A 115,343-nucleotide genomic window follows, 5' to 3' on the forward strand; every position below is an offset into this window, starting at 1 on the left:
GTTGGCCGAGAAGCGGCGCACGAAGTCCTGCAGATCGGCCACGCGCTCCTTGGCCTTCTGGTTGGCGGCCTGCTGGCGCTCGCGCGCCTGCGTCGACGCCAGCATGTAGTCGTCGTAGTTGCCGGGCCAGACCTTCAGCGTGCCGAAATCCATGTCCGCCATATGCGTGCAGACCTGATTCAGGAAGTGACGATCGTGCGAGATGATGATCATCGTCGAGTTGTACTGGTTGAGTACGTCTTCCAGCCAGCGGATCGAGTTGATATCGAGGTTGTTGGTCGGCTCGTCGAGCAGCAGCACGTCCGGCTTCGAGAACAGCGCCTGCGCGAGCAGCACGCGCAACTTCCAGCCCGGCGCGACGTTGCTCATCGGGCCGCTATGCAGGTCCAGCGCGATGCCGATGCCCAGCAGCAGTTCACCCGCGCGCGCCTCGGCCGTATAGCCGTCGTACTCGGAGAACTTCGCTTCGAGTTCGGCCGCGTGCATGTAGTCGTCGTCGGTTGCTTCGGGGTTCGCGTAGATCGCGTCGCGCTCGGTCATCGCGGCCCACATCTCGGTGTGGCCCATCATCACGACATCGAGCACGCGCACGTCTTCGTACGCGAACTGGTCCTGACGCAGCTTGCCCAGACGGATGTTCGGCTCGAGCATCACGTTGCCCGAGGTCGGCTCGAGGTCGCCGCCGAGGATTTTCATGAACGTCGACTTGCCGCAGCCGTTCGCCCCGATCAGTCCATAGCGGTTACCTTCCCCGAACTTGACCGAGATGTTTTCGAAGAGAGGCTTCGGCCCGAATTGCATCGTGATATTGGCAGTAGACAGCACGGCGCGTACCTTTGAGATAGTGATCCGACCTGGATCGCTGAAAAACCGAACATTTTAGCAGCATATCGTGTCGCTCGGGCCGCCCGGCGCTCGCCGCGCGGGTGCGAGCGCGGCTGCATTCGCGCTTGCGCCCATGGTCTTACGACGATACTTTCACGCCGTTTTCAGCGGCGCTTGCCCGGTTGCAACACGTCGACGAAAGCGGAGAAATCGGCATCTGCGAGACCCATGGCCGCGGCCAGACGCAGCACCTGCTGCACGGTGCCCGCGACCGGCATCGGCGTGCCGGTTTCGTAAGCCGCCGCGGCGATCGTATCGACATCCTTCTGGAACGTGCGCATGGCGCCGATCGGCGTGGCGCCGCTCGACGTCATGCGCGGCACGAAGGTTTGCAGCAGCACCGAGTCCGCCCAGCCGCCCGCCAGCGCTTCGGTCAGGCGCGCAGCGTCGATGCCGCTGCGCTGCGCGAGGCTCACCGCTTCGGCGATCGCGGCAACCGTCGCCGTGACGATCGACTGGTTGCACAGCTTCGCGGTCTGGCCCGCGCCCGCGTCGCCCATATGCGTGACGCGCGCCGCGTAGGCGCGAATGACGGGCGTCGCCGCTTCGACATCGGCCGCGGCGCCGCCCGCCATCACCGCGAGCGTGCCCGCCGTCGCGCCGGCCACGCCGCCCGACACCGGCGCATCGACCCAGCCGATGCGCGCCGCTGCCGCCCGTTGAGCGAAGCCGCGGGTCGCTGACGGCGCGATGCTCGAATGGTCGACGATGCGGCGCACGCGCGCATTGCCGGCTGCACCTTGCGCGGCTGTCGCGATGCCGTGCTGCGGGTCGAATACGACCTGCTCAACGGCTGCCGCGTCCGATACGCACAGGAAAATCAGCTCAGCGCTATCGGCCAGCGCGGCCGGTGTCGATGCGACCTTCGCGCCGTCCTTCGCGAGCGCTTCTGCCTTATCGCGCGTGCGGTTCCATACGTGAACCGTATGCCCTGCCCGCAGCAGATGGCGAATCATCGGTGCGCCCATCAAGCCCGGGCCGCAAAAACCCACTTCCATTATTTCGATTCCTCTTCGACGTGTTGATGGGGTGAACTTGCATGCATCGCGCTCGTGCCTGCCGTCGCGCCGTTTCCGCTTATGCCCGTTCGCTTATCCCGGCGCCCATCATAGCGCCGCGCACCGGCATCCGTGACGGCACGGCCACACATTGCGTCGCGGGCAGCGCATGCAGGTGCGCTCGGGCACGTCGACTGCGTGCAAACCCGGGGCATGCGCGCGAAGCGCGTTACCTATACTTTTTTCGACCCCAACCTGGAGGACCATCATGAGCGAGCACGTCTACAAGACCATCGAAATCACCGGCTCTTCGCAGAAATCGAGTGACGATGCGATTCGCAGCGCGATCGAAAAAGCGTCGAAGACCTTGCGCAATCTGTGCTGGTTCCAGGTGCTCGAAACGCGCGGGCATATCGACAACAGTCAGATCGCGCACTGGCAGGTGACGATCAAGGTCGGTCTGCGGCTCGAAGACTGACGCCTGAAGCCCAGACGTTTGAGACCTGCTGGTTGCTGAAGCGCCGCGCTGGGCGACCGGTGCGGCGACGGTTTGTTTTGTCCGACGAATTCTTGTGTTTTTGCCTTTCGTTTTTTGCGTTTCGTTTCTGCCTTCGCGTTGTGCCCTCCCTGCACCCACTCGTCCCTCGTTTCTTTCCGACACCGCTTCCGCGCGCGGCTCTTCTTCCGCCGTTTAAAACGCGACGCCGCCCGACCGTCATCGCTTTAAGCCGCCTCGCCTTTCGTCATGCGGGAAAGCCTCCCTTGACGACCCCTTTTGCGTATATTAAAAACGATATGCCCCCACAGCATATCGATCAGCCTGGACATATATTCCGGAGAAGTTATGAGTCAGCAACGCGAGGCGATCGACACCTACCTCCTGCGCGTATTGCATACGTTACTGATGGAACGCAGCGTCACGCGGGCGGCCGTCAAGCTCAATCAGTCGCAGCCGGCGATCAGCGCCGCCTTGCGCCGTTTGCGTGATATCACCGGCGATCCGCTACTGGTGCGCGGCAAGTCGGGCATGGTGCCGACCGAGTACGGGCTGCGCCTGCTCGAGCCGACGCAGAATGCGCTGCGCGAAATCGAGCGCATCAAGTTCCAGCAGCACAGCTTCGATCCCGCGACGTCGATCCGCTGTTACCGGATCGGCTGCCCGGACTACCTGAACGTGCTGTTCGTGCCGACAGTCGTCGAGCGCTTCCGGCAGGCGGCGCCGAACGCACAGCTCGAGTTTCATTCGCTCGGCCCCGCCTTCGACTACGAGCTCGCGCTCGAGGACGGCAAGCTCGACACGGTGGTCGGCAACTGGCCCGAGCCGCCCGAGCAACTGCATCTGTCGAATCTGTTCGTCGATCAGATCGTTTGCCTGATGGGCAATACGCATCCGTTCGCGAAGCGCGGCTCGATTACGCTCGACCAGTACCTGAACGCGCCGCACCTCGCGCCGACGCCGTATTCGGTCGGCCAGCGCGGCGCGATCGACGTGCATCTCGCGCGCGAACGGTTGAAGCGTCACGTGGTCGTCACGTTGCCTTATTTCAATCTCGCGCCGTATGTGCTGATCAAATCCGATCTGATCTTCACAACGACACGGCTCTTCGCCGACTACTACGCGAAGTTTTTGCCGTTGACGGTGATGCCCGCGCCGCTCGATTTCCCGCCGATGCAGTACTACCAGCTGTGGCATGAGCGCGTCCATTACTCCGATGAAGTGCGGTGGTTGCGCGGGCTGGTGGCTGAGGCGACGCGTACGCTGGTGGATAAATGACCGTGCGTGCGGCGTCGCATTCGCGCGGTGCGTGGGGTATGCGTGCACGCGGCGCACCGGTTCGCATTCGCGCGGTGCGCCGGTGAGCGTTCGTGTGCGTGCGCGATCGCGCCGCGTTCTGCAGCTGCCCCTGCTTCGCGTGTGACGCGAGTCAGGCGCTCCGGCTGAGCGCGTTCACACGATGCGCGAAACCAGATTCAGGTTATCGTGCAGCTTCGAATAACTGTTGCGCGAGCCGGTTATGCCGCTCGATCACCGGCCCCAGTTCGACGGTGGCGAGCACGCCGTCCTTCACGACCTGTCTGCCGCCGATCACGCTATGGGCCACCTGCGACGGCGCGCAGAACACGAGCGCCGCGACGGGATCGGCCAATGCACCCGCGAAAAGCGGCTGCCGCAGATCGAACGATACGAAATCCGCCGCCATACCCGGCGCGAGCGCGCCGATATCGTCACGGCCGAGCACGGCCGCGCCTCCGAGCGTCGCGATCTCGAGCGCCTCGCGCGCGGTCATTGCATCGGGACCGAAACCAACGCGCTGCAACAGCAGCGCCTGCCGAACTTCGGCCACCATCTGCGCACCGTCGTTCGACGCCGAGCCGTCGACACCGAGGCCCACGGGCACGCCCGCGAGCCGCATCCGTTTGACGGGCGCAATGCCCGACGCGAGCCGCATGTTCGAACACGGACAATGCGCGACGCCCGTGCCCGTACGCGCGAACAGCTCGATACCCGCGTCGTCGAGCTGAACGCAGTGCGCATGCCAGACGTCGCGGCCGACCCAGCCGAGATCCTGCGCATATTCGGCCGGCGTCATGCCGAACTTCTCGCGGCTATACGCGACGTCGTTGACGTTCTCGGCCAGATGCGTATGCAACGACACGCCGTACTGGCGCGCCAGCGTCGCGGATTCGCGCATCAGATCGCGGCTCACCGAAAATGGCGAGCACGGCGCGACAGCGACGCGCAGCATCGCGTAACGTCCGGCGTCGTGATATGTCTCGATCACGCGTTGCGTGTCCTTGAGGATATGCGCTTCGCTTTCGACCACCTCGTCGGGCGGCAAGCCGCCGTCGCGCTGCCCGACGCTCATGCTGCCGCGGCTTGCATGAAAACGCATACCGATGCGCCGCGCGGCTTCGATGCTGTCGTCGAGCCGGCAGCCGTTCGGAAAGACATACAAATGATCGCTCGACGTCGTGCAGCCCGACAGCAGCAGCTCCGCCATCGCGGTCAGCGTCGACACCTCGATCATCTCGGGCGTCAGATGCGCCCAGACCTTGTAGAGGCTCGTCAGCCAGCCGAACAGCTCGGCGTTCTGCGCCGCGGGCAACGCGCGCGTTAGGCTCTGGTACATGTGGTGATGCGTGTTGACGAGGCCCGGTATCACGAGGTGGCCATGCAGGTCGAGCACATCGTCAGCCGTTTGCGGCAGATCGGCCGTCGCGCCGACTGCGACGATCCGGCCGTCTTCGATATAGAGGCCCGCGTTGCGCAGCTCGCGCCGCGCATCGTCCATCGTGACCACGATTTCCGCGTGTTTGACCAGCATCGTCTTGCCGCGGGTGTTGCGCTGCGTCGCCGTCATACGTTTCCTCCTTGATGGCGTTACCTTCGGCGGTCAAAATCGGCTTGGCAATGCGCGCCGCAGCGATAGTGGGGTTTGTTGCGGCGATATAGTGAACGGATGCGGCAATAAAGTCATTGCGGCACATCGCGGCACATCGCGGCCCGAGGTGAGCAGCAGGCCGCGGCCAGCGGGCCGGGTGCGGCACGGCGCCAGCGCCAGGGGCCGCCCCTCATGCGCAAACCATTATGTTTCCTATCGCGGCCGCGCGGACGGCGCCAATGTTTCTACAATGCATGTCACGGCGCTCGCTTGAATCCGCCGACGGGTATGTAGCCACTGACGTGGAGCCTCGATCCGCCGCCTCCAACGGGATCAGGCCGCCGCCGAAACCTCGCATTGACATAAGGAAAATCGCGAATGGGCAAGCTCACTACCCACGTGCTCGACACCGCGAACGGCCGTCCCGGCGCCGGCATCAAGGTCGAACTCTTTGCGCTTGCGGGCGATACGCGCCGCGCGCTGAAAACCACCACCACGAACAACGACGGCCGCTGCGGCGAGCCGCTGCTCGAAGGCAGCGCGTTCGCGGCCGGCGAATACGAGCTCGTGTTTCACGCTGGCGACTATTTCGCGGCGACCGGCACTCAACTGCCGCAGCCGCGCTTCGTCGACCGCGTCGTGTTGCGCTTCGGCGTCGCGGATGCGGATGCGCACTATCACGTGCCGCTACTCGTCTCGCCGTGGTCGTATAGCACGTACCGCGGCAGTTGAGCGGCAACTGAGCCGCAATGCGCCTCGTTCGGCCGAAACGTCCGGACAGGACGCGGCCGGAACGATCCGGCCAAAACAACAAGACGCACGCCATCTCATGCATCGGATGCATCGGATTCGTCCGCTTCGTCCGATACAGCAGATAAACCACGGCGCGCATCACCCCCGCAGCAGGCGCGGTGCTTGACCGGCTTTTTACCCGCACCGACGCGCTTTCTTCGCCGCGCCTACGACGAACAGGAAGTGGAGGAGTTTCATGGAAGGCTTTATCACCGACTGGCTGAACCTCGCGATCCGCTGGTTTCACGTGATCGCCGCGATCGCATGGATCGGCGAATCGTTTTACTTCGTGGCGCTCGACAACAGCCTGAAGCCGCCGCAGGATCCGAACCAGCGCCGCCGCGGCGTGTTCGGCGAACTGTGGCATGTACACGGCGGCGGCTTCTACAACATGCAGAAATACACGGTCGCGCCGCCCGAAATGCCAGACGACCTGCACTGGTCGAAATGGCCGTCGTACACGACGTGGCTTTCCGGCTTTGGGCTCTTCACAGTGCTGTACCTGTGGGCGCCGAACACGTACCTGATCGACAGGAACGTGCTCGATATGGGACCCGTGGTGGCGATCTTTTCGGCGCTCGGCTTTCTCGCCGGCGGATGGATCATCTACGACTCGCTGTGCCGGCTGCTCGGCAAGAACGATCGCGTGCTCGGTATTTGCGTGGCGCTCGTCGTGCTGATCGGCGCGTGGCTTGCCTGCCATATCTTCGCGGGCCGCGCCGCGTATCTGATCATGGGCGCGACGCTCGCGACGATCATGTCGGCCAACGTGTTCTTCGTGATCATTCCGGGCCAGCGCAAGATGGTCGACGCGATGCTCAAGGGCGATACGCCGAACCCGATCTACGGCAAGCGCGGCAAGCAGCGCTCGGTGCACAACACGTATTTCACACTGCCCGTCGTGTTCGCCATGCTGTCGAACCACTACGCGATGACGTACACGCATCCGTACAACTGGGCGGTGCTCGCGGTCATCATGGCGGCCGGCGCGCTGATCCGGCAGTTCTTTGTCATGCGTCACCGCGGCCAGGTGCTCTGGTATCTGCCGCTCGGCGGCGTCGCGCTGATGGCAGTGGCGCTTGTCTGGACCATGCCGAAGCCTGTCGTACCGCAAGCCGAAGCGGCCAACGCGCCGAAGATCGTCGTCGCCGATATTGCGCCGATCCTGCAGCAGCGCTGCGCGGCATGCCACTCCGCGCATCCGACGCTGATGGGCAGCGCGCCCGCCGGCGTGATGTTCGATACGCCCGCCGAGATTTCGCAGAACGCGCAGCGCATTTATCAGCAGGCGGTCACGTTGAAAGCGATGCCGCTGGGTAATGTCACGCATATGACCGATGACGAGCGGCAGAAGCTCGCGGCGTGGTTTCAGGGAGGCGCGTTGCAGTAGGTCGTGATGTGGGAGCGCGGCCGCGGCTTGCGCTTGTACTTTTGCTTTTACCGCCGCTGGATCAGTTACGAAAAAACAGCGGTCTCGGGTGTAAATCCGAGACCGCTGTTTTTTTCATACGTGGGATGGGAAAAGCAGAACCGGCGGCCCGTATTCCAGCAGCCGCCCGGCAACGTCAATAACTGACCACACTCAGCGCATCGTCGGTCAGCCACAGCGATTCAGCGAGGTCCTGTTCGTTCAGATTGCACCCTTCACCGCCGCGGTCGACTACGATGAAATCGCTGACCTCGCCCAGAGCGATCAGCGGATGGTGCCACACGCCCTTCGCGTAGTTCACGCCCTGCCAGCCGCACGTAACAAACGCGCGGATCGCCTGAGGATCGAGGTCGCCGGCCGGTGCAACGACCACCAGATACGGCTTTTCGTCAAACGGAATAAACGCCTGGCTGCCAAGCGGATGCCGCTCGAGCATCTTCACTTCGAACGGCAGCGTGCGCGGCTGTCCGCGAAACAGATTGACGAGCGTGCGGCCGCCGGCGTCGTTTATATCGACGTTCGCGAGATCGTGATAGCGGATCGTCGTGCCGAGATTGATCGGAATCTCTCTCGCGCCTTCGAGCTCGATCACATCGCCGAACGGCGCGAAGGCCTCGCGCGTCAGCGGTTCGATTGCCAGTGTTTTCATCGCGTACCTATCCAGAATCGCATTCAGAACCGAAGCCATCGTCGCGCGCATCACGCGAGCGTGCCCCACAAGCGCAGACGCGACACGCCGCCGTCCGGAATGATGTTGAAGCGCACATGCGTGATGGGGCCAAGCGCTTCGAGCTCGCTTTCGAAGAAGTGCTGCTTGTCCATCTGCAGCTTCTGTTCGCCGAGCAGCACGGGCCAGAACATCGCCTGCGTGACGAGCGAACTGTCGGTGCCGCCCGTCACATACGCAGCCTGAATCGAGCAGCGATCAGGAAAATTGCCCTTGAAGTGCGCGGTGTCGACTTCGACCTTGCGGATCACGCCCGGCTGCGCCAGCGCGACAATCGCCCAGTCGTTACCGGGCTCGCGGCGGCGCCGCGTTTCCCAGCCGTCGCCCATATTGACGCCGCGGCCCGGCATCAGGATCGTCGAGGCGGCGCCGAAGTGCTGGTTATTCGCACCGACCAGATACGCGCCGTTTTCCATCGCGGCCAGGTCGAACAGCTCGGTGCGGCTCGCGCCCGCCCAGTCGACTTGCGGCTGCCCATAAATGCGCAGGCGCGCGATGCCGCCGTCAGGATAGATGTTCACGCGCACGTGCGTGTATGCGTTCGTGTCGGTGACGTCGAGATAGTGATGGCTGTTGCCTTGCAGCGTCGTCGATGGAACGATTTGCGTCCATTGCGTCGAGTGGTTCGGCGTACCGTCCACGACCCGCGCCGCTTCCACCGATGCCGCAGGTGGGAAATTGCCTGTGAAGTGGCTCGTATCGAGGTCGAGCCCCTTGATCGCGCCGGGCCGCGCGAGCTTGACGATGCACCAGTCGTAGCCGGTCGTGCGCTTGCGGCGCGTTTCCCAGCCGTCCATCCATTTGCCGTGTTCGTCGTATTTGCCGGGAATGAACACGGCGGGCTCCGGATTCAGCATCCGGTCTTTCGGCGCGAAGAATTCATCGCTTGCTTCGAGCGCCTGCGCGCCAAGCCGCGGGTCCGCGAGATTCACATAGCGGCGCGTAAAGTCCGGAGCATTGGGATCGAGAATCGGGAGTGCCATCGTCGTCTTCCTTTGATATCTAATGATGCGTACAGCGTGTACGCCTGCTTCGTGGATGCGCGTTTCTAGCCGCCGAGCAGCTCGTCGAGTCTGAAACGCGCAATCCGGTAGATCTGGTCGAGGCTCGCGCGCAACTCATCCGCGCGGCTGTTATTCACGCGCGCCTCGAAGTTCGCGATGATGCCGTGCCGGTCGTATCCTCGCACCGCAAGAATGAACGGGAATCCGAACTTTTCCCGGTAGGCCTTATTCAGTTGCAGCAAGCGGTCGAACTCTTCCTGTGTGCATTGATCGAGGCCCGCGCCGCTTTGCTCGCGCGTCGATTCTGCCGTCAGTTCGCCGCGCACGGCAGCCTTGCCCGCGAGTTCCGGGTGCGCGTTGATCAGGGCGAGTTGCTTCTCTTCCCCTGCCGTTTCGACGATGCGCGACATCTTGCGATGCAGTTCGTCGATGCTGGCGAACGGACGTCGTTCCACAGCGGCTTCAGCAACCCACGGCGAATGTTCGAAGATGCCGGACAGCGCGGCAATGAATGCATCCTTTGAAACACGGTTCAATTGATCGAGCGTGTAGTGCATCGCTTTCATGCGGTGGCCCCGCGCTCCGGTTGCTGGTACGGATGATGTTCGCGCCAGTGACGCGCGATATCGATACGACGCGTGACCCATACGCGCTCGTGCTGCTCGATATGGTCGAGAAAGCGCTGCAATGCGCGAAAACGGCCTGGGCGTCCGAGCAGCCGGCAATGCATGCCGATCGACAGCATCTTCGGCGCTTCGTCGCCTTCTTCGTAGAGCACGTCGAAGGCATCGCGCAGGTACGTGAAGAAATGATCCGCGGTGTTGTATCCCTGCGGCGTCGCGAACCGCATATCGTTCGTGTCGAGCGTATAGGGGACGATCAGTTGCGGCACGGTGGCGCCGCCTGTGACGTCGACGTCCATCCAGAACGGCAGGTCGTCGCCGTAGTTATCGGAGTCATACAGAAAGCCGCCGTATTCGGCGACGAGCCGATGCGTGTTCGGACTGTCGCGTCCGGTGTACCAGCCGAGCGGCCGCACGCCGGTCACGCGCTCGATCGCTTCCATGCCGAGACGCATGTGCTCCGCTTCGCGTTCAGGCGTGAAGTCCTGATAGTGAATCCAGCGATACCCGTGGCACGCGATTTCATGTCCGAGTTCGACGAAGGCGCGCGCCACTTCCGGATTACGCTCGATCGCCATGCCGACGCCGAATATCGTCAACGGCAGGCCGCGCTTTTCGAACTCGCGCAGAATGCGCCACACGCCCGCGCGCGAACCGTATTCGTAGATCGACTCCATGCTCATATGGCGCGCGGGATACGACGCGGCGCCGACGATTTCCGATAGAAACTGCTCGGATCCGGCATCGCCGTGCAGCACGCAGTTCTCGCCGCCCTCTTCGTAATTGAGCACGAATTGCACGGCGACGCGGGCGCGCCCGGGCCAGTTCGCTTGCACCGGATAACGACCGTAGCCGATCAGGTCGCGTGGATAGTTCGGATCGAGTGACATGATTTGACGGAGAGCGGTTGACGATAAGCACGCAGCGCGGCGCCATGCGGCATTGATGTCACTGACTCACATGCGCTCATATACGCTCACATGGGGCGCGGCAGCGTTGAGCCAGTGTAGCGAAAACGCCTCGGGCCGCGCATACACGCGGACCCATAGTGCGGGTCAGAGTGGATGTATATGAGGTTCGGCATCGTCGTGCGCGGCGGGGATCGCTTTGTCGCTTGCTGGTGTGTCGGGCGTCGTGTTCGTTGCAGCCGCACTCGCGTTTACCCGCATCGCGTCGCCATGCGAGTCAGCTTCTGTTGGGCTGAAACGCGCGAAAGCTCCGTCGTAGCGCTTCGCGAGCGGCCGCGCGTAGTCGCCGCGCTTCGCGGTCGAAAGCCGCAACGCAACCAGCGCTTCAACCCACTTGACCGCCGCCGTCACGCCCTCCACGACCGGTGCGCCGACTGCATCCTCGATTTCCGCGCACAGCTCGACCATGCCCGCGCAGCCGAGCACGATCGCGTCCGAGCCGTCTTCGTCGAGCGCGCGCCGGCATTCGTCGATGATGAGACGGCGTGCAGCCGAACCGGGTTGATCGAGCTCGAGCACCGCGACATCGGTTGCGCGCACATTGCGGCAGAAGCGCTTCATGCCGTAGCGCTCGGCCAGGTGCCACGCCATACCGCAGGTGCGCGATAGCGTCGTCACGACCGAGAAGCCCGGTGCGAGCACGCTTGCCGCGTGCATCGCCGCTTCGGCGATGCCGATCACCGGGCCGCGCGCGACTTCGCGCGCCGCATAGAGCCCCGGGTCGCCGAAGCAGGCGATCACGTAGCCGTCGAAGCCTTCGCGCTCGCCGGCTGCGACTTCGGCAAGCAGGCCTGGCGTGGCGAATGCCTCATCGTAGTAGCCTTCGATCGAAGGCGGCCCCATCGTCGGGCTGACCGCAACCACCTCCGTGCCCGGCGCGACAATGTTGCTTGCGCAACGACCCATCGCGTCGGTCATCCGCTGGGTCGTGTTCGGGTTGATCAGTTTGATACGCATATCGACTCCTGTTGCTGCGCGCGCACGCGCTTCGTTCGCGGCGATGCCGGTGATCCGTGCGCGCTTCTCTGGTCACGCTTATCTGCTCACACGTACTTGTGCGCGCTCATTTGTGAGCAATCATTCTGTAGAACACCGCGGCCAGTGCGGCGCCGACGAACCACGAGAAATTCGCAAGTCCGCTCAATGCCGGCACCATCACGCAGAGCACCGCGATCACCGCCGCCGGCAGCAACGCCGCGACTGCACGATAGTTGACGCCATTGCGATACCAGTACGTGCCCTTTTCCGACACCGTGTAGAGATCGTCGAGCACGATCTTCTGGCGCTTCACCAGGTAGTAATCGACGATCAGTACGCCATACAACGGTCCGATGAAGCTTCCGAGTACATCGAGCGTGTAGTGAATCACGGCCGGGTTGTTGAACAGGTTCCACGGCGTGATGAAGATCGATGCGACCGCGGCAAGCATGCCGCCCGCACGCCAGCTGATCAAACGCGGCGCGACATTCGAGAAATCGAACGCGGGCGACACGAAGTTCGCGACGATATTGATACCGATTGTGGCGATCGTGAACGTCAGCGCGCCGAGAATCACCGCGGTCGGATAGTCGATGCGGCCCACCGTTTCAACCGGATCGGTAATCAGCTCACCGAACACCGGCAACGTCGCGGCGGTCGTGATCACGGTCACGAGCGAGAACGCGAGGAAGTTGACCGGCAAGCCCCAGAAGTTGCCGCGCTTCACGCTGCGAAAGCTCTTGCCGTAGCGCGAGAAGTCGCCGAAGTTCAGCATCGGGCCCGAGAAATACGACACGACGAGCGAGATCGCGGTAATCATCACCGGCAGCACTTCCATGCCGTGATACTTCACGCCACCCAGGTTGATGCCGATGTTCTGCCAGCCCGCGCGCCACACCATGTAGCCGGCGAGGATAAACATCACGACGTAGACCGCGGGCCCTGCGAAGTCGATGAACTTCTTGATCGTCTCCATGCCGTTCCAGAACACGAACGCCTGCAGTACCCACAGCAGCATGAAGCCGGCCCAACCGATCGTCGACAGGCCCATGAAGCCGTGGTGATGCACATCCGCGTACGGAAGCAACTGCGGGAAAAACTTCAGCACGACAATCACGAGCGCGCTCGACGCGAGATAAGTCTGAATGCCATACCACGCGACAGCGATCAAACCGCGAATCACGGCCGGCACGTTGGCGCCGAGCACACCGAACGTCGCACGGCACGCGACCGGATACGGCACACCGTTCTGCTGGCTCGGCTTCGCAATCAGGTTGCACAGCACATTGACGAACGTGATGCCGACTAGCAGCGCAATCAGCACCTGCCAGCTTGTCAAACCGAGCGCGAAGAGACTGCCCGCGAACACGTAGCCGCCCACGCTATGCACGTCGGACATCCAGAACGCGAAGATGTTGTACGCACCCCAGGTTTGCTTCTTCAACGGCGCGAGATCTTCGTTGTACAGACGTTCGCTATATCCGGCGGGCAACAGTGAATCGGCCGCTTGCGCGCCGGCGCTGCTGCTGTCTTCGTAGGCGGGAATGCCCGGGTTGCCCGGTGCTGCGCTGAACTGAGCCATGAACTCCTCCAAGGATTGGGGACCGTCGATCGAAAGCCGGGGCGAAGCCCGGTCTAAAGCCGATTGGCCACTGCATCGTGCATGCCAGTCATGCGGCCGCCGGTTAAGGCATAACGGCCGATGTATTACGCATGCGCTTTGCCGCGGTGTCTCCGTACTTACGTACTTGTTTTATTGGCTTCGGCAGAAGCCGCGGACTTCTGCCGGAGGTTGCCGCGTGATGCATGCCGTCCTGCGTGGGCACGCACATCGCGATCTTTCAGTTCGAATTCAGTGCAGCGCGCACCGCCTCAGAGCGTGCATGCGCCGCTTGCGTCATCCTGACGCGCGCTGGCTTGCGCGCATGCCGAATACTTCGTGGAGATCGGCGGGACCTGTCGCCGGCCGGTCGAGCATTTTCAGTTCGACGCTTTGTAAATGGCGCGACATCAACGCCGCAGCGCTTTGCGCGTCGCCGGCGTCGATCGCGGCGAGTATTGCTTCATGGTCTTCGAACGAGCACGGGCTGCGGCCGAGCGATTCGTACAGCGCGGAAATTAAAGTTGAGCGCGCAACGAGTCCGCTTAAGCAGTCGCACAGCACCGTATTGCCGGTGAGCGTGGCGAGCTCGGTATGAAACTCGCCGGAGAGCCTGATCCATGCCGGAAAATCGCGCGTCTCGAATGCCTTGCGCTCGCGGCCGATCATCGCGCCGATCGACTTCAGTCGCTTCATTCCATGCGCGCCCGAGCAGACCTTTTCGATGACCGCGAGCTCGATGATGCGCCGCATCTCGAACACTTCATGCACTTCCTGCAGCGTCGGGCTCGCGACGAATGCGCCGCGATTCGGTTCGAGATCGACGAGCCGGTCATTTGCGAGCAGCGTCAATGCCTGGCGGATCGGTCCGCGCTTGACGTCGAATACATCGCACAACTGCGCTTCGGTCAGCTTCGAGCCGGGCGCGAGTCGATGCTCGAGGATCGCCGCACGGATGCGTTCGGCGATCGCTTCGGGCTTCAAACCATTCGACGGGGCGGTGGACGTGTCGGACATGATCGGGGCTGCGTTTATTGAGATGCATCTTAGGACGCCACTCAGAATTGTCAACAATTTTTACCTTTGATTTTCGACAATTCTCAGGAAGTCCTAGCTAGCAACGAGCGTGACGGGCTTACGCGACAGGGCTGATGCTCTGTGCGTAGTTAGGTGCAGGCTTACTTCAACGGGAGAATCGACGCGTTCGCTGGGCAGATTTTGTTGACAAAATCGCGGGACAACGTCGCGGAAACGAGGCGTGTTTGTGAAATGGGAGAGGATGGGTCAGGCAGCGCGCGCCAATTGCCCGGCGCATGCAATCCAGTTGATCGACGCGGCCCGGCCCCGAGTGGTTCCGTGCTGCTTCCGCCGACTATTCGAGCACCGGATGCCCGGACACCGTCAGCCTGAAGCCATGCGCATCGGCTTGCAGATGCGCCTTGGCGCCCACCGGCAACGTGACCATATCCGGAATATGTCCGAACTGGAGTCCCGTTATCACCGGGATGCCGATTACCGAACGCACCTGCTCGATCATCGCGTTCAGGTCGTAGCCGTTGTCGTACTCGAACTGCTTGCCGCCCGAGAAGTCGCCGAGCAGCAACGCCTGCTGCCGCTCGAGGATGCCGGCCAGTTGCAGTTGATAGATCGCTCGTTCGAGACGGAACGGCTGCTCGTTGACGTCTTCGAGAAACAAAATGCCGCCCTCGACCGGCGGCAGATAAGGCGTGCCGACCAGCGACGTCAGCACGGCGAGATTGCCGCCCCACAGCGTGCCCGTAACGTCCGCCGACTGCGCCTGCGCGACGCGGCTCGTAATCGTGAATGTCGGCTCGGAGAGCGCATGCCAGAAATGCCGCATCGTGAATGCGCTGACCTCGGGCGCGCCGAAATCGCCGACCAGCATCGGGCCGCCGAACGTCGTCACACCGCTTTGCGCGAGCAGCGCAAGCTGCACCGCGGTGAAATCGCTATGACCGACGAACGCGATCGGCTGGTCGCGCAGACGGCGCTGCAGACCGTCGTAGTCGAGTCCGTGCAGCAGGCGGACCGCGCCATAGCCGCCGCGCACTGCGAGCACGATATCGGGCAGCTCGCGCGAGGGGTCCGCGAGGCGGTTCAGTTCCGCCGCCCGCTGGCCGTCGGTGCCGGCAAAGCGCTGGTAGCGCCGCTGCGTTGCGTGAATGTTCTCGACGTGATGGCCTTGCGCACGCAACCGCTGCAGCGCGAGGTGCAGCGCGGTCGGATCATGCGGATAGCCCGAAGGGGCGATCAGTTCGATGGTGCGCTTTTCGATCATGGCCGCCTGCGATTTGTTAGATGATTGACGCGATTTAGTTCGTTTGGCAGATCAATGGACGGGGTTCAAAGCGGCTATCCAAAGCGCGCGCTCAAAGCGGCCAGCGTGTGCCCGGGTCGAGTTTCGCGCGCGCCTCGCGCGCGGCACGCCGCCGGTCCGCGAAAAACGACTTGAGCGCCGCCCCGCACTCTTCCTCGAGCACGCCGCCGACCACGACCGTATGATGATTGAGCTGACCGTTCGCAAATGCATCGACGACGCTGCCGCACGCGCCCGTCTTCGGGTCGCGCGCGCCGAACACGACACGGGCGATACGCGCGTGCATGATCGCACCGGCGCACATCAGACACGGCTCGAGCGTCACGAATAGCTCACAGCCCGGCAGACGGTAGTTTCGCAGCCTGTCGGCGGCCGCCCGCAGCGCGGCCATCTCGGCATGGGCAGAAGGATCGTGCGAGCTGATTGGATGGTTGAAGCCCTTGGCAATGACCTCGTCGCCGCAGACAAGCACGGCGCCGACCGGTACTTCGCCGGCCGCGCGCGCCTCTTCCGCGGCGGCTTGCGCGAGCCGCATGAAATGGCGGTCGCGCTCGGATGAGGGCCCAGAAGTGGGCCCAGAAGCGGGCCTAGACGCGGGCTCGGATGCGGGCTCGAGCAAGGGCTCAGGTGGGGAACCAGGCAGCACAGGAATATCGGGGGACAAATTATCGGCTTCTGACTGTATCGCCAATTCGTCTTCCGATATATCAGATTTTTTGCGGGCACCGGTCGCGCCGCCGGTATTCGCCGCTGCGCCCAGGTTTCGCGTGTTCGCGGACGAATCCGCGGCAGCGGACACTATGACGTCGCGTCGCCAGCATCGTCGCCGGCAGCCACACGCTCCGACAGACGCTCGGCGATACGGCGGCAATAGTCGCGCGGCACGAGCATCGGCCCACCGCGCAGCGATTCGAGCGCCATATCGAGCGCGAGCATTTTCGCCTGCAGCCGACAGCGCGTCGCGCGGTCGCTGACTGCGGCGAGCTCGTCGTGCAGGCTATGCAGCGCCCGCAGTTGCTCGACGGCTGGCGGCACGAAACCGGCATTCTTCAGAATACGGTTCGCGACGCGCACTTCCTCAGGGACCAACGGGTCGTCTTCGAAATTGAGCGGCGCACCCGCGCCCGGCAATTCGTCGAATTCACCGCGCGCGACTGCGGCGGCAATGCGTTGTTCGACTAGCGCATCAAGCAATTTCATTTGCAATCCACTACGTTGCGGCTCGGGCATTCTAACAGCACCTTGCGCATATGTTTCGCCCGTAACATAGAGAAGACACCTCAATTTAAGATTTTTCTAATTGGGTAGCGGTTCCAGCGTAGTTATGGTTGAAGGTTTTTGGTGCTCCAATATGCAAAACCAAAACATATTGATGTGCTTCAAATTGCATATTTCCGTAAATTCTGCCGAATTACCTCATGCGATGAGGCGACGGCGCGCGTCGAGGCGATCGCTGATGCGGGCGGCGATCGGCGCCGTCGTGTTGTCGGTGACGTTATCCGGCTGCGGCACGTTCTGCGGATTTGCGGGCGGTAGCGGCGGTGGTTTCGGCGCCGGATGTTCGACCGGCGTGCGCTTCTAGCCTGACGCCAACGGCCAGCGTGCAAGCGCTATATGCCGGGTGCGGCCGAGCAGGCTATGCACCAGCACGAAGTCCCGCACTGTCCAGCTAATCGTTTCGGTTTCATCGAGCCGCTCAATGAACCGTCGCTTCACATCGACGGGCTCGCGATAAGCAAGCGTGACATGCGGCGTAAAAGGCGCTCTCGCCCTACCCGCGAATCCCGCGCTCTCAAGCGCTTTACCCAACGCAAAGCGAAATTCCAGCAACGCGAGCGCGCCTTCGTGCGCACGTAGCACGAGCGGCCTTCCACGAAAATCTTCGACGCGATCGAAGGCGACAGCGAACGCATTCGTTCGGATTGCCGATGCTGCACGAATCGCTCTTGCCACCGTCGCGTGCGGCAAACCACCAACGTAGTTGCCCAGATGGTGCAACGTCACGTGATAACGATCGGGTCCAAGCGGTACGGGTGCGCTCGCGCCGGGTTGACTGCCAGGCCGACTGCCACGTTGCATGCCGCATACGCGATGCGCAATGCGTTCGATGCGCGTTGCGTTTCGGGCATCGGGAAAGAGCGCGAAGAACAGGCCGTCTGTAGGCAACGGCACGGCGTCGAATCCGGGCAATGAAAGTTGTACGTCAGCCATGCTCGCGTGCGGTTCAGTTTTGGGCGCGGTCACACGATACCGCGTCATGGATTTGTTAGTAGCGGTTCGGGCAAACCCGCCGTTGTTTTATAAAGACTGGCTGACTAGCATGTCGTCTACCAGCCGCCCTGCGCAAGACGCGAGCGGCATCATCGGAGCGAACGCGACGAGCCATGAGTCTTCTTGAACTCAGAGGCATTTCCAAACACTTCGGCGCCATTCAGGCGTTGACCGATGTCACGTTCGGTCTCGAGCCGGGCCAGGTCGTCGGCCTGATGGGCGACAACGGGGCCGGCAAATCCACGCTGGTCAAGGTCATTGCGGGCAACTTCCCGCCCTCGCATGGCGAGATCCGGATCGACGGCAAGCCGGTGCATTTCAACAAGCCCGTCGATGCCCGCGCGCAGGGCATCGAAGTCGTCTATCAGGACCTCGCGCTGTGCGACAACCTCACAGCAGCCGCCAATGTTTTTCTCGGCCGCGAGCCGCGCATCGGCTTCGGCCCGGTCCGCGTGCTCGATCACGCGACCATGTACCGGCGCGCCGGCGAACTGTTCAAGGAACTGAAATCGGAGACGCGCCCGCGCGATCTCGTGCGGCAGATGTCGGGCGGTCAGCGGCAAGCGGTCGCCATCGCGCGCACGCGTCTGTCCGAAGCGCGGCTCGTCATCATGGACGAACCGACCGCGGCAATCAGCGTGCGCCAGGTGGCCGAGGTGCTCGAGCTCATCAAACGCCTGGCCGGGCACGGTATCGCTGTGATTCTGATCAGTCACCGGATGCCCGACGTGTTCGCGGTGGCCGATCGCGTGGTCGTGATGCGGCGCGGGCGCAAGGTTGCGGACAAACAGACTGAAGCGTCGTCGCCGGAAGAAGTAACCGGCCTGATTACCGGAGCCATCGCTGCCGCCTGAAGCACTGCTTGAAGCACAGCCTGAAGCACCCGAACCACCCGCACGGGAGACCCGAAATTGAACGATGCGCCGGAAAGGCCCAGTCCAATGCAGACACTGCTTGACGATCCGCAAACCACGAGAACGCATACGCGCTGGTCGGGGCTGCTGGCAAGCCAGGTGTTCTGGGTTGTGCTGGCGACGATCGTCGCGTGCGTTGTGCTTTCCTTCACCACGTCGAGCTTCGCGACGTCGCAGAATCTTTTCAACGTCACGCGCAATTTCGCATTCGTCGCGATCGTCGCGCTCGGCGCGATGGCCGTGATCGTCACGGGCGGCATCGATATTTCGGTTGGCTCAACGATTGGCGTGAGCGGCATCGTGCTGTCGGTCGTGATGAATGCCGGCTATCCGATCTGGGCCGGCATCGGCCTCGCGCTCGCGACGGCCGGCACCGTCGGGCTCGTCAACGGCCTGCTGATCGCGTATCTGAACATGCAGCCTTTCGTCGTCACGCTCGGCATGCTGAGCGTGGGCCGCAGCCTCGCCCTCGTTATTTCGGGTAGCAGAACAATTTTCGATTTCGGCCCCGACGGCAGCAAGCTGCTAAAACTCGGCGGCGGCTCGACCCTGGGCGTCGCGAATCCGGTGTGGTTTCTCGTGGTGTTCGCCGTGCTCTTCTGGTTCGCGTTCGCCTTCACGCGCTGGGGGCGCTATGTATTCGCGGTCGGTGGCAATCGTCACGCGGCGAATCTGACCGGTGTGCCGGTGCGCCGGGTCATCTGCTCGGTCTACGTGCTCGGCGGCCTGATGGCGGGCGTCGCGGCGGTACTCGAAGTCGGCTGGCTCGGCGCCGTGACGACGGGCCTCGGCACCGGCGACGAATTGCGCGTGATCGCCGCGACCGTGATCGGCGGCACCAATCTGATGGGCGGCATCGGCAGCGCATTCGGCACCGTCGTCGGCGCGGCGCTGATCGAAGTCATCCGCAATAGCCTGATCCTGCTGGGCGTCGATTCGTTCTGGCAGGGAACGGTCGTGGGCTCCTTCATCATCGTCGCCGTGCTGTTCAACCGGCTTGGCGGCGAGCGGCAAAACGATTGACAAGTCTTCGTTGCACGCCAGCCGCGCTTGCGGCCGGCGCCACGCGAGGCGGTGCGGCCGGTCGAAACGCGGAACTGCCGGGCGCAGGTGTACGCAAAGGTGTACGAGTCGTTCGAGCTGTTCGCAACACAAAACCGCAAGGTTCCGCAAACACGGCTGCCCCTTGAGGGCCTGCCTTGGGAAACGTTGTGAAAATTGTGCGAAGACACGGGCACCGCGAAGCCGGCGCCGAACCGGAGGCAACAATGAAGAAAATCTTGATGTGTCTTGCTGCGATCGGGAGCCTTGCGATGCTGGCCTCGCCTGCGTTCGCGGCCGATAAAACGCTGGCCCTCGTCGTAAAGGGCCTCGACAACCCCTACTTCGACCTCATGCATCAGGGATGCGACCGGGCGAACAAGGAGCTCAACAAGCAAGGCTATAACTGCTACTACACGGGCCCCGCGACGGCCGCCGACGAAAGCGCGGAAGTGCAGATCATCGACGACCTGCTGACGAAGGGCGTCGCGGCCATCGCGATTTCGCCGTCGAACGCGCCGGCGATCGCCGAAGTGATCCGCCGCCGCAATACAAAAATTCCAATCATCACCGCGGATGCCGACCTGCTGCCGAAGGATGCGTCGCTGCGTAAGAGTTATGTCGGCACCGATAACTACGAGCTCGGCCTGAAGCTCGGCGAACAGCTGAAGCTGCTGATGCCGAAAGGCGGCAACATCTGCCTCGTGATGGGCAATCCCGCAGCTGAGAACATCAACCAGCGTGCGCAAGGCACGCGCGACGCGCTGTCGGGCAAGAAGGGTATCTCGAAGCTCGCCGGCGAGAACAACTGGCGCGAGATCAGCGCATGCCCGCTTTACGTGAACGACGACGCGGCCAAAGCCAACCAGATGATGCAGGACACGCTGACCGCCAATCCGACCGGTCTCGATGCGTTCGTGCTCGAGGGCGGCTGGCCGCTGTTTGCGCCGCAAGCGTACTCGCAGGTCGTCGCGCCGATCATGGACAAGATCGCGAGCGGCAAGTTCGTGATTGTGTCAGCCGATACGCTGGGGCCGGAAATCCAGGCGTTGAAGGACCATAAGGTCAATGTGCTGGTCGGTCAGCGGCCCGAAGAGATGGGCTACCAGGCGGCGATGGTGATGCGCGATCTCGCCGAAGGAAAGTCGGTGAAGCCCGTGATCCATACCGGGCTCGATACGTGTACGTGGAAGAACGCGGATACGTGTCTTAAGCATTGAGGGCTGTCGCGCGATTGCGATTCGTCGCGATGTGCAGACTGAGCGTGCGCGAGGCGGGGCCGCATTTGCCCCGGCTCGCGCACGTGCCGCTTTCGTGCCGTTTTTGTGCCACTTTCGTTCCTTTGCTAAGCGAAGCTCTTCGCGATCGTCGATAGATAATCTTCGATCGGCATCGACGCACGCATGGCCATCAGATCCCTGCCGGTCTTGCCGACGAGGGTCCTGAAGCGTCGGTTTCTCCCGGTCGCAAGCGCTTCGATCTCGTCGACGATCAGTTGCGGATCGTCGAGCCGACTTTCGTCGCCCGCCATCATCAGCGCATTCACCTTGTCGATCAGCGGATCGTAGTCCCGGATATCCGGATGCGTGTTGAACACCACTTTCTCGACAAAGCGGTTGCCCTTGAAACCACCGGGCTCGACAAGATGGAGGTCGATATTGAACGGCTTGAGCTCGTAGTAAAGCCCTTCGATCAGACCTTCGAGCGCGAACTTCGACATGTTGTACAGCGAGCCGGTCGGCACCGCGGTCGTCACACCCATGAACGAACTGATGTTGATGAACCGGCCGCCTTTGCGTTCGCGAAAGTGCGGCAAGAACGCGCGAATGACGTTGATTGGTCCGCGCACGTTCACGGCGAACTGCCCGTCGATCGTATGTTCTTCAGCGAATTCGAGCGGACCATACGAGCCCGCGCCCGCGTTGTTGACGACGACGTCGATCTGGCCGAATGCTTCGATTGCCGCTTCGGTCGCGGCGCGCGCCTGCGCTGAGTCGGTGACGTCGAGCTTGAGGAGGCGGATGCGCTCGTGCTTCGACAGTTCCGTTTCCTGCTCGGGTTTGCGCATCGTGGCGGCAACGTTCCAACCCTGCCGCGCGAAGTGCAAGGCGGTGTGACGGCCCAGACCGCTGCTGGTGCCGGTGATGAAAATCGACTTCGTCATGAGCGCTCCTGTCGGGTGTTTCAACCGCCTTCAGCCAGCTTAAAATAATTGACCAATTGATCCACAATAAGTCATAAAAAAGCGCGCACGATGCAATGCGCGCCAATCAACCGAGGCTACGCAAGGCCATCTGCGCGATGTCCCGCAGCACCTCCTTCGGTGCGCCGGCGCGCGCGGCGACCTTGATGCCCGACAGCGTTGCGCCGATAAAATGCGCGGCCGCGCGTTCATCGATGTCCGCCGCGACTTGCCCGTCGGCCTTCGCCTTTGCAATGCAACGCTCGAGCGCGGCACGCAACGTATGAGCGGCCGTATCGGCAAGCGCGGTGATCTCGGGATCGGATCGCCCGAATTCGCACACCGCATGGGTGCCAAGGCACGCCCGTGAAGGCCGGCTCACGAAATCGTTCAATAACTGTTCGATACCTCGACGCGCGGATGTCGATCGATTGAGTATCTGCAAATGCTCCGAGACGCTTCCCGCGATGTAGGTGCGCAAAGCCTCGAGGTACAGGCTGCGCTTGTCGCCGAAGGCGTTATACAGGCTCTGCCGGCTCAGATTCATCGCCGTCAGAAGCACTTCGGTCGAGGTACCCGAATAGCCATGCTCGGCGAAGGCGTCAATAGCCTGCTCCAATGCCTCGTCGCGATCGAACTCTCTGGGTCTCGCCATGGGTTAGAAGGATTACAAATGTGGATCAATCTGTCAATAATTGGCGTGAATATCCCGACAGCCCTCAGGGTGGATCCGACTTCTATCCGCCCTGAGGCATAGAGAAAAGTTCACTTCAGGCTGCCCATGGATCGATGATCTCGACATCGCAATCGACAAAATGTTTGACGTTGCGCGTCGCCAGCACCGCGCCTCTGGATTGCGCGATGGCAGCGATCATCGCGTCGAACTCGCTGATCGGCCGACCCGCTTCTTGCCTCGATACGTAAATATCAGCGTATCTTCGCGCGGCGTCGCGATCGAAACCCAGCACCTTGCCGGCAAGGTCAACTTTGAAAATCGCCTTGACGGCTGCGGACTTCTCTTGTGCTCGCTCGCCTCTCGGCATCTTGCGCAGGCCATAGAGGATCTCTGCTTCGCTGATCGAGGTCGTGAACAGCTTGTCGCGTGGCTGTGCCCGAAACCAGCGGAAGGCCCGATCGTTGGGTTCGGGCTTGACCGCTTCCGAGAGAACGTTGGTGTCGAGTACGATCATGCGTCGAGGTCCACGTGACGGTTGATCATCCTGCGCACCGGCAAATCCAGGTCGACGCCGCCGAGCGGGTCGATGCGGGCTCGAATCGCGTCTGCAAGGCCGCGCGGGTCCTGCACCGCGTCCTCGCTCGACTCCGCCGCGTTCAAGGGCTCGTGAGCTTCGTCTTCGATCGAACGATCATGACGGGATGCCCGGGTACGCAGGTCAGCCTCGAGTTCATCGTCGATGTCGTGAATCGTGATGCCCGGCATGGCGCCTCCATCCATTGCTGATGGAATTCCCGCGAAGAACGGCGCACTCGCCAGCTGTTTCAACGTGGCCCGTGCGAGCGCCCCGACGATCGGGGCTTCCGGTGCTGGTTTGATGTTCGAATGACGACGTGCAGAAATGAGAGATGACATAGGCTTCGCCTCCTTCGTAAATGCGACGCCGCTACTATCACACCATTTCTGCAGCCGTGGACCAACCGGGTGAGTTCGATTGAGCGCGAACGGTATTTGATACGGGCAACCAGGTAGCCCGCCGGGGCGATGCATCGACCATGCGATGCGCCGCCCTCAAAGGAGATGAGTCATTCCCGACTGCCTACAACAACGCGACGCTCACTCCCACTCGATCGTCGCCGGCGGCTTGCCGGAAATATCGTAGACCACGCGATTGATGCCGCGCACTTCGTTGATGATCCGGTTCGACACATGGCCGAGCAGATCGTGCGGCAGATGCGCCCAATGCGCCGTCATAAAGTCGAGCGTCTGCACCGCGCGCAGCGCAACGACATATTCGTACGTGCGCCCGTCGCCCATCACGCCGACGCTCTTCACCGGCAGAAACACCGCGAATGCCTGGCTCGTCAGGTCGTACCAGGACTTGCCCGTCTCCTTGTCGATAAATGTGCGCAGCGTTTCGATGAAAATCGCATCGGCGCGGCGCAGAAGATCGGCAAAATCGCGCCGCACTTCGCCGAGAATCCGCACGCCGAGGCCCGGCCCCGGGAACGGATGGCGGTACACCATCGCCGGCGGCAAGCCAAGCTTCACGCCCAGTTCGCGCACTTCATCCTTGAACAGCTCGCGCAGCGGCTCGAGCAGCTTCAGATTCAGCGTCTCCGGCAAACCACCGACGTTGTGGTGGCTCTTGATGGTCTGCGTCGCCTTTTTACCCTTGCCCGCCGACTCGATCACGTCCGGATAGATCGTGCCCTGCGCCAGCCACTTCGCGTCGGTCAGCTTCGCCGCTTCGGCCTGGAACACCTCGACGAACTCGGCGCCGATAATCTTGCGCTTCGCTTCCGGGTCGGTCACGCTGGCGAGCTTCGACAGGAACGCTTCGCTCGCGTCCACGTGAATCACCTTCACGCCGAGGTGATCTGCGAAGGTCGCCATCACCTGCTCGGCTTCATTCAGACGCAACAGGCCGTGATCGACGAACACGCAAGTCAGCTGATCGCCGATCGCACGGTGCAGCAACGCAGCCGCGACCGACGAATCGACGCCGCCCGACAGGCCGAGAATCACATGCTCCTTGCCGACCTGCGCGCGAATCTGCGCGACCGCCTCGTCGACATAGTTGCCCATCTCCCAGTCCGGCTTCGCGGCGCAGATTTGCAGCACGAAGCGCTCAAGCATCGCGCGGCCCTGCACGGTGTGCGTGACTTCCGGGTGCCATTGCAGGCCGTAGAAATGACGCGTTTCGTCGGCCATCGCCGCGATCGGACACGATTCCGTCGACGCCATCAGCTTGAAGCCCGCCGGCATATCGAGCACCTTGTCGCCGTGGCTCATCCACACCTTGAGCATGCCGTGACCTTCCGGCGTGCGGAAATCCTCGATGCCGTCGAGGAAGCTCGTATGGTTGCGCGCCCGCACTTCCGCATAACCGAATTCGCGCAGATGCCCGTTGTCGACCTTGCCGCCCAGCTGTTCGGCCATCGTCTGCATGCCGTAGCAAATGCCGAGCACCGGCACGCCAAGCTCGAACACCGCCTGCGGCGCGCGCGGCGTGTCGGTTTCGACCACTGAGCTCGGGCCGCCCGACAGGATGATGCCCTTCGGCTTGAACTCGCGGATAAACGCGTCGCTGACGTCGTGCGGATGAATTTCCGACAGCACGTGCGCCTCGCGGATGCGCCGGGCAATCAGTTGGGTGACTTGCGAACCGAAGTCGAGGATCAGGATCTTGTCATGCATGGCAGCGGCCGGAATCGAATGGATGAGGATAAGGAAAACCGCGCATCTCGCGCGGTATTGATCGGGTTTCTTTGTGGTTCAAGCCGTGGTTCAGGTCGCGGGGGCGGCCCGATGGACTGTGTTCGCGCCGCTCTCGCGCGGCCTGACTATCTGCGCGGCGACAGCGACGGTCAGATGGCGTGAAAGCAGACTTTCTGAAACGCGGGCGGACTGCGGGACCTGCTGGAAGCGGCGCGATGACAAGCGCATCAGCCATGAAACGGCGGCCTCGGCGAACCCGGCGACCCCGCCGCGTCGCGGCGCGCTTCTTCGCGTGCGGCTTCGGCTTGCGCCGCGGCGTCACGCTCACCGGCCGGCGCCGCGGTTACACCGGGCTCCAAGGTCGGTTCCACCACACGTCCGCTCACCGGATCGACCACACGCCCGGTCGCCGGATCGATCGTGCGACCTGTCGCGGGGTCGATAACGGTCGACTGACGCGGCGACAGCACCGGTTCGACAACTGGCTCCGTCGCCGCATAACCGCCGGCAGCGACCGGCGTCGCGCGCGCAGCCGATTGCGCCCTGGCCTCGAGTTTCGCTTCCTGCTTCGCGTCTTTCGCAGCCTGCCGCGCCGCCGCTTTATCCGCACGCTCCGCGGCGGCGGCCTCGGCGGCAAGCGCCCGCTCGCGGCGCCGGACGGCGCTGGCGAGACGCACACCGCCAAGCCCGACGACCAGCAGCACAATCGCCACCACCACCGCGACCAGTTGCCCGAAGCCCGTCAACGGCGGCGTATGCAAGCCGATTAGCCAGACCAGCAGCAGCACCGCGGTCAGCCAGTTCACATGCCCGACCACCTTTGCGACTGTCGCAGTCATCGCGCCATCGAGCGACGCATGCAGCGCAAGCCACGCCAGCCCGACGAGCGCGAGACCGAAGCCCTGGCCGACCAGCACCGGATCGGTCTGCACGAGATGCAGCGCGTCGTACAACGATTTCCACGGCGTGGCCAGAAACAGCAGTCCGAACGCCAGCAGCAACAACGCATCGATGATCAGTACGGCACGCAGCAGCGGCTTCATCGGCAATCAGTCCACGTGATAGTTGGGCGCTTCCTTCGTGATCTGCACGTCGTGCACATGCGATTCGCGCATGCCGGCCGCGGTGATCTGCACGAACTCGGCCTTCTCATGCAATTCGTCGATCGTGCTGCAGCCGCAGTAGCCCATGCTCGCGCGCACGCCGCCGATCATCTGGAACAGGATCGCGCTGACCGAGCCCTTGTACGCGACGCGGCCTTCGATGCCTTCCGGCACGAGCTTGTCGATATTCGCGGAGTTGTCCTGGAAGTAGCGGTCCGCCGCGCCGTCCTTCATCGCGCCGACCGAGCCCATGCCGCGGTACGACTTGTACTGGCGGCCCTGGTACAGGAACACGTCGCCCGGCGACTCTTCGGTGCCGGCGAACATGCTGCCCATCATGACCGTGTTCGCGCCCGCCGCGAGCGCCTTGCTGACGTCGCCCGAGAAGCGCACGCCGCCGTCCGCGATGAGCGGCACGCCCGAGCCCTTGAGCCCTTCCGCGACGTTCGAGATGGCCGTGATTTGCGGCACGCCGACACCGGCGACGATCCGCGTCGTGCAGATCGAGCCCGGGCCGATGCCGACCTTCACGGCGTCCGCGCCGTACTCGACGAGCGCCTTGGCCGCGCTTGCGGTGGCGATATTGCCACCGATCACGTCGACGTGCGGGAAGTTCTTCTTGACCCACTTGACGCGCTCGAGCACGCCCTTGCTGTGACCATGCGCGGTATCGACGACGATCACGTCGACGCCCGCCTGCACCAGCAGCGACACGCGCTCCTCGTTGTCCTCGCCGACGCCGACGGCCGCGCCGACGCGCAGCTTGCCGTGTTCGTCCTTGCACGCGTCCGGGTGCTCGGTCTGCTTCGTGATGTCCTTGACCGTCATCAGCCCGCGCAGCTCGAATGCATCGTTGACGACGAGCACGCGCTCGAGCCGGTGGCTATGCATGAGCGCCTTCGCTTCGGCGAGCGGCGTGCCTTCCTTGACCGTGACGAGACGCTCGCGCGGCGTCATGATCGTGCGCACCGGTTCGTCCAGACGCGTTTCGAAGCGCAGGTCGCGGTTCGTGACGATACCGATCAGCTGCGCGCCTTCGACCACCGGAAAACCGGAAATGCCATGCTGTTGCGACAGCGCGATCACATCGCGCACCTTCATTTGCGGCGGCACCGTGATCGGATCGCGCACCACGCCCGACTCGAAACGCTTGACCTTCGCGACTTCGCGCGCCTGTTCGGCTGCAGTCAGATTCTTGTGGACGATGCCGATGCCGCCCTGCTGCGCCATGACGATGGCCAGCCGCGCTTCGGTGACGGTGTCCATGGCGGCGGACACGAGGGGCATATTCAGGGAGATATTGCGGGTCAGCCGGGTTTTCAGGCTGGTGTCGCGCGGCAGAACGTCGGAGAAGGCCGGGACGAGGAGCACGTCATCGAACGTGAGTGCTTTCTGGATCAGACGCATGGCAAATCCTATAGGCGCAAAAGCGAATTATACGCGATACCTCCCCGGTTTTCATCGCTCGAACAGTAAGTTAGCGAATTTCGCCACGATTTTTCCACGCCTCCCAGCACGGCATTTCGCTTTTCCGTTCAGGTGCGGTTCGATCGGTTTTCGTTTCGGGTTTTCGGCTTCGGGTCTCCGCTTCTGGTCGCCGCTTCGGGCCTCGGTTTCGGGCCTCAGTTTGACGGAGCCGCCGCCTTGCAGAATCGAACAAGACGCGCGCAGGCAGCGCACGCTATGCTGCGCGCACTTTCAGTGTTTCGGATCGGGGCAGACAATGCGGCGCGGCGTGATCTACGGGATGATGGCCGGAGCGTTATGGGGCATGGTTTTCCTCGTGCCGCGGCTGCTCGCCGATTTTTCGCCGCTTCTGCTCAGTGCGGGCCGGTACATGATGTACGGCGCGGTATCGATCGTCGCCGCGCTGCCGTCCGCGCGCTCGCTGTTGTCGCGCCTGACCGCCGCTGACATCGCCGCGCTCGTCAAGCTGGCGCTGGCCGGCAACCTGCTCTACTACCTGCTGCTGACGGGCGCGGTGCATATGGTGGGCATCGCCCCCTCGTCGCTGATCGTCGGCGTGCTGCCGGTCACCGTCACGTTACTGGGCCGGCGCGATCATGGCGCGGTTCCGCTCGCACGGCTTGTCTGGCCGCTCGCGATGGTGCTCGCCGGCATCGCGTGCATCAATATCGACGTGTTTTCGACGAGTGCAGGCCCGGCTGCCGGCACGAGCGCCGATGCGATCGCCGGCAGCCCGATCCTGACCAAGCTCGCAGGCATCGCCTGCGCGGCCGGCGCGCTGGTTTCGTGGACATGGTTCGCGGTCGAAAACGCCCGCTACCTGCAGCGCAACGACCATTTCAGCGGCAGCGAATGGTCGGTGCTGTGGGGCATCGTGACGGGGCTGCTCGGCGCCGCGTTGTGGGTAGTGGTTGCCGCGCTTCCGTCCGGCTTCGTGAGTGCGCCGCACGGCCCGCTTGCCGACACGCGCTGGCACATGTTCTGGATGCTGAATCTCGGGCTCGCAATCGGCGCCTCGTGGCTCGGCAACGGGTTGTGGAACGCCGCGTCCAAGCGCCTGCCGCTCACGCTATCGGGGCAATTGATCGTGTTCGAAACGCTGTTCGCGCTGCTTTACGCGTTTATCTACGACCACCGTCTGCCGCGCCTCCTGGAGGCGGCCGCGATTGCGCTATTGCTGGCCGGCGTCAGCTGGTCGGTGCGCCAGCATGCGGACGACGACGCGAAGCGCACGTCGCTCGAGGAAAAGGCGCAGGCGGCCGTGCATTGAGGACGCGCAGGCCGGCGTAGCTGGCGAATCTCAGCCTTCGCGCAGGTCGACCCACGGCGCGCGAAGGCCACGCTCACCCTACCGGGAATCCTTCGGCAGCCACTTCCGCCCTTCGATAGATCCATCCCGGCGCGTCTTCTCGACGCGCCGCTGCCGCGCAAGCTTCGGGTCGACGATCAGCGGACGGTAGATCTCGACGCGATCGTGGTCGGCAAGCACGGTATCGAGCGGCTTCAGCTTGCCGAACACGCCGACCTTCTGCTTCGCCAGATCGATGTCCGGATGGCGTTCGAGGATACCGCTCGCGTCGATCGCCTGTTCGAGCGTCGTGCCCTGCGGCAACTGCAGCGAAATAAGTGTCTGCCGGTCAGGCAGCGCATAGCAGACATCGATCGACAGCATCGCACTCATGGCCGGCCGTCCAGTTTCATGGCTTGCCTCATTGCTTGCCTCATTGCTTGCCATAGCGCTGGTCTGCGCGCTTCACGAACGATTCGACGAAGGTGTTCGCGATATGGCTGAATACCGGCCCGATCAGCTTCTCGAGGATGATGTTCGAGAATTCGTAGTGCAGCGCGAACTCGATCTTGCAGGCGTCCGCGCGCAACGGCGTGAAGCGCCAGAACCCGGTGAACTTGCGAAACGGTCCGTCCGCGAAGTTCATATCGATGCGCGAGGGCCGCTGTTGCGTATTGTGCGTGGCGAAATGCTGCCGGATGCCCTTGAAGTTGATGTCGATGCGCGCTTCCATGCTGTTCTCGTCCTGCTGACGAATCTCGACGCCCCCGCACCAGGGCAGGAAATTGGGGTAGTCCGCGACGTCGGTGACGAGGTCGAACATCTGTTCCGCCGAGTGGCGTATCAATACGGTTTTCTGGACATCTGCCATAAATTCAACGGCACGCAGCGAGAGTAAGGCGGTAAGAAGAAAATACGCGACCTGGCGACCTGGTTGACTGCCCGCGCGACACGAGCGCCCTGCACTCGCGAGTGCAAACAGATATAAATCACGTAAAAAAGCATTCCGGACCCAGCGGGTTTCCGGCTTTGCTTTGCTAAAATCGTGATTTTAAACGAGTTGGGCAATTTCCATTCATGAGCATCATCGAAAACAGGAAGGCCTTCTTCGATTACTCGATCGAGGAGCGCTACGAAGCCGGACTCGTGCTCGAAGGATGGGAAGTCAAGGCGTTGCGCGCGGGCCGCGGGCAGATCAAGGAAGGCTACGTGGTGATCAAGAACGCGGAGCTGTTTCTGATCGGCACGCACATCAGCCCGTTGCCCGAAGCGTCGACGCACATCAATCCGGACCCGGTGCGCACGCGCAAGCTGCTGCTGCACTCAGAGGAAATCAGCAAGCTGATCGGCAAGGTCGAGCAGCGCGGCTATACGCTCGTGCCGCTGAATTTTCACTACAAGGGTGGCCGCGTCAAATGCGAGATCGGGCTCGCCAAGGGCAAGAAGCTGCACGACAAGCGCGAGACCGAGAAGAAACGTGATTGGGAGCGTGAGAAGGCGCGGCTGATGCGCACGCCGACGTGATTTGGTTCAGCGTCGGCTTCGGCTTCGGCGCCAGTGCGGGCGCTGATGCCTGAACGGCGTTCAGGCATGCCGGTGGCCGTCGCGGGGCCTGCTCAAGCGCCCCCGTCAATGAAAAAAGTCAGGCGTTTGCGCCCTTCTGCTGTTTAACGATTGTGAGCGCCGACGCAATCATCGAGCTCATTTCCGACAAATTACCCGGCACGATTAGCGTATTGCCCTGCTTGGCAAGATTCGCGAACGCATTCACATACTGCTCGGCCACCTTCAGATTCACGGCTTCCATGCCGCCCGTCGACTGGATTGCCGCGGCGATCTTCTGAATTGCCTGCGCATTCGCTTCCGCCACCGCGAGAATCGCCGCCGCCTGGCCTTGCGCCTGATTGATCGATGCCTGCCGCTCGCCTTCGGACTTCTGGATCGCTGCCTCGCGACCGCCCGACGCGATATTGATCTGCTCCTGCTTGCGGCCTTCGGACGCCGCGATCAGCGCGCGCTTTTCGCGCTCCGCGGTGATCTGCTGCTGCATCGCGTGCAGGATTTCCTTCGGCGGCGTCAGATCCTTGATTTCGTAACGCAGCACCTTCACGCCCCAGTTCGATGCGGCCTCGTCGAGCGCGGACACGATGCTGTGATTGATAAAGTCGCGTTCCTCGAAGGTCTTGTCCAGTTCGAGCTTGCCGATCACCGAACGCAGCGTGGTCTGCGACAACTGCGTAATCGCGAACACGAAGTTGCTCGAGCCGTACGACGCCTTCATCGGGTCCGTCACCTGAAAATACAGCACGCCGTCCACCTGCAATTGCGTATTGTCGCGCGTGATGCAGACCTGGCTCGGCACGTCGAGCGGGATCTCTTTCAACACGTGCTTGTACGCGATGCGATCGATAAACGGCAGTACGAGCGTGGCGCCCGGCGTCAACGTCGCATGGTAGCGGCCGAGCCGCTCGACAATCCATGCATGCTGCTGCGGCACGATCTTGATCGTCCGGCCCACCAGCACGATCACGATAATCAGAAACACGACCGCGAAGATCGTCGATTCCATTGCTGCACCCCTTTTCTGGTTTGCTTCGTTATGCTGCGTTTCGGCCTGGTTATCGGCGCGCTTATGGGCCGGCTTATCGGCCCGCTTGTCGGCCTGCTGATGTGCCTGGCTATCGGTCCGCCTTCGGCCCAGTCTATCGGCCTGTTCCCGGCCGGCTAGCGGTTCGCTACCGGTCGGGACTGGCGACCACCACCAGACAACTGCCGCGCAACGCAGTGACCCGATACACGCGCGCGTCTTCGGGTTCGCCGGGCGCGAGCTCGACGTCCCAGGCCGCGCCGCGATACTGCGTGCGCGCGCGGCGCTCGTGCCACTCGGGCACTGTCAGCGTCGCGCCGATATCGAGATTGACGTCGGGATTGTGTGCGGCTTCCGGGCGCTTGTTGCGGCCGAAACGCGAACGCCGCAACAGCGCCACCGCGACAAGTGCGACCAGCGCCGCCACCGCGATCTGCACGGGCAACTGCGCGCCCGCGAGACGCGCGAGCGCCGCGGCGATAAAGCCGAGCGCGATCATCAGCAGATAGAACGTGCCGCTCATCAGCTCGAGCACGATCAGCACGCCCGCGCCAATCCACCAGAACCAGCCTGTTAGCGCCACTTCGGCCTCCCCAAAGCAAAACACCCCGGAACCATCCGGGGTGTTTTATAGCACGAACTCAGCGCGAATCTGGAGCGATTTGCGGTGGAATTGACGCTTCTTTACGACTCGAGCAGCACATTTTTACGGTGCCGCTCGAAACCATGCGTGCTGCTTACTTCGTCTGCAACTTCGCCAGTGCCTGCCACGTCTCGATGATCGTGTCCGGATTCAGCGACATCGACGCGATGCCGATTTCGGTCAGCCACTGCGCGAAATCCGGATGATCGGACGGGCCCTGACCGCAGATGCCGACGTACTTGTTCAGGCGCAGGCACGTGTCGATCGCGCGCTTGAGCATGAACTTGACCGCCGGATCGCGTTCGTCGAAATCGGCCGCGAGCAGTTCCATGCCCGAATCGCGGTCGAGGCCGAGCGTCAGCTGCGTAAGGTCGTTCGAGCCGATCGAGAAGCCGTCGAAGTACTGCAGGAACTCTTCGGCAAGAATCGCGTTCGACGGCACCTCGCACATCATGATGAGCTTGAGGCCCTTCTCGCCGCGCTTCAACCCGAACTTCTCGAGCAGTCCGACCACGCGCTCCGCCTGCTTCAGCGTGCGCACGAACGGCACCATGATCTCGACGTTATCGAGTCCCATCTCTTCCCGCACCCGCTTCAATGCCGCGCATTCCATCTCGAATGCGAGCGCGAAGTCTTCGGCGATATAGCGCGAGGCGCCGCGGAAGCCGAGCATCGGGTTCTCTTCATCCGGCTCGTAACGCGAACCGCCGATCAGCTTCTTGTACTCGTTCGACTTGAAGTCCGACAGACGCACGATGACGGGCTTCGGATAGAACGCCGCGGCAATCGTCGCGATGCCTTCGGTCAGCTTGTCGACATAGAACGCGCGCGGCGATGCATGGCCGCGTGCGACGCTCTCGACCGCCTTCTTCAGATCCTGATCGACGTTCGGGTACTCGAGAATCGCCTTCGGGTGCACGCCGATGTTGTTGTTGATGATGAACTCGAGACGCGCGAGACCCACACCGGCGTTCGGCAACTGCGAGAAGTCGAACGCGAGTTGCGGATTGCCGACGTTCATCATGATCTTCGTCGGGATCGGCGGCAGTTCACCGCGCTGCACTTCGGTCACTTCGGTTTCGAGCAGGCCGTCGTAGATGCGCCCTTCATCGCCTTCGGCGCACGACACGGTGACGAGCGCGCCGTCCTTCAGCACGTCCGTTGCGTCGCCGCAGCCGACCACCGCCGGCACGCCGAGCTCACGCGCGATGATCGCCGCGTGACAGGTGCGTCCGCCGCGATTCGTGACGATCGCGGACGCGCGCTTCATGACCGGCTCCCAGTTCGGGTCGGTCATGTCGGCGACGAGCACGTCGCCCGGCTGCACACGCTCCATCTCCGACGGATCGTGGATCACGCGCACCGGACCCGCGCCGACCTTCTGGCCGATTGCGCGGCCCGTGGCGAGCACCTGCGACTGGCCCTTCAGCTTGAAGCGCTGCTCGGCCTTGCCGTGCCCCTGGCTCTTCACCGTCTCAGGACGCGCCTGCAGGATAAAGATCTTGCCGTCGCGGCCGTCCTTGCCCCACTCGATGTCCATCGGGCGCTGGTAGTGCTTTTCGATGATCACCGCGTATTTCGCGAGCTGGATCACGTCTTCGTCGGTGATCGAGTAGCGGTTGCGCTGCTCGGGCGTCACGTCGACGGTCTTCACGCGGCCTTGTTCGCCGGCCTTCGTGAACTCCATCTTGATGAGCTTCGAGCCGATCGAACGGCGGATGATCGGGTACTTGCCCTGCTCGAGCGTCGTCTTGAAAACGTAGAACTCGTCCGGATTGACCGCGCCCTGCACGACCGTTTCGCCCAGGCCGTAGCTCGACGTGATGAACACGGCGTCCTTGAAGCCCGATTCGGTATCGAGCGTGAACATCACGCCGGCCGCGCCGACGTCCGAGCGCACCATACGCTGCACACCGGCCGACAACGCGACTTCGGCATGCGTGAAGCCCTTGTGGACGCGATACGAGATGGCGCGGTCGTTGTACAGCGAGGCGAACACGTGCTTCATGCGATCGAGCACGTCTTCGATGCCGACCACGTTCAGGTAGCTCTCCTGCTGACCGGCAAACGATGCGTCGGGCAGGTCTTCGGCCGTGGCCGACGAACGCACGGCAAACGACAGCTCGGGCGAGCTCTTCGACAGCGTCTCAAACGCGCCGCGAATTTCCTCCTCGAGGCGCGCCTGCATCGGCGCATCGACGATCCACTGGCGAATTTCCTTGCCGGCGGCGGCGAGCGCCTTCACGTCATCGACGTCGAGCGTTTCGAGACGTTGCGCAATGCGTTCGGTCAGATTGTTGTGATGCAGGAAATCGCGAAAGGCGAGCGCGGTGGTGGCGAAGCCGGTCGGCACCTGAACGCCAGCTTCGGCGAGCTGACTGATCATCTCGCCAAGCGAAGCATTCTTGCCGCCGACAATATCCACGTCGGTCATTCGCAACTGTTCGAACGGAACTACATACGCCTTGTCCTTTGCGACGTTAACTGCGTTAGTCATACAAGCCCCTAAGAGTGGAAGAAATACACGATTGCGCAAGTGGGCTTGCACGCGCGGCGCTCATAGGAAGCGGTCGCGCGTCTTGCGCAACCTGTTGGAGAAGCAATCGGAGAAGCAATCGCCAGCCATCGTCACCCGCTAAACCGACGCCCGGCTGACGCCCAGACGACACCTGAGCGGCCTTGGCCTTCGGTTTGCTTGCAATTGCTTATCCAACAGGTTGCCGCTATTCTACCGTGCCGATTCGCGGAAATGTGCCGGCCGGCCAACAATGGCGCGAAGATACGTGCGAAGATGCGGGTAAAATCGCGCAGAAGCCCAGCCGGCGGGCGTTTGCTGCAGCGCGCGGCGCATCCGCAGTACATCATGTCGCATCGATACGGCCACGCATTGACGTATCGTATTGGCACACGGCATTGAAGCATCGCATACGGCATGATGCACATTCCATGCCGCACCCTTTGTTCGAACGGTCTTTACCGCTCACGTTCCCTTCAGACTGATGCCGCCCACCGTATTCATCGTTTCCGACGGTACCGGGATCACTGCCGAAACCTTCGCGCATTCGATCCTCTCCCAGTTCGACCAGAAATTCCGGCTCGTTCGCGTGCCGTTTGTCGACTCGACGGAAAAAGCCTACGCGACGCTCGAGAAGATCAACGAAGCGGGCCGCCAGGAAGGCCGCCGGCCGATCGTCTTCACGACGCTCGTGAACAGCGGGTCGAACCAGATCGTCAAGGATTCGAATGCGCTCGTGCTCGACATGTTCCAGACTTTCGTCGAGCCGCTCGAGCAGGAACTCGAGCTGAAGTCGAGCCATGCGATGGGCCGCGGGCACCAGAACGCCGACACCGAGGAATACAAGAACCGCATCGAAGCGATCAACTTCTCGCTCGCGCACGACGACGGCCAGTCGAACCGCAATCTCGCCGAAGCCGATGTGATTCTGGTCGGCGTATCGCGCAGCGGCAAGACGCCGACGAGCCTGTACCTCGCGATGCAGTACGGCGTGAAAGCGGCGAACTATCCGCTGATCCCCGAGGACTTCGAACGCGCCAAGCTACCCACGCCGCTGCTTGCGCATCGCGAGAAAATGTTCGGACTGTCGATCGATCCGCAGCGCCTCGCCGAAATCCGCAACGAGCGGCGCCCCGGCAGCAAGTACGCGTCAATCGAGAGTTGCCGCTATGAGATCAACGAAGCGGAAGCGATGATGCGGCGTGAGGGAATCAAGTGGCTGTCGTCGACGCACAAGTCGATCGAAGAAATCGCGACGACGATCCTGCAGGAAATCAGGCTCGACCGGCCTTCTTACTGATTGGTTTATTGCGTGACCTCGGCGTGACCTCGGCCAGACGTCCGCCCGACGTCATTAACGTCCGCGCTGCTGCCTGCACTGCTCGAATAGACATACCGCAGCAGCAGCCGCGACGTTCAATGACTCCATGCCGCCCGGCTGCGGAATCGTGACCCGATGCGTAACCGCGGCGCGCCACGCCGCCGACACACCCGCGCCTTCATTGCCGAACACCCACGCAAGCTGACCCGACAGATCGCAGTCGTAAAGCGCCTGTGCGCCGTGCGAATCGGTGATCGCGACCGGCACCGCAAGCCGCTCGATCAGCGCAGGCGGTTCGATGTCCTCGTGAACGCGCAGCAGAAAGTGCGCGCCCATCGCCGAGCGCAGCACCTTCGATGCCCATGCATAGGCGGTGCCCTGCATGCAGAACACATCGCCGATACCGGCCGCGGCCGCACTGCGCAGAATCGAACCGACATTGCCCGCGTCCTGCACACCATCGAGCACGACGCAGCTGTGCGCCACGCGTTCGGGCAGCGACATGGCCGGCCGTTCGACGAGCAGCAGCATGCCGACCCCATTGACGACATTCGATAGCTGACCGAACAACGTATCGGGCAGCGTGACGATGCGCGACGTTTCGATGCGCGCGACGATCGCCTGAGCTTCGTCGTGACGCAATGCGCCTTCGGTGACGACGCAGGTTTCCGGCTGGCCGACCGCGTCGAGATACGCGCTCGCAAGGTGGAACCCTTCGAGCAGCGCATGCGCGCTGCGGCGCTGCTGATGCGTCGAGCCGGCGAGCGCCTTCAGGCGTTTGTAGAGCGGATTGTCGCGCGAGGTGATGGGCTTCACGTCTGGGGCTTCACGTCTGGGGCTTCACGTCTGGGGCTTCACGTCTGGGGCTTCACGTCTGGGGCTTCACGTCTGGGGCTTCACGTCTGGGGCTTCACGTCTGCGACTTCGGGTCTAGGGCTTCGTCGGACATATCTCGTCTGGAGGCTCAGCCGCGCCGCGTCGTTCAGAACGGCGGACGATCGAGGTCGAGCGATGCGTCGTTAAAGGCGTCGTCGCCGAAGGTCGGCGGTTCGACGACCGCGATTCCGGACGGCAGATCGTCAAGCGCGATGCCGAGCCGCAGATGCGCCTCGCGCACCGGCGCAAACGAGCGCCGATGATGCGCGCAAGGCCCATGCTCGCGCAGCGCCAGCAGATGCTGTGGCGTGCCGTAGCCCGCATGCGCATCGAACCCGTACATGGGGAACGTTTGATGCAGATCGAGCAACATGCGGTCGCGCGTGACCTTCGCGATAATCGATGCCGCCGAAATGCAAGGAACGAGCGCATCGCCGCTCACGATCGCCTCGCTGCGCACGCTCAGCGTCGGACAACGATTGCCGTCGATCTTCGCGAGCGTCGGCACGATCGAGAGCCCTTCGACGGCGCGTTTCATCGCGAGCATGGTCGCGTGCAGGATATTCAGCGTATCGATTTCCTCGACCGAAGCCGACGCGACACACCACGCGAGCGAACGCTCGACGATCTTGTCGTAGAGCGCTTCGCGCTTCTTCGGGTTCAGCACCTTCGAGTCGTCGAGGCCGCGAATGCGCCGCTTCGGATCGAGGATGACCGCGGCGGCCACGACCGGACCGGCCAGCGGTCCGCGTCCGGCTTCGTCGACGCCGCAAATCACATCGAGCGGCGATTCGAAATCGAACCCCGGCTGCACGACCGCCACGGTTTGCGCGACCACCGTCCTGACCTTTTTCGGCGCGCTTTTCGCCTTTTCAGCCGCGGTAGTCTTCGTGCGGCCCGCAGGCGCTTTCTCGCTCATGCCCGCCCCTTGTGACGCGACTCGACAACCTGCGCGACCGCGTCCGCGGCTCGCTGCGCGGTGTTCTGCCTGAGCGCGTGATGCATTTCCGTGAAAATTTCCGTCAGCGTGCGCCGGTTTGCGTCGTCGCGCAACTGCGTCAACGTCGCATCGGCAAGCGCTTGCGGCGTGGCGAAATGCTGCAGGATTTCGGGCACGATAAAGCGCCCCGCGAGAATGTTCGGCAGCCCGACATACGGCAGGTAAGCCTGCCGATGCATGATCTGCCCTGTGAGCCAGGGCACCTTGTACGAAATCACCATCGGCTTCTTGAGCAGCGCCGCTTCAAGCGTGACCGTGCCGCTCTTTACGAGCAGCGCGTCGGCAGCGGTCATGGCGAGCTGCGCGTTGCCGTCGGTTACGGTCAGTGCGAGTCCTGGATGCGCATCGATAAGCGGCTTGAGCTGTTCGCGCAACGCCGGCGTCGCGGCCGGCATCACGAAGCGGACGCCGGGTTCGCGCTGCTGCATCAGCGCCATCGCCTCAAAGAAGGTCGGGCCGATCAGTTCGATTTCCGAGCGGCGGCTGCCCGGCAGCACGGCGATCACAGGGCCGCTGGCAGGCAGGCCGAGCGTGACGCGCGCGCCGGCTACGTCGGGTTCGAGCGGAATCTGGTCGGCCAGCGGATGGCCGACATAGGTCGCCGCGACGCCAGCTTTTTCAAGCAGCGGTTTCTCGAACGGAAACACGCACAGCATATGGTCGACCGCTTTCACGATCTTCTTGATGCGCCCGCCGCGCCACGCCCAGATCGATGGACACACGAGGTGAACGGTCGGAATGCCGGCGTCGCGCAGTGCGTGTTCGAGGGAGAAATTGAAGTCCGGCGCATCGATACCGACGAACGCGTCAGGCGGATCCGCGAGCAGCTGCCGCTTCAGTTCGTTGCGGATGCCGAGAATCTCGGGAATATGCCGCAGCGCTTCGACATAGCCGCGCACCGTCAGCTTTTCCATCGGGAAATGCGCGTCGAAGCCATGCGCGATCATGCGCGGGCCGCCAATGCCGTAACTGCGCGCGGCCGGCAGCCGCGCCGCGAGGCCGTCGAGCAGCGCCGCGCCGAGTATGTCGCCGGACGGTTCGCCGGCGACCATCGCTAGCCGCGGCTGGCTGGAGTGCAGCGACATCGCGCGTTAGCGGATGATGCCGCGCTGCGACGACTCGACGAAGTCGACGAACGCACGCACCGCTTCGTCGCCGTCGCCGCCCGCCGATGCGAGCTCGCGCAACTGCACCTTCGCGTCTTCGAGCGACAGGCCGTTCTTGTACAGCAGCCGGTACGCCGAACGCAGCGCCGAAATCGCATCGGGCGAAAAGCCGCGCCTGCGCAGCCCTTCGACATTGATGCCGTGTGGTTCGGCCTTGTTGCCGGCCGCGATCACGAACGGCGGAACGTCCTGCACGAGTGCCGACGCGCCGCCCAGCATCGAATGCGCGCCGATGCGCACAAATTGATGGACGCCCGACATGCCGCCGACGATCGCATAGTCGTCGATCAGCACATGCCCGGCCATCTGCGCATTGCTCGACAGAATCACGTTGTTGCCGATCTGGCAGTCGTGACCGATATGCACGTACGCCATGATCCAGTTGTCGTCGCCGACCGTCGTCACACCCGTGTCCTGCACGGTGCCGGTGTGGATCGTCGTGAATTCGCGGATCGTGTTGCGGTTGCCGATCGCGAGCTTCGTCGGCTCGCCGTTGTACTTCATGTCCTGCGGCCGGCCGCCGATCGATGCGTAGTGGCCGATCGTGTTGTCTTCGCCGAGCGTCGTGTGACCTTCGATCACGCTATGCGAACCGACCGTGGTCCGCGCGCCGATCGTGACGTTTGCGCCGACGATGGCGTACGGTCCGATTTCGACCGTGTCGTCGATCTGTGCACCCGGCTCGATGATCGCAGTGGGATGAATCCTGCTCATGCGCCCTCGCTTTCTATTCCAGTTGGCGTTGAGTCTTGCTGCCGTCAGCCTTCGTCCGACGTGCGCACCGCGCACATCAGGTCCGCTTCCGCGGCAACCGCGCCGTCGACTTCCGCGCGCGCCTTGAACTTCCAGATGCCGCGCATATGACGCTCGAACGTCACGTTCAGAATCAGCTGGTCGCCCGGCTCGACGACGCGCTTGAAGCGCGCATTGTCGATGCCGACGAACAGATACAGCGTGTTGTCGGGATCGTGCGGTTCTTCCGCGAACGTCAGCAGCGCGGCCGTTTGCGCGAGCGCTTCGAGAATCAGCACGCCGGGCATCACCGGGCGCTTCGGAAAGTGCCCGACGAAGTACGGCTCGTTGATCGTGACATTCTTCAGCGCCTTGATCGCCTTGTGCGGTTCGAGCTCGATGACCCGGTCGACCAGCAGGATCGGGTAGCGATGCGGCAGCAGCGTCAGAATCTTGTGAATGTCGAGGTTGATTTTTTCGGTGCTCATGGTATTTCGTTTCACACGCAATTTCGTCGCAGTTTGGTCGCAGCCTGGCGATCGATGGCGCAACGATAAAGCGGATGCTGGTGCAGTGAGTGGGTCACGTGCGGCCCCGAGGTCGCTTCATCATGCCGTTTCATCAGGTCGCTTCATCAGATCCGCTTTACTGAGTCGCTACCAGGTCGCTACCAGGTTCTACCGGGCCGCTCGGGATACCCGGCGACAACGGGGCCCCCGGGGTCCGCTCCGCCTGCCTCAAATCTGTCTGGCGGTGTCGGCCGGCGCTTCTCGATTGTGCGTGTCTGCTCCCTTGTTGTCGTTTGTTGCTCGCGCATTGAGCCGCGCATATTGCTGCGGGGCCTGGCCGCGCTTTTTGGCCGCGCTTTTTGGCCGCGCTTTTTGGCCGCGCTCCGGCCTTTACTGTTGAGTCTGTTGCCTTTACGACCTTACGCCTTGCCGCTCGCGTCGCCTGCAACCTTGGCCTCGAGCGCCTTGATCCGGTCGCGCAGCTTGTCGAGATTGCGCAGCAGCGCGGCGCTTTTGTTCCACTCCGCATGCTCGACGGCCGGAAACGCGCTCGTGTACAAACCCGGCTTCAACAGCGACTTCGAGACACCCGACTTCGCGGTAATGATGACGTAGTCGCCGAGCGTCACATGGCCGGCGATGCCAACCGCGCCGCCGATCATACAGTGCTTGCCGATCGTCGTGCTGCCCGCGATGCCCGCACAGCCAGCGATCACCGTATACGCGCCGATCCGGCAATTGTGCGCAATTTGCACGAGGTTATCGATTTTCACGCATTCCTCGATCACCGTATCGGCCATCGCGCCGCGGTCGATCGTCGTGTTCGCGCCGATCTCGACATCGGGACCGATCGTCACACCGCCGACCTGCGGAATCTTGACCCAGCTGCCCGTGCGCGCGTCGCCGTCGCCGACGAAGTCCGGCGCGAAACCAAAGCCGTCGGAACCGATCACCGCACCGGACTGCACGATCGCGCGCTCGCCGAGGGTGCAGCCATGGTACACGGTGACATTCGGATACAGACGCGAACCGGCGCCGATCCGCGTGCCGCGGCCGACGAACACATTCGCATCGAGACGCACGTTTTCGCCTATCACCGCGCCCGCTTCGACGGTCACATTCGGACCGATCACCGCACTCGCGGCAACCTGCGCGGTCGCATCGACGTTTGCGCTTCGATGCACACCCGGCACGGCTTTGGGAGAAGCAAGGTCGATAAATGCCTGCGCGACGCGGGCGAAGTAAGCGTACGGATTCGGCGTGACGATGAAGTTACGTCCGTCGGGCGACGCGAGTTTCGCGAGATCGTCCGCGTTGATCAGCACGGCCCCGGCCTGGGTGGTATCGACCTGCGACAGATACTTGGGGTTCGCGAGGAACGCCAGATGTTCCGGCCCGGCCTGATCCAGCGGCGCCAGATTGCTGACGCGATGCGTGCGGTCTCCGATAATGTCGCCGCCGAAGCGTCTGGCGATCTCCTCGAGCGTAAAAGCCATATGCGTGTACTGCTCCTGATTTCGGTTAGCGCCCAGGTTGGCGCTTGAAAGGATACCGGGAGCGAGGGCTTCGGTACCGGCTTGCTGATTTTTACCTGCGTTCGCTGCTTTATTTCACTGCATGAGTTCGCCGCGTCAGTTCGCTGCTTTAGTTCGCTGCTTTAGTTCGTATTGTTCGGCGCGGCCAGCGCCTTCAATACCTGATCGGTGATATCGATGCGCGGGCTCACATACACCGCTTCCTGCACGATCAGATCGTAGTGCTGCTGTTCGGCGATCTGCTTGATGACCTTGTTCGCGCGATCCAGCACCGCGGCCAGTTCTTCATTGCGGCGCTGGTTCAGATCTTCACGAAACTCGCGTTGCTTGCGCTGAAAATCGCTATCGAGCTGCGACAGGTCGCGCTGCTTCTGTGCGCGGTCGGTCGGCGACATGGTCGGACCATTCTTGTCGAGCGAATCGGACATCGACTTCAAACGCTGCGCCATATCCTGCAGATCCTTGTCGCGCTTCGCGAACTCGGCTTCGAGCTTCGCCTGGGCAGCCTTCGCCGCCGACGATTCGCGCAGGATGCGGTCCGAATTGACCGCCGCAATGCGCGCTTCCTGCGCCTGCGCGGCTTGCACGATGCCCGCCCCCAAGGCCACCGTCAGCGCCACAGCGCATGCCACACGTTTCGAAATCATACCGGTTAGCAAAGTCATCCTCTCGATACTGTAAGGGTCGCCGTTCGTCCGGTCAGAATGCCGTCCCGATCTGGAACTGGAACTTCTGATACTGGTCGCCCGTGTGCTTCTGGATTGGGAAGCCCAAGCTCAGCTTGAGCGGCCCGATCGGCGAAATCCACGCGAGACCAAAGCCGTAAGCGTAGCGCAGGCCGTTCGAGCCGACCGTCGTGTCGCCGCCCTGGGCCGGATCACCCCAGACGTTACCGGCGTCGATGAAGGTGAACACGCGCAGCGTGCGGTCATAGCCGGTACCGGGCAGCGGGAACGTGAGTTCGATATTGCCGACGAACATCTTGTTGCCGCCGACCGGATCGTTCGTGGTCTTGTCGCGCGGACCCAGCGAGCTCGGCTCATAGCCGCGCACCGAACCGATACCGCCCGCATAGTAGTTCTTGAAGATCGGATACGGGTTGCCGATACCGTTACCGTAGCCGCCCTGCACGTTAAAGCCGAGCACGAAGCCGCGCGCAAACGAGTAATAGTACTGCGCCTGCAAATCGGCCTTGTAGTACTGCGTGCCGCCAACCGGCGTACCGTATTCGGCATTTGCCTGCGTGAAGTAGCCACGGCTCGGCACCAGCGCACTGTCACGCGCGTCGCGCGACCAGCCGACCGTGAGCGGCACGTTGTTCGACACGCGGCCGAAGTCCTGCACGTAGTTCTTGTACGTCTGCGGCGTGCTCGCGTCGACGTCGAGCGTGTTCTGTTCAAAGCCCACGCCGAAGAAGACCGTATCGACTTCGGAGAACGGGATACCGAACTTGAGATCGCCCCCGACCGTCACGATCCGGAAGCTCGAATCGGTCGAATAGAAGAGCGGTTCGTACGTGCGGTAGTAGACGTCCGTGATGCGCTTGATGCCGTCCACCGTGAAGTACGGGTCGACCTGGGTGACCGTCAGCGTGCGATACGTCTTCGCGGTGTTCACGTTAACCGACAGACTGGTGCCGGAACCGAACACGTTGTCCTGCGATACACCGGCCGACAGCACCACCTTATCCGTCGACGAGAAGCCCGCACCGAGCGTAATCGCGCCGGTCGGCTTTTCCGCGACCTTCACATCGACGTCGACCTGGTCGGGCGTGCCTTCGACGGGCACTGTGGTCACGTCGACATCGGTGAAGTAGCCGAGACGGTTGATGCGGTCCTTCGACAGCGCGAGGCGGTTCGAATCGAACCACGAGCTTTCGAGCTGGCGCATTTCGCGGCGTACGACTTCATCGCGCGTACGTGTGTTGCCGACCACGTTGACGCGGCGCACGTAGACGCGGCGGCTCGGATCGACCTGCAGCGTGAGGTCGACCTTGTGATGCTCCTGGTCGATTTGCGGCAGCGCGTTGACGGTGGCAAACGCGTAGCCGTATTCGCCGAGCTTGTCGACGATCGCCTTGGTGGTGGCCTGCAGCTTTTCGGCCGAGAAGCGCTCGCCCGGTTTGATCTTGATCAGCTTGGTGAGCTCGGCCTCGCGATCGAGCAGGTTACCCGCGAGTTTGATGCTCGAGATCGTGTACGGCTCGCCCTCGTGCAGCGTGATCGTCAGGTACATGTCCTTTTTATCGGGCGTGATCGACACCTGGGTCGACTCGATGTTGAACTCGAGATAGCCGCGATTGAGGTAGTACGAACGCACGTTTTCGAGGTCGCCGGTCAGCTTTTCCTTCGAATACAGATCGTTCTTCGTGTACCAGGAAAACCAGTTCGGCGTGGACAGCTGCATTTCGTCGCGCAGCGTGCCGGTGCTGAAAGCCTTGTTGCCGATGAAGTTGATCTGGCGGATCTTCGCGCTCGGGCCTTCGACCACCGAGAACAGCAGGCCCACGCGATTGCGGTCGATCGGCGTGACCGTCGTGGTGACTTCCGCTGCATAGAAGCCGCGTGTCAGGTATTGGCGCTTCAGTTCCTGTTCGGCCTTGTCGACGAGCGCCTTGTCGTAGTACCGGCCTTGCGACAGACCCACCGCGCGCAATGCTTTCGTCAGGTTGTCTTTTTCGAATTCGTGAATGCCGGAGAAATCGATTGTGCCGATGGCCGGACGCTCGGCCACCTGGACGATCACGACATTGCCTTCGGTCGCAATCTTGACATCGTTGAAAAAGCCCGTCGCATACAGTGCGCGGATTGCTTCAGAAGCTTTATCGTCGGTGAACGTATCGCCCTGCTTGATCGGCAGATACGAGAACACGGTACCCGGTTCGACCCGTTGCAAACCCTCGATCCGAATGTCTTGCACCACAAAGGGTGTCGTTGCGTGGGCGACCAGCCCATGCGCGGCGAATGCCGCGGCTACAACTGTTTTAGGAACAAAGCGATGAGGTTTGAACAACGTGCTTCCCCAGTGTTATAGCTGCATCAGGTCCGACGGTCGTTGCGAACGCCGCCTGACACCTTTAAAAATGGATTAAACGGGCAAGATCGTTAAAAAGCGCAATCGCCGACAGGGCGACGATGCACGCGAGTCCCGCTCTTTGAAGAACCAGCTGCCAGCGATCGGATACCGCCTTACCCGTAACCGCCTCAACCAAATAATATAACAGATGCCCCCCGTCCAATACCGGAATTGGTAAAAGGTTGAGAACGCCGAGGCTTATGCTGACAAGCGCGAGGAACGACAGGAATGCTGACGGTCCGAGCCTTGCGCTCTTGCCTGCATAGTCAGCAATCGTCACCGGACCCGACAGATTTTTGAGCGATGCTTCGCCGACAATCATGCGGCCGAACATCCGTATCGAATAGACACCGAGTTCCCACGTGCGGTCTGCGCCGAGCCGCAGACTCTCGATCGGTCCGTAACGCACGTCGATCGAAGGCACTTGCGTCGCGAGTTCGGCGCCGATACGGCCGACGTTCTCGCCGGTCGCATCGTCGCGCTGCGCGTTGGGCACGAGCGTAATCGTATGCATCGTGCCGGGCTGCATATTGGACTGAATGCCCGACGGCGCGCCAGCCTCGCTGCCGGCTTGCGGCGCATGCGCGCCGCGCTCGACTTGCAGCGTGATCGGCTTGCCCGCGTGCGACTTGATGTAGTTGATGAACGTGGTCGCGTTATCGGCCGGATGGCCGTCGACCGAGCGCAGACGATCGCCTGCCTGAAGGCCCGCCTTTTGCGCCGCGCTGCCGCGCTGCACACCGGCAACCGACAGCGTGCCGCCGCCGGGCTCGAAGCCCAGACGCGACATGAAATTGTCATCGACTTCCTTGTCCGACAGGCTCTCGAGGCTCAGCGGAAAGTCGAACGTGCCGTTCCTGTCCTTCGCGGTCAGTACGACATTGCGATGATCGAACGCGGCACCGAGCAGCTTCCAGCGCAAGTCGGACCACGAACGCACCGGCTCCGCTTCTCCGCCGCTCGCGTCGCGCACCGCGCTGACTGTTTCGCCGCCTTCGAAACCGGCGTGCGCCGCGGCCGTATTCATTGCGGGCGAGGCGACGATGGCCGCGGGCTCCGTCACGCCGGTCGCGAATACCGCGGCAAACAACACGATGGCCAGCAGGAAGTTGGCGATCGGCCCTGCCGCGACGATCGCAAAGCGCTTGCCGACCGATTGCCGGTTAAACGCATAACGCAGTTCGTCGTCGGGAATGCGGGCGCCGTCTTCGCGCTCGTCGAGCATCTTCACGTAGCCGCCGAGCGGCAGCATCGCAATCGTCCATTGCGTGCCGGTTTTCCTGCTGACCCACTGCGCAAGCGGCTTGCCGAAACCGATCGAGAAACGCAGCACCTTCACGCCGCACAATCGCGCGACGCTGTAGTGGCCGTACTCGTGTACGACCACCAGCACGCCGATCGCAACGATAAAGGCGAGTACTTCGGTCAGCAGATTCATAAACGCCTCACTGAGTGGCGCGCTCCGAGCGCCGCGCGAGCGACGGCAGCGTCTCGATCATCGATGTCGCCGCACGCCGCGCCGCAGCATCGGCTTCGATCACGTCGTCGAGGCTCGATGCGGCGCGATTGGGCAGCGCGTTCAACACGGCATCGACAACCTGCGCGATGGCGGTAAAACCGATGCGGCGCGTGAGAAACGCGTCGACGGCGATTTCATTGGCCGCATTGAGCGCCGCGCTGGCCACGCCGCCTGCCGCGAGCGCCTTCATCGCGAGCGCGAGACACGGGAAGCGCGCGTAATCGGGTTTTTCAAACGACAGCGTGGCGACCTGCGCGAGGTCGAGCTGCGCCACGCCCGAATCGACACGCTCCGGAAACGCGAGCGCGTGGGCGATCGGCGTGCGCATATCGGGATTGCCCAGTTGCGCGAGCACCGATCCGTCCGCATACGACACGAGCGAGTGAATCACGCTTTGCGGATGGATCAGCACGTCGATACGGTCGCCTGCGAGGTTGAAGAGCCAATGCGCTTCGATCACCTCGAGGCCCTTGTTCATCATCGTCGCGGAGTCGACCGAGATCTTGCGGCCCATGACCCAGTTCGGATGCTTGCAGGCTTCTTCCGGCGTCACGTCGACGAGGCTCGCCGGTTCGCGCGTGCGGAACGGTCCGCCCGATGCGGTCAGGATGATCTTCGAGACGCCGCCGTGCAGCGCCGCTTCGCGCGGCAGGCACTGGAAAATCGCGTTGTGTTCGCTGTCGACCGGCAGCAGGATCGCGCCGTTGTCGCGCACCGCGTCCATAAAGATCGCGCCCGACATCACGAGCGCTTCCTTGTTCGCGAGCAGGATGCGTTTGCCGGCGCGCGCGGCCGCGAGGCTCGGCGCGAGACCCGCGGCGCCGACGATCGCCGCGACGACCGTATCGCAGCCTTCGCTTGCCGAGATATCGACGAGCGCCTGCGGTCCATGCAGCACTTCGGTGTTGCAGCCGGCGGCGCGCAGCTTGCCCTCGACCTGCTGGGCAGTGGCAGCATCGCCGACCACGGCCACTTCAGGCTTGAAGCGCAGACATTGTTCGACGAGCTTGTCGCCGTTGCGGTGCGCAGAAAGCGCATAGACGGAAAAACGCTCGGGGTGACGCGCCACCACGTCGAGCGTGCTGTCTCCAATCGAGCCGGTGGAACCGAGCAGGGTCAATCGTTTCTTCATGTCTCTTTTCTCTAGCCGAGCAGCAGCATGGCGAGCGGCAGCACGGGCAACAACGCGTCGATGCGGTCGAGCACACCGCCGTGGCCGGGCAGAAGGCCGCTCGAATCCTTGACGCCGGCCTGGCGTTTCAACATCGACTCGAACAGATCGCCGACCACGCTGAACGCGACGAGCAGCGTCAGCGCAATGAACGCACGAATGGAACCGAGGTGTTCCAGTAGCGCATAAAACAGGGTCGGCTCGAATGCGCGGGTGAGCACCGCAAGCGCGGCCACGATCATCACCGCGAGCCAGCCGCCGATCGCACCCTCCCAGGTCTTGCCGGGGCTGATGGCCGGCGCCAGCTTGTGCTTTCCGAAAGCCTTACCGGCGAAGTATGCGCCGATATCGGCCAGCCAGACCACCAGCAGCAGGGAAAGCACGAATGCGACGCCGGCGATGCGCGCGGCCACGAGCGCATGCCAGCACGCCGCGAACGTCACGATGCCCGCCACCAGCAGGAACGCGCGCCAGCCGCCTTCGGCCAGCGTGGGCTTACGAATCAGCACGAACGGCCCGACCAGCACCCAGAAAATCGCCGCGGCCTCGAAGAGCGGCCGTGGTGCGACGAATCCGACGCCGAGCTTCGTGCTGGCCACGAGCGCGAGCGCCGCGACGATCGCGTAGACGATCGGCCCCGCGCCCGTCAGCTTCAGAAGCCGCGCCCATTCCCACGCAGCAAACACGACCACGAATGCGATCAGCGCGCCGAATGCGCCGATCGGCGCAAACAGCGTAACGGGCACGAGCACCGCGAGCAGAACGATCGCCGTGATGACACGGGTCTTCAGCATGAAAGCGAATCGGCGTTCTGCGACTGCGGCGACTGCGTCTCGAGCTGGGCGCTGGTACGGCCAAAGCGCCGCTCCCGCTCGGTATACGACCCGATCGCGTGGTTCAGCGCATCGGCGTCGAAATCCGGCCAGAACGTGTCGGTGAAGTAGAACTCGGTGTACGCCAGTTGCCAGAGCAGGAAGTTGGAGACGCGCTGCTCCCCGCCGGTGCGGATAAAAAGGTCCGGCTCCGGGGCATAGGCCATCGCGAGATGCTCGCTGAAGGCTTCCTCGCTGACTTCGACCGGACGGCCCGTGAGCGCCGCCTCGTCGACAAGCTTGCGGGTAGCTTGCATGATGTCCCAGCGGCCGCCGTAATTGGCGGCAATCGTCAGCGTCAGCCGCGTATTGCGCGCGGTCTTGGTTTCCGCGCGGCGGATCAGATCCTGAATGCGCCGGTCGAACGCCGACAGATCGCCGACCACGCGCAGTTTGATGCCGTTCGCATGCAGCTTGCCGATTTCACGTTCGAGCGCCGTGACGAACAAGCGCATCAGGAACGACACTTCGTCTTCCGGACGCCGCCAGTTTTCGGAGCTGAATGCAAACAGCGTCAGATACTCGACGCCGCGCCGCGCGCACGCTTCGACCGTCGCACGCACCGCGTCGACGCCGCGCGAATGGCCCGCCACGCGAGGCAGCCGGCGCTGCGTCGCCCAGCGGCCGTTGCCGTCCATGATGATCGCGATGTGACGCGGCACAGCCGAGACATCAGGCACGAGAACGGTTGAGCTGGTATAGGTCATGGCCGTCGGGAAGTAACTCTGCAAATGAAGAAGTAAAGACTTGAAGGTGCCGATGCCGCGCGGCATCAGACCGTCATGATCTCGGCTTCTTTCGTCTGCACGAGCTTGTCGATTTCCGCGACGAATTTGTCCGTCAGCTTCTGCACGTCGTCACCGGCGCGACGCTCGTCGTCTTCGGAAATCTCTTTGTCTTTCACGAGCTTTTTCAGTTGCTCGTTCGCGTCGCGGCGCAGGTTGCGCACCGCCACCTTGGCCGTTTCGCCTTCGCTCTTGACGACCTTCGTCAGCTCGCGGCGGCGTTCCTCGGTCAGGGCCGGCATCGGCACGCGGATCACATCGCCCTGCGCGGCCGGGTTCAGGCCCAGGTCCGATTCACGGATGGCCTTTTCGACCACCGTGACCATTTTCTTTTCCCACGGCTGAACGCCGATCGTGCGAGCATCGACGAGCGTCAGGTTCGCAACCTGAGAAATCGGCACGGGCGAGCCGTAGTAGTCGACCTGGATGTGGTCGAGCAGCCCCGTATGCGCACGGCCCGTGCGGATCTTCGACAGATCGTTCTTGAACGCGTCGATCGAGCGCTGCATTTTCTGTTCAGCGCCCTTCTTGATGTCAGCCACAGACATGATTAAACCTCCGAACCTTCAAAACGATGCGAGCCGGCCAGCAGGCGCATGGCCGCGGCCCGGGCTCGCGCTCGAACCCAGCTGATGTGACAAAGAGTTTACACGTGCACGAGGGTGCCTTCGTCTTCGCCCTGGATAATGCGCTTGAGCGCCCCGGGTTTAACGATCGAAAACACACGGATCGGCAGCTTCTGATCGCGGCACAGCGCGAACGCCGTGGCGTCCATCACCTGCAAATTGCGGCCGATTGCCTCGTCGAAGCTGATCGTCGTATAGCGCGTGGCCGACGCATCCTTGCGCGGATCGGCCGAATAGACGCCGTCGACCTTGGTGGCCTTCAGCACGACTTCCGCGCCCACTTCCGAGCCGCGCAGCGCGGCGGCCGTGTCGGTCGTGAAGAACGGATTGCCGGTGCCGGCCGCGAAGATCACGACCTTGCCTTCTTCGAGCTGACGGATCGCGCGCGGGCGAATGTACGGCTCGACCACCTGATCCATGCGCAGCGCCGACTGGACACGCGCCTCGATGCCCGCATGACGCATCGCGTCCTGCAGTGCGAGCGCGTTCATCATCGTCGCGAGCATGCCCATATAGTCGGCGGTCGCGCGGTCCATGCCGGCCGCGCCACCCGCGACACCGCGGAAAATATTGCCGCCGCCGATCACGACGGCGAGTTGCGTACCGAGCCGCACCACTTCGGCCACGTCCGCCACCATTCTTTCGATCGTCGCGCGATTGATGCCGAAGGCATCGTCGCCCATCAGAGCTTCACCGGAGAGTTTCAGGAGGACGCGTTTATAGGCAGTGGGCATAGAGATATCCAGATCGCGCAGTAGACAACAACGTGGAACTGTAGGGGTGAAATGCTGGTTCGGGCAAGCGCCGCCAAATTCATTGGCGATCCCGGTAATGCATGTGGCGCAGGTCATATTGCAATCAACCCGGGCACACCAACCCGCGTACACCGAGCCGATGCCGCGAACTGCCGCCTTGTGCCGGACCGCCGGACCTTCTCCGCCGGGCGAAGTGACCAGACGGCATCCGGCGGCGCTGCCGCCCCGCGGCGGCATACTACGCCGACGCGGGTACTACGGTGAAGCGTGAAGCAAGTAAAAAATGAAACCGTCTGCTACGTGCCTGCTACCTTAGCGTTTATTGCTGCTTTGCAGCAGCCACTTGCGCAGCCACTTCGGCCGCGAAGTCGTCCTGACGCTTCTCGATGCCCTCGCCGACCACGAACAGCGCGAACTTCTGCACGCTCGTGCCCGCTGCCTTCAGCATCTGCTCGATGGTCTGCTTGTCGTTCTTCACGAACGGCTGGTTCAGCAGCGACACTTCCTTCAGGTATTTCTGCACGCTGCCGTCGACCATCTTCGCGACGATTTCAGCCGGCTTGCCCGATTCGGCTGCCTTCTGTTCGGCGATGCTGCGTTCCTTCGCGATCAGATCGGCCGGCACTTCGTCAGCCGACAGCGACACCGGCTTCATCGCGGCAATGTGCATCGCGACGTCCTTGCCGACCTGCTCGTCCGCGCCCGTGTACTCGACGAGCACGCCGATACGCGTGCCGTGCAGATACGACGTGAGCTTGTTCGACGTTTCGAAGCGCGCGAAGCGGCGGATCGACAGGTTTTCGCCGATCTTGCCGACCAGCGCGAGACGCACTGCATCGACGGTTTCGCCGTTCAGCGTCAGCGCCGACAGCGCCGCGACGTCAGCCGGGTTCTTCGTGGCGACCAGTTCCGCGACCTGCTTCGAGAACGCGATGAAGTCGTCGTTCTTCGAAACGAAGTCGGTTTCGCAGTTCAGTTCGACGATCGCGCCGGCGTTGCCGCCGATAAACGACGCGATCACACCTTCAGCCGTCACGCGCGACGCAGCCTTGCTGGCCTTGTTGCCGAGCTTCACGCGCAGCAGTTCTTCCGCACGCGCCATGTCGCCGTCGGCTTCGGTCAGCGCCTTCTTGCATTCCATCATCGGCGCATCGGTCTTCGCGCGCAGTTCTGCAACCATGCTTGCGGTAATTGCCGCCATCATTCGCTCCTTGAGTCTGTACTTGCCGCCGGCCGTGCCGCTCATTGCGAACCGCACCGCCCACGGCAAAGATCCGTTTCGCCCGACGCGCCCCGCTGTCGCCCGTGGCACGCCGCGCTCTTTACCTGACTGCCGCCGGCGTTTCCGGCAGGCACATTCTTAACGGCACCGGCTTAAAAAAAGGGGGCCTCTAGCAAGCCCCCTTTTTTGCCGGACCCGGGTCGCGTTACGCTTCTCCGTTGACCTCGACGAACTCGTCGCCGTCGTCACCGCCGCGCGCTGCCTGCACGACTTCGTTGACCGCGTTCGCACGGCCTTCGAGGATCGCATCGGCCACGCCTTGCGCATACAGCGTCACCGCCTTGCTCGCGTCGTCGTTGCCCGGGATGACGTAGTCGACGCCTTCCGGCGAGTGGTTCGTATCGACCACGGCGATCACCGGCACGCCGAGCTTGTTGGCTTCCGTCACGGCAATCTTGTGGTAACCGACGTCGACCACGAAGATCGCATCCGGAATGCCGCCCATATCTTTCACGCCGCCGATCGACTTCTGCAGCTTCGCGATTTCGCGTTCGAACAGCAGCGCTTCCTTCTTGCTCATCTTCTCGAGCTCACCCGCCTCGACCGCCGTTTCCATGTCCTTCAGTCGCTTGATCGATACCTTCAGCGTCTTGAAGTTGGTCAGCATGCCGCCGAGCCAGCGTGCGTTCACGAACGGCATGCCCGCGCGCGCCGCCGCTTCCGCGATCGTGTCGCGCGACTGACGCTTCGTGCCGACGAACAGGATCGTGCCGCGGTTCGCTGCCAGTTGACGCACGTACTTCAGTGCGTCGTTGTACATCGGCAGCGTCTTTTCGAGGTTGATGATGTGAATCTTGTTGCGATGGCCGAAAATGAACGGGGCCATCTTGGGGTTCCAGAAGCGGGTCTGGTGACCGAAGTGGACACCGGCTTCCAGCATTTGACGCATGGTAACTGCCATGAATTGAATCTCCGCGAGGGTTGGGTCTTAAGCCGGCTGCCGTATCCGTGGCGCGATCCACAATTCGGATATTTCGAACATGGACGCCGCGGACACCCTGGGTGCACCGGCTTGCGAGTTAGCCGCCTGCCTTGCTACCTTCCGGGTTTGCCTTTTTTAATAGCGCGGGTTAACTTAACCCCGCCTTAAGAACAAAGCGAAAAGTTGGCGAGCGACTTAGCCGAAGATTATAGCACGCGACTATTGCACGGCTCAACCTGGCCAACCACCTGCGAAAGACCCGACGAAGAGACCCGCGCAGACACCGAATCGAATGCCGAAGCCGGCAGGCAGGAGCGCAAAACAGCCCGCCAAACGCGCCATGAACGCCCTCACCGCCCCGGCCGGCCTTGCAAAAGCCTGCGGCAGAGGGCAGATGGTGCGATAATTCGCCGATAAATCCGCATTTCTGGCCCGCATTTCAGGCAAACCGTCAGGTCAACCTCAGGTCCACCCTGGGGGCATCGCCAGGTTTTCTTCAAGGCCCCATCTAATGACTATTACGCTCAGAAACGAACAGGACATCGAGCAGATGCGCGTCGCCGGCCGGCTCGCGAGCGAAGTGCTCGACTACATCACGCCGTTCGTCAAGGTCGGCGTCACGACGGGCGAACTCGACCGCCTGTGCCACGAATATATGGTGAACGTGCAAGGCACGATTCCCGCTCCGCTCAACTACCAGCCGCCCGGCTATCCGCCGTATCCGAAATCGGTTTGCACGTCGGTGAACGACGTGATCTGTCACGGCATTCCCGGCGACAAGGTGCTGAAAAACGGCGACACGCTCAATATCGACGTCACCGTCATCAAGAACGGCTATTACGGCGATACGAGCCGCATGTTCGTGATCGGTGACGGGTCGATTCTCGCGAAGCGTCTCGTCCAGACCACCTACGAATGCATGTGGCTCGGCATCGAACAGGTGCGCGCGGGCGCCCATCTCGGCGACATCGGCCATGCGATCCAGAAGCACGCCGAAGCGCAGGGCTATAGCGTCGTGCGCGAATACTGCGGGCACGGCATCGGCACCGTGTTTCACGACGACCCGCAGGTGCTGCACTACGGGCGCCCCGGCACCGGCATCGAACTCGAAGCCGGCATGATCTTCACGATCGAGCCGATGATCAACGCGGGCCGCCGCGACATCCGCACGATGCCCGACCAGTGGACCGTCAAGACGAAGGACCGCAGCCTCTCCGCGCAATGGGAACACACGATTCTCGTCACGCCGACCGGTTACGAAGTCATGACGGTTTCCGCCGGCACGCCTGAGCGGCCGCAGATCGTTGCCGCCGCCACCGCCTGATTGCGCCTCGCCACCCGTACACCCACTGCCTATGAGTAGCGTTGCAGCCGCCCAGTCCGAAGCCACGTCCCTGAAGGCGGACTACAAGATGGCCAAGAATCCGTTGCTGGAACGCTTCAAGACGGCGGCCAACGTCGACGCGCCGATGCGCGCGCTCGCCCAGATCACCGACGATGCATTGAGAAACGCGTGGTCCGCGTGCGAATTGTCTTCGTCGTTTGCGCTGGTTGCCGTGGGCGGCTACGGGCGCGGCGAACTCGCCCCGCATTCGGATATCGACATCCTCGTACTGCTGCCCGACGAGCCCGTGCCCGGCAGCGAAGCGTGTATCGAGAAGTTCATCGGTCTCGCGTGGGATCTCGGGCTCGAGCTCGGCAGCAGCGTGCGCAGCGTGTCGCAGTGTCTCGAGGAAGCCGCGAACGACGTGACCGTGCGCACCTCGCTGCTCGAAGCACGGCGCATTTGCGGCAACACTGCTGTCTTCGAGAACTTCGCGCTGCGCTATCACGATGCGCTCGATCCGCGCGCGTTTTTCCAGGCGAAAGTGCTGGAAATGCGGCAGCGGCACGCGAAGTTTCAGGACACGCCGTACTCGCTCGAACCGAACGTGAAGGAAAGCCCGGGCGGGTTGCGCGACCTGCAGCTGATCTTGTGGGTCACGCGTGCGGCTGGCTTCGGCAGCAGCTGGCGCGAGCTCGAAGCGCGCGGGCTCATCACTTCGCGCGAAGCGCGCGAACTGCGCCGCAACGAAGGGTTCCTGAAGACGCTGCGCGCGCGCCTGCACATCGTGGCCGGACGCCGCCAGGACATCCTCGTCTTCGATCTGCAGACGCCGCTTGCCGAAAGCTTCGGCTACAAGGCAACGACTACGCGGCGCGCCAGCGAACAGCTGATGCGCCGCTACTACTGGGCGGCCAAAGCGGTCACGCAGCTCGCGACCATCCTGATCCAGAACATCGAAGCGCAGCTGTTCCCGAGCACGAGCGGTATCACGCGCGTCATTTCGGAGCGCTTCGTCGAGAAGCAGGGCATGCTTGAAATCGCCACCGACGACGTTTTCGAGCGTCATCCGAGCGCGATTCTCGAAGCGTTCCTGCTCTACGAAGAAACGCCGGGCGTAAAGGGTCTGTCGGCGCGCACGCTGCGCGCGCTCTACAACGCGCGCGACAAGATGGACCCGCGCTGGCGGCGCGACCCCGAGAACCGGCGCCTCTTCATGGCGATCCTGAAGCAGCCGGCCGGCATCACGCACGCGTTCCGTCTGATGAACCAGACGAGCGTGCTCGGCCGCTATTTACTGAATTTCCGCCGCATCGTCGGACAGATGCAGCATGACCTGTATCACGTCTACACGGTCGACCAGCACATCCTGATGGTGCTGCGTAACCTGCGGCGTTTCGCGATCGCCGAACACGCGCACGAATACCCGTTCTGCAGCCAACTGATCACGAACTTCGAGCGGCCGTGGGTGCTATATGTCGCGGCGCTGTTTCACGATATTGCGAAGGGCCGCGGCGGCGACCACTCGAAGCTCGGCATGGCCGACGCGCGGCGTTTCTGCCGCGAGCACGGCATGGACGCGGAAGACAGCGCGCTCGTCGTGTGGCTCGTCGAGCAGCATCTGACGATGAGCCAGGTCGCGCAGAAGCAGGACACGAGCGACCCCGAGGTAATCAAGCGGTTTGCCGGGCTGGTCGGCAACGAGCGGCGGCTGACGGCGCTGTATCTGCTGACGGTGGCCGATATCCGCGGCACGAGTCCGAAAGTCTGGAACACGTGGAAAGGCAAGCTGCTGGAAGACCTGTACCGCGTGACGCTGTCGGTGCTCGGCGGCGCGCGGCCCGATGCGCATGCGGAGATGCAGACGCGCAAGGAAGAAGCGCTTGCACTGCTGCGTCTCGAGACGGTGCCCGAATACGCGCACAAGGTGCTGTGGGACAAGCTCGACGTCGGCTATTTCCTGCGCCACGACCCGGCCGATATCGCCTGGCAGACGCGCGTGCTGTATCGCCACGTCGAAACGCAGACGCCGATCGTGCGCGCGCGGCCGTCGCCGGTCGGCGAGGCGCTGCAGGTGCTCGTCTACGTGAAGGACCGCCCTGACCTGTTCGCCGGCATTTGCGCCTATTTCGACCGCAACGGCCTGTCGGTGCTCGATGCGCGCGTGAGCACGACGCAGCACGGTTACGCGCTCGATAACTTTATCGTGGCGCACACCGAGCAGGACGTGCACTACCGCGACATCGCGAATCTGGTCGAGCAGGAACTGGCGATGCGTCTCTCCGGCGCGGCCGGCACGCTGCTGCCGGAACCGTCGAAGGGACGGCTGTCGCGCCTGTCGCGCACGTTTCCGATTACCCCGCGCGTCGACCTTCGGGCCGACGATCGCGGCCAGTACTACATCCTGTCCGTGTCCGCCAACGACCGGCCGGGCCTTCTTTATTCGATCGCGCGCGTGCTGGCCGAGCACCGGGTCGGCGTCCACGCGGCGCGGATCAATACGCTCGGCGAACGTGTCGAGGACGTGTTCCTGCTCGATGGACACGGCCTTTCCGACAATCGTCGTCAAATCCAGGTCGAAACCGAATTACTGCGCGCGATCGCAGTGTGAAGCGCGTGAGCGCAGTCTCCATTTTTTATGCGAACCAAGTTAACAGCGAAGCATCCGCGGCCGGCTTCGGCCGAGCGTACGCCGGTGCGGCCGGGCAGCGCAAACGCACGCAAGCCGGTGGTGCGTAAGGCGCCGGGTAAGCCCGAAGGGAAGCCTGGCGGCGCGGCCGGCGGCAAAGGTACGTTCGATCGTGCGCGCGGCACAGGGGCGGCGCCGGGTGCGCGCTCGGGTGCTGCTGCAGGTGCGGCCTCGGGTGGTGCGCGACGCGCACCGGCGCCCGGTGCTCGCGATGCCGGCGATAGAACCGCCGGGCGCGGTCGCGGCGACTCGGAAGGTGCGCCGCGGCGGCCGTTCGCGGACCGTGCGCCGCGTTCGGGCGACGCACCGGATCGTCAAGCTACGCGTCGCCCTCGCGGCGACTCGGAGGACGCGCCGCGGCGGCCGTTCGCGGACCGTGCGCCGCGTTCGGGCGACGCACCGGATCGTCAAGCTACGCGTCGCCCTCGCGGCGACTCGGAGGGTGCGCCGCGGCGGCCGTTCGCGGACCGTGCGCCGCGTTCGGGCGACATGCCGGATCGTCAAGCTACGCGTCGCCCTCGTGGCGACTCGGAGGGTGCGCCGCGACGCACCTTCGCAGAGCGCGCGCCCCGCTCGGCCGCTTCCGCACCGGACGGCGCGCGGCCACGCACTCGTGGCGACGCTGAAGGCGCGCCGCGCCGTCCGCTCGCCGAACGTACAGCGCGCGGTTCATCGTCGAGCACGGCTGCGCCGCGGCGCAGCGAGGGCGCCCTCGGCTCGGGCAAACGCGAGACGCGCGGCACGCGCGACCGCGATGACGACCGTCCGCGCCGCTCATCCGGCGACGCACCGCAACGCCGGCCTTATGGCGACGCGCCCGAACGCCGGTCGTACGGCGATGCGCGTGGAGCAAACGAAGGAAGGCGGCCCGCACGCCGCTCAGACGCGCCCTATCGCACGTCGGACGACCGCACGGCGGCGTCGCGTGGCACCGATGCGCCTTACCGGTCGTCGTCCGCTCGCGCAGCGCCGCCGCGCGAGCGCGCTTCGCGTGATGCAGAACGCCCGTCGTCGCCGCGTGGTCGCGCAGACCCGCGCACAGACCCGCGCGCGACCGGATCGACGAGCCGCGGCAGCGGCGAGCGCACGTTCGCGCGGCCCGTCAAAGGGTCCTATGCGGAGCGGCCGGAGCGCAGCGAACGGGACAAACGGCCACGGCGCGCGACGGCAGAAACTGGCGCACCGCGTGGCGCTAAAGCCGACGCGCCGCGCCGCGGCAAGGCTGAGACACAGCGCGCAGGCAAAGCCGGCGCTCCCGGGAAATCCACGCGGAAGGCAAGCCCATCAAGCGCACGCGCCCCTGCAGCCGACATCGCCGAACGCGCGCCTCACCGCGAGCACGCCGATGCGCCCGGCACGCTGCGTCTGTCGAAGCTGATGTCCGAACTGGGCTTGTGCTCGCGTCGCGAAGCCGATGAATGGATCGAGAAAGGCTGGGTGACCGTCGACGGTGAGCGTATCGACACGCTCGGGACGCGCGTGCGGCCTGACGTGAACATCGAGATCGACCCGGCCGCCGAAGCCGCGCAGGCGCGTCAAGTGACGATCCTGCTGCACAAGCCGGTCGGTTATGTGTCGGGCCAGGCGGAGGACGGCTACCAGCCGGCCATCACGCTCGTCACGCCGGCCAATCGCTGGGAAGGCGATCGAACCGACATCCGCTTTTCGGTCGCGCATCTGCGCCAGCTCGCGCCGGCCGGACGCCTCGATATCGATTCGACGGGCCTGCTCGTGCTGACGCAGGACGGCCGCGTCGCCAAACAGCTGATCGGCGGACACTCCGAGGTCGACAAGGAGTACCTCGTGCGCGTCACCTATGGCGATATCGAGACCGACGTCGAACAGCACTTTCCGCCCGAGAGCCTCGCGCAGCTGCGTCACGGCCTCGAACTCGACGGCGTTCCGCTCAAGACCGCCCAGGTCAGCTGGCAGAACGGCGAGCAACTGCGCTTCGTGCTGCGCGAAGGCAAGAAGCGCCAGATTCGCCGGATGTGCGAACTGGTTGGCCTGCAGGTGGTGGGGTTGAAACGAGTACGGATGGGCAAAGTCGCGCTTGGCGCGCTGCCGCCGGGCCAGTGGCGCTATATGTCGGTCGACGAGATGTTCTGAAGTTTGCGTGGGCGATCGATCGAACGACCAAACGATCAAACGATCATCGCGGACCGATCGCCCACGCACCGCCTGCCGCTCAATCGTCGCTACGCGGATCCAGATCCGGAAACAGGATCTCCGTGAACCCGAACTTCGAGAAATCGGTAATCCGCATCGGGTACAGCTTGCCGATCAGGTGATCGCATTCGTGCTGGACGACGCGCGCATGAAAGCCTTCCGCGACGCGGTCGATCGGTTTGCCGAACTGGTCGAAGCCGTGATAGCGGATCATCGAGAACCGGCTCACGACGCCGCGCAGCCCCGGCACCGACAGGCACCCTTCCCAGCCCTCTTCCATATCCTGCGACACCGGCGTCACAGTCGGGTTGATCAGCACCGTTTCCGGCACCGACGGCGCATCGGGGTAGCGTTCGTTATGCCCGAACCCGAAAATCACGACCTGCAGATCGACGCCGATCTGCGGCGCGGCCAGCCCTGCGCCGTTCGCGTCGTGCATCGTCTCGAACATGTCCTTGATCAGGTCGTGAAGCTCCGGCGTATCGAAATGATCGACCGGATTGGCAATCCGCAAGAGGCGTGGATCGCCCATTTTCAGAATTTCGCGAATCATGTTGTCTGCCTCTCCAGAAGCTTGCGCATACCCTCTTCGTCGAGTACGGGAATGCCAAGTTCCTCGGCTTTCGCGAGCTTGCTGCCCGCTTCCGTGCCCGCCACCACATAATCGGTTTTCTTCGACACCGAACCAGCCACCTTCGCGCCCGCTGCCTCGAGCATTTCCTTCGCTTCCTCGCGCGCGAGATTGGGCAGCGTGCCGGTCAGCACGATCGTCTTGCCGGCCAGCACGCCTTGCGGCGCCTTCGGCGCAGGCGGCCCCTCCGGCCACGTTACCCGGCCCGGCGCGCGCAGTTGATCGATAACCGTAAGGTTGTGCTCTTCAGCGAAGAACTGATGGATCGCTTCGGCGACGATCGGGCCGACATCGTTGACCTCGAGCAGTTCGTCGACGCTCGCGTTCATGATCGGATCGAGCGAGCCGAAATGCTTCGCGAGGTCCTTCGCGGTCGATTCACCGACATGCCGGATGCCGAGCGCGTAGATAAAGCGCGCGAGCGTGGTGTGCTTGGCCTTTTCGAGCGAGTCGAGCAGGTTCTGCGCGGACTTGTCCGCGAAGCGGTCCAGTGCGGCAAGCGTCGAGAAGCCGAGGTTGAAGAGGTCCGCCGGCGTGCGCACGAGGTTTTCCTCGACCAGCTGGTCGATGATCTTTTCGCCGAGCCCATCGATATCGAGCGCGCGACGCTGCGCAAAATGCCAGAGCGCCTGTTTGCGCTGCGCGGGACAGAAGAGGCCACCGCTGCATCGCGCAATCGCCTCGTCGGGCAGCCGTTCGATGGCCGAGCCGCAGACCGGGCATGAGGTCGGCATCACGAACTCTGCGGCATCGGCCGGCCGGCGATCAAGAAGCGCGCCGACCACTTCAGGAATCACGTCGCCCGCGCGCCGCACGATTACCGTGTCGCCGATGCGGATATCCTTGCGGCGCACTTCGTCTTCATTGTGCAGCGTGGCGTTGGTGACCGTCGCGCCGCCTACGAACACCGGCTCGAGCCGCGCGACCGGCGTAATCGCACCGGTCCGGCCGACCTGCACGTCGATCGCGACGAGCTTCGTCAACGCCTCCTGCGCGGGGAATTTGTGCGCCAGCGCGAAACGCGGCGCGCGCGACACGAAGCCGAGCTTGTCCTGTTCCTCGCGGCGATCGACCTTGTAGACGACGCCGTCGATGTCGTACGGCAGCGAATCGCGCTTCTCGCCGACCTTGCGGAAGAACGCGAGCAGGCCTTCAGCGCCCTGCACGACCGCGCGCTGGCTATTCACCGGCAAGCCCATCTCGTGATACCAGTCGAGCAACGCGCTGTGCGTATCGGGCATCGGCATGCCGTCGAGCACGCCAATGCCATAGGCGAAAAACGATAGCGGCCGCTGCGCCGTCATTTTCGGATCGAGCTGCCGCAGGCTGCCCGCCGCCGCATTACGCGGATTGGCGAACTCGCGATGACCGGCCTCGCGCTGACGTTCGTTCAGACGCTCGAAATCGCGCTTGAACATCAGCACTTCGCCGCGCACGTCGAGCACCTTCGGCACGTGGCGGCCCTTGAGCTTGAGTGGAATCGACCGGATCGTGCGCACGTTTTCGGTCACGTTCTCGCCGGTCGCACCGTCGCCGCGCGTGGCCGCCTGCACGAATTTGCCGTCCTCATAACGCAACGAGATCGCGAGCCCATCGAACTTGAGCTCGCACGCATAGTCGACCGGCGTGTGGCCGAGCGCGTCGGACACGCGCTTGTCGAACGCGGCGATATCTTCGTCGGCAAAGCCGTTGTTCAGCGACAGCATCGGCATGTCGTGAACGACCGGTTCGAAGCCGCTTGCGACTTCGCCGCCGACACGCTGCGTCGGCGAATCGGGCACGATCAGATCCGGATGCTCGCCTTCGATCTGCTCGAGCTCCTTGAAGAGCTGGTCGTACTCCGCGTCGGGCAGCTCCGGCTGGTCGAGCACGTAGTACGCGTAGTTCGCACGTTCGAGCTGTTCGCGCAGCCACAGCGCGCGCTCGGACGGAGCGTTCGACGCGGCGGAGCCGGCGGGACTGGAGGACGTGGTTCGAGCCATGCTGTCAGCGTTTTCGCAGATAAGGTTCAGACGCCAGATTATCTCAGGAAGCGTCGCGCATGACATAGGCCGAACGGCCAGTTCCGTGCGTACGCAGACACGCACGTGCATGCGACGCGAGCACCGCGTGTCCGGGCGTGCGTTTTTCCCTGGCCGTTCGGCTAGCGCTCGTGCTCAACCGTTGACAGTGCATCGCGCCGATGCGACCTTGGCAACCCTGAACATGCATCGCGCCTGTTGAGCTTTCCAGCTTGCTGAACCCAGCCTGGCTCGTTGAGCTATCCGACGGCGCATCGCGAGGAGAATCGATGAACCGTGTCCGGGGTTTGAAAGCCGTGGGCTTGCGTGCGGCCACCGCCAGCCGTGTGATTCACCGCCTGGCCGTGTGGGCCGCGGTCATGTTTTTGCTGACGCTCGCGAACGCGGCACGCGCGGGAGAACAGATCGTGCAGATCGCGCTGCCTGACGACGCGTCGATCAACTATCTGCTCACACAGAAAAACGGCAGCACGCCGCAGTGGGTGCTCGTGATGTTTGCGGGCAGCGAAGGCCGGCTCGATCTGCATACCGATGACAACGGCGCGCTGCGCTTGCGCGAGAAGAACAACTTCCTCGTCCGCGCACGCACACTGTTCGTCGACGATCAGTTCGCGACCGCACTCGTCGATGCGCCGTCCGATCGGCCGGGCGGCTACTCGGATGCATTTCGCGCATCGCCGCGTCATGCGCAGGATGTCGCGCGCATCGCGGCCGATTTGCGCACGCGCTTTCCGTCCGCGAAGCTCGTCCTGATCGGCACGAGTCGCGGCACGATCTCGTCGGCTTACGTCGGCCGCGACCTGCGCGACACATGGGACGCGGTCGTCCATACGTCGACGCTCACGAGCCCCGCGCGCGGCCAGGCCACACCGCTAATCGGCTTCGACTACGGCTCGATCGCCGCGCGTCAGCTATTCGTGCATCACGCCGACGATGGGTGCTTCCTGTGTTCGTTTGCCGCCGCAAAGCGCATTGCGGAAAGCGGCGGATATGCGCTGATTACCGTGCACGGCGGCGACGTCAGGAGCGGCCCGTGCGAGGCGCTGTCGCATCACGGGTTCTACGGAAAGGACGACGCCGTGGTCGCGGCGATCAAGGCGTGGATTAGTGGCGGCGTGTGGCCGAAGGAGATCGAATGAAGAAGCGTTCCAGGCGACCGGCGGCGTTCATACGTGCCGCAAGAGCAGTAGTCACAATAGCGCGGCAACGCAAGGCGCGCTGAACGGCAGCGCACGCGAGGCGAACAAGGTGAGCGACGCAGACGAGACCGACACAGACGAGACGAGATAAGCGACGCAGAGGAAACGAATCGCCGCGCGCGGCCGGCAGGACCGCGCGCCCGCGTCTGAGCTTACTGACTGAACAACCGCCGCGTGACCGGCGACCCGGCAGGAATGCCGGCCTGCTCGAGCTTCGCGTACAGCGTCATCAACTGCTTTTCGATCGCGAGCAGTGCGGTCTCCGGCAACGGCCGGCGCTGATCGTCGACCACGCGCCCGCCGATGCGCTCGGACAACGACTTCGCGTAGTCGCACATCAAACGGAACGGCAGGATGTCTTCGTCGGCGACCGGCACGTCGAGCACGAGCGTGATCATCTGGCCGCCCTTGTACGTGAGGTCGTCGCGCAGGAAGTTGGTGTCGCCGAACTGCAGCATGAACACCGGGCTCTGCTTCGCGTCGAGCTTTACAAAGCGCGTGCCGTCGCGCGACAGCAGCAGGCCGTCCTGCGACGCGACCGCCTGCACGTAGTTCGCGGACCACGGCGCGCCGTCGGACAGCACGTTGATCGACAGTTGCGCGTCGCACTGCGCGGCAAAGCCGTCGAGCTCGCGCGCCATCGACACGGTTTCCATCATGTCGGGGAATTCGGGCGCGCCGTCGAGCGCATCGGCGAACTGCTGCACGCCGCTCACAAACTCGGAGAACTCGAGCTCGTTCAGCGGTCCGTTGCGGTTCGCAAGCTGTGCGGCGGCGCGCAGCTCGTCGTAGCGCACGCCGTTTTGCAGCAGCTCCCATGCGCCGCCGCCTTCCGGCTTGCCTTCGATATGCACGGGTTTGCTGCCCGCGCGGCGCAGACGCTGCGCAAGCGGCAGCACTTTGTCGCCGGCCACCGGCGCACCGAGGCGAATCGGCACGATGCAGTCGATGCGCCGGTCGACCACCGCGGGCGGCGCCGCGGAAATCGTCGTCGCCGCGGGCATGATCGGCTCGACCGGCTCGCTTGAACCACCGGCACCGCCGGGCTGGCTGCTTTGCCCCGCCACAGGCGCGCGCGTTTCCGCGCCCTCGCTCTCCGGGAATCCGTTCGGCGAGGTCATCTCCGCCTGGATATCGGCCGGCGTATCGAGCGGCGCGGCGGCGCCGAATGTCGGCTCGACGCGCTGCGCGTCCGTGGGCTCGCCCGGCGCGCCCTCGCGGCGCGTGGTCGGCCGTGCCGGCGCAATAAACGGGCTCTGCTCTTCGTGATCGTCACGCGCGAGCGGATCAGCAGCGTCGCTTGGCATCGGTCTTGGCATCCGTCGCCGCACCTTCGCGCTCTGCCACGCGTTGTACACGACCACGCCCCCTACCACCACGGCGCCCGCGCCGATTAACCCGAGTGTCAACTCGTCCATGCACGCTCCATCAGCAATTCTTCTCTATGCGACGCGCTTTTCGCCGTCCGGCTTCGTCTGAACCCGCGTCGAGGCCATGCCTGCAACGACGCTCGCGGCCTCGATCCGTCGCCCGCGTGTCCGGTCCGGCACGCGTCGCGGGTTCAAACGATATTCTGGGCAAAACCGGCAGCACTTTCCATGTCGACCGCGACGATACGCGACACACCCTGCTCCTGCATCGTCACGCCGATCAGCTGCTGCGCCATTTCCATCGCAATCTTGTTGTGTGAAATGAAGAGGAACTGCGTTTTATCCGACATCGCCCGCACGAGGTTCGCAAACCGTTCGGTGTTCGCGTCGTCGAGCGGCGCGTCGACCTCGTCGAGCAGACAGAACGGCGCCGGGTTCAGCTGGAACATCGCGAACACGAGCGCCGTGGCCGTCAGCGCCTTTTCGCCGCCCGACAGCAGGTGAATCGTCGAATTCTTCTTGCCCGGCGGTTGCGCCATCACCTGCACGCCGGCGTCGAGAATTTCGTCGCCGGTCATGATGAGTTTCGCCTGGCCGCCGCCGAAGAGACGCGGGAACAGCTCGCCGAAGTGATGGTTGACCTCGTCGAAGGTGCCCTGCAGCAGCGTGCGGGTTTCCTGGTCGATCTTGCGAATCGCATCTTCGAGCGTCTCGATCGCGTTCGTCAGGTCCGCCGACTGCGCGTCGAGGAAGGTCTTGCGCTCGCTCGCGGCCTTCAGTTCGTCGAGCGCGGCCATGTTCACGGGCCCGAGCGCCGTGATCGCGTTGTTGATGCGCGTCACTTCGCCCTGCAGGTACGACGGCTTCAGATCCGGCGTGAGCTTCGCCTGCAGTTGCGCTTCGTCGACGCCGGCCGCCGCCAGCTGCTCGATAAACTGCTCGGCGTTCAGGCGCGCGGCCTGCTCCTTCAGCTGCAGTTCGGTGATCCTGTCGCGCAGCGGCTGCAAAGCACGCTCGGCCGTCAAACGCGTTTCGTCGGCTTCGCGCAGCTTGGCGGTCAGATCGTCGAGTTCGAGACGCGCCGCATGCAGCGCCTCTTCCTTGACCGCGCGTATCGCAAGCGCGTCCTGCAGACCCGTATGCGCGGTCTGCTCGTTGATCGTTTCGAGTTCGGCGCGCGCGTCCTCGAGCGAGCCGTCGACGCGTTCGCTCTGCTCATGCGCGACCTGAATGCTGCGCTTCAGCTCCTCGATGCGGTTCGCCATGTTGCGCGCCGCGAAGCGCGCGTCGGTCGCCGCGCGGTCGAGGTCGCGCGTTTCGGCGCGCGCATTCGTCAATTCCTCATCGAGCGATTCGAACGCGAGCTGGTGATCTTCGAAACGCGCCTGCAGTTCCGCCAGTTCGCCGTCGTGACGCTCGAAGTTCGTTTCCGATTCGGTGCGCAGCGCGCGCTGCTCGTCGATCTGCGCGGTGATCTCTTCGAGTTCCTCGCGAATCTGCGTGCTGCGCTGCATGTAGCGCTCATGCGCCTGCGTCAGCTTCAGCACGTCCATCTGCAGCGCGTGCACGCGCTGGGTCGCGCGTTCGGCCTGCTGGCGCGCGTCATTCAAGGTTTGCGACGCCTGCGTATGCGACGCCTCGGCGCGAATCGCCGCGGCCTTCGCTTCGTCGGCAAGCAACGCCTGGGCGCGCACCTGGCGCGTCAGGTTCTCGATTTCCTGCTGACGCGCCAGCATGCCCGCCTGCTCGGAGTCGGCCGCGTACAGTTGCACGCCGACGCGCGTCACGACATGCCCCGCCTTGACGACGAACGCGCCGCCTTCGGGCAACTGCGAGCGCATCTGCAGCGCCTGCGCGAGATCGTCGGCGACGAACGCGTTGCCAAGCCAGTCGTTGAGCACCGCGCGCAAGCCCGCGTCATCGATACGCACGAGCGACAGCACCGGCCGCAGTGCGCCCTGCGCCGCGGCCGGTTGCCCCGCGGGCGGCGGCGAATAGAACGCGAGCTTGGCCGGCGGCGCGTCGGTGGCAAAGGCCTTGACCCAATCGAGATTCGATACCTCGACCGCGGCAAGACGCTCGCGCAGCAGCGATTCGAGCGCCGTCTCCCAGCCCGCTTCGACATGCAGCTTCTTCCACAGACGCGGCAGCGCGCCGAGTTCGTGCTTGTCGAGCCACGGCTGGATCTTGCCCTCGGTCTGCACGTTCTCCTGCAACTGCTTCAATGCGGCAAGACGCGCTTCGAGCTGATGGATCTGCGCGCTTTCGGCCTGCACGCGCTCCTGCGCTGCGCGGCGCTCGGCGTCGAGGCGCGGCAGCGTTTCCTGCGCATCGGCAAGCCGCGCCTGTGCGTCGGTGAGCACCGCCTCGTGCTCGGCAAGCTGCATGCGCTGTTCTTCGAGTTGCACTTCGTCGGGCGCATCGAGGCCGCCCGCTTCGGTCTTCAGGCGCTCGTGACGCTGCTGCAATTGCTGCAACTGCTGGTCCGCATTGCGCTGGTGCGCGGCTTCGAGCTTCAGCGCCTGCTCGGTTTGCGCAATGCCCGCCCGTTCTTCGTTCAGCTGCGTCTGCGCATCGCGCCAGCGCGCTTCAAGCGCGGGCAGCGCGTCATGTTTCGCAGCGGCCGTTTCTTCGGCGATCGCCGCCTTTTCGTCGCCGACCGCGAGTTCCTCTTCGGCATCGACGAGGTCGCCGCGCGCTTTTTCCGCCTGCGACTGCCACTGCTCGCGCTGCGCAGTCAGCGCCGCGATCTGCGCCTGCACGCGATTGCGCGATTCGACGATGAACTTGATCTCGGCTTCGAGGCGGCTCACTTCCGCGTTCGCTTCGTAGAGCGCGCCTTGTGCGCCCTGCATCGCATCGCTGGCCGAGTAATGCGCGACGCGCAGCGTTTCGAGTTGCGCTTCGACTTCGCGCAGCTTCGCCGTATGCGCTTCGAGGTCGATCTGCGCCTGCTCGATCGCGCGCTGCTGGCGCTCGCGCTCGTTGCCGGCCTCGTTCTTGCGCAGCAGCCACAGCAAGCGCTGCTTCTCCTCGCCGTCGGCCTGCAGTTCGTTGAACTTCGTCGCGACGACGGCCTGACCTTCGAGCTTCTCAAGGTTCGTGCTCAGCTCGCGCACGATGTCTTCGACGCGCGTCAGGTTTTCGCGCGTATCGTGCAGACGGTTCTCGGTTTCGCGGCGGCGTTCCTTGTACTTCGACACGCCCGCGGCTTCCTCGAGAAACACGCGCAGCTCTTCAGGCTTCGCCTCGATGATGCGCGCGATCATGCCCTGCCCGATGATCGCGTATGCGCGCGGCCCGAGACCGGTGCCGAGGAAGATGTCCTGGATATCGCGCCGGCGCGCCGGCAGGTTATTGATGTAGTAGCTCGACGTACCGTCGCGCGTCAGCACGCGCTTGACGGCGATTTCCGCATACTGGCCCCACTGGCCGGCCGCGCGGCCGTCGGCGTTGTCGAATACGAGCTCGACGCTTGCGCGGCTGCCGGGCTTGCGCGCCGTGGAGCCGTTGAAGATCACGTCCTGCATCGATTCGCCGCGCAATTCGGAGGCGCGCGATTCGCCGAGCACCCAGCGCACGGCGTCGATGATGTTGGATTTGCCGCACCCGTTAGGACCGACCACGCCGACAAGCTGGCCCGGAACCTGGAAATGCGTGGGATCGACGAATGATTTGAAGCCAGCGAGTTTGATCGAGGTCAGACGCACGGCGATATCGCTGATTGAAAAGAGAAAAAGGAAACGGACCCGCGTTCACGCCGCGTCGCACCGATGGCTTTAAACCGCTTTAAACCATTGATGCACCGCGCGAGCGGCCGCTAAAGCAGCGGCAATCATACCATCGCACGTGAGCGATTCCGGCCGTCAGGACCGCCGTCGTCGCCCGGTGGCGACGCCGTCCGGCTTCGGTGCACCCGGCTCGACAGCACCGATGCGAGCACGATGCAGGCGCCGCCGGCCCATTCGCGCGGCCCCGGCGCTTCGCCGGCGAGAAGCCACGCGGACAGCGCGGTGACGACGATCTCGAAGAGCATGATGATCGATGCGCGGTTCGCTGGCACGCGCGCAAGCCCATATTGCACCAGCATGTTGTTTGTGCCCAACACGATGCCAAGCGCGACCACGAGCAACGCCGCCGTGGCCAGATGCGCGCCGGCGGGCGGCGCGGGCATCGCTTCGAAAATCGATGCGCATGCGCTAAACAGCGCCGAGCCGCCGAAGATCGTCGCCGTGCGCATCTCGGCCTTCATGCGCGGCAATTCGCGCACGATCTTCAGCGTCAGCACATTGCTCATCGCGAAGCCCATGCCGCCGGCCAGACCCGCCCATTCGGCAAGGCTGCCGGGCACGGGCAGGCCAAGGCGCGGCGACCATAGCATCAGCATCGCGCCGATGAGCGACAACGCCGCGAGCGCCGCGCCCGACCAGCGCAGCCGCTCGTGCAGCAGAAAATGTGCGAAGAGCGCGGTCCACGCGGGTGTCAGATAGAAGAGCAGCAGCACGCGCATCACCTGGCCGTGAATCGCGCCCCAGACGAAGCCTAGGTTCGTCACGCCCGCGGCCAGTGCGAGCGCGGGCAGCAGCCAATGCCAGCGCACGGTCGCGATCGAACGGCGCTTGAGCAGCAGGACGAAAAGGCAGCCGGCGCCGCTCGTCAACGCAGCGGCCACGGTGCCGGTGATGCCGAGCGCGGCAAGCGTGCGTAACGGATACCAGACGACGCCCCAGACGGACGCCCCGATCATGATGGCGAGCGTCGGGCCGCCGAAAAAGCCGCTGCCGCGCGGTTGTGCCTCAGGCTGCGGGTGCGGGGTGTCGTTCATCGGGATGCACTGTGTTGCGCATGATGTTGCTCATGAGGCCTCGTTGGACTGCCTGTCTTGCCGCTCATTTTCCTCTCAGCGGCCTGCGCGTCTGCGTGCTCATCTGCCTGCTCATTTGCGTGCACTGATCGCGTTCGGCCATTGCTGCAGCCACGCTTCGGCTGATTACGGCGCGCGCCGCCAAGCTATAATTGCCTGCTTATCCGCCGCCCGCGTGACATCGCATTGCGCCTTCACACCGGCGGCCACCCATCATCGCCTGTTTTCGTTCCGACCCGGTCCGTCAAGTGAATCCGTTACTCGACTCGCTGCAACCCTATCCGTTCGAAAAGCTGCGTCTACTGTTCAAGGACGTCACGCCGCGTGAAGGCATCAAGCCGATCAGCTTCGGCATCGGCGAGCCGAAACATCCGACGCCGGCGCTCGTGCGCGACGCGGTCATCGCCTCGCTGAACGGCCTCGCTTCGTATCCGGCGACCCTCGGCTCACAGCCGCTGCGCGAGGCGATCGCGAACTGGGCGTCGTGGCGCTACCATCTGCCGCCGCTCGATCCGGCCACCGAGGTGCTGCCGGTCGCGGGCTCGCGCGAGGCGCTTTTCGCCCTGGCGCAAACGGTGATCGACCCGCGCCGCAACGCGGCCGGCGAGCCTGCGATCGTACTCTGTCCGAACCCGTTCTATCAAATCTACGAAGGCGCCGCGCTGCTCGCGGGCGCGCAGCCGTACTTCGCGAACAGCGACCCGGCGCGCAATTTCGCCTGCGACTATGCCGCGGTGCCGGCCGACGTCTGGGCGCGCACGCAACTACTTTACGTCTGTTCGCCGGGCAACCCGACCGGCGCCGTGCTCACGCTCGACGACTGGCGCGAACTGTTCGCGCTGTCGGAGCGCTACGGCTTCGTGATCGCGTCCGACGAGTGCTATTCCGAAATCTACTTCGACGAAGCGAAGCCGCCGCTCGGCTGCCTCGAAGCCGCGCACCAGCTGGGCCGCGGCTACGAACGGCTCGTCGTGCTGTCGAGCCTGTCGAAGCGTTCGAACGTGCCGGGCATGCGCTCGGGCTTCGTCGCCGGGGATGCGGCGATTCTCAAGCAGTTCCTGCTCTACCGCACGTATCACGGCGCGGCGCTGTCCACTGTTTATCAGACCGCGAGCATCGCTGCGTGGAACGACGAGGCGCATGTGCGCGAGAACCGCGCGAAGTACGCACAGAAATTCGCGACAGTTACGCCGATGATCGCGAGCGTGCTCGACGTCAAGCTGCCCGACGCCGCGTTCTACCTGTGGACCAACGTCGCGCGCACGGGTCTGTCGGATACCGAATTCGCCCAGCGACTGTACGCCGACTATAATGTGACGGTTCTGCCCGGCTCCTATCTCGCGCGCACCGCACAAGGCACGAACCCCGGCCGCGACTTTATTCGCATCGCGCTCGTTGCCGACGTCGACGAGTGCACCGAGGGTGCGCAGCGGATCGTCGATTTTTGCCGCGGGCTCAAACGTTGAAGCCAGCGTTGAAATAGGCGCCCGAATAAGCCGGCGCTGACGCATCTCACCCAACACTCCATTCTTTTCAACCGGTCTCGTCACTTATGTCGCAACAACTTCAGCAGATCATCGACACCGCGTGGGACAACCGCGCGGACCTTTCGCCGAAAGCCGCGAGCGCCGAAGTGCGCGATGCCGTCGCGCATGCGCTCGAACAGCTCGATAAAGGGCAGATGCGCGTCGCCGAGAAGAAAGACGGTGCATGGGTCGTCAATCAATGGCTGAAGAAAGCGGTGCTGCTGTCGTTCCGTCTCGAAGACAACGCGCCGATGCCGGCTGGTGGCTTCTCCCAGTTCTACGACAAGGTGCCGAGCAAATTCGCGAACTACACGGCCGCGGACTTCGCCGCCGGCGGCTTTCGCGTTGTGCCGCCCGCCGTCGCGCGCCGCGGCTCGTTTATCGCGAAGAACGTCGTGCTGATGCCGTCGTACGTGAATATCGGCGCCTACGTCGATGAAGGCACGATGGTCGACACGTGGGCGACCGTCGGCTCGTGCGCGCAGATCGGCAAGAACGTGCACCTGTCGGGCGGCGTCGGGATCGGCGGCGTGCTCGAGCCGCTGCAGGCCAACCCTGTCGTGATCGAAGACAACTGCTTTATCGGTGCGCGCTCGGAAGTCGTCGAAGGCGTGATCGTCGAGGAGAACTCGGTGATCTCGATGGGCGTCTACCTCGGCCAGAGCACGAAGATTTACGACCGCGAAACCGGTGAAGTCAGCTACGGCCGCATTCCGGCGGGCTCGGTCGTCGTCGCGGGCAACCTGCCGTCGAAGGACGGCACGCATAGCCTTTACTGCGCGGTCATCGTCAAGAAGGTCGACGCGAAAACCCGCGCGAAGGTCGGCCTCAACGAACTGCTGCGAGGCGACTGATGGCGACGCGGTCGGCGGCGAAAACCATCGTCGTGTACGGCATTCCGAACTGCGACACCGTGAAGAAGGCGCGCGTGTGGCTCGAGGAACACGGCGTCGAGTTCGAGTTTCACGATTTCAAGAAGGCTGGCGTGTCCGAGCCGCTCGTGCGCGACTGGATGAAGGACGTGTCGCTCGAGTCGCTCGTGAACCGGCGCGGCACGACGTGGCGCGGCCTGTCCGACACCATGAAGGCCGAGGCCGATAGCGAAGCCGGCGCGATCGCGCTGATGATCCACAAGCCTTCGGTAATCAAGCGGCCCGTGGTCGTGGTCAACGGGCGCGTGAAGGCGCTCGGCTTTGCCGCGGATCAATACGAGGCGCTGTTCGCCTGAGCTTTGCGTGCGCTGTGCCGCGCGCGCTGTATTTCGCTGCTGTATTTCGCTGCTGTATTTCGCTGCTGTATTTCGCTGCTTTATTGCACTGCTTTACCACGCGATACGCAGTACGTTTGCGATAAGTCGTTGCCGGCCCCGCCAATGTTTGTGGGCCGGCATTTTTTCATCCGCAGTTTTGAAGAGCAGTTCCGAATCCATGTCCGGCACCCTCGCCCTTACCGAAGCGCTGATTGCACGCGCATCCGTCACCCCTGACGATCAGCATTGCCAGCGTCTGATCGTCGAGCGCCTCGCGGCGCTCGGCTTCGTCTGCGAGACGATCGAGTCGAATGGCGTGACGAATCTCTGGGCGGTCAGGCACGGCACGGCCGGCGCGGACGGCAAGCTGCTCGTGTTCGCGGGCCACACCGACGTCGTGCCGACCGGCCCGCTCGAACAGTGGTCGTCGCCGCCGTTCGAGCCGACGCATCGCGACGGCAAGCTGTATGGCCGCGGCGCCGCCGATATGAAGGCATCGCTGGCCGGCTTCGTGGTCGCCAGCGAAGAGTTTGTCGCCGCACATGCGCAGCATCGCGGCTCGATCGGCTTTCTGATTACGAGCGATGAAGAAGGCGTGGCCACTGACGGCACCGTCAAGGTCGTCGAAGCGCTCGCCGCGCGCGGCGTGCGGCTCGACTACTGCGTGGTCGGCGAGCCGACCTCGAGCGCGCGCTTCGGCGACATGGTGAAAAACGGCCGCCGCGGTTCGATGTCGGGCAAGCTGATCGTCAAGGGCGTGCAGGGGCATATCGCCTATCCGCACCTTGCGAAGAACCCGGTTCATCTGCTCGCGCCGGCGCTGGCCGAACTCGTGAACGAGCGCTGGGACGACGGCAACGAGTATTTCCCGCCCACCACGTGGCAGGTGTCGAACCTGCACAGCGGCACCGGGGCGACGAACGTGATTCCGGGCCATGCGGAGCTGATGTTCAACTTCCGCTTCTCGACGGCGAGCACGGTCGAAGGGCTGCAAAACCGCGTGCATGCGATTCTCGACAAGCACGGCCTCGACTACGAACTCAAATGGACCGTGAGCGGGCTGCCGTTTCTCACGCCGCGCGGGGCGCTGTCCGATGCGCTTGGCGAAGCGATTCGCGCCGAAACCGGCGTCACGCCCGAACTGTCGACGACGGGCGGCACGTCCGACGGCCGTTTTATCGCGCGCATCTGCCCGCAGGTGGTCGAATTCGGGCCGCTGAACGCGAGCATCCACAAGATCGACGAACATATCGAGCTGGCCTCTATCGAGCCGCTCAAGAACGTGTACCGGCGCGTGCTGGAACAACTGATCGCCTGAACGAGGAACCCGTTGCGATGACCACCCCGTCCTACCCGGCTTCTCATTCCGCTGCTCATCCCACTGCTCACCCGTTCTCAACGGTGCGCGATGTACTGCGCTATGCGGTGTCGCGCTTCAATCAGGCGCAGCTCTCGTTCGGACACGGCTCGGCGAATGCTTACGACGAAGCGGCGTATCTCGTTCTGCACACGCTGCATCTGCCGCTCGATCTGCTCGATCCGTTCCTCGATGCGCGCCTCACGGCCGACGAACTCGAAGCGGTGCTGAAGGTGATCGAGCGGCGTGCGGCCGAGCGCGTGCCGGCCGCCTATATCACGCAGGAAGCGTGGATGCACGGCTATCGCTTTCATGTCGACGAACGCGTGATCGTGCCGCGCTCGTTTATCGGCGAACTGCTGCAGGACGGACTGCAGCCGTACGTCGAAGATCCCGAAGCGGTGTCGGCCGTGCTTGAACTGTGCACCGGCTCCGGCTGTCTCGCGATTCTTGCCGCGCATGCGTTTCCGAACGCGGATGTCGACGCGGTCGACCTGTCGCCGGGCGCGATCGAAGTCGCAACGATCAACGTGACCGACTACGAACTCGACGAGCGCATTGCCGTGTTCGAAGGCGACCTGTTCGCGCCGCTGCCCGAGCGACGCTACGAAGTGATCCTCGCCAATCCGCCCTATGTAAATGCGGCATCGATGCAAACGCTGCCTGCCGAATACCGGCATGAGCCTGAACTCGCGCTTGCGGGCGGCGCGGACGGCATGGACATTGTGCGGCGCATCATCGGCGAGGCGCGCGACTGGCTGACCGACGACGGCGTGCTCGTCGTCGAGATCGGCAACGAGCGCGCGAACGTCGAGGCGGCGTTCGGCGGACTCGACCTCGTCTGGCTATCGACGAGCGCCGGCGACGACAACGTCTTCCTGCTGCAGGCAAGCGACTTGCCGGGCTAAGGCACGTCGGGACACGGCAGGACACACAGAGACACGCGAGGACACGCTCCGGCACGCGCCAAGGCACGCCGGGCGCCGCTTGAGGAAGGTTGAGGGCCGGTTCCCGGTCCCTCTTTCCCGTTGAGCTTTGATCAGCATCAAGCGCCTCTTATCGCGCGCGCTCGTGCGTCACGATCGGCGCTCGATACCTGTGGACAATACGCTTGTCCACACGGAAGATCGGGCCTACCGGCGTGGCGTGCTTGCGGTTCGGTAAGATAAGGACAGTACAGGCTTGAGGCCAGGCTTAGACCAGGTTAAGCCCAGCTTGAGCCGCGCTTGGGCCCGTCACTCTGATCGCATGTGAATGCGCGCGAACCGCGCGTCGAACGATCCTTCGTACGCTTATGCAATTCGATCTGCTTCACATCGGCACGCTGGTATTTATCTGCCATCTGCTCGGCGTGATTGCCGCGTGCCATGCAGTTCTGCATACCCGCACGTCGCAAGGCGCGATTGCCTGGGCGGTGTCGCTCGTCGCGATGCCGTATCTGACGCTGATTCCCTATCTGTTTCTTGGCCGCAGCAAATTCGCGGGCTATGTCGACGCGCGCCGCTTCGGCAACGAACTGCTGCGCACGCGCGCGCATCCGCCCGAATGGGCGACCCAGCCGTCGTCGCACGAGCGGCCCACGCAGGCGCTCGGCGAACATCTCGTGCGCTCGCTCACGCGGCTTTCCGGTATGCCGTTTCTGCCCGGCAATGCGGTGCGCACGCTCGTCAACGGCGAAGCGACGTTCTTGGCCATTCTCGAGGCGATAGAAAGCGCGCGCAGCTATGTGATCGTGCAGTTCTTTATCGTGCGTGCCGACGCGCTCGGCGAACTGATCAAGGACACGCTGATCAGGAAAGTCGAGCAAGGCGTGCACGCGTACGTGCTGTACGACAGCATCGGCAGCTTCGATCTGCCGCATCGCTATGTGGCCGAAATGCGCGCCGGCGGCGTCGAAATGCATCCGTTCGCGACGAACCGGCGTTTCGTCAACCGCTTCCAGCTGAACTTCCGCAATCACCGGAAGATCGTGGTGGTCGACGGCGAGTGCGCGTTTGTCGGCGGCCACAATATCGGCGTCGAATATCTGGGCGCGAAGCCGCCGCTTTCCCCGTGGCGCGATACGCATATCGAAGTGCGCGGGCCCGCGGTCGCGAGCATCCAGTTCGTGTTCACCGAAGACTGGTACTGGGCCACGCAGCAGTTGCCGCCGCTTGAGCCGCCGCCGCGTATGCCGGTGGCCGCAGCGTCGCCGGTGGCTGCCTCCGTGGCGGCGTCTGTGTCTGCTCGCGCGGCAGCTGCGGTGTCGGCGTCGGTGTCCGCTTCGATGGCCGCTGCGGTCAGCGCCGCGGCTAACGCGGCTTCCAATGCCACTGCTAATGCCGCTGTCAGCGCGGCTGTTAGCGCTCCAGTCAGTGCTCCGGTCAGCACAACCGTGGCCGAGGCGGTGCGTGTCGCGGTAGCTGCGGCAGCTACGCCGCTGCCGGACGAGCCGGCACCAGGCATGCCGCCGGAAACGGTGTCGGAAACGATGCTCCCGATCAGGACACTGCCGCCCTCGCCCGCGCGGCCTGGGCAACCCGGCATGGCCACCGTATCGGCCCTCGCGCGCGGCGCAACCGCACATACGAACGCATCGGCATTCACCCCGGCGGACCGCGCCGGCGACATGCATTGCCTCGTCGTGCCGTCAGGCCCCGCCGACAAGCAGGAAACCTGTTCGCTGTTCTTCGTCGAAGCGATCAGCGCCGCACGCAAGCGGATCTGGATCACGACGCCCTACCTCGTGCCCGACGAAGCCGTGTTCTCGGCATTGCGCCTCGCGGCGCTGCGCGGCGTGGACGTGCGCATCCTGATTCCGAGCCGGCGCGATCATATCGTCGTGTTCGAAGCGTCGCGGCTCTATGCGCACGACTCGATCCGCGCCGGCGTGCGCGTATTCCGTTACCGGCCGGGCTTTCTGCACCAGAAGGTCGTGCTGATCGACGACGAAGCCGCCGCGGTGGGCAGCGCGAACCTCGACAACCGGTCGTTCCGCCTGAACTTCGAGATCATGGTGCTGACGATCGACCGCGGCTTCGCCGCCGAGGTCGAAGCGATGCTCCTGCGCGACTTCGCCGATGCCTATGAGATCGACCGCAGCGAATACCGGAAGTCGCCGGCATGGCGCCGCATGGCGATGCACGTGGCGCGGCTCTTCGCGCCGATCCTGTAACCGGTATGTAGCGCCGCGGCGCGCGGTGCTACAGCACCTTCTCGATATCGACCGCGATCTCGTCAGGCTTTTTGGGCGGCCCGTAGCGCCTGAGCACCTCGCCGTCGCGGTTAACGAGAAACTTCGTGAAGTTCCAATTGATCCGCTTCAAGCCGAGCAGCCCCGGCGCCTCCGTCTTCAGATATCTGAAAAGCGGATGCGTATTCTCGCCGTTCACCTCGATCTTCTCGAACAGCTGGAACGACACGCCGAAGTTCCTTTCGCAGAAGTTGCCGATCTGCTCGGCGTCGCCGGGTTCCTGCTTGCCGAACTGGTTGCACGGAAAGCCGAGCACTTCGAGGCCGCGCGCCGCGTATTGCTGGTAAAGATTCTGCAAGCCTTTGTATTGCGGCGTGAAGCCGCATTCGCTGGCGGTGTTCACGATCAGCAGGGGCCGGCCGCGATAGCGTTCGAAACTGATCTCCTCGCCATTCAACGCGCGAGCCGAGAACGAATAGATGGAGGTTGTTGTGCTGGTGGTCTTTGCCATATGCGCTCCCGAAGAAAGTCATCAGTTTACGTACGCGGAGCTTTCGCGCCAGTCGGCCGAACGGACGATGCCAGGCAACACGCGGCACAGTCTAAAATAGCGTTTTTCTCTCGCCCGGCCCTGTTGTGATCCGTTTCAATCAGTTCAGTCTCGCGCGCGGCACCAAACCGCTTTTCGAACAGACGTCGTTTACGTTGAACCCCGGCGAAAAAGCCGGCCTGGTCGGCGCGAACGGCGCCGGCAAGTCCACGCTCTTTTCCGTGCTGCGCGGCGAGCTGCATGCGGACGGCGGCGATGTTTCGTTACCGCCGTCCTGGCAGATCGCGCATGTCGCGCAGGAAACCCCGGCCGCCGATAAAAGCGCGCTCGAGTACACGCTCGATGGCGATGCCGCGTTGCGCGCGATCGAAGCGCGCATCGCCGCCGCCTCGGCCGCGCACGACGGCAGCGCCGAAGCCGAGGCGCACGCCGCATTTGCCGACGCCGATGGCTACACCGCGCCCGCACGCGCCGAGGCCTTGCTGCTCGGCTTAGGCTTCACGCTCGAACAAACCCGTGCGAGCGTCGGCAGCTTCTCGGGCGGCTGGCGCATGCGGCTCAATCTCGCGCAAGCGCTGATGTGCCGCTCCGACCTGCTGCTGCTCGACGAGCCGACGAACCACCTCGACCTCGATGCGATCGTCTGGCTCGAAGACTGGCTGCATCGCTATCCGGGCACGCTCGTCGTGATCTCGCACGACCGCGAGTTCCTTGATTCGGTGTGCAATGTTACGCTGCATCTCGAGAACCGGCAGGTCAAGCGCTACGGCGGCAACTACTCGCAGTTCGAAGTCCTGCGCGCCCAGCAACTGGCGCTGCAGCAGAGCGCTTACGAGAAGCAGCAGAAGACCGTCGCGCATCTGCAAAGCTTTATCGACCGCTTCAAGGCGAAGGCCACCAAGGCGCGTCAGGCGCAAAGCCGGATGAAGGCGCTCGAGAAGATGGAGCTGATCGCGCCCGCGCATGTCGCCTCGCCGTTTACGTTCGAGTTCCGCGCGCCCGACGCCGCGCCGAACCCGATGATGGTGATGGACGATGTGCGTTGCGGTTATCGCGCCGACGACGGCGGCGAAATACCGATCGTCGAACGCGTCACGCTGTCGATCCAGAACGGCCAGCGTATCGGCCTGCTCGGCGCGAACGGCCAGGGCAAGTCGACACTGATCAAGACGCTCGCCGGCACGCTCGACGCATTGAGCGGCCATACGCATGAGGGTAAGGGACTGCGCATCGGCTACTTCGCGCAGCATCAGCTCGAAACGCTGCGCCCCGACGACTCCCCTTTGCAACATCTCGCACGCCTTGCGCCCGATACGCGCGAGCAGGAGCTGCGCGACTTCCTCGGTGGCTTCAACTTCTCGGGCGACATGGCCACCGCGGCGATCGCACCGTTTTCGGGCGGCGAGAAGGCGCGCCTCGCGCTCGCGCTGATCATCTGGCAGAAGCCCAACCTGCTTCTGCTCGACGAGCCGACCAACCACCTCGACCTCGAAACGCGCCATGCATTGACAATGGCGCTCGCGCAGTTCGAAGGCACGCTGATCCTCGTCTCGCACGACCGGCATCTGTTGCGCGCGACGACCGATCAGTTCATGCTCGTCGCGAAACACCGGCTGCAGCCGTTCGACGGCGACCTCGACGACTACCGCGACTGGCTGTTGCAGCACGCGGCCGAGCAGCGCGCGGCGCTGAAGGCGGGTGAAGCGAAGGCGAACAATGTCGCGAACGGCGGAGCGGACGACAGTGGCGGCAACGGCGACGCCACGTTGAACCGCAAGGAACAGCGCCGTCAGGAAGCCGAAACGCGCCAGAAGCTTGCGCACCTGAAAAAGCCGCTGCAAACGCGCATTACGAAGATCGAGAAGGAAATGGACGCGCTGAACGCCGAGAAGGCCACGCTCGATGCGTTCGTCGCGGACCCGGCCAGCTACAACGTTGAACTCAAGACGAAGCTGACCGAAGCGCTGCGCCGGCAAGCCGACGTCGCCGGCCGCCTCGAGACGCTCGAAGCGCAGTGGCTCGAGGCGCACGAGGAACTGGAGCAGATCGGCTAGGGGTTTAGCTGCCGCGGTTTGGCGACTGCGGTTTGGCGACTGCGGTTTTTCGCAACTGCGGGTTGGCAACGGCGGCTTGGTAACTGCGGTTTGGCAACTGCGATTTGGCAACTGCGGGTTGGCAACGGCGGCTTGGTAACTGCGGCTTGGTAACTGCGGTTTGGCAACGGCGATTTTGCAGCCGCGATCTGAACGCTGCAGAATGCGAACTGGCTGCTGCTGCGCGATCCGCCATTGCAAGCTAAGCCACTGCGCGCGCGTCACGCGCGGACACTATCAACGACCGGAGGATAACCTTGTCTTCTGCTGATGCACTGAAAGGCTTGCGCGTGATCGACCTCACGCGCATTCTGCCCGGCCCCGTCGCCACGCTGCGGCTTGCGGAAATGGGCGCTGACGTGCTGAAGATCGAAGCGCCCGGTGACGGCGATGCATCGCGCGTGATGTTGCAAAGCGAGACGGACCAGCTCGAAGGCCGGCCGAGCATGCTCTATCAGATCGTCAACCGCGGCAAACGCGTGACGCGGCTCGACCTGAAAACGGAAGCGGGCAACACAGTGCTGCGCGCGCTCGCGCGCGAAGCGGATGTGATCGTCGAGAGTTTCCGGCCCGGCGTGATGGACCGGCTCGGGCTCGGCTACGAAGCGTTGCGCGAGCTGAATCCAAAACTCGTCTATTGCTCGATTACCGGTTACGGATCAACCGGCGTCTACTCGACCATCGCCGGGCACGACCTCAACTTTATCGCTTACTCCGGTGTTCTCGATCAGCTCGCCTCGCGCGACGGCACACCGATCGTGCCGAACTTCCAGATCGGCGATATGCTCGGCGGCGCGTTGAGCGCGATCACGCAGATTCTCGCGGCGCTCTGGCATGTCGCGCGCGGCGGCGAAGGCCGCTTCGTCGATGTGTCGATGACCCACGCCACGCACGCGCACAACGTGGTCGCGCATGTCGGGCTCGTCAACGATGGCACGGCGCCCGCGCACGGCACGGGGCTTCTCAATGGCGGCGCGCCCTGCTACAACCTCTACCGCACGCGCGACGGCCGTTGGCTCGCGATTGCGGCGCTCGAACTCAAATTCTGGGAAACGCTGTGCACGGCGCTGAACCGGCCCGATTGGGCCAAGCGCCACTGGAGCTTGGGGCAGGCGCTCGGCGGCCCCGATGCCGTGGCGTTGACGCAGGAAATGATGGCCTTGATCGCGACGCGCACGCTTGCCGAATGGATCGAGTTGCTCGAGCCGCTGAACTGCTGCGTGGCGCCGGTGCTGACACCGGCGGAAGCGGCTCAACATCCGCTGTTTGCTCCTGAGCTTTACGCAGCCGCCGGACAGGAAAACTACACGGCGGATAACACGGGCGACGGCGCCATTCCGCAAGAATGGGACCGCGCGAGAGCCGTGAAGGGATATGAAGGCGGATAGGAAGGCTGAGGTGGGCCGCGCCTGAACCGTCGTGCCCGAGCCGGCGGCGTCTGAAACCGGCCGCACAGGCCGTAGCGCCACGAGCGGGATCGAACGCGCTGCGGTCGACATCACCCGCAACGGAAACCAGCCACCCGTCTACATCATTTCACCACCGCTTAGCGCCTCGGCAAGGTCTGCCTCGGCTGACGCTCGTCGTCGATAAGCACGTGTTTGCGCCCCTGAACGTGGCGGCGAATCGTGGCCCGCACTTCGTCGGGCGTGATGTCTTCGGCGACCACGCGGCGCGAAATCTGCCCGCCCGTGTCGATCCATTCGACGATCCGGCAACTGTCGCCCCACGGCTGGGGAATCGGCGGCGATACGCGGCAGCCGCGCAGGTTCGCGAGCCGATCCGCTTCGGGTTCACGAGTCAGTTTCAAGACGCATCCTTTTTCCGTTTATGACGGATTGCCTATGCGCCAAAGAATAGGGAAATCGTGTGGAATCTGGGTTACAGCCGCCGGCATGATATTTACAGCGGATTACGTCACGCACCATGTGCGTGCGTGATGGGTCCGTCATTCGAGCGTGCGCACGCGGTCGATCGCCTGTTCGATACGCTCGACCGCGATCACCTGCAGCCCGTCGATCGCCTGCTTCGGCGCATTGGCCTTCGGAATCAGCGCGACCGAAAAGCCGAGCTTGGCGGCTTCCTTCAGACGCTCCTGACCGCGTGGCGACGGCCGGATCTCGCCCGCGAGCCCGACTTCGCCGAATACGATGAGCCCCTTCGGCAGCGGCTTGTTGCGCATCGACGAGTGGATCGCAAGCAGCACCGCGAGATCGGCGGCGGGCTCGGTGATCTTCACGCCGCCGACCGCATTCAGAAAGACGTCCTGATCGAAGCACGCGATGCCCGCGTGACGATGCAGCACCGCGAGCAGCATCGCGAGCCGGTTCTGCTCGAGGCCGACCGCAAGCCGCCGCGGATTCGGCACGTTCGCGGTATCGACGAGGGCCTGCACTTCGACGAGCAGCGGCCGCGTGCCTTCCTGCGTAACGAGCACGCACGAGCCCGGCACGATCTGTTCGTGCTGCGACAGAAACAGTGCGGACGGATTCGCGACGCCGCGCAAACCGCGCTCGGTCATCGCGAACACGCCGAGCTCGTTGACGGCGCCGAAGCGGTTCTTGAACGCGCGCACCAGACGGAACGACGAATGTGTGTCGCCTTCGAAATACAACACCGTGTCGACGATATGTTCAAGCACGCGCGGACCGGCGAGATTGCCCTCTTTCGTGACGTGCCCGACCATGATGATCGCCGTGCCCGACTGCTTCGCGACGCGCGTCAGTTGCGCCGCGCATTCGCGCACCTGCGCGACCGAGCCCGGCGCCGAGGTCAGCGCCTCCGAATAGACGGTCTGGATCGAATCGATAACGGCGACGTCGGGCCGCTCCTCGGCAATCGTCGCCTGGATTTTCTCGAGTTGAATCTCGGCGAGCAGCTTCAGTTCGTTGGCGTTCGAGCCCGGTTCGAGCAGCGACAGACGTTGCGCGCGCAACGCAATCTGCGCGGCCGATTCCTCGCCGCTCACATAGAGCGCGCGCCGCTCGCTGGCGATCTGCGCGAGCGACTGCAACAGCAAAGTCGATTTGCCGATGCCCGGGTCGCCGCCGATCAGCACGACGCCGCCCGCGACGAGCCCGCCGCCGAGCACGCGGTCGAATTCGCCGACGCCGGTCGAAAAACGCGGCACATCGGATGCTTCGATATCGGCCAGGCGTTGCACCGGCGCGCTCTTCGCGAGCGACTGGAAGCGATGCGCGGAGGCCGATTCGGCCACCGTCTCGACCAACGTATTCCACGCATGGCAGGACGGGCACTGCCCTTGCCACTTCGGCGACGACGCGCCGCATTCGGTGCAGGTGTACAACGTTTTCTGTTTAGCCACGCAGACCTTGCCTGATTTGTATTGTCATAGGGAAGGAAAAGCGGCAGGCCGCCCTTCACACCGCATTCGCGGCTGCCCAGTTCGATGATTGACGCGCCGGTGCTTACTGCGCGGATTTGCCACACCGCGCGGATCGGTTACCGCACAGCGGCGCGCGGTTGCTTATTCCGCGCGGACCGGCACGCGCATCGCGACCGCGCACATCAGCTCGTAGCCGATCGTGCCGCATGCCTGTGCGACGTCGTCGATCGGCAGCGCGTTGCCCCAGAGTTCGACACGCGAGCCGATACCGGCCTGCGGACACGGCGTCAGATCGACGGTGATCATGTCCATCGACACGCGCCCAACGATGCGTGTGCGAATGCCGTCGACGATCACGGGCGTGCCTTCGGGCGCATTGCGCGGGTAACCGTCCGCGTAACCGCACGCGACGACGCCGATGCGCATGCCCGCGCGCGCCTTGAAGATCGAGCCGTAGCCGACCGTCTCGCCTTCGGGCAGCGTCTGCACGGCGATCAGTTCCGAGGCGAGCGTCATGGCCGGCTGCAGACCCGTGCTGCGAATGTCGGTATGCACGCCCGACGGCGATGCGCCATACAGCATGATGCCGGGCCGGACCCAGTCGAAATGCGACTTCGGATGCCACAGCGTGGCCGCCGAATTCGCGAGGCTGCGCGCACCGGCAATGCCCTTCGCGCCGCGCTCGAACGCTTCCATCTGATGCTCGATGCCGCGCTCGCCGTCGGCGTCGGAAAAGTGGGTCATCAGCGTGATCTGGCCGACGCCCGGGCAAGCGCGCGCGCGCTCCCAGGCGGCGCGGAACCGGTCCGGCGTGTAGCCGAGGCGGTTCATGCCGCTATTCATCTTGAGCTGGATATTGACCGGCTTGGACAGCCGCGCCATTTCGAGCATGCGCAGCTGCTCGTCCGAATGCAGCGCCGTGGTGAGGCTGTAGCGGTCGATCAGATCGATATCGGTCGGACGAAAAAAGCCTTCGAGCAACAAAATCGGGCCCGCCCAGCCCAATTCGCGCAACTTCACCGCTTCTTCGAGGTCCAGCAACCCAAAGCCGTCCGTTGCGCGCAATCCGGGGAACGCACGCGCCATTCCGTGGCCATACGCATTCGCCTTGACGATTGCCCAGATTTTGGACTTTGGCGCATAGCGGCGGACCACCGCGAGATTGTTGGCGAGAGCGGCGGTATGGATCGTGGCAAGGAGCGGGCGCGGCATGGGATTTTTGAGTAAAGACACTTTCGAATCAGCAGCTTACAGCGCGTTTTCAGCGCCACGAAGCCCGCTGCGACTGGACGATCAAGGATTTTGCTAGTCAGTATCCAGCTATTTTCATGATATAAAGCCGTGCGCACAACCCATTTCGAACGGAATAAGCCCGAACGTCATATCCACGGTCTTGCCCGCCAGACCGTCGCGAGGACAGCATCGCATCAGATGAAAAAAGGTTTTTACACGATCATGGCCGCGCAGTTCTTCTCGTCGCTGGCCGACAATGCGCTGCTGATCGCTGCTATCGCACTGCTGAAAGACCTTCACGCCCCCAATTGGATGACGCCGCTGCTCAAGCTGTTCTTTGTGCTGTCGTACGTCGTGCTGGCCGCCTTCGTGGGCGCGTTCGCCGACTCACGGCCCAAAGGGCGCGTGATGTTCGTGACGAACACGATCAAGGTGATCGGCTGCGTCACGATGCTGGTCGGGGCGCATCCGCTGATTGCATACGGCATCGTCGGCTTCGGCGCCGCGGCCTATTCGCCGGCCAAGTACGGGATACTCACCGAGCTGCTGCCGCCTGACCGCCTCGTCGCCGCGAACGGCTGGATAGAGGGCACGACGGTCGGCTCGATCATCCTCGGCACCGTGCTCGGCGGCGCGCTGATCAGCCCGCATATCGCCTCGCACATCATCAAACACACGCCGTCCGCGATCCATACGCCCGCCGAAGCGGCGATGCTGATCATCATCATCATCTACGTGGTCGCGGCGCTCTTCAATCTGCGCATCCCTGACACCGGTGCGCGCTATCCGAAACAGGAACGCGGACCGCTCAAGCTCATCACCGACTTCGCCGACTGTTTCAACATTCTCTGGCACGACAAGCTCGGCCAGATCTCGCTCGCGGTCACGACGCTCTTCTGGGGCGCGGGCGCGACGCTGCAGTTCATCGTGTTGAAATGGGCCGAGGTGTCGCTCGGCATGTCGCTGTCGGAGGGCGCGATCCTGCAGGCCGTGGTCGCGGTCGGCGTCGCGGCGGGCGCGATGATCGCCGCCGCGCGCGTGCCGCTGAAGAAATCGCTGTCGGTGCTGCCGGTCGGCATCATCATGGGCATCGCGGTGATGCTGATGGCGTTCTACACGCGGCATCTGTTTCCGCCGCACTGGGGCATCTATTTCGGCCGCATGCATATCGGCGGCTACCTGATTTTCGCGTATGTGTTCCTGATGGTGGTCGGCGCGCTGTCGGGCTTCTTTGTGGTGCCGATGAACGCGCTGCTGCAGCATCGCGGCCACGTGCTGCTGTCGGCCGGACACTCAATTGCCGTGCAGAATTTCAACGAGAACCTGTCCGTGCTCGTGATGCTGTGCCTCTATGCGGTGCTCGTCTGGCTCGACGTGCCGATCACGATCGTGATCGTGCTGTTCGGCACCTTCGTCTGCGTGATGATGTGGCTCGTGATGCGGCGCCACCAGGCGAACCAGCGCGCGTTCGATTCGGTCGCGCTGATCGGCGAAGCGCGTCACTGACGGTCCAGACAGTCGTGACAGGCCTCACGATCCTCACGATCCGCCGCGGCTTCAACCGCCCTGCCTTCTTCGTCCTTTCATGACTCAAGCCATTCCCAACGTCCTGACCATCGCCGGCTCCGATTCCGGCGGCGGCGCGGGCATCCAGGCCGACCTGAAGGCGTTTTCGGCGCTCGGCGCGTACGGCGCGAGCGTGATTACCGCACTGACCGCGCAGAATACGCGCGGCGTGACCGCGATTCACACACCCGACCCCGGTTTCGTCACGGCGCAGTTGGACGCTGTGTTCGACGATATCCGCATCGACGCGGTCAAGATCGGCATGCTCGCGAACGCGCAGATCGTGCGGGCGGTCGCCGATGCGCTGCGACGCCACCGTCCGTCGCATGTCGTGCTCGACACGGTGATGATTTCGAAGAGCAACCATGCGCTGCTCGCCCCCGACGCGGTCGACGCGGTGCGCGACGACCTGTTGCCGCTCGCCGATCTGCTGACGCCGAACCTGCCCGAAGCGGCGGCCCTGCTCGGTGTGCCGGCGGCTGCCGATGAAAGCGCGATGGTGAGCCAGGGCGAAGCGTTGCGTGCGCTCGGCGCGCGCGCGGTGCTGATGAAAGGCGGCCATCTCGCGGCCGCCGACAGCCCCGACTGGCTGATCGAAGCCGGCGGCACGCTGCGCGTCGGCGGGCCGCGCGTGCCTGTCAAAAATACGCATGGCACGGGGTGCACGCTGTCGTCGGCGATTGCGGCGTTATTGCCGCAGCGGCGCGATCTCGCGAGTGCGGTCGTCGATGCCAAACAGTATTTGACCGGGGCGCTCGAGCACAGTGCGCGGCTTGACGTCGGGCATGGCGTTGGGCCTGTGCATCATTTTCATCAGTGGTGGTGAGTACGGGCGGTTCCCACTGAGCGGCGACGCGTGCGCGGGCTCGCGTGCATGGGCTCCGCAAAGATGCGAGCACTATTCGCGAGCAAATGCGAGCGCCAACGCAGGCCACGCATCCGGCACGACAAAACCGCGTGACGTCTCGCGCCAGCCACCATTTTTGTCATCGGCGGCAAACGCCGCGACCATCGTCGGACCGATATGCTGCGCGAGTTGCGCGCTCAAGGCCGGTATGTCGAACAGGCCCGCGGCAGACGCATCACCGCTGCGGCGACGCCGCGACAGCCATTGCAGACGCGGCAGCACCGCCCACGCGGCGCCGCGCGCCGCGGCGAACGCGGGCCAGTCGGCGCGCGTCGTCCACCACCCCCGCGCGTGGTTCGGATCGATCTCGGCCGGTTCGGCCGGCGTGCCGCCATCGCGATAGAACAACCACCCTTTGATCAACATCTGCGCGTCCCACGGGCCGGGGTGACCGAGCGACGCGAATTCGGCGCGCGCGCTCAACGGCAGCTGATGATCGAGCAGGCGGCGCAGCTTCACGTCGAAGCGGTCCTGCAGATTCGGACCGACATAGTCGGCGAGCTGTGCGCGACTTTCACCCGCATGCAGGTAGCATTTGACCGCGAGTTCCCAATGCAGACGCCGGCTCGTCTGCGTTTGAACGAGGAAGTCGCATTCGCCGAGCGTCAGGCCGTTGCGCCGCAACGCGACATTCGCGGCCACGAGCCGCGCGGCCGGCCCGTGCTGCAAGGACCACGCGAGCAGACACTCCGCGTAGCGGCCAAGCCGCGTCACATGCGCGGCGGCAATGTGCTGATGCAGCGCATCGGGACGGGCATCTTCAGCGACGAGCCAGTCGAGGGTCGCGGCCGCTTCGTCGGCTGATTCGAACGGCTCGGCCAGCATGCCGGCGGGCGGTTGCGCGCGCAACAGGTCCGGACTGAACAGCAGCCACGCCAGATCGCGCACTGCCGGATCGCGCAGATGCTCGAGCCGCGCGGCATCGCGAGGCGTTAATCCGGCTGATGGGCCGTCGGCTGCCATTTAGTCGGCCGCGGGGTCAGCAGCAGGGGCGGCCGCGCGTTCACCCGCCGAACCCGCGCTCGCGCCCGCCTTGCGCCACGTATCGCGCGCCAGACACAGGTCCTGCCACGCCTTCGCCTTGTCGTGCAGACTGCGCAGCAGATACGCGGGGTGATAGGTGACGATCACGGGCACGCCTTCGTAGGTATGCACGCGTCCGCGCAGCGACGAAATGCTCGCGTCGGTCTTCAACAGGCTCTGCGCGGCGAAGCGGCCGAGCGCGACGATCAGCTTCGGTTTGACGAGCGCAACCTGGCGCTGCAGATACGGCTCGCAGCGTGCAACCTCCTCAGGCTCCGGATTGCGGTTACCCGGCGGCCTGCATTTCAGCACGTTCGCGATATAGACATTCTCGCCGCGCGCAAGCGTCAGCGAACGCAGCATGTTGTCGAGCAGCTTGCCGGCCTGGCCGACGAACGGCTCGCCCTGGCGGTCCTCGTTTTCACCCGGCGCTTCGCCGATCAGCATCCAGTCAGCGTTGCGGTCGCCGACGCCGAATACCGTCTGCGTGCGCTTCTCGCAGAGGCGGCAGCGTTCGCAGCCGGCGACGCGCGCGGCGAGCGCGTCCCAGTCGAGGGTGGCGACGGGCGGCAGCGCCGGTTCGGTCGAGAGATCGTCTGTGGCGAAGCCTGCTGCATCGTCAGGCGCCGGTTGACGCGCGCGCGGCTGTGACGACGACGGCGGCGACGGCTGCGCGGGAAGCTCGTCGAACCATGCGAAGTCGTCGTCGGGCGGTGCCGGTTGAGCGGCGGCGGGGGCCGGCTCCGGGCGTGCCGCAACGGGCCTGCGTCCGGTGTCCGGTGGTTCGCTTTGCGATGCGGATTCGCGCGGCATGCTGCGCTCCGTGGGCGACGCAAGCTTGCGCGCTCCAGCCGCCGCGTCCGCGTCTGCGACAGACGAAGCTGCGTTCGAGCGCCTTACCTCTGCGCCGGCTTCGAAGCCTGTGGAGGAACGCGCATCACCGCGCACCGATACTGCAGCATCCGGCGCCCGTTCAACGCGCGCGGCATCGGGCGAAGGGTTCGCCCGCGCCTGCGCCGGCACCGCGTCCTGCGCGAGCGCGACATCCGCGGTCGCGCCGCCCACGCCTTCTTCGAGCGCCGTCTGCGCATTCGCGCTGCCGCGCCTCACCCAAAGCGGCGCGAGGCCCAGTTCTTCCAGCGCGGACTCATGCAAGGCCATCGACGCCCTCCTTCTCAAAAGAAAATCGCATCACGATTGCGTCTTCCCGGCTGCGATGCCGCGCCGGATAGTAGTTCTTGCGACGGCCGATCGACGCGAAGCCGAAGCGCTCGTAAAGGCGGATCGCGCGGTGATTCGAGGGCCGTACTTCGAGTAGCAGTCCCGCGAGCCTTTCCGCATGCGTGATGCGCACCGCTTCGCGCAGCAGCGCGAGCCCGGCACCCGCATGTTGCGCCGGCGGCGCAACGCACAGATTCAGCAGATGCATCTCGTCGACGACTGGCATCAGCACGCAGTAACCGATCAGCGTCCCCGTTACGTGCCGCAGACAAATGCCGAAGTAGCCGTTGCGCAGCGAGTCTTCGAAGTTGCCGCGCGACCACGGGAATTCGTAGGCGAGCCGCTCGACGATGGCGACTTCATCGAGATCGCTCTCGGTCATCGGCGATATATAGCGGTCCGCGAGCAACACCCCGCTCATTGGGGACGCTCGCCTGGTTCGCGGTTCGGCGGGGCGCTCGATTGCGTGCTTGACTGAGCACTCGAATGTCCGCTTGAATCCCCATTTGAGTCCCCACCTGAGTCCCCACTTGACTGGCCGTGCGCTTGCGCGCCCGGTCGACCGCTCGTTTGTGCGCCGCCCGGTTGGTTATCCGGTCGGCCGCTCGCTTGATTATTCGACCGGTCTTCTGATTGGCCGCCCAGTTTGCCGCGCGTTCGTCCACTTGCCGCCACCGCCTCGCCCGCAGCGTCCGGCATCTGTTGCGCGGCCTTCGCCGCGAGCCGCTCCGCTGTGGTCAGCGCGACCTTATCGCGCACGTATTCGGGCGCCGCCTGATCGGCCGGCACCGCGCGGCCCGCACGCCATGCGCGCAACGCGGCGAACGCGATCGGCAGCGCATGCGGCAGCGCTTCGCCATCGATCACGCGCGCGCCCGCGGCGACCGCAAGCCGCCCGCCGAACGCCGCCGCCGCGTTGCCGGCCAGCGTGTACGGCGCGTCGGGCGCGGCGATCCGTTCGGGCGCATCGAGCGCTGCTGCACGAACCGCGCGCCAGTCTTGCAGCGCATCGTCCCACGCATAGTCGGCCCAATAAACTTCGTCCATCCGCGCATCGAGTGCGGCAAGCACGCGCGTCGCCGACGGATCGCGCCGTCGCGCGCTTTCGGCGCACGCCGCCAGCGTGCCGATCGGCACGACCGGGCAGCCGAGCCCGAACGCGAGCCCCTGCGCGACGCCGGTCGCCGTGCGCAAGCCCGTGAACGAGCCCGGGCCCGCACCGAACGCGATCGCATCGCATGCGCTCAGCGCGTAACCGGCTTCGTCGAACAACTCGCGAATCGCGGGCAGGAGGCGCGTGCTCGACACCGCGCCGGTCGATTCGTGACGCGACCAGACGCGCGGCTCATGATACGCATCGGCCGATGCGATCAATGAACCTGAGGACGAACCTGAAGACGACCCCGAGGACGCACCCGAGGACAAACCCGATGACGAACCCGCAGGCGGATTCGCAACGGCCAGCAACGCGACCGAGCAGAATTCGGTCGATGTATCGAGGGCAAGCAGCACTGTTTCAGTCATGGACGGTATTGTAATGCGCGACCCTCGCGCACCGGTCGCGAAGCCGACGCGACGCCACACATCCGCATGCCACACAGGTTCGCACTTGTGCCGCCGTGCTTGTTATGATCGTCGGCCAATCCGAACTTCCGCGGAGACTTCCATGAGCGACGTCGACACACGCTTCAACCAGGCAGTCAACGACGTAAAGCAGTTGCCCGAACGACCCGGCGATCTCACGCTACTGCGCCTCTACGGACTCTACAAACAGGCAACCGTCGGCGACGCACCCGACGAACGGCCGGGCTTCGCTGATATCGCCGGCAAATTCAAACACGACGCATGGGCCGCATTGAAAGGTCTCGCGCCCGAGACTGCCAGACAGGAATATATCGAGCTCGTCGAATCGCTGAAAAGCGGCGGTGCCTAAAACGGCGCCTAAGCTTCGCGCCAACGCTCAGTATTTCTAAGACAAACACCCTTGCGTCATTTGTCTGACGCGTGAAGCTTTCGTGTCAAATGAGTGGCGCGGTGCAGCAAAGTTAGCTATAATCGCCGCTGCACTTGCAATAGCAGGTGCAGTAAAGCGTTTTGCTCCAATCCAGTTTAGAACCTGTCACCTCCCTGCCACGGGCCCTGCCACTCTACGGGCCACCACGTAAGGCTGGCGGCAAGCCCTCCCGGCGCGCCGCATCCGATACAGCTTCTAACGAAAAGCTCGCCTTTATTGTTGCGAGCTGCCCCCGTTTTACGGTTTGCTCGCTGCTGTCTGCTCGCTGAATCCGACAACTTGGGTAATGCCGATTGGCGCCGACGTTTCATCCCCTGGTTTGATCCAAGGGGTTCGTTCCCATGCTTCAAGGATTTTCATGACTTCGAGCAACACCACCAGCCCGTTGAACGCAATCGCCGACGCCGTCCTCGGTCTTGACACGCCCTCCACCGCCGAAGCACCGGCGGCGCGTGCCGAGGCACCGGCCGTCGCAGCGAATGCGGGCAATGCAGCGGACGCAGCCGGCGCCGATCAAGGCCCGACCTTCGCGTCGCTCGGGCTTTCCGAGGAGATTCTTTCCGCAGTGCTCGCGGCCGGGTACACGGCGCCGACACCGGTCCAGCAACGCGCGATTCCGGCAGGCATCGCCGGGCGCGATCTGCTCGTCTCGAGCCCGACCGGTTCGGGCAAGACGGCCGCCTTCATGCTGCCGGCCATCGAGCGCTTCGCCCAGTTGCAAAAAACCCAGGCCCAGCAACCTCGTGCAGCGGGCGATGCGCGCGACCCGCGCGGCGCCGATCGCCGCGTGCGCCGTCCGCAACCGGTCGCACGCCCGGGCCTGCTCGTGCTCACGCCGACGCGTGAACTCGCCATGCAGGTCACTACGGCCGCGTCGACGTACGGCAAGCACCTGCGCCGGCTGCGCACGGTCAGCATTCTCGGCGGCGTCGCCTACGGCCAGCAGTTGATGCTGCTTGCCAAGAACCCCGAAATTCTCGTCGCGACGCCGGGCCGTCTGCTCGACCATCTGGAGCGCGGCCGTATCGATCTGTCGGAACTGCAGATGCTCGTGCTCGACGAAGCCGATCGGATGCTCGACATGGGCTTTATCGACGACATCGAAACGATCGTCGCCGCAACGCCCGCTTCGCGCCAGACCATGCTTTTCTCCGCGACGCTCGACGGCAAGATCGGCTCGCTGACGAGCCGTCTGCTGAAGGATCCCGAGCGCATCGAAATCACGCAGCGTATCGAGCAGCGCGCCAATATCGCGCAAACCGTGCATTACGTGGACGACCGCGACCACAAGGACCGCCTGCTCGACCATCTGTTGCGCGACGAGGGCCTCGATCAGGCCATCGTCTTTACCGCAACGAAGAGCGACGCGGACCAACTCGCCGGCCGTCTTGCCGACGCGGGCTTCCAGTCGGCCGCGCTGCACGGCGACCTGCCGCAAGGCGCACGTAACCGCACGATCCGAGCGCTGCGCGAGCGCCGCGTGCGCGTGCTCGTCGCTACCGACGTCGCGGCGCGCGGCATCGATATCCCCGGCATCACGCACGTGTTCAACTACGATCTGCCGAAGTTCGCCGAAGACTACGTGCACCGTATCGGTCGTACGGGCCGCGCCGGTCGCTCGGGTATCGCAGTGAGCCTCGTGCATCACGCCGAGCAAGGCGCATTGAAGCGCATCGAGCGTTTTGTGCGCGCGCCGCTGCCCGTCAACGTCATCGCAGGCTTCGAGCCGCGCAGGGCGCCGCCGGCCGGTGGCCGCGGCGGTTTCGGCGGCGGCCGTGGCCGTCCGGGCGGCAACAGTGGCGGCCGGCGCTTCGGCGGCAAGCCGGGCGGCAGCGGCGGCTACGGCGGTTCGCGTGAAGGCGGCGGCTATGGCGGCAACGGCGGTGGTAACGGCGGCGGCAATGGTGGCGGCCGCGGATGGAGCGGCAAGTCGTCGGGCGGTAGCCGCGACGGTTACGGCGCATCGCGCGGCGAAGGCGGCGGCAGCTACGCCGGTTCGCGCGACGGCGGCTACGGCGCACGCCGCAGTGACGGTCCGCGCAATCCGCGTCGCGGCAGCTAATCGGCCGACGTCGTGATTAACAGGCCAAGCCTCTGAAAAGAGGACTGGCCTGACAAGATCGCAAAAAGCCCGCTTCGGCGGGCTTTTTTACGTCCACCCCCACATTTCACGATATGAAAAATTTTTTTGCGTCGTAAAAAATCGTGCTGCAAGGCACAACAAGCGTTGTTGCAGCATAGGAAAACTCATTCCACAATACGGAACAACGAAATTAAATACATGATTTTTATCAGATAAATTTCACTAAAAAACGTTCGCTACCGCTTGTTGCCACTCCCGCCACGCTCCTAGACTCTTATACAAGACTTCGCGAAACGGAGACATCGCAATCACCCCTCCGCTCACCGAAGCCAGCGATTCCACTGTTCAAACCAGTCTTATCGAAAGGGAGCACGCCATGTCACGTGAACAACAGGTTCAACAGCTGCAGCAGCAATGGAACACCGATTCACGCTGGAAAGGCATCAAGCGCAGCTACACGGCCGAGGATGTCGTGCGGCTGCGCGGTTCGGTCGCGGTCGAGCACACGCTCGCGAAGCGCGGCGCTGAAAAACTCTGGGCGGCGATGGAATCGGAGCCGTTCGTCAACGCGCTCGGCGCACTGACCGGCAACCAGGCGATGCAGCAGGTCAAGGCCGGCCTCAAGGCGATCTACCTGTCGGGCTGGCAGGTCGCGGGCGATGCGAACGTCGCCGGCGAAATGTATCCGGACCAGTCGTTGTACCCGGCCAACTCGGTGCCGCTCGTCGTCAAGCGCATCAACAACACGCTGACGCGCGCCGATCAGATCCAGTGGTCGGAAGGCAAGAACCCCGGCGACGAAGGCTATCTCGACTACTTTGCGCCGATCGTCGCCGATGCCGAAGCGGGTTTTGGCGGCGTGCTGAACGCGTTCGAACTGATGAAGGCGATGATCGAAGCGGGCGCGGCCGGCGTGCACTTCGAAGACCAGCTCGCCTCGGTGAAGAAATGCGGCCATATGGGCGGCAAGGTGCTCGTGCCGACGCGCGAAAACGTCGCCAAGCTGACCGCCGCGCGCCTCGCGGCGGACATCTGCGGCACGCCGACCGTGCTGCTCGCGCGCACCGACGCGGAAGCCGCGGACCTGATCACCTCCGACATCGACGAAAACGACAAGCCGTTCCTGACCGGCGAGCGCACCGTCGAAGGCTTTTACCGCACCAAGCCGGGCCTCGCGCAAGCGGTGTCACGCGGCCTTGCGTATGCACCGTATGCCGATCTGATCTGGTGCGAGACCGGCAAGCCCGACCTCGAGTTCGCGAAGAAATTCGCCGAAGCAATTCACAAGCAGTTCCCGGACAAGATGCTGTCGTATAACTGTTCGCCGTCGTTCAACTGGAAGAAGAACCTCGACGACGCGACGATCGCGAAGTTCCAGAAGGAACTCGGCGCAATGGGCTACAAGTTCCAGTTCATCACGCTGGCGGGCTTCCATGCGCTCAACTACTCGATGTTCCATCTCGCGCACGGTTATGCGCGCACGCAGATGAGCGCGTTCGTCGAAATGCAGCAGGCTGAATTTGCGGCCGCGGAACAGGGCTTTACCGCCGTCAAGCATCAGCGCGAAGTCGGCACCGGCTACTTCGACGCGGTCACGCAAACGGTCGAGCGCGAAGCATCGACGACCGCACTGCACGGATCGACAGAAGACGAGCAGTTCTTCGAGAAGCCGGTCACGCTCGACAAGAAGGTCGCTTAACGAGGCAAAAGGAAGCTAACGGGGGTGCGCGGCGACTACCGCCGTCGCGCGTGCGGGCTGGGCAGCGGCAGTTCACGCCGCCCAGCCCGCCCACGTAGCCCGTGTACCTGTCGACCTGCCCTACGTCATGCGCGGTGAGCCATGAGCGCCCACACGAACACCTGCACCTTCACACGCAGGCCCGCATCGACGCGCATTCACCGATAAACGATCACCGGAATCTTCGTATGCGTGAGCACGCGTTGCGTCTCGCTGCCGATCAGCAAACTTCCGAGGCCGCGCCGCCCATGCGACGCCATGAAGATCACATCGCAGCCGCCCTGCTCAGCCGCTTCGATAATGCCGAGGTACGGCGACGGATGCACGCTGGTGTGGCTCGTGCACGCGACGCCCGCCCCGCGCGCCGCCTCTTCGACTTCGCGCAGATGATCGCGCGCCTCGCGCTCGCTGCGGTCCTGGAACTCGACCGGCGGCTCGACCACCACTTCGGAAAACGGCGAGTACGGATATTGCGGCAGACACGCATACGCCGTGACGCGCGCGCCAACCGCTTGCGCAAGATCGATCGCACCGTCGATCGCTTTCTTCGACAGCTCCGAGCCATCGGTCGGTACGAGGATATGTTTGAACATGGTGCTCTCCGTCGTCGACTGCGGGTGCACGATTGCGGTGGTGACGATCGACCTCGCGCGACACCACACCGGCGGCGCACGTACTGGCGCGGCCGCGGGAGGCCTGCTGAGACGATTGTAGTGCGCCGGAATCGTCCGCACGCGGCGTTTGAGGGTCAGTCCGAATATCGGAAACCCGCGCGGCAAGCACTTCGATGCATGACGCACGGCAGGACACAAAATCGGGCAGGACGGCGAACCTCGTCGCTCGCCTTCGCGTCATTGCCAGTAGTCGGGCTCGGCGTAGGTCTCCTTAAGAAAGTCGAGAAAGAGCCGCACGCGCAGCGGCAGATGGCGGCGCTGCGCGAACATCGCGTGGATGCCGATCGGCGGCGCGGCGAATGCATCGAGCACGGTGACGAGACGCCCCGCCGCGAGATCGGCGCCGACTTCCCACCACGAACGCCACGCGAGCCCATAGCCGGCGAGACACCACTCGTGCAGCACAGCGCCGTCCGAACACTCCATCGTGCCCGATACCTTGATCGTGGCGATCTCGCCGTCGTGCTCGAACATCCAGCCGCGCTGCTGATTCGCGCTCGCCGCGAGCGCGAGACAGTTGTGCTGCGCGAGATCGGCAAGCGTCTGCGGCGTGCCGCGCTTCGCCAGATACAACGGCGCCGCGACGCACACGCGCCGGTTCTCGCCAAGGCGCAGCGAGACCAACGACGAATCGGGCAACTCGCCGAGACGCACCGCGCAGTCGAACCCTTCGTTGACGAGGTCGACAAGCCGGTCGGACAGATCGAGCGTGACGGTGACATCGGGATGCGCGGCCGTGAAGGCGGCGACGAGCGGCGCGACGTGCCGCCGTCCGAAGCCCGCCGGCGCCGAGACGCGCAGATGGCCGCTCGCTTTGATGCCGCCCGCCGACACGCTCGCTTCCGCGTTGTTCATGTCATTGAGGATGCGTTGACAGTCTTCGAGAAACGCCGAGCCTTCGAAGGTCAGCGTGATGCGGCGCGTCGTGCGCACGAAGAGCTTGACGCCGAGTCGCTCCTCGAGCGCGTCAATGCGGCGGCCGATGATCGCGGGCGCCACGCCTTCGGCCTGCGCGGCCGCCGACAGACTGCCGCGCGCGGCGACGGTGGCGAAGGTTTCGATCTGCTTGAAACGGTCCATGGCGTGGGAAGCGCGGAGAACCGCGGCGCGATGCGTGCCGGATAGCCCCCGCGCCCTAAAGCGGTGAATCGTCACAGATTAGGTGGATGAAAGTAAAAGATCAAGTGACGTTTGCCTTCTTTTCAATCACCTACAGTCATTAATAAAATTATTTTCTGAATCTGAGACCTGACCGACCAAGGAGAAAACCATGGCGAACCCGCTGCCGCTCCCGCAGGGGATGACTATCACCGGTGAAATCAAGCCGGGTTTCGAAACGATTCTGACGCGCGAGGCGCTCGATCTCGTTGCGCAGTTGCATCGTGCGTTCGAGCCGCGCCGCCGCGAACTGCTGAAGGTGCGTGCCGAACGCGTCAAACGGCTCGACGCCGGCGAACGGCCCGACTTCCTTGCGCAAACGAAGTCGATTCGCGACGCGGACTGGACGATCGCGCCGCTGCCGAAAGATCTCGAATGCCGGCGCGTCGAGATCACGGGGCCCGTCGAACGCAAGATGGTCATCAACGCGCTGAATTCCGGCGCGGACTCGTACATGACCGACTTCGAAGATTCGAACGCGCCGAGCTGGGACAACCAGATCACCGGACACATCAATCTGAAGGACGCGGTGCGCCGCACGATTTCGCTCGAGCAGAACGGCAAGACGTATCGGCTCAACGACAAGATCGCGACTTTGATCGTGCGTCCGCGCGGCTGGCATCTGGAAGAGAAGCACGTGACGGTCGACGGCGAGCGCGTGTCGGGCGGCATCTTCGACTTCGCGCTGTTCCTGTTTCATAACGCGAAGGAATTGCTCGCGCGCGGCAGCGGCCCGTATTTCTATCTGCCGAAGCTCGAAAGCCATCTCGAGGCGCGGCTCTGGAACGATATCTTTATCGCCGCGCAGGAAGCGGTCGGCGTGCCGCGCGGCTCGATTCGCGCGACCGTGCTCGTCGAAACGATTCTTGCCGCGTTCGAAATGGACGAAATCCTGTATGAGCTACGCGAGCACAGCTCGGGCCTCAACGCGGGCCGCTGGGACTACATTTTTTCGGCGATCAAGAAGTTTAAAAACGATCAGGACTTCTGCCTTGCCGACCGCGCGCAGATCACGATGAACGTGCCGTTTATGCGCGCCTATGCGCTCGAACTGCTGAAGACGTGTCACCGTCGCAATGCGCCGGCGATCGGCGGCATGAGCGCGCTGATTCCGATCAAAAGCGACGTGGCCGCCAACGAAAAAGCGATGGCCGGTGTGCGCGCGGACAAGGCGCGCGACGCCACCGACGGCTACGACGGCGGCTGGGTCGCGCATCCGGGGCTCGTGCCGATCGCGATGGAAGAGTTCGTCAAGGTGCTCGGCGACCGGCCGAACCAGATCGGCAAACAGCGCCCGGACGTCAACGTGACGGCAACCGACCTGCTCGACTTCCGCCCCGAAGCGCCGATTACCGAAGCAGGCTTGCGCAACAACATCAATGTCGGCATTCACTACCTCGGCTCGTGGCTCGGGGGAAATGGCTGCGTGCCGATTCACAATCTGATGGAAGACGCGGCCACTGCCGAGATCTCGCGCTCGCAGGTGTGGCAGTGGATCCGCTCGTCGAAGGGCACGCTCGACGACGGACGCAAGGTGACCGCGGAACTCGTGCGGGAGTTGACGACGCAGGAACTGGAGAAGGTCAGGCAGACGGTCGGCGGCGACACGAAGACGTACGATCGCGCGGCGCAGATTTTTGGCGAGATGTCGACGTCGGCGAATTTCACCGAGTTTCTGACGTTGCCGCTGTATGAGGAGATTTGAGGCGCCGGTGGCCTCGGGTGCCTCGGGTGGCTCGCGCGGGTGACTCGTGCGGCTGACTCGCTTGCGACACGCGTGTCACCGTTGACGAACGCCGCACTGAGCGGCGATCGCGTTAACGCTCAGTGCTGATCGAACGGTGTCGCGGACGCTCGCTGTCCGCGACACCGTTTGTGTTTGTGCTGGTCCGCGGTATTCGCGCGACTCATCGTCATCGACGCGTGCGCCGGTACGCGACCCAATCGCCCGAACCGATTTCCGGCAGCCCTTCCACGGCGTGCCGTTGCACCGGATAGTAGAGGCAAGGCAGCGCGGCGCCGTTGACGTCGATCGTGACCTCGTGGGCCATGAAGAGGCCCGTCTCGCCCGGATAGACCTGCTCGATTTCGTCGAGCACGGAAACAAGACGATCGTCGATCTGATAGACGTCGCCCTTCACGTGAACGCCGTCGTCGTCGGGCACGAGGCCCGGATAATTGCCGAAGTCGAACAGCCGGCCGCGCACCGATGCCTCGCCGACCAGAATCGGCATCGCCAGCGCGCTGCTCGCAGCAGCCTTGCCGATATCGTTCACTTCACCGGCGCGCAAAGTGCCGTACACGAACACGTATCGCATAGACCAGAATCCTCCGTCGTCAGATGAAGACCGCAATGAATGACGCGCACTGCAGCGCCTCGCTTGGCAGCTGAGTTGGCAACTGAGTTGCCAACGCGCTAGCAATGCATTGCCAAGGGTGCTGGCAATTTGGCGGTCAACAAGCCGGCAGCCATTATGCTCCGCGGCGTGCACAGGCATCGGCGACGCGGGCATTGCCTTTGTATCGATGTTCTGTCTTCGCCATTCCGACATTTCAGGCTCGCCATCTTGCCCACGGAGCCCACGGCATCGGCGACGCGGACATTGGCTTTGTATCGATGTTCTGTCTTCGCCATCTCGACATTCAGGCTCGCCATCTTGCCCCACGGAGCCCACGGCATCGGCGACGCGGGCATCGCCTTTGTATCGATGTTCCGTCTTCGCCATCTCGACATTTCGGGCTCGCCATCTTGCCCACGGAGCCCACCACTATCGGCGACGCGGGCGTTCCCCGATGCGTTATCTCAGTCGTCTCGCCAATTTGCGGGCTTGCCATCTCGACCCTCTACAATGTGCACTACAACTGCGCGGCCTACACCACCCGCTCGCGCCCATTGCGTTCACCATGATCGAACCCACTAAACCTCCTCTGTCGGATCGCGTCGACTTCGCCGATATCCCGCCCGAATTCGCGCCGACGCCGCAGCATCCGATCCGTGTGCGATCGCGGCCGATGCCGGCCGGCGTACGCGTCGCACGGCATACGCACGCGTGGGCGCAAGTCGCCTACGCATCGCGCGGCGTGCTGCGGATGACGACCGTCGGCACGACATGGATGGTGCCGCCGTCGCGCGCGATCTGGGTGCCGCCGCATGTGCTGCACGAAGTGACGATTGTCGAAGAAGCATTCTTGCGCACGCTCTATGTGTACGAAGACGCGGTGCCGCCGGCGCTCGATGCGTGCCGTGTGGTCGAGGTGTCGGGGCTGCTGCGTGAAGTGATCGCGGCGCTCGATACGCCGGAGCTCACGCCCGCGCGCGAACGGCTGCTCGGCTCACTCGCGCTAGACGAAATCATCCGGTCGGAGCCGTTGCCGCTCGCCGTGCCGATGCCCACCGAAAAGCGTCTGCGCGCGCTCTGCGAAGCGGTGCTCGCCGACCCGGCCGCCACCGATTCGCTCGAACGTTCGGCCTCGGCCGTCGGTGCGAGCACGCGCACGATCGCACGGCTCTTCCGCCAGGAACTCGGCGTGAGCTTCTCGCAATGGCGCCAGCAAGCCGTGCTAGCGCGCGCGATTCCGCTATTGAGTCAGGGGCGGCCGCTGGCGCAGGTCGCGCAGACGCTCGGCTACCAAAGCCAGAGCGCGTTTTCTGCGATGTTCCGGCGGCAATTCGGCGAAAGTCCGCGCGCGTTTATCGTGCGCGGCGCCGAGCATCGCGAGTGGAACGGAAACGATATGCCGGACGAAGAGCAGATGCTTGCGGATGAAGATCACGATGAAGCCGCACTACAGGATCATGCGCGGGATCATGCGCGGGATCGCGCGGAAAACTGACTCATCGCCCATCGAGATTTCCCGAACGAGGTGCCGCGAACGACATTCCGCGCGGATTCGCGAGCCGCTTCTCACGCCCGTGCGCGAAGCGCGCAGCCTCGTTTGACTAGACCCGCCGCGCCATATGGCGGATCGACCCGAGCTGCGCCAGGCGCGGCCCGGCGAGCCGATAGCCCATCCGCTGATACAGCCGCGCGGCCGGATTATCGACGAACACGCGCAACTGCAATTCGCGCAATCCGCGCGCACGCGCCCAGCGGTGCGACACGTTCAGCAGATACGTGCCCGCGCCGCGTCGACGATGCCCTTCCGCGATCTGCACGTCGCGAATATGCAGCGAGTCGCCCTCTTCGGTAATACGCAGGACGCCGATGCGTTCGCCGTCGGCTTCGAGAATGAAGTTTTCCGATTCGCGCCAGCTTGCGAGGAACAGATCGCCGCGCCAAACCAGATGGTGACGACGGTAGTAGCCGCCCATGTTATTGCGCGTGAGCGCCTCCGCGAACGGAAAGTCGTCCATGCTGGCCTCGCGCAACTGGAACGGGCACGGTTCTTCGGTGGGGTCGAGCATGCTTGCGGCGATCGGGTGGATTCGGCAGGGTGCGATCACGTTAAGATACGCCGGACCGGCTGACAATGGCTGATTGCCCGACGAATGCCCACGTGATCGGGCTCGACAACCGGGTTGGACGACACATGAAGCCGGAAAACAAACGAAGCCACAAAGCAAAAAGCCCGCTGACGGATCAGCGGGCTTTCACTTGTCTGGCGGAGCGGACGGGACTCGAACCCGCGACCCCCGGCGTGACAGGCCGGTATTCTAACCAACTGAACTACCGCTCCAGTACTGCTCTTTGCGCCGCGGAAGTCGGTCTCTCCGCGGTTGATGTCTGGCGTCCCCTAGGGGATTCGAACCCCTGTACTCACCGTGAAAGGGTGATGTCCTAGGCCTCTAGACGAAGGGGACATGCTCTACTGCTACTACGCTTACACCTTTAATGAAAAAGCCCGCTGAGGCGCTCCTTCGACGCGCACCCTAACGGGCTTTTACCTTTGGCTTAACCTCAAGGGATTAAACCCAAGGGTTGAAGCTGGCGGAGTGGACGGGACTCGAACCCGCGACCCCCGGCGTGACAGGCCGGTATTCTAACCGACTGAACTACCACTCCAGTCTTTCTATCCTGCTTGCGAGCGTCGGTTAATTCCCGCAAGTTGCGCTGCCTGCAATATAGGCGTTACCCCACCCTTACCGCAAACCACGCCGATATTCTGGCGTCCCCTAGGGGATTCGAACCCCTGTACTCACCGTGAAAGGGTGATGTCCTAGGCCTCTAGACGAAGGGGACATAATCTTTGCAGATATGTCGCACACCATCTGCTGCAAACTGCGGTGGCTTGACTGCTACCACCTGCTTTCCTCGCTTATTTGCTGCTAACTTCTCGGATAACTTCCGATTGCAAATCAACGAAGAACGCTATTCTAACTGGCTCGCTGTGCTTTGTGAAGCGCTTTTTGCTACAAGTTCCCAGTATTCAAGCGACTTTTACCGGGACTTGTCCCACTGAGCGAACTTTACTTCACAAAGTTCTGCTGCAGCAGCGAAGCCTGCGATTATACGCAGCAGTCTCGCCGCCAGGCAAGCAATTTTGCCGGCGCTCTGAACATTCCACGCCGACCCGCACGATCGTCATCCTAAGCGCAGTTCCGATCGTGATGCCACTGCCAGTCAATTAACCTGACCATGGAAGAACACTGCCTGCTGCTACGCATTGCTAGGCTTCAATGAGATCAGCATGGGAGCCGGCACCACGCGCGGCCGGCTGCGACTTAGTGGGACAGGAATGGCAAACCGACCGACGGAATTGGCCCAACCGAACCAATCGAACTCATCGACCAAGGCAACGACGTCGACTGAAACAACGGCCGCGAGCCGCATCGACGCCAGTCATCTCAGCGGCCTCGAGCTTGCAAAAGACGGCGCGTGCTTCACGCTGCAAGGCGTCGACCGCAACGGCGGCGACTGGTCGCTGAATCTGCCAAGCGACTGCCTTCAGCAATTGATCCTCACGCTGCCGAACCTCGCGTTGAAGGCGCTGCACGCACAGCACAACGACGACACCCTGCGTATCGTCTACCCCGCGCACACGTGCACGGTCGAACTCGCGAGCGACCAGCGGACCTTCATCCTGACGCTGTGTACCGAAGACGGGTTTCACGTGTCCTTCGGCCTCTCCGGCGAGCAATGCGAAACGATCGGCGACAGTCCGCGCCGCGCAAAGCTGATGTCGAATCAGCTGAGTCCGCCGTCCTGACACACCGCGCAATGCGCTCCGCGTTTTCCCTCAGTTGACGCACCTGATCGAGCCGCGCAGACTGCATCTCAACAAGTGTGATCACAGGTCACACATCGCAACTGATCTGCATAGGACGCGTCGGAGGAAGCCATGACAACCCGCGTAGCGACAAAAGAATTGCCGCCGCTCGAGCTCGTGGCAAGAGACACGATGGCCGGCCGCGTCTACGCGCAATTGCGCGAAGCGATCATGACCGGCCGCTTCGCGCCGGGCCAGTTGCTGAGCCTGCGCGGCGTCGCCGATGCGGTCGGTTCGTCGACGATGCCGGTGCGCGCCGCGCTCACGCGTCTGCAAGCCGAAGGCGCACTGATCGACGGCCCCGGCCGCGCGCTGATGGTGCCGCCGATGACGCTCGAGCTGCTCGAAGAACTGCGCGACGTGCGCATCGCGCTCGAAGGCTGCGTCGCCGCACGCGCTGCGACGCGCATGTCGAAGGCGCATCTCGCGGCGCTGCAGGACGTATTCGACACGATGGACGCGCATGTCGAAGCCGGCGAGGTCGCCGCCTACCTCGGCAGCAATTTCGAATTCCACGTGGCGATCTACACGCATGGCGCGAGCGAGGTGACGCTCGCGACAATCCAGAACCTGTGGATGCGCATCGGCCCGTTCCTCAATCTCGTCGCGCCCGATATTCCGCATATGCGGCGCTCGATGGACGCGCACCGCAAGATCGTCGAAGCGCTGTGGCGCGGCGACGGCGAAGGCGCGCGCGCGGGCATCGCGCAGGACATCGGCGAAGCGGCCGACGACTTGCGCGAACGGCTGGTCGAACAGCAGGAGGCAAGCGCCTGACGCAATACGCGCGCGCCGGCGTGGGTTAAACGCCGAACGCGCGGCCGTATCGGTTCGCAGCACGTTCGTACCGAAGTCGAAGTATCGCGTAGTAGCCCGAAGCGTTGTAAGGAATCGTTGAACAACCTTGTTGCACAACGAGCGCACGCCGGGTCATCACTCATACGAATAACGACGGAGACGACAGCATGACCGTTCTATCAATGTTGACGCCGCGCGCGGGCCTGCGCGTGCTGGTGACCGGAGGCGCATCCGGCATCGGCCTCGCGATCGCGCAGGCGTTCGTCGAAACCGGCGCACGCGTGCATGTGTGCGATGCAAGCGAGCAGACGATCGACGCGCTGCAACGCTCGCAGGAGCAGGCGTCCGGCAACGGCAAAAGCGCACCCATCACCGCCACGCTCGCGGACGTTGCGGATCGCAACGCCGTCGAACGCGTCTTCGACGACGTCACCAAACAGCTCGGCGGCCTCGACGTACTCGTCAATAACGCCGGCATTGCCGGCCCGACCGGCGGCGTCGACGAAATCGACGTCGGCGAATGGGAACAGACCATCGATATCAACCTGAACGCGCAGTTCTATTTCGCGCGCCGCGCGGTGCCGCTCTTGCGCGATGCGCGCGACGGCGGCTCGATCGTCGCGTTGTCGTCGGTGGCGGGACGGCTGGGGTACGCGTATCGCACGCCCTACTCCGCGACCAAATGGGCGATCGTCGGCCTGACGAAAAGCCTCGCCATCGAACTCGGCCCGTCCGGCATTCGCGTCAATACGATCCAGCCCGGCATTGTCAAAGGGCCGCGCATCGAGCGCGTAATCGCGGCGCGCGCGCAGCAGCTCAATCTGTCGTACCAAGACATGGAGCGGCGTTACCTCGACAAGATCTCGCTGCGCCGCATGACGACACCCGAGGAAGTCGCCGCCACCGCGCTCTTTCTATGCTCGCCCGCCGGCATGGGTATTTCCGGTCAGGCGATCTCGGTGTGCGGCAACGTCGAAGTGCTGTAGCGCCCGCTTTTCTTTCGCATACCGAACCGGCTGTGCAACAGAACCACGAAGCACAGCAAAAAGCGCAGCAATGAAGCCCGACGAAATACGAGGACAACATGGCATCCAAGCGTAAAGTCATCATCACCTGTGCGCCGACCGGCGCGATCCACACACCGTCGATGTCGCCGTATCTGCCGGTCACGCCAAAGGAAATCGCCAATGCGGCGCTCGCCGCGGCCAAGGAAGGCGCGGCAATCCTGCATCTGCACGCGCGCGACCCGAACGACGGCCACCCGACGCAGGACCCGACCGTCTTCCAGGAATTCCTGCCGCGCATCAAGGCCGAAGCCGACGCCGTGATCAACCTGACGACAGGCGGCAGCCCGCATATGACGGTTGCCGAACGGCTGCGCCCCGCGCACCACTTCAAGCCCGAAGTCGCATCGCTGAATATGGGCTCGATGAATTTCGGCCTGTATCCGATGCTCGCCCGCTACAAGGATCTGAAGCACGACTGGGAACGCCAGCACCTCGAGAAAAGCCGCGACCTCGTGTTCAAGAACACCTTCGCCGATATCGAATACATCCTGACTTCATGCAGCGATAACGGCACGCGCTTCGAACACGAGTGCTACGACATTTCGCACCTGTACAACCTCGCGCATTTCGTCGACCGCGGGCTCGTCAAGCCGCCGTTCTTCGTGCAAAGCGTATTCGGCCTGCTGGGCGGCATCGGCGCGCATCCGGAAGACCTCGCGCATATGCGCCGCACCGCCGATCGCCTGTTCGGCAACGACTATGTGTGGTCGATTCTCGGCGCGGGCCGCAATCAGATTCCGCTCGCGTCGATGGGCGTCGCGCAGGGCTCGCACGCACGCGTCGGTCTGGAAGACTCGTTGTGGATCGAGCCCGGCAAGCTCGCCGAATCGAGCGCCGCGCAGGTGCTGAAGATCCGTCAGGTCATCGAAGGTTTGTCGCTCGAAGTTGCGACACCGGCCGAGGCGCGTGCGATGCTGAAGCTCAAGGGCGCGAACGAAGTCAACTTCTGATGGCGGAGACGAGCGTGGCTACTCCCGAACTCAAGGTCGTCGCGATGCCGACCGGCTGGCTCACCGTCGACCACTCGTCGTTGGTCTATGCGCGCCACTATGGCCAGCAGATTCGCATTCCCGTGTGGTCGACCGCGATCGTCGGCGCGGAGAAAAAGATCGTCGTCGATACCGGCATTCACGATCCGGCGTGGGTCAGCAGCTTCATTTGCCCGTGCGAGCAGGCGCCTGAAGAGCGCCTCGAGCGTGCTTTGAAGGAATACGTCGGCTGGCGCGCCGACGACGTCGATATCGTGATCAACACGCACCTGCACTACGACCACTCGGGCGGCAACACGCTGTTTCGCAACGCGCGCTTTATCGTGCAGCAGCTCGAATGGGAATACGCGGGACGGCCGCTGCCGACACAAGCGTCGTTCTACCAGGAATTCCTGATCGGCCGCGAGCCGCTCGCGTGGTTCCGCTGGCAGTTCGTCAACGGCATCGCCGATATCGTGCCCGGCGTGCGCGTGATTCCAACGCCCGGCCATACGCCTGGGCACCAGTCGATTGCGGTGAATACGGCGGAAGGCATCGTCGTGATTACCGGCGATTGCGCGAACTGCATGGAAAACATCGTCGATGGCGTGCCGGTCGGCATCGTGCACGAGACCGCGGCCGAGCTCGCGTCGCTCAAGCGCATCCGGCAGATCGCCGACATCGTGATTCCCGGCCATGACCCCGACGTCGCGCCCGGTTCGGCGGGCTTGCGCTTGCCGCCTTCTGCGCGCGTGCCGCATGTCGAAAACACGGCGATCCAGCCGTAAAACACCTTAAACCTCGCAGCAGCAAACCGCAGCAGCTACAGCAGTCCCGGCAGTAAAAAGGCGGCAAAAAAGCAGTATCTACAGCAACCACAGCCACAACAACAACCAAAACCGAACGAAAACACGACGTAAGAACCATAACCTTTGCAGGATCTGGAGGCAGACATGAACGTTTTGACGCACATCCTTGGTCGTGCGGGGCGGCTGCTACGCGGCGCCGCGCTAGGTGCGACACTCACCGCCGCGTGCCTCGGCGGGCTCACGCTGTCGCAGAGCGCCGCGGCCGCCGGCAAGTACAAGATCTTCCTGTCGATGAGCTACGTCGGCAACGATTGGCAGACCGAAGCGGCGAATATGATCAAGGCGATGGCCGCCACGCCCGCGTTGAAGGACAAGGTCGACCTCGAAGTGCAGGTCGCCGGTACCGACGCGCAAAAGCAGATCCAGCAGATCAATTCGATGGTGCAGGCCGGCGCGAAGGCGATCGTCATCTATCCGATCTCTCCCACTGCCCTTAATCGCGCGATCAAGAACGCCTGCTCGAAGGGCGTGGTCGTGGTCGCGTACGACGGCGAAGTGACCGAGCCGTGCGCGCACAACGTCGCGATCGACCAGCATCAGGCCGGCCGCGTCACGGCGGAGTGGCTCGCGAAGACGCTGAACGGCAAGGGCAACATCGTGATGATCACGGGCGTGCCGGGAACGTCGGTCGATCGCGAGCGCACCGAGGCCGCGAAGGAAGTCTTCGCCAAGTATCCGGGCATCAAGATCGTCGCGGAAGGCACGGGCATGTGGAGCCAGGCGACCGCGAAAACCGAGCTGTCGAAGATTCTCGCGACCAACAGCTGGGACAAGATCGACGGCCTGTGGATGCAGGTTGGCTGCTTCACAGCCGCGTCGATGCAACTCGACGCGGGCGTCGCCGACGACAAGATCAAGCCGTGCGCGGGCGAATCGTCGAACGGTCACCGCGTGCAGATGCTGCCGCCGGGCAGTGTGAAGGGCGAAGGCGCGTATCGCGCGATCGGCTACCGGTCGATCTCGTACGGCGCGCCGCCCTACTCCGGCGCGATGGCGCTCAAGCTCGCCGTACAGAAGCTCGACGGCAAGGACTTCCCCGCCCGCACGACACTGAAGCTGCCGCTCGTCGAAACTGCGCAATCGAAGCTGTGCAAGAACGGCACGATCGACGAATTGCGCGCGGGCTGCACGGCGTTCCCGCCGGACAAGGTGCCGCCGGGCTGGTTCGCGGACATCTATTCGGAAGAAACGCGCGAAGTCGGCTTCAACGCGGCGTTACACGGCACGCCTGACTGAGCCCCGCATCTGCGTGCCCGCGCAAGCTGGCACCAAGATGCAAGACCCACGCAAAACCCGCACACGCACCGCGCGCCACCAGCAGTCACGGAGTCCAAACGATGACGGTCATGACCGAATCTCGCGAAGCCCAAGCGGATCACTGGGCGATCGACGTCGCGAACGTCACGAAACGCTTCGGCGCGACGGTCGCGCTGAACAACGCATCGTTTCGCGTGCGGCGCGGCGCCGTGCATGCGCTGCTCGGCGAGAACGGCGCCGGCAAGTCGACCACGGTCAAGCTGCTGTCGGGCCTGATCCGGCCCGACGAAGGCCGCATCGCGATTCTCGGCCGCGACGTGCAGATGCGCGAACCGAAGGACGCGCATCGCGCCGGCGTGCAGACCGCGTTTCAGGAAATGACGCTGGTGCGCGATCTGACGGTCGCGCAGAACCTGATGCTCGGCAACGAGCCATCCGGGCTGCTCGGCCGCATCAAGCGCGCGGAAGCGCAGCGGCGCGTCACGCAATGGCTCGAAAAGCTCGAACTGACCGACGTGCGCCCAGGCGCGTATGTACGCGATCTCTCGCTGCCGGTCCGGCAGAAAATCGAAATCGCGAAGGCAATGGTGCGCGCCCCGCAGGTGCTGCTGCTCGACGAGCCGACTTCCGCGCTGTCGGGCCGCGACGTCGCGTGGCTCGCGCGCCGTATCGACGAAATGAAGGCGCGCGGCGTCACCTTCGTGTTTATCTCGCACCGCATGCAGGAAGTGCGCGAGTTCTGCGACAGCCTGACGATCTATCGCAACGGCCGCGACGTCGGCGCGTTCGACACCAAAGACATTTCAGACGACGAAGTGATTCGCCTCGTAATCGGCCGCTCGATGGAAGCGAAGTATCCGCCGAAAACGCCGCCCGTCTTCTCGGCGCCGTCGCCCGCGCTCGAGTTGCGCAACGTGCGCGTCGACGGCGTCGTCGAAGATTTCAATCTGACGCTGAAAGCCGGCGAAGTGCATGGCATCGCGGCGCTGCAAGGCATGGGACAGCGCGAGTTGTTCGAGGCCCTGTTTGGCGCCGAATACATCGATCAAGGGCAAATGCTGGTCGATGGCAAGCCGGTTACGTTGACCTCCACCGCCGACTCGCTGAAAGCCGGCGTCGCAACGAGCCTGTTGCCCGAAGACCGCAAGACCGAAGGCCTGTTCCTGCGCCTGCCCGGCGGCGAAAACATTTCGCTACCGGTCATCAAGCGCTATACGCGCTTCGGCCTGATCGACCGCAAGCGCGAGCGCGCGGCGATCGAACGCGTGCTTGCGCAGATGGAAGTGAACCCGCGCGCGGTCTACAAGCCGTGCCTGTCGTTTTCCGGCGGCAACCAGCAGAAGATCGCGATGGCCAAATGGCTGCTGACGCAAAGCCGCGTATGGCTGATGTTCGACCCGACGCGCGGCATCGACGTCGGCACCAAGCATCAGATCTTCGTGCTGATGCGCGCGTTTGCGGCGGCCGGCGGCGCGGTGCTGTTCTATTCGACCGACGTGCCCGAGCTCGTCAACGTCTGCGACCGCGTCTCGGTGATGTACCGCGGACGCAACGTCGCCGAGCTCGATGGCGATCGGCTGACTGAAGAAAACGTGATGCGCAGGATGCTGGCGAGTTGAGCTGCGAGTCATACGCTCCGCAGCCCGCCCTTCAGGTAACAAGGAAACATCATGAGCAACGCAATCGCCTCTCCCGATAGCGAAGTCGTGCGGCCCGGCGCGCGCATCGGTATCGGCGCCCGCATCGATCATTACCGAGGCCTGATCATCGCGATCGGCGCGCTCATCGCGATGCTGATCGCGTGGATCGCGCTGTCCGCGACACCGGTCGGCCTCTACGATATCGGCTCGCTTATTTCCAGCGCGGCCACGCTCGCGCTCGTCGCCGTCGGGCAGACGATCGTCGTATTGAGCGGCGGCTTCGATCTGTCCGCATCGGCTGTGCTGTCGCTCGCGAACGTGCTAGCGGTGCGTTTCGTGCACGGCACGCCCGTCGAGCAATGGGCAGGCGCTGCGCTGATCGTCGCGATCGGCGGCGGCGTCGGTTTTATCAACGGCGCGTTGATCGCATGGTTCCGGCTGCAGTCGATCGTCGTCACGCTCGCCACGATGTTCATGGTGCAGGGCCTGACGCTGCTGATTCAAAACAAGCCGGGCGGCAGCGTCGGCGACCAGTTCGCGGGCTTTGTCACGTCCGATCTGATTCCGGACAAGCTGCCGATGTCGGCAGGCATCCTGATCGTCGCGCTGCTGGTGTGGGGGTTTATCCGCCGCACGCGTTTTGGCGTCGGCCTCTATGCGATCGGCAGCGAGCCCGATAGTGCGTACGCAAACGGCGCACCGGTCACGCGCTATCGCATCACGACCTATGTGATCGCCGGCATGTTCTACGCGCTCGCGGGTCTGTACGTGTCCGCGCAAACGGGCTCGGCCGATCCGCTCGTCGGGCGCCCGCTGCTGCTGTCGATGTTCACCGCGGTCGTGCTCGGCGGCACATGGCTCGGCGGCGGACGCGGCGGCTGCGTCGGCACCGTGTTCGCGGCGATGACGCTGATGGTGACCGTCAATATCCTGCTCGTGCTCAATGTATCCGCCTTCTTCACGACGATCGCCGAAGCGCTGATCCTGATTCTCGCGGTGCTCGGCTCATCGATCGGCAAGCAGTCGGCCGCGCATGAAAGCGCGCGCCACGCGCTGCAGTGGTTCAAGGCGTGGCGCACCGGCACACGCGCGCAAAACGGACACAAAGGACACGGCAGCGCGCGCCGCGTCGCGTTCGAAGTGGAGGATTTCAAGCCGGTCGCGAACACCGAGCTTTCGGGTCGCTGGCTCACCGACTGGATCGAGCGCAACCGCGAATGGGCCAAGTACATCGTCCCCGCGTATCTGCTGTTTTTCGGCGTCGTGGTGGTGACCGGTTTCGTGTACGGGCCCGGCGTGCTCGTCAGTTCGAACTTCTACAGCAGCCTGCTCACGCTCACGTTATTCCTTGCGATTCTCGGCTTGGGCCAGGGCGCGGTGATTCTGACGGGCGGTCTGGATCTGTCGGTGCCCTGGCTGATCACGATGTCGGGTGTGCTGCTCACGGGCTTGACGCATGGCGTCAACGAAGCCGCTTTGTGGGCGGTACCGGCCGTGCTTGTCGCGGGACTCGTGGTGGGTCTTTTCAACGGCATCGGCGTCGTCGTGCTCGGCTTGCCGCCGATTGTCGTCACGCTCGCGGCAAACGGGTTGCTGCAAGGCATCACACTGATTTACTGCAACGGCTCGCCGCAAGGCTGGGCGCCGTCGGCAATCAGCAGCTTTACGAACGATCGCGCCGGGCCGCTGTCGCTGGCTGCATGGAGCGTGCCGCTCGTGCTCGCCGTCGCGCTGCTGCTGTTGCATCGCACGGCCTTCGGCCGGCGCGTCTACGCGGTCGGCAACTCGCCGGTCGCGGCGAAGCTGTCGGGCGTACGCGTTGGGGCGACACTGGTGGCGGTCTACTGTTTGTCGGCGTTGTGCTCGGCGATCGTCGGCGTGCTGCTCGCGGGCTTCAGCAGCCAGGCGTTCCTCGGCATGGGCGATCCATATCTGCTGCCGTCGATCGCGGTGGTGGTGGTCGGCGGCGCGCTGATTACCGGTGGCCGCGGTCACTATCTCGGCGTGTTCGGTGGCGCGCTGCTGCTCACGGCGCTCGGCACGCTGCTCGCGGGCACGACCGTGCCGCCCGCGGTGCGCGACATTATCAACGGGCTGGTCGTGCTCGCTGCGGTCATCACGTTGCGCGATCGCAAGGGGTAGGACAGGAATCCAGGTTCTAACCGAAGCAGGCCGTTGCGCGCTTGTGCTGGCGCGCATTCGCGACGCGCTAGCGAACGCAAACCGCAACCGCGACGACTGCATCGACGGCGATACCCAAGCGGCGCACGCCGCCCAAGACGACGAGGTAATCGATGGCGAATCCGAAGCAATCCAATGAAACCAGCGGACAACGCAGCGGCAGCCCCGCTGGCCCCATCGCAATCATCGGCACGGGCCGCATCGGCCGCGCATGGGCCATCGTTTTCGCGCGCGCGGGCTTGAACGTCAAGCTGCACGACGCGGACCGCACGATGCTCGATAACGCGGTGCCCGCGATTCGCGACAGCCTCGCCGATCTCGCGCGCTTCGACCTGATCGACGAAACGGCCGACGTGGTCGCCGCACGCATCACGCCCTGCGCAACGCTAGCCGATGCCGTGCGCGACGCCGAACTCGTGCAGGAAAACATTCCCGAACTGCTCGACGTCAAGCGCGCGATGTTCGCCGAACTCGACCGTCTGACGCGCCCCGACGCATTGCTCGCCAGTTCGACCTCCGCCCTGCCCACCTCGACATTCACCGAATCGCTCGCCGGCCGCGCGCGCTGTTTCGTCGCGCATCCGGTCAATCCGCCTTCGCTGGTGCCGCTCGTCGAGCTGTGCGGCGCGCCGTGGACATCGGCCGACACGCTGAGGCGCGCCCGCGCGCTCTACGAAGCGGTCGGGCAGAAGCCCGTGTTCGTCGAAGGCGAAATCGCCGGCTTTCTGCTGAACCGACTGCAAGGCGCCTTGCTCGACGAAGCGTTGAGTCTCTACGAACAGGGCTACGCGAACGCGGCCGATCTCGATACCGTGATGCGCGACGGCCTCGGCCTGCGCTGGTCGTTTATGGGGCCGTTCGAAACGATCGACCTGAACGCGCCCGGCGGCGTGACCGATTACGCGCAACGCTACGGTGGCCTCTACAAAGGGCTCGCGAGCGAACGGATGCCGTTCGACTGGTCGCCCGAAACGATCGCGAAACTCGAAGCCGAGCGTGAAGCGCTGTTGCCGCGTTCGGATATCGAAGCGCGCAGCCGCTGGCGCGACCGGCGCCTGATGGCGCTGCTCGCGCACCGGCGCAAGGACGACAAAGACGAAGGTCGATAACCGTAGCGCCAGGAACAACGCAGCAACGACTACCCAAACTTACCAACACCGTACGATGGAGCCACTCATGATCGAAACCCGCCTGCTGGTCGACGCGAACAACCATCTGGGAGAAGGTCCGCTGTGGGACGTCAAGGAGCAGCGTCTGTACTGGATCGACAGCACCGCCGCGGAAATCTACCGCTGCCGCGCGGACGGCAGTCACGTCGAGCGCTTTTTCGTGCCGACGCATATTGGTTCGATGGCGCTGTGCGAACACGGCGGCGCGGTCGTCGCGCTCGCGAACGGTCTGCACTTCTACGATTTCGATGCACAAACCGTGCGGCTGATCGCCGACCCTGAAAGCGACGATCCGGAAACGCGCTTCAACGACGGCAAGGTCGACCGGCGCGGCCGCTTCGTCGCGGGCACGATGGCCTATGACTTCGACCGCTACGACGCCGATCGCGGCCAGCGCCCGACACGCAGCGGCGGCCTCTATCAGCTCGGCACGAACGGCAAGCTCACGTGCCTCGATCGCGGCATCAGCTGCTCGAACGGTCCATGCTGGAGCCCCGATAACCGCACGCTGTACTTCACCGACACCTACGACCGGCTCATGTACGCCTATGACTACGATATCGAAACCGGCGCGGCGACGAACCGCCGCGTGTTTGCGTCGGCGCGCAATATGGCGGGCACGTTCGACGGCGCGACCGTCGATGCGGAAGGCTATGTCTGGAGCGCGCTCGTGTTTGGCGGGCGGATTCTGCGCTTTGCGCCGGACGGCAGCATCGACCGCATCGTGCCGGTTCCGGTACGCAATCTGACGAGCGTCATGTTCGGCGGGCCGAATCTCGACGTGCTCTACGTGACGTCGATGGGCCGCCCGATGTGGGGCATTCCGCAAAAGGAGCGCGAACGCGGTGGGCTGTTCGCGGTAACGGGGCTCGGCGTGAAAGGCTTGCCGGAGCCGCGATACGCGGGTTGAGCCTCGCTTCGCCTACATTACGCTTACATCGATCGAACCGAACCGCTTCACGTCCCGTAAGCGCTTTCCCGGCACGCTGGTTAGAATATCCGGCAACCGGGCGGCCAGCCCGAACGCCGCAGCAGGTCGCCTTCGAAAAGGTCACCTGCCGCGCACACGGACGCTGACACAACGCCAGTTCGGCGCAAAAGCGCCACTTTGGCGTTGTGCAGCATGGGACCGGAGTGAGCGCTGAAGCGCTAGCTCTGGTCGACAGGAGACAAGCGATGTGGTTCGTCGGAAAAAGCGAGCTTCTCTCGCTGATCGAACGCAATTGCCTCGAAGAGGTAATGCCGGCCTTCAGCGATCACCGCAGCCTGCGCAAGAACGCGCTGATCTATCGACCCGAGGACCGCAGCGAATGCGTGTACCTGCTGAAGGTCGGTCATGTGCGGCTGTATCGTCTGACCGAAGAGGGCCAGGAAATTACGCTGTCCTTCATCAAGGCCGGCATGATCTTCGGCGACGGCGACGTGCTCAACGAAGCCAACTACTCGCACTACGCGCAGACGCTCGCTGAAAGCCGCATCTGCTATATCCGCAAGGCCGACTTCAAGGACCTGCTCACGCGCTACGACGCGATCAACCAGTTCGTGCTGCGCAGCCACCATCAGCGCTGGCAGGAAGCGCAAAAACTGATCGAGAACCTTTCGCTGCACGACGTACGCAAGCGTCTCGTCAATATTCTTTCGATGTTCGCCACACAGATCGGCACGCCATTCCTGCACGGCGAACGCGCGGGCGCGGTGCTGATCGATCTTTCGATCGCGCAGGACAAGCTCGCCGAATTTATCGGCACGTCGCGCGAATCGGTGAACCGGCATTTCAGCGACCTCAAGGCGGAAGGCCTCGTCGATACGCATGAACGCAAGATCGTGCTGACACCGGCCTTCGTCGCGCAGTTCCTGCCGGGGTTTGCGATGCCGGCTGCCGTTTTAACCGCGGCGGCCGCCACGCCCACACCGGCGAATCAGGACCACACCTACAAGGTGCCGTTAGTGCGTGCCTGACGGCGGGGCTCGCTCGATTCGCCTGATTCGCCTCGACTGCCTCGTTCGGTCTCGCTCGCGCGGTAGGGGGTGTTACTTCGCGTGCCGCAACGCGTTGATCAGCATCTTCACGCCGCTTTGCGGGCTCGACAGCACCGGCACGCGCGTCGCGCCGAGCGAAGGCACAAGGCGCGCCATCGACACTTGCGCGAGCACCACCACATCGACTTCATCGGCCAGCCCGACGATGGTCTGCTTGAGAATCTCGTCGTGCCGCTCGTTGTTGCCCGCGAGCAGCGCCTCGAACGCTTCTTCGGCGACGCGCTCGACCACCGTCACTTCGCGCTTCTGCTCAGCGGCTTTCTTGCGGATCAGCCGCACGGTCGGCTCGAGCGTCGTCTTCACGGTTGCCACGACACCGATGCGCGTGCCGATGCGACTCGCCTCGAGCGCCATGGCTTCGTCGACCTTGACGATCGGCGTGCGGATCATGCCGCGCAGCACATCGACCGCCTCGCCAACCGACGAGCACGCGTTCAGGATGTAATCGGCGTCCATCGCCTGCGCGTTCGACATGTACGAGTACATGCGTTGCGTGACTTCGGGCGTCAGATGGCCGGCTGCCCGCACGTCGTTGAGCAGGCTGTCGTCGACGATATTGATCACGCGCGCGTCGGGCAGCTGATCCTTGAATTGGTCCTTGAGCGGCTGCACCGTCACCGGGCCCGTATGCACTACGACAATCGTGGTCATCTCTGTTCCGTCTCCGTTTGAAAATCCATTGCGTGATGTT

The 115,343-nt window shown here is 63.8% G+C and carries 100 protein-coding genes, 4 tRNA genes and 1 pseudogene (1 of these 105 running past the window's edge); 41 read left to right on the forward strand and 64 right to left on the reverse strand.

All coding sequences use genetic code 11. The features are described 5' to 3' along the window. Positions 1-825, reverse strand: the 5' portion of a protein-coding gene (locus KZJ38_RS13210; RefSeq protein ID WP_219796323.1) for an ABC-F family ATPase. 768 nt of this gene lie to the left of the window's left edge; 825 of the gene's 1,593 nt are visible here — the first part of the coding sequence; the start codon lies at positions 823-825; its stop codon lies beyond the left edge, outside the window. A 164-nt stretch (positions 826-989) separates the two neighbouring features. Beyond that, positions 990-1,883, reverse strand: a complete 894-nt coding sequence (locus KZJ38_RS13215) for an NAD(P)-dependent oxidoreductase (RefSeq protein WP_219796324.1) — start codon at positions 1,881-1,883, stop codon at positions 990-992. 268 nt (positions 1,884-2,151) lie between these two features. Between KZJ38_RS13215 and KZJ38_RS13220 the strand changes: the two genes are divergently transcribed. Together KZJ38_RS13220 and KZJ38_RS13225 are read left to right on the forward strand one after the other, a co-directional pair. Further along, positions 2,152-2,361 carry a dodecin gene (locus KZJ38_RS13220; protein WP_219796325.1) on the forward strand — a complete coding sequence of 70 codons (210 nt, stop codon included), beginning with the start codon at positions 2,152-2,154 and terminating at the stop codon, positions 2,359-2,361. A 366-nt stretch (positions 2,362-2,727) separates the two neighbouring features. Beyond that, on the forward strand, positions 2,728-3,657 hold the full coding sequence (locus KZJ38_RS13225) for a LysR substrate-binding domain-containing protein (RefSeq protein WP_219796326.1): 930 nt from the start codon (positions 2,728-2,730) through the stop codon (positions 3,655-3,657). A 202-nt stretch (positions 3,658-3,859) separates the two neighbouring features. Here the strand turns inward: KZJ38_RS13225 and KZJ38_RS13230 are convergent, their stop codons facing one another. Then, entirely contained in the window at positions 3,860-5,245 is a 1,386-nt protein-coding gene (locus KZJ38_RS13230; RefSeq protein WP_219796327.1) for an 8-oxoguanine deaminase, read from the reverse strand. Positions 5,246-5,644: 399 nt separating this feature from the next. Here KZJ38_RS13230 and uraH point away from each other — a divergent pair, with 399 nt between their 5' ends. Continuing rightward, positions 5,645-5,998, forward strand: coding sequence for a hydroxyisourate hydrolase (gene uraH, locus KZJ38_RS13235; protein WP_219796328.1), 354 nt, complete (start codon positions 5,645-5,647; stop codon positions 5,996-5,998). 256 nt (positions 5,999-6,254) lie between these two features. Then, positions 6,255-7,448 carry a urate hydroxylase PuuD gene (locus KZJ38_RS13240; RefSeq protein WP_219796329.1) on the forward strand — a complete coding sequence of 398 codons (1,194 nt, stop codon included), beginning with the start codon at positions 6,255-6,257 and terminating at the stop codon, positions 7,446-7,448. A 175-nt stretch (positions 7,449-7,623) separates the two neighbouring features. Here KZJ38_RS13240 and KZJ38_RS13245 read toward each other — a convergent pair whose 3' ends face one another. The 10 genes from KZJ38_RS13245 to KZJ38_RS13290 form a co-directional block, all read right to left on the reverse strand. Further along, a complete protein-coding gene (locus tag KZJ38_RS13245; protein WP_219796330.1) occupies positions 7,624-8,136 on the reverse strand; it encodes an ureidoglycolate lyase in 513 nt (170 codons plus the stop codon). Positions 8,137-8,186: 50 nt separating this feature from the next. Then, on the reverse strand, positions 8,187-9,197 hold the full coding sequence (gene alc / locus KZJ38_RS13250) for an allantoicase (protein WP_219796331.1): 1,011 nt from the start codon (positions 9,195-9,197) through the stop codon (positions 8,187-8,189). Positions 9,198-9,262: 65 nt separating this feature from the next. Next, positions 9,263-9,784 carry a 2-oxo-4-hydroxy-4-carboxy-5-ureidoimidazoline decarboxylase gene (gene uraD, locus KZJ38_RS13255; protein WP_219796332.1) on the reverse strand — a complete coding sequence of 174 codons (522 nt, stop codon included), beginning with the start codon at positions 9,782-9,784 and terminating at the stop codon, positions 9,263-9,265. Further along, complete coding sequence (gene puuE / locus KZJ38_RS13260; RefSeq protein WP_219796333.1) at positions 9,781-10,731, reverse strand: allantoinase PuuE; 951 nt, start codon at positions 10,729-10,731, stop codon at positions 9,781-9,783. The genes uraD and puuE overlap by 4 nt, the downstream gene beginning before the upstream one ends. Positions 10,732-10,896: 165 nt before the next feature. Beyond that, the gene (locus KZJ38_RS13265; protein ID WP_219796334.1) at positions 10,897-11,766 is read right to left on the reverse strand and encodes an aspartate/glutamate racemase family protein; all 870 of its coding nucleotides are present in this window, start codon (positions 11,764-11,766) and stop codon (positions 10,897-10,899) included. A 106-nt stretch (positions 11,767-11,872) separates the two neighbouring features. Then, positions 11,873-13,369 carry an NCS1 family nucleobase:cation symporter-1 gene (locus tag KZJ38_RS13270; RefSeq protein ID WP_219796335.1) on the reverse strand — a complete coding sequence of 499 codons (1,497 nt, stop codon included), beginning with the start codon at positions 13,367-13,369 and terminating at the stop codon, positions 11,873-11,875. Between the two features lie 315 nt (positions 13,370-13,684). Next, entirely contained in the window at positions 13,685-14,404 is a 720-nt protein-coding gene (locus tag KZJ38_RS13275; RefSeq protein ID WP_219796336.1) for a GntR family transcriptional regulator, read from the reverse strand. Between the two features lie 355 nt (positions 14,405-14,759). Next, positions 14,760-15,686, reverse strand: coding sequence for a muramoyltetrapeptide carboxypeptidase (gene ldcA, locus KZJ38_RS13280; RefSeq protein WP_219796337.1), 927 nt, complete (start codon positions 15,684-15,686; stop codon positions 14,760-14,762). Between the two features lie 91 nt (positions 15,687-15,777). Continuing rightward, positions 15,778-16,344, reverse strand: a complete 567-nt coding sequence (tadA, locus tag KZJ38_RS13285; RefSeq protein WP_246641766.1) for a tRNA adenosine(34) deaminase TadA — start codon at positions 16,342-16,344, stop codon at positions 15,778-15,780. A gap of 179 nt (positions 16,345-16,523) precedes the next feature. Next, on the reverse strand, positions 16,524-16,925 hold the full coding sequence (locus tag KZJ38_RS13290) for a DnaJ family domain-containing protein (RefSeq protein WP_219796339.1): 402 nt from the start codon (positions 16,923-16,925) through the stop codon (positions 16,524-16,526). Between the two features lie 256 nt (positions 16,926-17,181). On the opposite strand from KZJ38_RS13290, the gene KZJ38_RS36895 reads away from it, so the two are divergent. Further along, entirely contained in the window at positions 17,182-17,307 is a 126-nt protein-coding gene (locus tag KZJ38_RS36895) for a hypothetical protein (RefSeq protein ID WP_281425772.1), read from the forward strand. Here the strand turns inward: KZJ38_RS36895 and KZJ38_RS13295 are convergent. Next, positions 17,304-17,936, reverse strand: coding sequence for a 2'-5' RNA ligase family protein (locus tag KZJ38_RS13295; RefSeq protein ID WP_219796340.1), 633 nt, complete (start codon positions 17,934-17,936; stop codon positions 17,304-17,306). The two genes, KZJ38_RS36895 and KZJ38_RS13295, sit on opposite strands and share 4 nt — an antisense overlap. Before the next feature lie 173 nt (positions 17,937-18,109). Between KZJ38_RS13295 and KZJ38_RS13300 the strand changes: the two genes are divergently transcribed. From KZJ38_RS13300 to KZJ38_RS13310, 3 genes are all read left to right on the forward strand, one after another. Then, complete coding sequence (locus KZJ38_RS13300) at positions 18,110-18,850, forward strand: ATP-binding cassette domain-containing protein (RefSeq protein WP_219796341.1); 741 nt, start codon at positions 18,110-18,112, stop codon at positions 18,848-18,850. Positions 18,851-18,937: 87 nt separating this feature from the next. Continuing rightward, complete coding sequence (locus KZJ38_RS13305; RefSeq protein ID WP_219796342.1) at positions 18,938-19,933, forward strand: ABC transporter permease; 996 nt, start codon at positions 18,938-18,940, stop codon at positions 19,931-19,933. A 245-nt stretch (positions 19,934-20,178) separates the two neighbouring features. Further along, positions 20,179-21,171, forward strand: a complete 993-nt coding sequence (locus KZJ38_RS13310; protein WP_219796343.1) for a sugar-binding protein — start codon at positions 20,179-20,181, stop codon at positions 21,169-21,171. Between the two features lie 125 nt (positions 21,172-21,296). On the opposite strand, the gene KZJ38_RS13315 is transcribed toward KZJ38_RS13310, so the two are convergent. The 7 genes from KZJ38_RS13315 to guaB form a co-directional block, all read right to left on the reverse strand. Beyond that, the gene (locus KZJ38_RS13315) at positions 21,297-22,115 is read right to left on the reverse strand and encodes an SDR family oxidoreductase (RefSeq protein WP_219796344.1); all 819 of its coding nucleotides are present in this window, start codon (positions 22,113-22,115) and stop codon (positions 21,297-21,299) included. Between the two features lie 106 nt (positions 22,116-22,221). Further along, entirely contained in the window at positions 22,222-22,788 is a 567-nt protein-coding gene (locus KZJ38_RS13320) for a TetR/AcrR family transcriptional regulator (protein WP_219796345.1), read from the reverse strand. Positions 22,789-22,903: 115 nt separating this feature from the next. Next, positions 22,904-23,323, reverse strand: coding sequence for a type II toxin-antitoxin system VapC family toxin (locus tag KZJ38_RS13325; RefSeq protein WP_219796346.1), 420 nt, complete (start codon positions 23,321-23,323; stop codon positions 22,904-22,906). Continuing rightward, entirely contained in the window at positions 23,320-23,724 is a 405-nt protein-coding gene (locus tag KZJ38_RS13330; RefSeq protein WP_246641464.1) for a FitA-like ribbon-helix-helix domain-containing protein, read from the reverse strand. Before KZJ38_RS13330 ends, KZJ38_RS13325 begins: the two co-directional genes overlap by 4 nt. A gap of 201 nt (positions 23,725-23,925) precedes the next feature. Then, positions 23,926-25,509, reverse strand: coding sequence for a glutamine-hydrolyzing GMP synthase (gene guaA / locus KZJ38_RS13335; protein ID WP_219796347.1), 1,584 nt, complete (start codon positions 25,507-25,509; stop codon positions 23,926-23,928). A 248-nt stretch (positions 25,510-25,757) separates the two neighbouring features. After that, positions 25,758-26,573, reverse strand: coding sequence for a hypothetical protein (locus KZJ38_RS13340; RefSeq protein ID WP_219796348.1), 816 nt, complete (start codon positions 26,571-26,573; stop codon positions 25,758-25,760). A gap of 6 nt (positions 26,574-26,579) precedes the next feature. Beyond that, positions 26,580-28,040 carry an IMP dehydrogenase gene (guaB, locus tag KZJ38_RS13345; protein WP_219796349.1) on the reverse strand — a complete coding sequence of 487 codons (1,461 nt, stop codon included), beginning with the start codon at positions 28,038-28,040 and terminating at the stop codon, positions 26,580-26,582. Positions 28,041-28,356: 316 nt separating this feature from the next. On the opposite strand from guaB, the gene KZJ38_RS13350 reads away from it, so the two are divergent. Continuing rightward, a complete protein-coding gene (locus KZJ38_RS13350; RefSeq protein ID WP_219796350.1) occupies positions 28,357-29,370 on the forward strand; it encodes a DMT family transporter in 1,014 nt (337 codons plus the stop codon). Between the two features lie 78 nt (positions 29,371-29,448). On the opposite strand, the gene KZJ38_RS13355 is transcribed toward KZJ38_RS13350, so the two are convergent. Both KZJ38_RS13355 and KZJ38_RS13360 read right to left on the reverse strand, forming a co-directional pair. Next, positions 29,449-29,772, reverse strand: coding sequence for an RnfH family protein (locus KZJ38_RS13355; protein ID WP_219800318.1), 324 nt, complete (start codon positions 29,770-29,772; stop codon positions 29,449-29,451). Between the two features lie 49 nt (positions 29,773-29,821). Next, entirely contained in the window at positions 29,822-30,259 is a 438-nt protein-coding gene (locus KZJ38_RS13360; protein ID WP_219796351.1) for a type II toxin-antitoxin system RatA family toxin, read from the reverse strand. 206 nt (positions 30,260-30,465) lie between these two features. On the opposite strand from KZJ38_RS13360, the gene smpB reads away from it, so the two are divergent. Beyond that, on the forward strand, positions 30,466-30,912 hold the full coding sequence (smpB, locus tag KZJ38_RS13365) for an SsrA-binding protein SmpB (protein WP_219796352.1): 447 nt from the start codon (positions 30,466-30,468) through the stop codon (positions 30,910-30,912). Between the two features lie 118 nt (positions 30,913-31,030). Here the strand turns inward: smpB and KZJ38_RS13370 are convergent, their stop codons facing one another. From KZJ38_RS13370 to ppsA, 3 genes are all read right to left on the reverse strand, one after another. Beyond that, on the reverse strand, positions 31,031-31,957 hold the full coding sequence (locus tag KZJ38_RS13370) for an SPFH domain-containing protein (protein WP_219796353.1): 927 nt from the start codon (positions 31,955-31,957) through the stop codon (positions 31,031-31,033). A gap of 166 nt (positions 31,958-32,123) precedes the next feature. Beyond that, positions 32,124-32,558, reverse strand: a complete 435-nt coding sequence (locus KZJ38_RS13375; protein WP_219796354.1) for an NfeD family protein — start codon at positions 32,556-32,558, stop codon at positions 32,124-32,126. Positions 32,559-32,712: 154 nt separating this feature from the next. Then, the gene (ppsA, locus tag KZJ38_RS13380) at positions 32,713-35,115 is read right to left on the reverse strand and encodes a phosphoenolpyruvate synthase (protein ID WP_219796355.1); all 2,403 of its coding nucleotides are present in this window, start codon (positions 35,113-35,115) and stop codon (positions 32,713-32,715) included. A gap of 502 nt (positions 35,116-35,617) precedes the next feature. Between ppsA and ppsR the strand changes: the two genes are divergently transcribed. Beyond that, entirely contained in the window at positions 35,618-36,433 is an 816-nt protein-coding gene (gene ppsR, locus KZJ38_RS13385) for a posphoenolpyruvate synthetase regulatory kinase/phosphorylase PpsR (RefSeq protein ID WP_219796356.1), read from the forward strand. 54 nt (positions 36,434-36,487) lie between these two features. Here the strand turns inward: ppsR and KZJ38_RS13390 are convergent, their stop codons facing one another. The 16 genes from KZJ38_RS13390 to rpsB form a co-directional block, all read right to left on the reverse strand. Further along, positions 36,488-37,270 (reverse strand): TrmH family RNA methyltransferase, encoded by a 783-nt coding sequence (locus KZJ38_RS13390; protein ID WP_219796358.1) that lies wholly within the window; start codon positions 37,268-37,270, stop codon positions 36,488-36,490. 166 nt (positions 37,271-37,436) lie between these two features. Then, positions 37,437-38,249, reverse strand: coding sequence for a ribonuclease HII (gene rnhB / locus KZJ38_RS13395; RefSeq protein ID WP_219796359.1), 813 nt, complete (start codon positions 38,247-38,249; stop codon positions 37,437-37,439). Then, complete coding sequence (gene lpxB, locus KZJ38_RS13400) at positions 38,246-39,415, reverse strand: lipid-A-disaccharide synthase (RefSeq protein ID WP_219796361.1); 1,170 nt, start codon at positions 39,413-39,415, stop codon at positions 38,246-38,248. The genes rnhB and lpxB overlap by 4 nt, the downstream gene beginning before the upstream one ends. Positions 39,416-39,421: 6 nt before the next feature. Beyond that, the gene (lpxA, locus tag KZJ38_RS13405) at positions 39,422-40,210 is read right to left on the reverse strand and encodes an acyl-ACP--UDP-N-acetylglucosamine O-acyltransferase (protein WP_219796362.1); all 789 of its coding nucleotides are present in this window, start codon (positions 40,208-40,210) and stop codon (positions 39,422-39,424) included. Between the two features lie 44 nt (positions 40,211-40,254). Continuing rightward, a complete protein-coding gene (gene fabZ, locus KZJ38_RS13410) occupies positions 40,255-40,716 on the reverse strand; it encodes a 3-hydroxyacyl-ACP dehydratase FabZ (RefSeq protein ID WP_075156878.1) in 462 nt (153 codons plus the stop codon). A gap of 440 nt (positions 40,717-41,156) precedes the next feature. Beyond that, on the reverse strand, positions 41,157-42,233 hold the full coding sequence (lpxD, locus tag KZJ38_RS13415; protein ID WP_219796363.1) for a UDP-3-O-(3-hydroxymyristoyl)glucosamine N-acyltransferase: 1,077 nt from the start codon (positions 42,231-42,233) through the stop codon (positions 41,157-41,159). Between the two features lie 161 nt (positions 42,234-42,394). After that, positions 42,395-42,937, reverse strand: coding sequence for an OmpH/Skp family outer membrane protein (locus KZJ38_RS13420; RefSeq protein WP_219796364.1), 543 nt, complete (start codon positions 42,935-42,937; stop codon positions 42,395-42,397). Positions 42,938-42,971: 34 nt separating this feature from the next. Next, entirely contained in the window at positions 42,972-45,284 is a 2,313-nt protein-coding gene (gene bamA, locus KZJ38_RS13425; protein ID WP_219796365.1) for an outer membrane protein assembly factor BamA, read from the reverse strand. A 64-nt stretch (positions 45,285-45,348) separates the two neighbouring features. Next, positions 45,349-46,785, reverse strand: coding sequence for an RIP metalloprotease RseP (gene rseP, locus KZJ38_RS13430; protein ID WP_219796366.1), 1,437 nt, complete (start codon positions 46,783-46,785; stop codon positions 45,349-45,351). A 7-nt stretch (positions 46,786-46,792) separates the two neighbouring features. After that, positions 46,793-47,998: a 1-deoxy-D-xylulose-5-phosphate reductoisomerase gene (locus tag KZJ38_RS13435; RefSeq protein WP_219796367.1), complete on the reverse strand. Its 1,206-nt coding sequence runs from the start codon at positions 47,996-47,998 to the stop codon at positions 46,793-46,795. Between the two features lie 11 nt (positions 47,999-48,009). Further along, the gene (locus KZJ38_RS13440) at positions 48,010-48,831 is read right to left on the reverse strand and encodes a phosphatidate cytidylyltransferase (RefSeq protein WP_219796368.1); all 822 of its coding nucleotides are present in this window, start codon (positions 48,829-48,831) and stop codon (positions 48,010-48,012) included. Next, positions 48,825-49,616 (reverse strand): polyprenyl diphosphate synthase, encoded by a 792-nt coding sequence (gene uppS / locus KZJ38_RS13445; RefSeq protein WP_219796369.1) that lies wholly within the window; start codon positions 49,614-49,616, stop codon positions 48,825-48,827. Before uppS ends, KZJ38_RS13440 begins: the two co-directional genes overlap by 7 nt. A 65-nt stretch (positions 49,617-49,681) precedes the next feature. After that, positions 49,682-50,242 carry a ribosome recycling factor gene (frr, locus tag KZJ38_RS13450; RefSeq protein ID WP_219796371.1) on the reverse strand — a complete coding sequence of 187 codons (561 nt, stop codon included), beginning with the start codon at positions 50,240-50,242 and terminating at the stop codon, positions 49,682-49,684. A gap of 98 nt (positions 50,243-50,340) precedes the next feature. After that, positions 50,341-51,054: a UMP kinase gene (pyrH, locus tag KZJ38_RS13455; protein ID WP_075156870.1), complete on the reverse strand. Its 714-nt coding sequence runs from the start codon at positions 51,052-51,054 to the stop codon at positions 50,341-50,343. A 340-nt stretch (positions 51,055-51,394) separates the two neighbouring features. Next, positions 51,395-52,276: a translation elongation factor Ts gene (gene tsf / locus KZJ38_RS13460; protein ID WP_219800321.1), complete on the reverse strand. Its 882-nt coding sequence runs from the start codon at positions 52,274-52,276 to the stop codon at positions 51,395-51,397. 226 nt (positions 52,277-52,502) lie between these two features. After that, entirely contained in the window at positions 52,503-53,258 is a 756-nt protein-coding gene (rpsB, locus tag KZJ38_RS13465) for a 30S ribosomal protein S2 (protein ID WP_219796372.1), read from the reverse strand. 532 nt (positions 53,259-53,790) lie between these two features. Between rpsB and map the strand changes: the two genes are divergently transcribed. The 3 genes from map to KZJ38_RS13480 are packed head-to-tail and all read left to right on the forward strand — an operon-like array spanning position 53,791 to position 59,401. Continuing rightward, positions 53,791-54,603 carry a type I methionyl aminopeptidase gene (gene map, locus KZJ38_RS13470; RefSeq protein ID WP_219796373.1) on the forward strand — a complete coding sequence of 271 codons (813 nt, stop codon included), beginning with the start codon at positions 53,791-53,793 and terminating at the stop codon, positions 54,601-54,603. Positions 54,604-54,634: 31 nt separating this feature from the next. Next, a complete protein-coding gene (locus tag KZJ38_RS13475) occupies positions 54,635-57,214 on the forward strand; it encodes a [protein-PII] uridylyltransferase (RefSeq protein ID WP_219796374.1) in 2,580 nt (859 codons plus the stop codon). 27 nt (positions 57,215-57,241) lie between these two features. Further along, complete coding sequence (locus KZJ38_RS13480) at positions 57,242-59,401, forward strand: pseudouridine synthase (RefSeq protein ID WP_219796375.1); 2,160 nt, start codon at positions 57,242-57,244, stop codon at positions 59,399-59,401. Between the two features lie 79 nt (positions 59,402-59,480). On the opposite strand, the gene def is transcribed toward KZJ38_RS13480, so the two are convergent. Beyond that, positions 59,481-60,014 (reverse strand): peptide deformylase, encoded by a 534-nt coding sequence (def, locus tag KZJ38_RS13485; RefSeq protein WP_219796377.1) that lies wholly within the window; start codon positions 60,012-60,014, stop codon positions 59,481-59,483. Further along, complete coding sequence (gene ligA, locus KZJ38_RS13490; protein ID WP_219796378.1) at positions 60,011-62,074, reverse strand: NAD-dependent DNA ligase LigA; 2,064 nt, start codon at positions 62,072-62,074, stop codon at positions 60,011-60,013. Before ligA ends, def begins: the two co-directional genes overlap by 4 nt. 308 nt (positions 62,075-62,382) lie before the next feature. Here ligA and KZJ38_RS13495 point away from each other — a divergent pair, with 308 nt between their 5' ends. Then, complete coding sequence (locus KZJ38_RS13495; protein WP_246641465.1) at positions 62,383-63,252, forward strand: alpha/beta fold hydrolase; 870 nt, start codon at positions 62,383-62,385, stop codon at positions 63,250-63,252. A gap of 212 nt (positions 63,253-63,464) precedes the next feature. Here the strand turns inward: KZJ38_RS13495 and KZJ38_RS13500 are convergent, their stop codons facing one another. The 3 genes from KZJ38_RS13500 to KZJ38_RS13510 form a co-directional block, all read right to left on the reverse strand. Then, on the reverse strand, positions 63,465-64,730 hold the full coding sequence (locus KZJ38_RS13500) for a cell division protein ZipA C-terminal FtsZ-binding domain-containing protein (RefSeq protein WP_219796379.1): 1,266 nt from the start codon (positions 64,728-64,730) through the stop codon (positions 63,465-63,467). A 143-nt stretch (positions 64,731-64,873) separates the two neighbouring features. Then, on the reverse strand, positions 64,874-68,392 hold the full coding sequence (smc, locus tag KZJ38_RS13505; RefSeq protein WP_219796380.1) for a chromosome segregation protein SMC: 3,519 nt from the start codon (positions 68,390-68,392) through the stop codon (positions 64,874-64,876). Positions 68,393-68,517: 125 nt separating this feature from the next. Next, positions 68,518-69,429, reverse strand: a complete 912-nt coding sequence (locus KZJ38_RS13510; RefSeq protein ID WP_246641767.1) for a DMT family transporter — start codon at positions 69,427-69,429, stop codon at positions 68,518-68,520. A 365-nt stretch (positions 69,430-69,794) separates the two neighbouring features. Here KZJ38_RS13510 and dapC point away from each other — a divergent pair, with 365 nt between their 5' ends. The 6 genes from dapC to KZJ38_RS36525 all read left to right on the forward strand — a co-directional run bounded on the left by dapC (position 69,795) and on the right by KZJ38_RS36525 (position 76,832). Then, a complete protein-coding gene (gene dapC / locus KZJ38_RS13515) occupies positions 69,795-71,012 on the forward strand; it encodes a succinyldiaminopimelate transaminase (RefSeq protein WP_219796383.1) in 1,218 nt (405 codons plus the stop codon). Between the two features lie 86 nt (positions 71,013-71,098). After that, complete coding sequence (gene dapD, locus KZJ38_RS13520) at positions 71,099-71,926, forward strand: 2,3,4,5-tetrahydropyridine-2,6-dicarboxylate N-succinyltransferase (RefSeq protein ID WP_219796385.1); 828 nt, start codon at positions 71,099-71,101, stop codon at positions 71,924-71,926. Then, a complete protein-coding gene (locus KZJ38_RS13525; RefSeq protein WP_219796386.1) occupies positions 71,926-72,300 on the forward strand; it encodes an ArsC family reductase in 375 nt (124 codons plus the stop codon). Before dapD ends, KZJ38_RS13525 begins: the two co-directional genes overlap by 1 nt. Positions 72,301-72,499: 199 nt before the next feature. Continuing rightward, positions 72,500-73,639 (forward strand): succinyl-diaminopimelate desuccinylase, encoded by a 1,140-nt coding sequence (gene dapE, locus KZJ38_RS13530; RefSeq protein ID WP_219796388.1) that lies wholly within the window; start codon positions 72,500-72,502, stop codon positions 73,637-73,639. Positions 73,640-73,656: 17 nt separating this feature from the next. Continuing rightward, on the forward strand, positions 73,657-74,586 hold the full coding sequence (gene prmB / locus KZJ38_RS13535; RefSeq protein WP_219796389.1) for a 50S ribosomal protein L3 N(5)-glutamine methyltransferase: 930 nt from the start codon (positions 73,657-73,659) through the stop codon (positions 74,584-74,586). Positions 74,587-74,972: 386 nt separating this feature from the next. Further along, positions 74,973-76,832, forward strand: a complete 1,860-nt coding sequence (locus KZJ38_RS36525; protein ID WP_246641466.1) for a cardiolipin synthase — start codon at positions 74,973-74,975, stop codon at positions 76,830-76,832. 28 nt (positions 76,833-76,860) lie between these two features. Here the strand turns inward: KZJ38_RS36525 and KZJ38_RS13550 are convergent, their stop codons facing one another. After that, a complete protein-coding gene (locus KZJ38_RS13550) occupies positions 76,861-77,361 on the reverse strand; it encodes a glutathione peroxidase (protein WP_219796390.1) in 501 nt (166 codons plus the stop codon). A 125-nt stretch (positions 77,362-77,486) separates the two neighbouring features. Between KZJ38_RS13550 and KZJ38_RS13555 the strand changes: the two genes are divergently transcribed. Next, positions 77,487-79,454 (forward strand): ATP-binding cassette domain-containing protein, encoded by a 1,968-nt coding sequence (locus KZJ38_RS13555; protein WP_219796391.1) that lies wholly within the window; start codon positions 77,487-77,489, stop codon positions 79,452-79,454. Positions 79,455-79,750: 296 nt separating this feature from the next. Beyond that, entirely contained in the window at positions 79,751-80,881 is a 1,131-nt protein-coding gene (locus KZJ38_RS13560; protein ID WP_425518249.1) for a CaiB/BaiF CoA transferase family protein, read from the forward strand. A gap of 158 nt (positions 80,882-81,039) precedes the next feature. On the opposite strand, the gene KZJ38_RS13565 is transcribed toward KZJ38_RS13560, so the two are convergent. The 3 genes from KZJ38_RS13565 to alr form a co-directional block, all read right to left on the reverse strand. Beyond that, positions 81,040-81,303, reverse strand: coding sequence for a DUF2866 domain-containing protein (locus KZJ38_RS13565; RefSeq protein ID WP_219796392.1), 264 nt, complete (start codon positions 81,301-81,303; stop codon positions 81,040-81,042). A gap of 138 nt (positions 81,304-81,441) precedes the next feature. Next, positions 81,442-82,818, reverse strand: coding sequence for a DNA repair protein RadA (radA, locus tag KZJ38_RS13570; protein ID WP_075156853.1), 1,377 nt, complete (start codon positions 82,816-82,818; stop codon positions 81,442-81,444). Positions 82,819-82,980: 162 nt separating this feature from the next. Next, entirely contained in the window at positions 82,981-84,051 is a 1,071-nt protein-coding gene (gene alr / locus KZJ38_RS13575) for an alanine racemase (RefSeq protein ID WP_219796393.1), read from the reverse strand. A 219-nt stretch (positions 84,052-84,270) separates the two neighbouring features. Here alr and lplT point away from each other — a divergent pair, with 219 nt between their 5' ends. Beyond that, a complete protein-coding gene (gene lplT / locus KZJ38_RS13580; protein WP_219796395.1) occupies positions 84,271-85,578 on the forward strand; it encodes a lysophospholipid transporter LplT in 1,308 nt (435 codons plus the stop codon). Positions 85,579-85,657: 79 nt separating this feature from the next. Continuing rightward, complete coding sequence (thiD, locus tag KZJ38_RS13585; RefSeq protein ID WP_219796396.1) at positions 85,658-86,464, forward strand: bifunctional hydroxymethylpyrimidine kinase/phosphomethylpyrimidine kinase; 807 nt, start codon at positions 85,658-85,660, stop codon at positions 86,462-86,464. Between the two features lie 72 nt (positions 86,465-86,536). Here thiD and KZJ38_RS13590 read toward each other — a convergent pair whose 3' ends face one another. The 4 genes and pseudogenes from KZJ38_RS13590 to tsaB all read right to left on the reverse strand — a co-directional run. Then, entirely contained in the window at positions 86,537-87,508 is a 972-nt protein-coding gene (locus tag KZJ38_RS13590; protein WP_219796397.1) for a DUF1853 family protein, read from the reverse strand. Then, positions 87,509-88,729: a uracil-DNA glycosylase gene (locus tag KZJ38_RS13595; RefSeq protein ID WP_219796398.1), complete on the reverse strand. Its 1,221-nt coding sequence runs from the start codon at positions 88,727-88,729 to the stop codon at positions 87,509-87,511. Beyond that, on the reverse strand, positions 88,716-89,210 hold the full coding sequence (rimI, locus tag KZJ38_RS13600; protein ID WP_219796399.1) for a ribosomal protein S18-alanine N-acetyltransferase: 495 nt from the start codon (positions 89,208-89,210) through the stop codon (positions 88,716-88,718). Before rimI ends, KZJ38_RS13595 begins: the two co-directional genes overlap by 14 nt. Before the next feature lie 280 nt (positions 89,211-89,490). Continuing rightward, positions 89,491-90,313: pseudogene (gene tsaB / locus KZJ38_RS13605) on the reverse strand (tRNA (adenosine(37)-N6)-threonylcarbamoyltransferase complex dimerization subunit type 1 TsaB); the annotation flags it as partial. 142 nt (positions 90,314-90,455) lie between these two features. On the opposite strand from tsaB, the gene KZJ38_RS13610 reads away from it, so the two are divergent. The 3 genes from KZJ38_RS13610 to aceA all read left to right on the forward strand — a co-directional run bounded on the left by KZJ38_RS13610 (position 90,456) and on the right by aceA (position 94,585). Further along, entirely contained in the window at positions 90,456-90,722 is a 267-nt protein-coding gene (locus KZJ38_RS13610) for an acyl-CoA-binding protein (RefSeq protein WP_219796401.1), read from the forward strand. A 439-nt stretch (positions 90,723-91,161) separates the two neighbouring features. Continuing rightward, positions 91,162-92,865, forward strand: a complete 1,704-nt coding sequence (locus tag KZJ38_RS13615; RefSeq protein ID WP_219796402.1) for a DEAD/DEAH box helicase — start codon at positions 91,162-91,164, stop codon at positions 92,863-92,865. A gap of 397 nt (positions 92,866-93,262) precedes the next feature. Continuing rightward, entirely contained in the window at positions 93,263-94,585 is a 1,323-nt protein-coding gene (gene aceA, locus KZJ38_RS13620) for an isocitrate lyase (RefSeq protein WP_219796406.1), read from the forward strand. 197 nt (positions 94,586-94,782) lie between these two features. On the opposite strand, the gene KZJ38_RS13625 is transcribed toward aceA, so the two are convergent. Both KZJ38_RS13625 and KZJ38_RS13630 read right to left on the reverse strand, forming a co-directional pair. Next, positions 94,783-95,217 (reverse strand): universal stress protein, encoded by a 435-nt coding sequence (locus tag KZJ38_RS13625; RefSeq protein ID WP_075158740.1) that lies wholly within the window; start codon positions 95,215-95,217, stop codon positions 94,783-94,785. Between the two features lie 258 nt (positions 95,218-95,475). After that, a complete protein-coding gene (locus tag KZJ38_RS13630; RefSeq protein ID WP_219796407.1) occupies positions 95,476-96,378 on the reverse strand; it encodes a LysR family transcriptional regulator in 903 nt (300 codons plus the stop codon). Between the two features lie 190 nt (positions 96,379-96,568). On the opposite strand from KZJ38_RS13630, the gene aceB reads away from it, so the two are divergent. Then, positions 96,569-98,161: a malate synthase A gene (aceB, locus tag KZJ38_RS13635; RefSeq protein ID WP_219796408.1), complete on the forward strand. Its 1,593-nt coding sequence runs from the start codon at positions 96,569-96,571 to the stop codon at positions 98,159-98,161. A gap of 208 nt (positions 98,162-98,369) precedes the next feature. On the opposite strand, the gene KZJ38_RS13640 is transcribed toward aceB, so the two are convergent. Continuing rightward, positions 98,370-98,774, reverse strand: a complete 405-nt coding sequence (locus KZJ38_RS13640) for a gamma-glutamylcyclotransferase family protein (RefSeq protein ID WP_219796410.1) — start codon at positions 98,772-98,774, stop codon at positions 98,370-98,372. Between the two features lie 586 nt (positions 98,775-99,360). Here KZJ38_RS13640 and KZJ38_RS13645 point away from each other — a divergent pair. After that, on the forward strand, positions 99,361-100,290 hold the full coding sequence (locus KZJ38_RS13645) for an AraC family transcriptional regulator (RefSeq protein WP_219796411.1): 930 nt from the start codon (positions 99,361-99,363) through the stop codon (positions 100,288-100,290). Positions 100,291-100,396: 106 nt separating this feature from the next. Here the strand turns inward: KZJ38_RS13645 and KZJ38_RS13650 are convergent, their stop codons facing one another. From KZJ38_RS13650 to KZJ38_RS13670, 5 genes are all read right to left on the reverse strand, one after another. Continuing rightward, positions 100,397-100,861 carry a GNAT family N-acetyltransferase gene (locus KZJ38_RS13650; protein ID WP_075156839.1) on the reverse strand — a complete coding sequence of 155 codons (465 nt, stop codon included), beginning with the start codon at positions 100,859-100,861 and terminating at the stop codon, positions 100,397-100,399. 195 nt (positions 100,862-101,056) lie between these two features. Then, positions 101,057-101,133: transfer RNA gene (locus KZJ38_RS13655), tRNA-Asp, on the reverse strand. Positions 101,134-101,181: 48 nt separating this feature from the next. After that, positions 101,182-101,257, reverse strand: a tRNA-Glu gene (locus KZJ38_RS13660). 125 nt (positions 101,258-101,382) lie between these two features. Beyond that, positions 101,383-101,459: transfer RNA gene (locus KZJ38_RS13665), tRNA-Asp, on the reverse strand. Positions 101,460-101,560: 101 nt separating this feature from the next. Next, positions 101,561-101,636: transfer RNA gene (locus tag KZJ38_RS13670), tRNA-Glu, on the reverse strand. Between the two features lie 517 nt (positions 101,637-102,153). Here KZJ38_RS13670 and KZJ38_RS13675 point away from each other — a divergent pair. The 11 genes from KZJ38_RS13675 (at position 102,154) to KZJ38_RS13725 (ending at position 114,571) form a co-directional block, all read left to right on the forward strand. After that, positions 102,154-102,603: a hypothetical protein gene (locus tag KZJ38_RS13675; RefSeq protein WP_219796412.1), complete on the forward strand. Its 450-nt coding sequence runs from the start codon at positions 102,154-102,156 to the stop codon at positions 102,601-102,603. A gap of 132 nt (positions 102,604-102,735) precedes the next feature. Continuing rightward, the gene (locus KZJ38_RS13680) at positions 102,736-103,440 is read left to right on the forward strand and encodes a GntR family transcriptional regulator (protein WP_219796413.1); all 705 of its coding nucleotides are present in this window, start codon (positions 102,736-102,738) and stop codon (positions 103,438-103,440) included. A gap of 188 nt (positions 103,441-103,628) precedes the next feature. Next, positions 103,629-104,447 (forward strand): SDR family oxidoreductase, encoded by an 819-nt coding sequence (locus KZJ38_RS13685; RefSeq protein ID WP_219796414.1) that lies wholly within the window; start codon positions 103,629-103,631, stop codon positions 104,445-104,447. Between the two features lie 98 nt (positions 104,448-104,545). Further along, complete coding sequence (gene kce / locus KZJ38_RS13690) at positions 104,546-105,478, forward strand: 3,5-dioxohexanoate:acetyl-CoA acetone transferase (protein WP_219796416.1); 933 nt, start codon at positions 104,546-104,548, stop codon at positions 105,476-105,478. A 44-nt stretch (positions 105,479-105,522) separates the two neighbouring features. After that, positions 105,523-106,284 (forward strand): N-acyl homoserine lactonase family protein, encoded by a 762-nt coding sequence (locus KZJ38_RS13695; protein WP_219800324.1) that lies wholly within the window; start codon positions 105,523-105,525, stop codon positions 106,282-106,284. Positions 106,285-106,449: 165 nt separating this feature from the next. Beyond that, positions 106,450-107,601: a sugar ABC transporter substrate-binding protein gene (locus KZJ38_RS13700; RefSeq protein WP_246641468.1), complete on the forward strand. Its 1,152-nt coding sequence runs from the start codon at positions 106,450-106,452 to the stop codon at positions 107,599-107,601. 110 nt (positions 107,602-107,711) lie between these two features. Further along, entirely contained in the window at positions 107,712-109,241 is a 1,530-nt protein-coding gene (locus KZJ38_RS13705) for a sugar ABC transporter ATP-binding protein (RefSeq protein ID WP_219796417.1), read from the forward strand. Between the two features lie 51 nt (positions 109,242-109,292). Beyond that, the gene (locus KZJ38_RS13710) at positions 109,293-111,404 is read left to right on the forward strand and encodes an ABC transporter permease (protein ID WP_219796418.1); all 2,112 of its coding nucleotides are present in this window, start codon (positions 109,293-109,295) and stop codon (positions 111,402-111,404) included. Between the two features lie 152 nt (positions 111,405-111,556). Continuing rightward, a complete protein-coding gene (locus KZJ38_RS13715; protein WP_219796419.1) occupies positions 111,557-112,552 on the forward strand; it encodes a 3-hydroxyacyl-CoA dehydrogenase in 996 nt (331 codons plus the stop codon). Positions 112,553-112,619: 67 nt separating this feature from the next. After that, a complete protein-coding gene (locus tag KZJ38_RS13720) occupies positions 112,620-113,522 on the forward strand; it encodes an SMP-30/gluconolactonase/LRE family protein (RefSeq protein WP_219796420.1) in 903 nt (300 codons plus the stop codon). Between the two features lie 266 nt (positions 113,523-113,788). Then, the gene (locus tag KZJ38_RS13725) at positions 113,789-114,571 is read left to right on the forward strand and encodes a Crp/Fnr family transcriptional regulator (RefSeq protein WP_246641469.1); all 783 of its coding nucleotides are present in this window, start codon (positions 113,789-113,791) and stop codon (positions 114,569-114,571) included. Between the two features lie 72 nt (positions 114,572-114,643). On the opposite strand, the gene KZJ38_RS13730 is transcribed toward KZJ38_RS13725, so the two are convergent. Further along, positions 114,644-115,303, reverse strand: coding sequence for an aspartate/glutamate racemase family protein (locus tag KZJ38_RS13730; RefSeq protein WP_219796421.1), 660 nt, complete (start codon positions 115,301-115,303; stop codon positions 114,644-114,646). Positions 115,304-115,343: the final 40 nt, after the last annotated feature.

The organism is Paraburkholderia edwinii, assembly GCF_019428685.1.
GTDB classification, from domain to species: Bacteria; Pseudomonadota; Gammaproteobacteria; order Burkholderiales; family Burkholderiaceae; genus Paraburkholderia; species Paraburkholderia edwinii.

Bases quoted from the DNA above. Each gene is read 5' to 3' on its own strand.
- KZJ38_RS13215 (WP_219796324.1), bottom strand. From the start codon at position 1,883: ATGGAAGTGGGTTTTTGCGGCCCGGGCTTGATGGGCGCACCGATGATT.
- KZJ38_RS13220 (WP_219796325.1), top strand. From the start codon at position 2,152: ATGAGCGAGCACGTCTACAAGACCATCGAAATCACCGGCTCTTCGCAG.
- KZJ38_RS13225 (WP_219796326.1), top strand. From the start codon at position 2,728: ATGAGTCAGCAACGCGAGGCGATCGACACCTACCTCCTGCGCGTATTG.
- KZJ38_RS13230 (WP_219796327.1), bottom strand. From the start codon at position 5,245: ATGACGGCGACGCAGCGCAACACCCGCGGCAAGACGATGCTGGTCAAA.
- uraH (WP_219796328.1), top strand. From the start codon at position 5,645: ATGGGCAAGCTCACTACCCACGTGCTCGACACCGCGAACGGCCGTCCC.
- KZJ38_RS13240 (WP_219796329.1), top strand. From the start codon at position 6,255: ATGGAAGGCTTTATCACCGACTGGCTGAACCTCGCGATCCGCTGGTTT.
- KZJ38_RS13245 (WP_219796330.1), bottom strand. From the start codon at position 8,136: ATGAAAACACTGGCAATCGAACCGCTGACGCGCGAGGCCTTCGCGCCG.
- alc (WP_219796331.1), bottom strand. From the start codon at position 9,197: ATGGCACTCCCGATTCTCGATCCCAATGCTCCGGACTTTACGCGCCGC.
- uraD (WP_219796332.1), bottom strand. From the start codon at position 9,784: ATGAAAGCGATGCACTACACGCTCGATCAATTGAACCGTGTTTCAAAG.
- puuE (WP_219796333.1), bottom strand. From the start codon at position 10,731: ATGTCACTCGATCCGAACTATCCACGCGACCTGATCGGCTACGGTCGT.
- KZJ38_RS13265 (WP_219796334.1), bottom strand. From the start codon at position 11,766: ATGCGTATCAAACTGATCAACCCGAACACGACCCAGCGGATGACCGAC.
- KZJ38_RS13270 (WP_219796335.1), bottom strand. From the start codon at position 13,369: ATGGCTCAGTTCAGCGCAGCACCGGGCAACCCGGGCATTCCCGCCTAC.
- KZJ38_RS13275 (WP_219796336.1), bottom strand. From the start codon at position 14,404: ATGTCCGACACGTCCACCGCCCCGTCGAATGGTTTGAAGCCCGAAGCG.
- ldcA (WP_219796337.1), bottom strand. From the start codon at position 15,686: ATGATCGAAAAGCGCACCATCGAACTGATCGCCCCTTCGGGCTATCCG.
- KZJ38_RS13290 (WP_219796339.1), bottom strand. From the start codon at position 16,925: ATGAAATTGCTTGATGCGCTAGTCGAACAACGCATTGCCGCCGCAGTC.
- KZJ38_RS36895 (WP_281425772.1), top strand. From the start codon at position 17,182: ATGCGGGCGGCGATCGGCGCCGTCGTGTTGTCGGTGACGTTATCCGGC.
- KZJ38_RS13295 (WP_219796340.1), bottom strand. From the start codon at position 17,936: ATGGCTGACGTACAACTTTCATTGCCCGGATTCGACGCCGTGCCGTTG.
- KZJ38_RS13300 (WP_219796341.1), top strand. From the start codon at position 18,110: ATGAGTCTTCTTGAACTCAGAGGCATTTCCAAACACTTCGGCGCCATT.
- KZJ38_RS13305 (WP_219796342.1), top strand. From the start codon at position 18,938: ATGCAGACACTGCTTGACGATCCGCAAACCACGAGAACGCATACGCGC.
- KZJ38_RS13310 (WP_219796343.1), top strand. From the start codon at position 20,179: ATGAAGAAAATCTTGATGTGTCTTGCTGCGATCGGGAGCCTTGCGATG.
- KZJ38_RS13315 (WP_219796344.1), bottom strand. From the start codon at position 22,115: ATGACGAAGTCGATTTTCATCACCGGCACCAGCAGCGGTCTGGGCCGT.
- KZJ38_RS13320 (WP_219796345.1), bottom strand. From the start codon at position 22,788: ATGGCGAGACCCAGAGAGTTCGATCGCGACGAGGCATTGGAGCAGGCT.
- KZJ38_RS13325 (WP_219796346.1), bottom strand. From the start codon at position 23,323: ATGATCGTACTCGACACCAACGTTCTCTCGGAAGCGGTCAAGCCCGAA.
- KZJ38_RS13330 (WP_246641464.1), bottom strand. From the start codon at position 23,724: ATGTCATCTCTCATTTCTGCACGTCGTCATTCGAACATCAAACCAGCA.
- guaA (WP_219796347.1), bottom strand. From the start codon at position 25,509: ATGCATGACAAGATCCTGATCCTCGACTTCGGTTCGCAAGTCACCCAA.
- KZJ38_RS13340 (WP_219796348.1), bottom strand. From the start codon at position 26,573: ATGAAGCCGCTGCTGCGTGCCGTACTGATCATCGATGCGTTGTTGCTG.
- guaB (WP_219796349.1), bottom strand. From the start codon at position 28,040: ATGCGTCTGATCCAGAAAGCACTCACGTTCGATGACGTGCTCCTCGTC.
- KZJ38_RS13350 (WP_219796350.1), top strand. From the start codon at position 28,357: ATGCGGCGCGGCGTGATCTACGGGATGATGGCCGGAGCGTTATGGGGC.
- KZJ38_RS13355 (WP_219800318.1), bottom strand. From the start codon at position 29,772: ATGCTGTCGATCGATGTCTGCTATGCGCTGCCTGACCGGCAGACACTT.
- KZJ38_RS13360 (WP_219796351.1), bottom strand. From the start codon at position 30,259: ATGGCAGATGTCCAGAAAACCGTATTGATACGCCACTCGGCGGAACAG.
- smpB (WP_219796352.1), top strand. From the start codon at position 30,466: ATGAGCATCATCGAAAACAGGAAGGCCTTCTTCGATTACTCGATCGAG.
- KZJ38_RS13370 (WP_219796353.1), bottom strand. From the start codon at position 31,957: ATGGAATCGACGATCTTCGCGGTCGTGTTTCTGATTATCGTGATCGTG.
- ppsA (WP_219796355.1), bottom strand. From the start codon at position 35,115: ATGACTAACGCAGTTAACGTCGCAAAGGACAAGGCGTATGTAGTTCCG.
- ppsR (WP_219796356.1), top strand. From the start codon at position 35,618: ATGCCGCCCACCGTATTCATCGTTTCCGACGGTACCGGGATCACTGCC.
- rnhB (WP_219796359.1), bottom strand. From the start codon at position 38,249: ATGAGCGAGAAAGCGCCTGCGGGCCGCACGAAGACTACCGCGGCTGAA.
- lpxB (WP_219796361.1), bottom strand. From the start codon at position 39,415: ATGTCGCTGCACTCCAGCCAGCCGCGGCTAGCGATGGTCGCCGGCGAA.
- lpxA (WP_219796362.1), bottom strand. From the start codon at position 40,210: ATGAGCAGGATTCATCCCACTGCGATCATCGAGCCGGGTGCACAGATC.
- fabZ (WP_075156878.1), bottom strand. From the start codon at position 40,716: ATGAGCACCGAAAAAATCAACCTCGACATTCACAAGATTCTGACGCTG.
- lpxD (WP_219796363.1), bottom strand. From the start codon at position 42,233: ATGGCTTTTACGCTCGAGGAGATCGCCAGACGCTTCGGCGGCGACATT.
- KZJ38_RS13420 (WP_219796364.1), bottom strand. From the start codon at position 42,937: ATGACTTTGCTAACCGGTATGATTTCGAAACGTGTGGCATGCGCTGTG.
- rseP (WP_219796366.1), bottom strand. From the start codon at position 46,785: ATGAATCTGCTGACCGAAGTACTCGCCTTTATCGTTGCGATCGGCGTG.
- KZJ38_RS13435 (WP_219796367.1), bottom strand. From the start codon at position 47,998: ATGAAGAAACGATTGACCCTGCTCGGTTCCACCGGCTCGATTGGAGAC.
- KZJ38_RS13440 (WP_219796368.1), bottom strand. From the start codon at position 48,831: ATGCTGAAGACCCGTGTCATCACGGCGATCGTTCTGCTCGCGGTGCTC.
- uppS (WP_219796369.1), bottom strand. From the start codon at position 49,616: ATGACCTATACCAGCTCAACCGTTCTCGTGCCTGATGTCTCGGCTGTG.
- frr (WP_219796371.1), bottom strand. From the start codon at position 50,242: ATGTCTGTGGCTGACATCAAGAAGGGCGCTGAACAGAAAATGCAGCGC.
- pyrH (WP_075156870.1), bottom strand. From the start codon at position 51,054: ATGCCCACTGCCTATAAACGCGTCCTCCTGAAACTCTCCGGTGAAGCT.
- tsf (WP_219800321.1), bottom strand. From the start codon at position 52,276: ATGGCGGCAATTACCGCAAGCATGGTTGCAGAACTGCGCGCGAAGACC.
- rpsB (WP_219796372.1), bottom strand. From the start codon at position 53,258: ATGGCAGTTACCATGCGTCAAATGCTGGAAGCCGGTGTCCACTTCGGT.
- map (WP_219796373.1), top strand. From the start codon at position 53,791: ATGACTATTACGCTCAGAAACGAACAGGACATCGAGCAGATGCGCGTC.
- KZJ38_RS13475 (WP_219796374.1), top strand. From the start codon at position 54,635: ATGAGTAGCGTTGCAGCCGCCCAGTCCGAAGCCACGTCCCTGAAGGCG.
- KZJ38_RS13480 (WP_219796375.1), top strand. From the start codon at position 57,242: ATGCGAACCAAGTTAACAGCGAAGCATCCGCGGCCGGCTTCGGCCGAG.
- def (WP_219796377.1), bottom strand. From the start codon at position 60,014: ATGATTCGCGAAATTCTGAAAATGGGCGATCCACGCCTCTTGCGGATT.
- ligA (WP_219796378.1), bottom strand. From the start codon at position 62,074: ATGGCTCGAACCACGTCCTCCAGTCCCGCCGGCTCCGCCGCGTCGAAC.
- KZJ38_RS13495 (WP_246641465.1), top strand. From the start codon at position 62,383: ATGAACCGTGTCCGGGGTTTGAAAGCCGTGGGCTTGCGTGCGGCCACC.
- KZJ38_RS13500 (WP_219796379.1), bottom strand. From the start codon at position 64,730: ATGGACGAGTTGACACTCGGGTTAATCGGCGCGGGCGCCGTGGTGGTA.
- KZJ38_RS13510 (WP_246641767.1), bottom strand. From the start codon at position 69,429: ATGATCGGGGCGTCCGTCTGGGGCGTCGTCTGGTATCCGTTACGCACG.
- dapD (WP_219796385.1), top strand. From the start codon at position 71,099: ATGTCGCAACAACTTCAGCAGATCATCGACACCGCGTGGGACAACCGC.
- KZJ38_RS13525 (WP_219796386.1), top strand. From the start codon at position 71,926: ATGGCGACGCGGTCGGCGGCGAAAACCATCGTCGTGTACGGCATTCCG.
- dapE (WP_219796388.1), top strand. From the start codon at position 72,500: ATGTCCGGCACCCTCGCCCTTACCGAAGCGCTGATTGCACGCGCATCC.
- prmB (WP_219796389.1), top strand. From the start codon at position 73,657: ATGACCACCCCGTCCTACCCGGCTTCTCATTCCGCTGCTCATCCCACT.
- KZJ38_RS36525 (WP_246641466.1), top strand. From the start codon at position 74,973: ATGCAATTCGATCTGCTTCACATCGGCACGCTGGTATTTATCTGCCAT.
- KZJ38_RS13550 (WP_219796390.1), bottom strand. From the start codon at position 77,361: ATGGCAAAGACCACCAGCACAACAACCTCCATCTATTCGTTCTCGGCT.
- alr (WP_219796393.1), bottom strand. From the start codon at position 84,051: ATGCCGCGCCCGCTCCTTGCCACGATCCATACCGCCGCTCTCGCCAAC.
- lplT (WP_219796395.1), top strand. From the start codon at position 84,271: ATGAAAAAAGGTTTTTACACGATCATGGCCGCGCAGTTCTTCTCGTCG.
- thiD (WP_219796396.1), top strand. From the start codon at position 85,658: ATGACTCAAGCCATTCCCAACGTCCTGACCATCGCCGGCTCCGATTCC.
- KZJ38_RS13590 (WP_219796397.1), bottom strand. From the start codon at position 87,508: ATGGCAGCCGACGGCCCATCAGCCGGATTAACGCCTCGCGATGCCGCG.
- KZJ38_RS13595 (WP_219796398.1), bottom strand. From the start codon at position 88,729: ATGGCCTTGCATGAGTCCGCGCTGGAAGAACTGGGCCTCGCGCCGCTT.
- rimI (WP_219796399.1), bottom strand. From the start codon at position 89,210: ATGAGCGGGGTGTTGCTCGCGGACCGCTATATATCGCCGATGACCGAG.
- KZJ38_RS13610 (WP_219796401.1), top strand. From the start codon at position 90,456: ATGAGCGACGTCGACACACGCTTCAACCAGGCAGTCAACGACGTAAAG.
- KZJ38_RS13615 (WP_219796402.1), top strand. From the start codon at position 91,162: ATGACTTCGAGCAACACCACCAGCCCGTTGAACGCAATCGCCGACGCC.
- aceA (WP_219796406.1), top strand. From the start codon at position 93,263: ATGTCACGTGAACAACAGGTTCAACAGCTGCAGCAGCAATGGAACACC.
- KZJ38_RS13625 (WP_075158740.1), bottom strand. From the start codon at position 95,217: ATGTTCAAACATATCCTCGTACCGACCGATGGCTCGGAGCTGTCGAAG.
- KZJ38_RS13630 (WP_219796407.1), bottom strand. From the start codon at position 96,378: ATGGACCGTTTCAAGCAGATCGAAACCTTCGCCACCGTCGCCGCGCGC.
- aceB (WP_219796408.1), top strand. From the start codon at position 96,569: ATGGCGAACCCGCTGCCGCTCCCGCAGGGGATGACTATCACCGGTGAA.
- KZJ38_RS13640 (WP_219796410.1), bottom strand. From the start codon at position 98,774: ATGCGATACGTGTTCGTGTACGGCACTTTGCGCGCCGGTGAAGTGAAC.
- KZJ38_RS13645 (WP_219796411.1), top strand. From the start codon at position 99,361: ATGATCGAACCCACTAAACCTCCTCTGTCGGATCGCGTCGACTTCGCC.
- KZJ38_RS13650 (WP_075156839.1), bottom strand. From the start codon at position 100,861: ATGCTCGACCCCACCGAAGAACCGTGCCCGTTCCAGTTGCGCGAGGCC.
- KZJ38_RS13680 (WP_219796413.1), top strand. From the start codon at position 102,736: ATGACAACCCGCGTAGCGACAAAAGAATTGCCGCCGCTCGAGCTCGTG.
- KZJ38_RS13685 (WP_219796414.1), top strand. From the start codon at position 103,629: ATGACCGTTCTATCAATGTTGACGCCGCGCGCGGGCCTGCGCGTGCTG.
- kce (WP_219796416.1), top strand. From the start codon at position 104,546: ATGGCATCCAAGCGTAAAGTCATCATCACCTGTGCGCCGACCGGCGCG.
- KZJ38_RS13695 (WP_219800324.1), top strand. From the start codon at position 105,523: ATGCCGACCGGCTGGCTCACCGTCGACCACTCGTCGTTGGTCTATGCG.
- KZJ38_RS13700 (WP_246641468.1), top strand. From the start codon at position 106,450: ATGAACGTTTTGACGCACATCCTTGGTCGTGCGGGGCGGCTGCTACGC.
- KZJ38_RS13705 (WP_219796417.1), top strand. From the start codon at position 107,712: ATGACCGAATCTCGCGAAGCCCAAGCGGATCACTGGGCGATCGACGTC.
- KZJ38_RS13710 (WP_219796418.1), top strand. From the start codon at position 109,293: ATGAGCAACGCAATCGCCTCTCCCGATAGCGAAGTCGTGCGGCCCGGC.
- KZJ38_RS13715 (WP_219796419.1), top strand. From the start codon at position 111,557: ATGGCGAATCCGAAGCAATCCAATGAAACCAGCGGACAACGCAGCGGC.
- KZJ38_RS13720 (WP_219796420.1), top strand. From the start codon at position 112,620: ATGATCGAAACCCGCCTGCTGGTCGACGCGAACAACCATCTGGGAGAA.
- KZJ38_RS13725 (WP_246641469.1), top strand. From the start codon at position 113,789: ATGTGGTTCGTCGGAAAAAGCGAGCTTCTCTCGCTGATCGAACGCAAT.
- KZJ38_RS13730 (WP_219796421.1), bottom strand. From the start codon at position 115,303: ATGACCACGATTGTCGTAGTGCATACGGGCCCGGTGACGGTGCAGCCG.